Source organism: Flavobacterium tructae (genome assembly GCF_001853485.1).
Taxonomy (GTDB): Bacteria; Bacteroidota; Bacteroidia; order Flavobacteriales; family Flavobacteriaceae; genus Flavobacterium; species Flavobacterium tructae.
Window position 1 is genome coordinate 1 of the sequence record NZ_MIKE01000026.1, and the last position, 115,343, is coordinate 115,343.

107 protein-coding genes, 2 tRNA genes and 1 pseudogene (1 of these 110 running past the window's edge) are annotated in these 115,343 nt (G+C 35.0%); 54 read left to right on the forward strand and 56 right to left on the reverse strand.

Annotated features, from left to right (window positions below; genetic code table 11):
• The 13 genes from BHE19_RS17580 to BHE19_RS17630 form a co-directional block, all read left to right on the forward strand.
• Positions 1 to 1,530, forward strand: a 1,530-nt coding sequence (locus tag BHE19_RS17580; RefSeq protein ID WP_131799985.1) for a T9SS type B sorting domain-containing protein, incomplete at its 5' end; no start/stop codon positions are given.
• A 57-nt stretch (positions 1,531 to 1,587) separates the two neighbouring features.
• Entirely contained in the window at positions 1,588 to 2,496 is a 909-nt protein-coding gene (locus tag BHE19_RS17585; protein WP_035629060.1) for a PorP/SprF family type IX secretion system membrane protein, read from the forward strand.
• Positions 2,497 to 2,498: 2 nt separating this feature from the next.
• Positions 2,499 to 4,439 (forward strand): OmpA family protein, encoded by a 1,941-nt coding sequence (locus BHE19_RS17590; protein ID WP_035629056.1) that lies wholly within the window; start codon positions 2,499 to 2,501, stop codon positions 4,437 to 4,439.
• Positions 4,440 to 4,801: 362 nt separating this feature from the next.
• Positions 4,802 to 5,056 carry a DDE-type integrase/transposase/recombinase gene (locus tag BHE19_RS23035; RefSeq protein ID WP_205625928.1) on the forward strand — a complete coding sequence of 85 codons (255 nt, stop codon included), beginning with the start codon at positions 4,802 to 4,804 and terminating at the stop codon, positions 5,054 to 5,056.
• A complete protein-coding gene (locus BHE19_RS23090) occupies positions 5,052 to 5,360 on the forward strand; it encodes a DDE-type integrase/transposase/recombinase (RefSeq protein ID WP_205625929.1) in 309 nt (102 codons plus the stop codon). The genes BHE19_RS23035 and BHE19_RS23090 overlap by 5 nt, the downstream gene beginning before the upstream one ends.
• Positions 5,361 to 6,686: 1,326 nt before the next feature.
• Entirely contained in the window at positions 6,687 to 7,232 is a 546-nt protein-coding gene (locus BHE19_RS17600) for a hypothetical protein (RefSeq protein WP_035627480.1), read from the forward strand.
• Between the two features lie 3 nt (positions 7,233 to 7,235).
• Positions 7,236 to 7,391, forward strand: coding sequence for a hypothetical protein (locus BHE19_RS22835; protein ID WP_165571470.1), 156 nt, complete (start codon positions 7,236 to 7,238; stop codon positions 7,389 to 7,391).
• Between the two features lie 116 nt (positions 7,392 to 7,507).
• Positions 7,508 to 7,759, forward strand: a complete 252-nt coding sequence (locus BHE19_RS17605; protein WP_051886100.1) for a HigA family addiction module antitoxin — start codon at positions 7,508 to 7,510, stop codon at positions 7,757 to 7,759.
• Positions 7,760 to 7,869: 110 nt separating this feature from the next.
• A complete protein-coding gene (locus BHE19_RS17610) occupies positions 7,870 to 8,628 on the forward strand; it encodes a competence protein CoiA (protein WP_083342584.1) in 759 nt (252 codons plus the stop codon).
• A gap of 127 nt (positions 8,629 to 8,755) precedes the next feature.
• Positions 8,756 to 9,295 (forward strand): hypothetical protein, encoded by a 540-nt coding sequence (locus BHE19_RS17615; RefSeq protein ID WP_035627474.1) that lies wholly within the window; start codon positions 8,756 to 8,758, stop codon positions 9,293 to 9,295.
• 77 nt (positions 9,296 to 9,372) lie between these two features.
• Complete coding sequence (locus BHE19_RS17620; protein WP_035627473.1) at positions 9,373 to 10,287, forward strand: hypothetical protein; 915 nt, start codon at positions 9,373 to 9,375, stop codon at positions 10,285 to 10,287.
• Positions 10,288 to 10,331: 44 nt separating this feature from the next.
• Positions 10,332 to 11,009 carry a hypothetical protein gene (locus BHE19_RS17625; RefSeq protein WP_035627471.1) on the forward strand — a complete coding sequence of 226 codons (678 nt, stop codon included), beginning with the start codon at positions 10,332 to 10,334 and terminating at the stop codon, positions 11,007 to 11,009.
• Positions 11,010 to 11,161: 152 nt separating this feature from the next.
• Complete coding sequence (locus BHE19_RS17630; protein WP_070908210.1) at positions 11,162 to 11,674, forward strand: hypothetical protein; 513 nt, start codon at positions 11,162 to 11,164, stop codon at positions 11,672 to 11,674.
• A gap of 648 nt (positions 11,675 to 12,322) precedes the next feature.
• Here the strand turns inward: BHE19_RS17630 and BHE19_RS17635 are convergent.
• The 10 genes from BHE19_RS17635 to BHE19_RS17675 all read right to left on the reverse strand — a co-directional run bounded on the left by BHE19_RS17635 (position 12,323) and on the right by BHE19_RS17675 (position 21,048).
• On the reverse strand, positions 12,323 to 12,823 hold the full coding sequence (locus BHE19_RS17635) for a CinA family protein (RefSeq protein ID WP_051886096.1): 501 nt from the start codon (positions 12,821 to 12,823) through the stop codon (positions 12,323 to 12,325).
• Positions 12,824 to 12,830: 7 nt separating this feature from the next.
• Entirely contained in the window at positions 12,831 to 14,663 is a 1,833-nt protein-coding gene (locus BHE19_RS17640; RefSeq protein ID WP_070908211.1) for a metallophosphoesterase, read from the reverse strand.
• Positions 14,656 to 15,678 (reverse strand): hypothetical protein, encoded by a 1,023-nt coding sequence (locus tag BHE19_RS17645; RefSeq protein WP_035627463.1) that lies wholly within the window; start codon positions 15,676 to 15,678, stop codon positions 14,656 to 14,658. Before BHE19_RS17645 ends, BHE19_RS17640 begins: the two co-directional genes overlap by 8 nt.
• A 2-nt stretch (positions 15,679 to 15,680) precedes the next feature.
• Entirely contained in the window at positions 15,681 to 16,913 is a 1,233-nt protein-coding gene (locus BHE19_RS17650) for an ATP-binding protein (protein ID WP_035627460.1), read from the reverse strand.
• A gap of 591 nt (positions 16,914 to 17,504) precedes the next feature.
• A complete protein-coding gene (locus BHE19_RS23095; RefSeq protein WP_394332186.1) occupies positions 17,505 to 17,666 on the reverse strand; it encodes a DUF6965 family protein in 162 nt (53 codons plus the stop codon).
• A 136-nt stretch (positions 17,667 to 17,802) separates the two neighbouring features.
• Positions 17,803 to 18,273, reverse strand: coding sequence for a JAB domain-containing protein (locus BHE19_RS17655; RefSeq protein ID WP_070908212.1), 471 nt, complete (start codon positions 18,271 to 18,273; stop codon positions 17,803 to 17,805).
• A gap of 270 nt (positions 18,274 to 18,543) precedes the next feature.
• A complete protein-coding gene (locus BHE19_RS17660; protein ID WP_035627458.1) occupies positions 18,544 to 19,860 on the reverse strand; it encodes a PcfJ domain-containing protein in 1,317 nt (438 codons plus the stop codon).
• Complete coding sequence (locus tag BHE19_RS17665; protein ID WP_035627456.1) at positions 19,857 to 20,234, reverse strand: Cas9 inhibitor AcrIIA9 family protein; 378 nt, start codon at positions 20,232 to 20,234, stop codon at positions 19,857 to 19,859. Before BHE19_RS17665 ends, BHE19_RS17660 begins: the two co-directional genes overlap by 4 nt.
• 26 nt (positions 20,235 to 20,260) lie before the next feature.
• Positions 20,261 to 20,620, reverse strand: coding sequence for a DUF7222 domain-containing protein (locus BHE19_RS17670; RefSeq protein WP_070908213.1), 360 nt, complete (start codon positions 20,618 to 20,620; stop codon positions 20,261 to 20,263).
• Between the two features lie 38 nt (positions 20,621 to 20,658).
• Positions 20,659 to 21,048: a single-stranded DNA-binding protein gene (locus tag BHE19_RS17675; RefSeq protein ID WP_035627454.1), complete on the reverse strand. Its 390-nt coding sequence runs from the start codon at positions 21,046 to 21,048 to the stop codon at positions 20,659 to 20,661.
• 316 nt (positions 21,049 to 21,364) lie between these two features.
• Here BHE19_RS17675 and BHE19_RS17680 point away from each other — a divergent pair, with 316 nt between their 5' ends.
• The gene (locus tag BHE19_RS17680; protein WP_035627452.1) at positions 21,365 to 21,799 is read left to right on the forward strand and encodes a DUF1810 domain-containing protein; all 435 of its coding nucleotides are present in this window, start codon (positions 21,365 to 21,367) and stop codon (positions 21,797 to 21,799) included.
• A 50-nt stretch (positions 21,800 to 21,849) separates the two neighbouring features.
• Here the strand turns inward: BHE19_RS17680 and mobC are convergent, their stop codons facing one another.
• From mobC to BHE19_RS17695, 3 genes are read right to left on the reverse strand one after another with little or no spacing between them, the layout of a single operon-like run.
• The gene (gene mobC, locus BHE19_RS17685; RefSeq protein WP_035627448.1) at positions 21,850 to 23,838 is read right to left on the reverse strand and encodes a conjugal transfer protein MobC; all 1,989 of its coding nucleotides are present in this window, start codon (positions 23,836 to 23,838) and stop codon (positions 21,850 to 21,852) included.
• An 18-nt stretch (positions 23,839 to 23,856) separates the two neighbouring features.
• The gene (locus BHE19_RS17690; RefSeq protein ID WP_070908214.1) at positions 23,857 to 25,107 is read right to left on the reverse strand and encodes a relaxase/mobilization nuclease domain-containing protein; all 1,251 of its coding nucleotides are present in this window, start codon (positions 25,105 to 25,107) and stop codon (positions 23,857 to 23,859) included.
• Positions 25,092 to 25,484 (reverse strand): plasmid mobilization protein, encoded by a 393-nt coding sequence (locus BHE19_RS17695; RefSeq protein ID WP_070908394.1) that lies wholly within the window; start codon positions 25,482 to 25,484, stop codon positions 25,092 to 25,094. Before BHE19_RS17695 ends, BHE19_RS17690 begins: the two co-directional genes overlap by 16 nt.
• Positions 25,485 to 25,881: 397 nt before the next feature.
• Between BHE19_RS17695 and BHE19_RS17700 the strand changes: the two genes are divergently transcribed.
• The 3 genes from BHE19_RS17700 (at position 25,882) to BHE19_RS17710 (ending at position 28,294) form a co-directional block, all read left to right on the forward strand.
• On the forward strand, positions 25,882 to 26,172 hold the full coding sequence (locus BHE19_RS17700) for a hypothetical protein (protein WP_035627442.1): 291 nt from the start codon (positions 25,882 to 25,884) through the stop codon (positions 26,170 to 26,172).
• A 216-nt stretch (positions 26,173 to 26,388) separates the two neighbouring features.
• The gene (locus BHE19_RS17705; RefSeq protein WP_070908215.1) at positions 26,389 to 27,909 is read left to right on the forward strand and encodes a MauE/DoxX family redox-associated membrane protein; all 1,521 of its coding nucleotides are present in this window, start codon (positions 26,389 to 26,391) and stop codon (positions 27,907 to 27,909) included.
• A gap of 100 nt (positions 27,910 to 28,009) precedes the next feature.
• Positions 28,010 to 28,294 (forward strand): DUF6520 family protein, encoded by a 285-nt coding sequence (locus BHE19_RS17710; protein ID WP_035627438.1) that lies wholly within the window; start codon positions 28,010 to 28,012, stop codon positions 28,292 to 28,294.
• Positions 28,295 to 28,345: 51 nt separating this feature from the next.
• Here BHE19_RS17710 and BHE19_RS17715 read toward each other — a convergent pair whose 3' ends face one another.
• The 3 genes from BHE19_RS17715 to BHE19_RS17725 are packed head-to-tail and all read right to left on the reverse strand — an operon-like array spanning position 28,346 to position 35,325.
• Complete coding sequence (locus BHE19_RS17715; protein WP_081912539.1) at positions 28,346 to 31,006, reverse strand: S9 family peptidase; 2,661 nt, start codon at positions 31,004 to 31,006, stop codon at positions 28,346 to 28,348.
• A 10-nt stretch (positions 31,007 to 31,016) separates the two neighbouring features.
• Positions 31,017 to 32,402, reverse strand: a complete 1,386-nt coding sequence (locus BHE19_RS17720) for a RagB/SusD family nutrient uptake outer membrane protein (RefSeq protein ID WP_035627433.1) — start codon at positions 32,400 to 32,402, stop codon at positions 31,017 to 31,019.
• A 10-nt stretch (positions 32,403 to 32,412) separates the two neighbouring features.
• A complete protein-coding gene (locus tag BHE19_RS17725; RefSeq protein ID WP_316930751.1) occupies positions 32,413 to 35,325 on the reverse strand; it encodes a SusC/RagA family TonB-linked outer membrane protein in 2,913 nt (970 codons plus the stop codon).
• A 672-nt stretch (positions 35,326 to 35,997) separates the two neighbouring features.
• Here BHE19_RS17725 and BHE19_RS17730 point away from each other — a divergent pair.
• From BHE19_RS17730 to BHE19_RS17755, 6 genes are all read left to right on the forward strand, one after another.
• Positions 35,998 to 36,234, forward strand: a complete 237-nt coding sequence (locus tag BHE19_RS17730; RefSeq protein WP_035627429.1) for a helix-turn-helix domain-containing protein — start codon at positions 35,998 to 36,000, stop codon at positions 36,232 to 36,234.
• Positions 36,235 to 36,655: 421 nt separating this feature from the next.
• Positions 36,656 to 38,740, forward strand: a complete 2,085-nt coding sequence (locus BHE19_RS17735) for an HsdM family class I SAM-dependent methyltransferase (protein ID WP_081912538.1) — start codon at positions 36,656 to 36,658, stop codon at positions 38,738 to 38,740.
• Positions 38,737 to 39,966, forward strand: coding sequence for a restriction endonuclease subunit S (locus tag BHE19_RS17740; protein ID WP_035627427.1), 1,230 nt, complete (start codon positions 38,737 to 38,739; stop codon positions 39,964 to 39,966). Before BHE19_RS17735 ends, BHE19_RS17740 begins: the two co-directional genes overlap by 4 nt.
• Positions 39,967 to 39,973: 7 nt before the next feature.
• Entirely contained in the window at positions 39,974 to 43,273 is a 3,300-nt protein-coding gene (locus BHE19_RS17745; RefSeq protein WP_070908216.1) for a DEAD/DEAH box helicase family protein, read from the forward strand.
• Positions 43,273 to 43,581: a hypothetical protein gene (locus tag BHE19_RS17750; RefSeq protein WP_035628591.1), complete on the forward strand. Its 309-nt coding sequence runs from the start codon at positions 43,273 to 43,275 to the stop codon at positions 43,579 to 43,581. The genes BHE19_RS17745 and BHE19_RS17750 overlap by 1 nt, the downstream gene beginning before the upstream one ends.
• Positions 43,582 to 43,687: 106 nt before the next feature.
• Complete coding sequence (locus tag BHE19_RS17755) at positions 43,688 to 44,578, forward strand: restriction endonuclease (RefSeq protein WP_035628594.1); 891 nt, start codon at positions 43,688 to 43,690, stop codon at positions 44,576 to 44,578.
• A gap of 253 nt (positions 44,579 to 44,831) precedes the next feature.
• On the opposite strand, the gene BHE19_RS17760 is transcribed toward BHE19_RS17755, so the two are convergent.
• Both BHE19_RS17760 and BHE19_RS17765 read right to left on the reverse strand, forming a co-directional pair.
• Positions 44,832 to 45,008, reverse strand: coding sequence for a histone H1 (locus BHE19_RS17760; RefSeq protein WP_035628595.1), 177 nt, complete (start codon positions 45,006 to 45,008; stop codon positions 44,832 to 44,834).
• A 77-nt stretch (positions 45,009 to 45,085) separates the two neighbouring features.
• Positions 45,086 to 46,759, reverse strand: a complete 1,674-nt coding sequence (locus BHE19_RS17765; RefSeq protein ID WP_035628597.1) for an AraC family transcriptional regulator — start codon at positions 46,757 to 46,759, stop codon at positions 45,086 to 45,088.
• 332 nt (positions 46,760 to 47,091) lie between these two features.
• Between BHE19_RS17765 and BHE19_RS17770 the strand changes: the two genes are divergently transcribed.
• The 18 genes from BHE19_RS17770 (at position 47,092) to BHE19_RS17860 (ending at position 64,626) form a co-directional block, all read left to right on the forward strand.
• Complete coding sequence (locus tag BHE19_RS17770; protein ID WP_035628599.1) at positions 47,092 to 47,700, forward strand: hypothetical protein; 609 nt, start codon at positions 47,092 to 47,094, stop codon at positions 47,698 to 47,700.
• A 332-nt stretch (positions 47,701 to 48,032) separates the two neighbouring features.
• Complete coding sequence (locus BHE19_RS17775; protein WP_070908217.1) at positions 48,033 to 48,902, forward strand: helix-turn-helix domain-containing protein; 870 nt, start codon at positions 48,033 to 48,035, stop codon at positions 48,900 to 48,902.
• Between the two features lie 158 nt (positions 48,903 to 49,060).
• Positions 49,061 to 50,152 (forward strand): protein kinase family protein, encoded by a 1,092-nt coding sequence (locus BHE19_RS17780; protein ID WP_123923429.1) that lies wholly within the window; start codon positions 49,061 to 49,063, stop codon positions 50,150 to 50,152.
• A gap of 198 nt (positions 50,153 to 50,350) precedes the next feature.
• Positions 50,351 to 50,812 (forward strand): hypothetical protein, encoded by a 462-nt coding sequence (locus tag BHE19_RS17785; protein ID WP_070908219.1) that lies wholly within the window; start codon positions 50,351 to 50,353, stop codon positions 50,810 to 50,812.
• A 179-nt stretch (positions 50,813 to 50,991) separates the two neighbouring features.
• Complete coding sequence (locus tag BHE19_RS17790) at positions 50,992 to 51,276, forward strand: DUF4134 domain-containing protein (protein WP_223704658.1); 285 nt, start codon at positions 50,992 to 50,994, stop codon at positions 51,274 to 51,276.
• Positions 51,277 to 51,288: 12 nt separating this feature from the next.
• Positions 51,289 to 51,603: a DUF4133 domain-containing protein gene (locus BHE19_RS17795; RefSeq protein ID WP_070908220.1), complete on the forward strand. Its 315-nt coding sequence runs from the start codon at positions 51,289 to 51,291 to the stop codon at positions 51,601 to 51,603.
• A gap of 32 nt (positions 51,604 to 51,635) precedes the next feature.
• Complete coding sequence (locus BHE19_RS17800; RefSeq protein ID WP_394332184.1) at positions 51,636 to 53,999, forward strand: TraG family conjugative transposon ATPase; 2,364 nt, start codon at positions 51,636 to 51,638, stop codon at positions 53,997 to 53,999.
• Between the two features lie 530 nt (positions 54,000 to 54,529).
• Positions 54,530 to 56,365: a reverse transcriptase domain-containing protein gene (locus BHE19_RS17805; protein WP_262487650.1), complete on the forward strand. Its 1,836-nt coding sequence runs from the start codon at positions 54,530 to 54,532 to the stop codon at positions 56,363 to 56,365.
• A gap of 238 nt (positions 56,366 to 56,603) precedes the next feature.
• Positions 56,604 to 57,287: a conjugal transfer protein TraI gene (locus BHE19_RS17810; protein WP_070908221.1), complete on the forward strand. Its 684-nt coding sequence runs from the start codon at positions 56,604 to 56,606 to the stop codon at positions 57,285 to 57,287.
• A gap of 15 nt (positions 57,288 to 57,302) precedes the next feature.
• A complete protein-coding gene (locus BHE19_RS17815; protein ID WP_035628612.1) occupies positions 57,303 to 57,917 on the forward strand; it encodes a hypothetical protein in 615 nt (204 codons plus the stop codon).
• 11 nt (positions 57,918 to 57,928) lie between these two features.
• Entirely contained in the window at positions 57,929 to 58,564 is a 636-nt protein-coding gene (locus BHE19_RS17820; protein ID WP_035628614.1) for a hypothetical protein, read from the forward strand.
• 3 nt (positions 58,565 to 58,567) lie between these two features.
• Entirely contained in the window at positions 58,568 to 59,779 is a 1,212-nt protein-coding gene (gene traJ / locus BHE19_RS17825) for a conjugative transposon protein TraJ (protein ID WP_081912558.1), read from the forward strand.
• A gap of 24 nt (positions 59,780 to 59,803) precedes the next feature.
• Entirely contained in the window at positions 59,804 to 60,412 is a 609-nt protein-coding gene (traK, locus tag BHE19_RS17830) for a conjugative transposon protein TraK (RefSeq protein ID WP_233431392.1), read from the forward strand.
• 262 nt (positions 60,413 to 60,674) lie between these two features.
• Positions 60,675 to 61,964, forward strand: coding sequence for a conjugative transposon protein TraM (gene traM, locus BHE19_RS17840; RefSeq protein ID WP_035628618.1), 1,290 nt, complete (start codon positions 60,675 to 60,677; stop codon positions 61,962 to 61,964).
• Positions 61,965 to 61,976: 12 nt separating this feature from the next.
• The gene (gene traN / locus BHE19_RS17845; protein ID WP_035628620.1) at positions 61,977 to 62,840 is read left to right on the forward strand and encodes a conjugative transposon protein TraN; all 864 of its coding nucleotides are present in this window, start codon (positions 61,977 to 61,979) and stop codon (positions 62,838 to 62,840) included.
• Positions 62,841 to 62,855: 15 nt separating this feature from the next.
• Positions 62,856 to 64,007, forward strand: a complete 1,152-nt coding sequence (locus BHE19_RS17850; protein ID WP_083342586.1) for a hypothetical protein — start codon at positions 62,856 to 62,858, stop codon at positions 64,005 to 64,007.
• Positions 64,008 to 64,012: 5 nt separating this feature from the next.
• Positions 64,013 to 64,315 (forward strand): hypothetical protein, encoded by a 303-nt coding sequence (locus BHE19_RS17855; RefSeq protein WP_026983253.1) that lies wholly within the window; start codon positions 64,013 to 64,015, stop codon positions 64,313 to 64,315.
• Between the two features lie 35 nt (positions 64,316 to 64,350).
• A complete protein-coding gene (locus BHE19_RS17860; protein WP_012026320.1) occupies positions 64,351 to 64,626 on the forward strand; it encodes a hypothetical protein in 276 nt (91 codons plus the stop codon).
• Positions 64,627 to 64,975: 349 nt separating this feature from the next.
• On the opposite strand, the gene BHE19_RS17870 is transcribed toward BHE19_RS17860, so the two are convergent.
• The 7 genes and pseudogenes from BHE19_RS17870 to BHE19_RS17900 form a co-directional block, all read right to left on the reverse strand.
• On the reverse strand, positions 64,976 to 66,283 hold the full coding sequence (locus BHE19_RS17870) for a site-specific integrase (RefSeq protein ID WP_035628624.1): 1,308 nt from the start codon (positions 66,281 to 66,283) through the stop codon (positions 64,976 to 64,978).
• A gap of 291 nt (positions 66,284 to 66,574) precedes the next feature.
• Positions 66,575 to 66,655: transfer RNA gene (locus tag BHE19_RS17875), tRNA-Tyr, on the reverse strand.
• Between the two features lie 275 nt (positions 66,656 to 66,930).
• A tRNA-Tyr gene (locus BHE19_RS17880) sits at positions 66,931 to 67,011 on the reverse strand.
• Positions 67,012 to 67,629: 618 nt separating this feature from the next.
• Positions 67,630 to 68,016: pseudogene (locus BHE19_RS17885) on the reverse strand (peroxiredoxin family protein); the annotation flags it as partial.
• Between the two features lie 18 nt (positions 68,017 to 68,034).
• Entirely contained in the window at positions 68,035 to 68,796 is a 762-nt protein-coding gene (locus BHE19_RS17890; RefSeq protein ID WP_017495547.1) for a DUF4369 domain-containing protein, read from the reverse strand.
• Positions 68,797 to 69,055: 259 nt separating this feature from the next.
• A complete protein-coding gene (locus tag BHE19_RS17895; RefSeq protein WP_017495548.1) occupies positions 69,056 to 69,496 on the reverse strand; it encodes a KTSC domain-containing protein in 441 nt (146 codons plus the stop codon).
• A 349-nt stretch (positions 69,497 to 69,845) separates the two neighbouring features.
• Complete coding sequence (locus BHE19_RS17900; protein ID WP_017495549.1) at positions 69,846 to 70,097, reverse strand: hypothetical protein; 252 nt, start codon at positions 70,095 to 70,097, stop codon at positions 69,846 to 69,848.
• Positions 70,098 to 70,186: 89 nt separating this feature from the next.
• Between BHE19_RS17900 and BHE19_RS17905 the strand changes: the two genes are divergently transcribed.
• The 10 genes from BHE19_RS17905 to BHE19_RS17945 all read left to right on the forward strand — a co-directional run bounded on the left by BHE19_RS17905 (position 70,187) and on the right by BHE19_RS17945 (position 80,014).
• Positions 70,187 to 70,729, forward strand: a complete 543-nt coding sequence (locus tag BHE19_RS17905) for a hypothetical protein (protein WP_070908223.1) — start codon at positions 70,187 to 70,189, stop codon at positions 70,727 to 70,729.
• The gene (locus BHE19_RS22840) at positions 70,729 to 70,872 is read left to right on the forward strand and encodes a hypothetical protein (protein WP_089059935.1); all 144 of its coding nucleotides are present in this window, start codon (positions 70,729 to 70,731) and stop codon (positions 70,870 to 70,872) included. The genes BHE19_RS17905 and BHE19_RS22840 overlap by 1 nt, the downstream gene beginning before the upstream one ends.
• 84 nt (positions 70,873 to 70,956) lie before the next feature.
• Positions 70,957 to 71,187: a hypothetical protein gene (locus BHE19_RS17910; protein WP_070908224.1), complete on the forward strand. Its 231-nt coding sequence runs from the start codon at positions 70,957 to 70,959 to the stop codon at positions 71,185 to 71,187.
• Positions 71,159 to 71,557 carry a YchJ family protein gene (locus tag BHE19_RS17915; RefSeq protein WP_233431393.1) on the forward strand — a complete coding sequence of 133 codons (399 nt, stop codon included), beginning with the start codon at positions 71,159 to 71,161 and terminating at the stop codon, positions 71,555 to 71,557. Before BHE19_RS17910 ends, BHE19_RS17915 begins: the two co-directional genes overlap by 29 nt.
• Before the next feature lie 106 nt (positions 71,558 to 71,663).
• Positions 71,664 to 72,782, forward strand: coding sequence for a vWA domain-containing protein (locus tag BHE19_RS17920; RefSeq protein ID WP_017495554.1), 1,119 nt, complete (start codon positions 71,664 to 71,666; stop codon positions 72,780 to 72,782).
• A gap of 176 nt (positions 72,783 to 72,958) precedes the next feature.
• On the forward strand, positions 72,959 to 74,422 hold the full coding sequence (locus BHE19_RS17925) for an AAA family ATPase (protein WP_070908226.1): 1,464 nt from the start codon (positions 72,959 to 72,961) through the stop codon (positions 74,420 to 74,422).
• A gap of 123 nt (positions 74,423 to 74,545) precedes the next feature.
• Entirely contained in the window at positions 74,546 to 75,400 is an 855-nt protein-coding gene (locus tag BHE19_RS17930; protein WP_070908227.1) for an EamA family transporter, read from the forward strand.
• Between the two features lie 432 nt (positions 75,401 to 75,832).
• Positions 75,833 to 77,119: a Glu/Leu/Phe/Val family dehydrogenase gene (locus tag BHE19_RS17935; protein WP_026109889.1), complete on the forward strand. Its 1,287-nt coding sequence runs from the start codon at positions 75,833 to 75,835 to the stop codon at positions 77,117 to 77,119.
• Between the two features lie 160 nt (positions 77,120 to 77,279).
• The gene (locus BHE19_RS17940; RefSeq protein WP_070908228.1) at positions 77,280 to 78,503 is read left to right on the forward strand and encodes a sterol desaturase family protein; all 1,224 of its coding nucleotides are present in this window, start codon (positions 77,280 to 77,282) and stop codon (positions 78,501 to 78,503) included.
• Between the two features lie 341 nt (positions 78,504 to 78,844).
• Positions 78,845 to 80,014 (forward strand): hypothetical protein, encoded by a 1,170-nt coding sequence (locus BHE19_RS17945; RefSeq protein WP_070908229.1) that lies wholly within the window; start codon positions 78,845 to 78,847, stop codon positions 80,012 to 80,014.
• A 25-nt stretch (positions 80,015 to 80,039) separates the two neighbouring features.
• Here the strand turns inward: BHE19_RS17945 and BHE19_RS17950 are convergent, their stop codons facing one another.
• From BHE19_RS17950 to BHE19_RS18070, 25 genes are all read right to left on the reverse strand, one after another.
• Positions 80,040 to 80,474, reverse strand: a complete 435-nt coding sequence (locus BHE19_RS17950; protein WP_070908230.1) for a DUF6526 family protein — start codon at positions 80,472 to 80,474, stop codon at positions 80,040 to 80,042.
• 116 nt (positions 80,475 to 80,590) lie between these two features.
• Positions 80,591 to 81,106: a DNA-deoxyinosine glycosylase gene (locus BHE19_RS17955; protein ID WP_070908231.1), complete on the reverse strand. Its 516-nt coding sequence runs from the start codon at positions 81,104 to 81,106 to the stop codon at positions 80,591 to 80,593.
• 177 nt (positions 81,107 to 81,283) lie between these two features.
• Positions 81,284 to 82,483, reverse strand: coding sequence for an NAD(P)/FAD-dependent oxidoreductase (locus tag BHE19_RS17960; protein WP_070908232.1), 1,200 nt, complete (start codon positions 82,481 to 82,483; stop codon positions 81,284 to 81,286).
• A complete protein-coding gene (locus tag BHE19_RS17965; RefSeq protein ID WP_070908233.1) occupies positions 82,480 to 82,968 on the reverse strand; it encodes a low affinity iron permease family protein in 489 nt (162 codons plus the stop codon). The genes BHE19_RS17960 and BHE19_RS17965 overlap by 4 nt, the downstream gene beginning before the upstream one ends.
• Before the next feature lie 11 nt (positions 82,969 to 82,979).
• Positions 82,980 to 83,807 (reverse strand): MlaD family protein, encoded by an 828-nt coding sequence (locus BHE19_RS17970; RefSeq protein WP_070908234.1) that lies wholly within the window; start codon positions 83,805 to 83,807, stop codon positions 82,980 to 82,982.
• 22 nt (positions 83,808 to 83,829) lie between these two features.
• Positions 83,830 to 84,609 (reverse strand): ABC transporter ATP-binding protein, encoded by a 780-nt coding sequence (locus BHE19_RS17975; protein WP_070908235.1) that lies wholly within the window; start codon positions 84,607 to 84,609, stop codon positions 83,830 to 83,832.
• 2 nt (positions 84,610 to 84,611) lie between these two features.
• Entirely contained in the window at positions 84,612 to 85,370 is a 759-nt protein-coding gene (locus BHE19_RS17980) for an MlaE family ABC transporter permease (RefSeq protein ID WP_017495570.1), read from the reverse strand.
• A gap of 252 nt (positions 85,371 to 85,622) precedes the next feature.
• Entirely contained in the window at positions 85,623 to 86,096 is a 474-nt protein-coding gene (locus BHE19_RS17985; RefSeq protein WP_017495571.1) for a hypothetical protein, read from the reverse strand.
• Between the two features lie 7 nt (positions 86,097 to 86,103).
• Entirely contained in the window at positions 86,104 to 86,610 is a 507-nt protein-coding gene (locus tag BHE19_RS17990) for a DinB family protein (protein WP_070908236.1), read from the reverse strand.
• Between the two features lie 16 nt (positions 86,611 to 86,626).
• Positions 86,627 to 87,007: a VOC family protein gene (locus BHE19_RS17995; protein ID WP_070908237.1), complete on the reverse strand. Its 381-nt coding sequence runs from the start codon at positions 87,005 to 87,007 to the stop codon at positions 86,627 to 86,629.
• Between the two features lie 88 nt (positions 87,008 to 87,095).
• Positions 87,096 to 87,308 carry a hypothetical protein gene (locus BHE19_RS18000; RefSeq protein ID WP_083342587.1) on the reverse strand — a complete coding sequence of 71 codons (213 nt, stop codon included), beginning with the start codon at positions 87,306 to 87,308 and terminating at the stop codon, positions 87,096 to 87,098.
• Between the two features lie 9 nt (positions 87,309 to 87,317).
• Entirely contained in the window at positions 87,318 to 87,698 is a 381-nt protein-coding gene (locus BHE19_RS18005; RefSeq protein WP_017495575.1) for a DoxX family protein, read from the reverse strand.
• Between the two features lie 269 nt (positions 87,699 to 87,967).
• Positions 87,968 to 88,714, reverse strand: coding sequence for a GNAT family N-acetyltransferase (locus BHE19_RS18010; RefSeq protein WP_070908238.1), 747 nt, complete (start codon positions 88,712 to 88,714; stop codon positions 87,968 to 87,970).
• A gap of 72 nt (positions 88,715 to 88,786) precedes the next feature.
• Positions 88,787 to 89,392, reverse strand: coding sequence for a Crp/Fnr family transcriptional regulator (locus BHE19_RS18015; protein WP_070908239.1), 606 nt, complete (start codon positions 89,390 to 89,392; stop codon positions 88,787 to 88,789).
• Positions 89,393 to 89,635: 243 nt separating this feature from the next.
• Positions 89,636 to 90,085 carry a hypothetical protein gene (locus BHE19_RS18020; RefSeq protein ID WP_070908397.1) on the reverse strand — a complete coding sequence of 150 codons (450 nt, stop codon included), beginning with the start codon at positions 90,083 to 90,085 and terminating at the stop codon, positions 89,636 to 89,638.
• Between the two features lie 472 nt (positions 90,086 to 90,557).
• On the reverse strand, positions 90,558 to 91,976 hold the full coding sequence (locus tag BHE19_RS18025; RefSeq protein ID WP_070908398.1) for a TolC family protein: 1,419 nt from the start codon (positions 91,974 to 91,976) through the stop codon (positions 90,558 to 90,560).
• A gap of 130 nt (positions 91,977 to 92,106) precedes the next feature.
• Complete coding sequence (locus BHE19_RS18030) at positions 92,107 to 95,274, reverse strand: efflux RND transporter permease subunit (protein ID WP_070908240.1); 3,168 nt, start codon at positions 95,272 to 95,274, stop codon at positions 92,107 to 92,109.
• Between the two features lie 11 nt (positions 95,275 to 95,285).
• Positions 95,286 to 96,497 carry an efflux RND transporter periplasmic adaptor subunit gene (locus BHE19_RS18035; protein ID WP_083342588.1) on the reverse strand — a complete coding sequence of 404 codons (1,212 nt, stop codon included), beginning with the start codon at positions 96,495 to 96,497 and terminating at the stop codon, positions 95,286 to 95,288.
• Between the two features lie 239 nt (positions 96,498 to 96,736).
• Positions 96,737 to 97,330, reverse strand: coding sequence for a TetR/AcrR family transcriptional regulator (locus BHE19_RS18040; protein ID WP_017495582.1), 594 nt, complete (start codon positions 97,328 to 97,330; stop codon positions 96,737 to 96,739).
• A 367-nt stretch (positions 97,331 to 97,697) separates the two neighbouring features.
• Positions 97,698 to 98,621: a bifunctional helix-turn-helix transcriptional regulator/GNAT family N-acetyltransferase gene (locus tag BHE19_RS18045; RefSeq protein WP_070908241.1), complete on the reverse strand. Its 924-nt coding sequence runs from the start codon at positions 98,619 to 98,621 to the stop codon at positions 97,698 to 97,700.
• 192 nt (positions 98,622 to 98,813) lie between these two features.
• Positions 98,814 to 99,158: a cupin domain-containing protein gene (locus BHE19_RS18050; RefSeq protein WP_070908242.1), complete on the reverse strand. Its 345-nt coding sequence runs from the start codon at positions 99,156 to 99,158 to the stop codon at positions 98,814 to 98,816.
• 12 nt (positions 99,159 to 99,170) lie between these two features.
• The gene (locus BHE19_RS18055; protein ID WP_070908243.1) at positions 99,171 to 99,602 is read right to left on the reverse strand and encodes a MauE/DoxX family redox-associated membrane protein; all 432 of its coding nucleotides are present in this window, start codon (positions 99,600 to 99,602) and stop codon (positions 99,171 to 99,173) included.
• 127 nt (positions 99,603 to 99,729) lie between these two features.
• Positions 99,730 to 100,524 (reverse strand): helix-turn-helix domain-containing protein, encoded by a 795-nt coding sequence (locus BHE19_RS18060; RefSeq protein WP_070908244.1) that lies wholly within the window; start codon positions 100,522 to 100,524, stop codon positions 99,730 to 99,732.
• A gap of 302 nt (positions 100,525 to 100,826) precedes the next feature.
• Positions 100,827 to 101,324: an SRPBCC family protein gene (locus tag BHE19_RS18065; protein WP_070908245.1), complete on the reverse strand. Its 498-nt coding sequence runs from the start codon at positions 101,322 to 101,324 to the stop codon at positions 100,827 to 100,829.
• Entirely contained in the window at positions 101,321 to 101,641 is a 321-nt protein-coding gene (locus BHE19_RS18070; RefSeq protein ID WP_070908246.1) for an ArsR/SmtB family transcription factor, read from the reverse strand. Before BHE19_RS18070 ends, BHE19_RS18065 begins: the two co-directional genes overlap by 4 nt.
• A 648-nt stretch (positions 101,642 to 102,289) precedes the next feature.
• On the opposite strand from BHE19_RS18070, the gene BHE19_RS18075 reads away from it, so the two are divergent.
• A complete protein-coding gene (locus BHE19_RS18075) occupies positions 102,290 to 102,520 on the forward strand; it encodes a hypothetical protein (protein ID WP_070908247.1) in 231 nt (76 codons plus the stop codon).
• Positions 102,521 to 102,602: 82 nt separating this feature from the next.
• Here BHE19_RS18075 and BHE19_RS18080 read toward each other — a convergent pair whose 3' ends face one another.
• The 5 genes from BHE19_RS18080 to BHE19_RS18100 all read right to left on the reverse strand — a co-directional run bounded on the left by BHE19_RS18080 (position 102,603) and on the right by BHE19_RS18100 (position 112,695).
• Positions 102,603 to 104,396 (reverse strand): UvrD-helicase domain-containing protein, encoded by a 1,794-nt coding sequence (locus BHE19_RS18080; protein WP_070908248.1) that lies wholly within the window; start codon positions 104,394 to 104,396, stop codon positions 102,603 to 102,605.
• A gap of 3 nt (positions 104,397 to 104,399) precedes the next feature.
• Positions 104,400 to 106,532: an ATP-dependent nuclease gene (locus tag BHE19_RS18085; RefSeq protein ID WP_070908249.1), complete on the reverse strand. Its 2,133-nt coding sequence runs from the start codon at positions 106,530 to 106,532 to the stop codon at positions 104,400 to 104,402.
• A gap of 256 nt (positions 106,533 to 106,788) precedes the next feature.
• A complete protein-coding gene (locus tag BHE19_RS18090) occupies positions 106,789 to 107,874 on the reverse strand; it encodes an efflux RND transporter periplasmic adaptor subunit (protein ID WP_070908250.1) in 1,086 nt (361 codons plus the stop codon).
• Between the two features lie 132 nt (positions 107,875 to 108,006).
• Positions 108,007 to 111,297: an efflux RND transporter permease subunit gene (locus tag BHE19_RS18095; protein ID WP_070908251.1), complete on the reverse strand. Its 3,291-nt coding sequence runs from the start codon at positions 111,295 to 111,297 to the stop codon at positions 108,007 to 108,009.
• Between the two features lie 12 nt (positions 111,298 to 111,309).
• Positions 111,310 to 112,695, reverse strand: coding sequence for a TolC family protein (locus BHE19_RS18100; protein WP_070908252.1), 1,386 nt, complete (start codon positions 112,693 to 112,695; stop codon positions 111,310 to 111,312).
• A 166-nt stretch (positions 112,696 to 112,861) separates the two neighbouring features.
• Between BHE19_RS18100 and BHE19_RS18105 the strand changes: the two genes are divergently transcribed.
• Positions 112,862 to 113,902 (forward strand): sensor histidine kinase, encoded by a 1,041-nt coding sequence (locus BHE19_RS18105; protein ID WP_070908253.1) that lies wholly within the window; start codon positions 112,862 to 112,864, stop codon positions 113,900 to 113,902.
• Positions 113,899 to 114,597 (forward strand): LytR/AlgR family response regulator transcription factor, encoded by a 699-nt coding sequence (locus BHE19_RS18110; protein ID WP_070908254.1) that lies wholly within the window; start codon positions 113,899 to 113,901, stop codon positions 114,595 to 114,597. The genes BHE19_RS18105 and BHE19_RS18110 overlap by 4 nt, the downstream gene beginning before the upstream one ends.
• Positions 114,598 to 114,954: 357 nt before the next feature.
• Here the strand turns inward: BHE19_RS18110 and BHE19_RS18115 are convergent, their stop codons facing one another.
• Positions 114,955 to 115,343, reverse strand: partial view of a DUF4386 domain-containing protein gene (locus BHE19_RS18115; RefSeq protein ID WP_070908255.1) — the 3' portion only. Its footprint extends 328 nt past the window's final position; the window shows 389 of its 717 coding nt (coding positions 329-717); its start codon lies beyond the right edge, outside the window; its stop codon occupies positions 114,955 to 114,957.

The following is a 115,343-nucleotide window of genomic DNA, read 5'->3' on the forward strand; positions in this document are numbered from 1 at the left end:
ACCTTAAATGGAAGCCCAGTAGTAGTAGGTACTGCAGCAGGGAATGTACAAATCACATCAAGTACGGTTCCAGTAGGATCAGGACTAGTAGTAAATGCAGATGGAACAGTAACAGTTCCGGCCAACACCCCATCTGGAAACTATTCAGTAAGCTATACGATTTGTGAAGTAAACAACCCATTGAATTGTAGTACTATTAGCTCTACGGTAGTAGTAAGTGCCCCGGCGATTGTTGCGGTAACAGAAACGACCCCTTCGGTTAATGGATTACCAGGTGGCACCACCACGGCATTAACGGGCAACGATACCTTAAATGGAAGCCCAGTAGTAGTAGGTACTGCAGCAGGGAATGTACAAATCACATCAAGTACGGTTCCAGTAGGATCAGGACTAGTAGTAAATGCAGATGGAACAGTAACAGTTCCGGCCAACACCCCATCTGGAAACTATTCAGTAAGCTATACGATTTGTGAAGTAAACAACCCATTGAATTGTAGTACTATTAGCTCTACGGTAGTAGTAAGTGCCCCGGCGATTGTTGCGGTAACAGAAACGACCCCTTCGGTTAATGGATTACCAGGTGGCACCACCACGGCATTAACGGGCAACGATACCTTAAATGGAAGCCCAGTAGTAGTAGGTACTGCAGCAGGGAATGTACAAATCACATCAAGTACGGTTCCAGTAGGATCAGGACTAGTAGTAAATGCAGATGGAACAGTAACAGTTCCGGCCAACACCCCATCTGGAAACTATTCAGTAAGCTATACGATTTGTGAAGTAAACAACCCATTGAATTGTAGTACTATTAGCTCTACGGTAGTAGTAAGTGCCCCGGCGATTGTTGAAGTTCCATCAATTGCCATAATTAAGACAGCGGTATTTAATGATGAAAATAGTAATGGGAATGCAGATGCTGGCGAAACTATAACTTATAACTTCAAGGTTACTAATACTGGAAATGTTCCTTTGTACAATATTACTGTTTTAGATCCATTAGCTGGTATTATTATGTCAGGAGGTCCAATAGATTTGAATGTAAATGATACGGATGAAGTTTCTTTTAGTGCTCAATATAGCATCACGCAAAATGATATTAATAATGGAAGTATTAGTAATCAGGCTAGTGTAATGGGTAGTACTCTAAGTGGAATTAAAGTTGAGGATAAGTCAGATAACATAAATAATCTAGGTGACAATCCAACAGTTTTATTATTAAGTGGTTGTGTAATCAAAATTTTTAATGCCGTTTCAATAAATGGTGATAGTATGAACGAAAGATTCTATATACAAGGAATAGAATGTTATCCTGACAACACAGTTCAAATTTATAATCGTTGGGGTGTATTGGTTTTTGAAAGAGATCATTACAATAATACCGATGTTGCCTTTAGAGGAATTTCAGAAGGACGTGTTACCATTAAAGAATCAAAAGGATTACCAGAGGGAACATATTATTATATCATAAAATATAAAGACCATCAATCTACTCCTCATCAGGAAGCGGGTTATCTGTACTTGACCAAATAATATTCTATGCTAATTAATTGGCTTGTTGAAGTTGAGCTGTAATTAAAAATGAAAAAAATGAAAAAGTTAATTTTAGTTTTACTGTTTTGTTCAACTGCGAGCTTTGCACAGCAGGATGCACAATTTACACAATATATGTACAATACCATTAATGTGAATCCTGCTTATGCGGGATCACGTGGAGTACTGAGTATTTTTGGTTTATATCGTACCCAATGGGTTGGGTTAGATGGCGCGCCGGAAACAAGTAGTTTTTCTGTAAATACACCAGTTGGTAATAACGTTGGGTTAGGAGTTTCATTAATCAATGATAAAATAGGTCCAACGAATGAGAATAACTTATCGGCAGATTTTTCGTATTCTATACCAACATCGGCTACAGCCAAATTATCTTTTGGCATAAAAGGATCAGCAAATTTATTCAAATTAGATCCAACTAAATTAACACCGGAAGATCAGGGAGATCCGCAATTTCAGGATTTTAAAAATAAATTCACGCCTAATATTGGAGCCGGAGTTTACTGGCATACAGATAAAGCTTATGTAGGTTTATCGGTTCCTAATTTCATTCAGACCAATCGTTATGATGATAATGATGTTGCGATTTACAAAGACAAAATCAACTATTATTTTATCGCAGGTTATGTATTTGAATTAGATCGTTATGAAACCGTAAAATTTAAACCGGCTATAATGACAAAAATGGTCGAAGGTTCACCATTGCAAGTAGATGCATCGGCTAACTTTATGTTCAACGATAAATTTGTAATTGGAGTGGCTTACAGATGGAGCGCTTCGGTAAGTGCACTGGCTGGTTTTCAAATCACAGATGGTTTGTATTTGGGTTATGCTTACGATCGTGAAACAACCAAATTAGTGAATTATAATTCAGGATCGCACGAGATATTCCTCCGTTTTGAATTCTTAAATAAATATGGACGTATAACTTCACCAAGATTTTTCTAATTATGAAAGTTAAAAATATAATTTATGCTGCTGTTTTGTCGTCTGTTTGTTTTAACGGAACGGCTCAAAAAACAGTTTTAAATAAAGCAGAGAAGGAGTACAATCAATATGCTTTTGTAGACGCTATCGCTATTTATGAAAAAGTAGCAGAAAGCGGATATAAGGATGAAAAAATGTTTCAGAGATTAGGAAACTCCTATTATTTTAATGCCGAATTACCGAAAGCTGCAAAGTGGTATGACGCCCTTTTTGCTTTTAACGAGCAACAAGAACCTGAATATTATTACAGATATGCTCAGACGTTGAAATCTGTGGGTGATTATGCCAAAGCAGATAAAATGCTTGAAATTTTTAATGCGAAAGTAAAAACTGATACAAGAGGCGTTTTATTCGAAAACAATAAAAATTATCTGGAGCAGATTAAAGCGAATTCAGGAAGATTTGATATTGCAAATGCCGGAATTAATTCGAAACAATCAGATTACGGAAGTACAATTTATAATAATAAATTAGTATTTGCTTCTGCTCGTGATACTGGAAGTGTTATTAAAAAAACATTTAAATGGACAAATAAATCGTTTACGAATTTATATGCTGCGGAATTAAAAGCGGATGGAACTTTAGATAATCCAATTCGGTTTGAGAAAAAAATCAATTCAAAATTCAATGAATCTTCTCCGGTTTTCACCAAAGATGGAAAGACAATGTATTTTACCCGAAACAATTTTTTAGGAGGTAAAAAAGGAAAAGACAATAAAAGAATTACATTATTAAAGTTGTACAAAGCCGAATTTGTAAATGATAAATGGGCAAATATTATTGAGTTGCCTTTTAATAGTGATCAATACAGTATTGCACATCCGGCTTTAAGTCTGGACGAAAAAAAGCTGTATTTTGCATCAGATATGCCGGGAACTTTAGGACAATCGGATTTGTTTAGTGTTGTTATTAATGAAGATGGAACATTCGGGAAACCGGAAAATTTAGGAACAGCAATTAATACCGAAGGAAGAGAAACATTCCCGTTTATATCCGGAGATAATGAACTTTATTTTTCAAGCGACGGACGTCCTGGATTAGGCGGACTTGATGTATTTGTGGCAAAAATCAAGGAAGATGCTACTTTTGATCTGGTACAAAATATTGGAGAACCCGTAAATACCAAGTTGGATGATTTTGCTTTTATAATTGACAGCAATACACGTAAAGGTTACTTCTCATCCAACAAAGAAGGCGGAATTGGAAATGATGATATCTATAAATTCACAGAAACAAAAAGACTGGATTGTGAAAAAAAATTATTTGGAATTGTTTCAGATTCTCAAACGAACGAAGCTTTAGCCGATGCAAAAGTAATTTTGCTTGACGATAAGTTTAAGGAAATTGCAACAATAATTTCGGATAAAAACGGAAGTTACAATTTTGATGTAAAATGCAATCAAACCTATTATGTAAGAGTTTCAAAACAAGATTATGAAACTAATGAAAGTTCGGTTACAATTCAGCCAACAAATGATAAACCTGAATTAGATATTAAATTAAATAAACAAATCAAGCAAATAGAAGTAGGGACAGATTTGGCTAAAACTTTAGATATTCCGATGATTTATTTTGATCTGGATAAATCATTTATTCGTCAGGAAGCTGCTTTTGAATTAGAGAAAGTACTTGCTGTAATGAAACAATATCCTGAAATGAAAATCGATGTTCGTTCTCATACAGACAGTAGACAGACTCAGGAATATAATATGAGATTGTCTAATAAAAGAGCAAAAGCAACAATCGAATGGTTTGTAAAACGAGGAATTGCCCCAACCAGAATATCAGGGAAAGGGTATGGCGAAAGTCAGTTAATCAATAAATGTTCAGATAATGTAGCTTGTACAGAAGATGAACATCAGTTAAACAGAAGAAGTGAATTTGTAATTGTTTCAATGCAATAAGAACTTACAAATCATTATCGATAAAAACACAGTCCTAAAAAGTGTGTAAGTTTTAAAAATAACGGGGTTTAACTTTTTAAATAAAGTTGAACCCCTTTTTCAAATATAGTTAAGAACTGATTGAGTATTAATTCCTAATTATGGATTAGAATAGCCCGTTTTTTGGTCAGTTCTATTCAAATAGACCTATATTTCTTAAAAGGGTTCTGTCGCATTTGGGAATAGCTTTTATCTTTGGAATTTTAAAACTAAAAAAAATGAATACCAAAGGTCAGAGCTATCCAAAATCTATTCTTCTTCGGGCAGTGTATTTTAAATTAAGATTTACCCTTACTTACAGGGATGTATAAGAGATCATGAAAATGCACGGAGTTCATGTTGATCATGCTACTATTCAACGCTGGGGCTATACGTTTACACCTTTCATCGAGTTAGAAATAAAGAAGAGAAAAGGCAGAGTGGGGACGAGCTGGAGATTGGATCAGACCTATATCAAAGTAAAAGGTATATGGTGTTACTTATATCGAGCGGTAGATAAATTAGGTAATACGGTTTACTTTCTTTTGACCAGAAAAAGACAAAGAATGAGCGCTCAGCCTTTTCTAATTAAAAATTAATAATAATTGCCGGCCAAGAGTAATAAACATTGATAAAAGCGGTTCTAATACTGCAGCAATCAAAGTCTGTAACAAGCGTTCGTTCTCAAAGATTAAAATCCGGCAGTGTAAATATCTCAACAATATTGTCGAACAGGACCATCGATTTATAAAATGGAGGATACAAAATGGGTTAGGCTTTAAAAATTTTGAATCGGCAAGACGAACATTGAGCGGAATTGAAGTTTTGCATATGCTGAGAAAGAATCAGATGATTGAATCAGGGGTAACTATGTTTAAATCATTCTGTAAATTGGCAGACTAACTTTAAAATTACTTAAAGTGTTATATCTGATTCTGACAGATGCGACAGAACCATTGTTGAAGGATTTCTTGATTTATGAAATGTAATAATCAAAAAATTTAAAAAAAGTCCTTTACAAAGAGTAAAGGACTTTCTGTTTAAATTCAAATCTTCCAAATTTAAATTTGTTTAGGGGACTAAACTAAAGTAAAAATAGATAAATTAAGCTTTAGTTGTTAGAAAAATATTTAAATAAAAAAGTTATTGTAAATACCATAAAATATTTATGATCATCCGTACTCATAATCTAAGTTTTTTAATTCGTTAACTAATCTGATATTTTCGTTTTTAGATTTTTAAGTAGATGTCAATTTATATAACAGTAGTAAAAAAAAGATATCGACTCCAAATGCCATGTACCATATTTTTGCCACAAAACTTATTACTAATTTTTTCAACATTTTTAGATATAGAATTCTATTCCTTGGTGTTGTGATCGCGAATCGAACCTGTTAAAATAAAAAAAACAACTAAAAAACAAGGAGCTTTTATAATATATTTAAATCTAAACTTTGCCAATAAATGATTCTCTAGTTTTAAAAAATAGCTTGTGCTACAATTTTACAACAGAGTAGGAAAATTAAATGAATTAAAAATTTTGGTAATAATTTTTGTTAGCAATATTTTAATAAAAGACCCGGTTGGGTAACATGGATGATAGTTAGTAGTAAATTCTATAAACCAATGGAATTATTACGTACTGACAAAAAATAAAAAGTAAAAAAGAAACAGTCTATATTTCATTTAGATAATTTAGTAATGTTTCGAACTTAAGGTTTCAAGTGATTGTTTTATAGTGTTTTATGGTTTGTGTTAAAATAGATGCACCGATTCTGCACCTACATTATTATATATAATTGTATTATAGATATTTACTATAAAAAAGTAATAGGAAACATAGTAGGAAATAGTAGGACATAATAGGAAGTGGTAGGAAGTAAAAAAACAACATCCTACCACATCCTACACCTTTTTTTTATCAAGAATTAGAGAAGGTTACTTATAATTTCAAATACATTTTTTTAAATGCAGAAAATTATTGTTAATAATATACTCGTGAAATATTAATCAAATTTCTTACTTTTAGAAACTTAATGCAACAATAATGATAGTAAAGATTAATTAATATATTTCAAAGAAGTTAAGATCATATTACGCCTTTTGGATCAAAAACATGTAAAAAAAAATACAACCCAAAATGACATTTGATTATAACTACCTAAAAACTATTGTTTATCATTTGAAACAGATAAGAATATGAAAAAAATAAATAAAATTGAAATATAGATGGAATCATCAAATGAAAAGTTTGAACAAGATTGGATAGAATATCGTAATGCTGTATCTGATAATAAAAGTAAAAGTCAAGATGATTTTGAAAAATACATAAATTTATTAGCTTCTGGTGGAATTGTACTTTCTTTGACTTTTTTGGAAAAAATTATTACAGTTGACAAGACCGATTTCAAACCTTTATACATTATTGGTCTTATTTGTTTAGTTCTAACATTGCTTTCAAATTTATACTCTCATTATAAATCAATTATAGATTCCGATTTAACAATTCAAGAAATAGATGAGAAAAAGTATAATGATATTTTTAAAAATATTAAAAAAAGAAATAAAATAATTAATCGTCTGAATAGAACATCAATTTGGAGTTTGATAATTGGAGTTGTATTCGTTCTAACTTTTGTAACAATAAATTTATTTAATATGAGCAATAAACAAAACCCTAGCCCGCCAGCCAAGCCAATGCCTGCAACAGAAGAAAAAGGCAGGACGATTCCTCTACCACCACAGAATAGACCAGCTAATAATCCTAAAAAATAAAAGATGATAGAAAAAAAAGTAGCCGATATTTTAAAAGAAACTATAGAAAAGTTAAATAAAAATGTACAGACAGGTGCTGTTGCAGGAAGAATAGTTCCAGTGCCGACTAGTTCACTAAAGCCAAAAGTTATAGTTAAGCCTGAAGATAAGAAGGACTAATAAAAATTGAGCATATTTAATTGTAGATACTTTAAACAAGTGAAATAAGATATGTTTTGCTAAGATAAACGTAGTGCCCTAAATAATTTTTGAAAAAGTTTTATATGGTACGAAAAATGAGAAACGTTCATCCTGGAGAAATTTTAAAAATGGAACTTATAGATGGAAGAAAATTTTCAATAAGTAAAATTGCAGAATTGCTAGATACTCCAATTTCGGATATTTCCAATGTTTTAAATGGTAATGTTGAAGTTTCTCCTATGATAGCTTTAAAACTTGAAAAAGTATTTGGAGGCACAGCTGATTCATTTTTACGTTTACAAACTGGATATGATTTAGAAGAATTTAAGAAACGGTTTAAACCCTAATTTAGATATTAGTTAATTAGTATTAAGCTAATTAAACTTACTTAGCTAGCAAAAGCTACATTTAAAAGCTATTGTTGGTAATCGAATGTGCTAAATTAATAAGGATAAGTATGCGTTTTGCATTAATTAAAGATATGAGAGTTGAGGCGACTCCAAACGGGAAAGCGATTTGTCCAGGTTGCACTCAACAGGTTGTAGCAAAGTGTGGTTCAAAGCGAATTCATCATTGGGCGCATCAAAGCAATAAAAATTGTGACAAGTGGTGGGAAGCTGAAACTGAATGGCATCGCAATTGGAAAAAAGAATTTCCGCTTAATTGGCAAGAAATTATAATGCGTGATGAAATTACAGGAGAACTTCACATAGCTGATGTTCGAACTGATAATAATATTATAATTGAATTTCAACATTCGCATATTGATACAAAGGAACAAGCTTCACGAGAAAGCTTCTATACAAATTTAATTTGGGTTGTTGACGGAACACGGCTTAAAAATGATTTTAAACGGTTTCAAAAAGGGAAATATTATTTTTCTTCATTGATGCCTCAAGTTTTTAGAACAAGCTTTTCATATGAGATTTTTCCCTCTAATTGGATTTATCGACCAGTCGCAGTTATTTTTGATTTTGGTAGGATTGAAACTCCCAAAAAAAGCAGACATACAAAACTATATTGCTTATTTCCTCAACGTCTCAATAATGAGTTTATAGTAGCTGAAATATCAAGAGAAGCTTTTATAGTTTCTATCACAAAAGGTAATTGGCTACAGCGGTTTGAAAATTTTATCAACAAAATTAAAGCTATTGAAATAGCAGAACGAGAAGCATTTGCAGCATTAGAATTAATTGCATCTCGAAACAATAGGTAAAATGGAAGATCCAAAACTAAATATCAGTGTTTAAAAGGAAAGCTCATATTAAAAAAATGCTTATTTAGTTTTGATTCAAATTATTATTTTTTGAGGTAATAGATATGAGAAAATTTTTAAAAAAAACATGAATAAAGAGTTTCACGAAAAAGATATTGAAATACGTAAAGAGTTAGAGGAATTAATCGAAAATGGTAAAAAAAACATTTCAGAAATAGAAAAGATAATTGAAAATAATGATTTTAGAATTAATGATCTAAACGATCCAAATTCAAAGTCTGCAGTTAATCTTCGAATCGTGAGGAATTTTGTAATTGGAACAATTTTATTTTTGCCAATAACATATATTTTACTTACTTATGTTAAAGGTTTTAATGAGGTACTATTTTATTTTCTTTTAATTTTTTACTCTTTGCTAATTGGACTTATTTTTTGGTTTATTCGAAAAAAATATAGGTTGTTATATGGTCTAATTGAATTAAGCGTAGGGGTTACGGCTATTTTTATAGTACTTCAATCTGTAAATAATAGTTTAGATATTTTTTATTGGAAAATCGAAAAATTGATGAGTTTTGTAGGGGGAGTATATATTCTAGTTAGAGGCATTGACAATATTTCTGTAACAAATTTTGGAAAGAAGGTTGATGATTTTTTAAATTTTAAATGACAAAAAAATAATTAATATGTACAGAACAATTATAAAGAATAAAATACATTAACACGAAAATATTAAGGATCAAAAACATGAAACAAAAGATATTCTTACTATTTTTACTATTTTCAACATTAAATAATTACGCTCAATTATCTGATTCAGAATATCAAGATAGATGCGATAAAGAATTTCAATCACTTTGCAACTTATTACCTAAAGGACAAGAAGAAAGTTGGATAATAAAAGCCAGAAATATTGATATTGAATATATCAAAATTGGAAAAGAGAAACAGAAAGAAGAAGAAGTTTATAAAAAACTAAATGCAGAAGCAATCTACGCTGTGCAATACCTAAATTCAATCAATAACTTTTTGTTACCTGCAAAAACAAAGCTTGTGAATTCATTAGCTGATAAAATTGTTAAGATTAAAATCGGCAGTTCCATTGAATCAAAAATAGATTCTTTGGACAGAGTATTTAATGATTATGCAAATACAAATAAAGCAAAAAATTTTGAAAAAGCTTATGATAAATTTTTAAGCGAAAAATCTAAATATTTGAAGATAAAATCTGAACGAGACACTTTATTTTATACCGTTTACGAGGTAAAAAGTAATGTTTATTCAGATCCTGATTCTAAAGATATATATGCAGTATTTAATTGGAAAGTTCGTATTGAAAAACTAAATAAATTAAAAACTGATTTTGATAATATTTCTGAAGAAGTAAAGTCAAAGCAATTTCTAGTTGTTAAAGATCCAAATCCAATTGTTCCATTGTTATTCCAGTTTTGCACACTTTTGGTAGTAATTTCAGGAGTGTTTGTAAACTTTGCATTTGAAAAAAAACGCCATAAAATAGTTTTAATATTAGTATTGTCATCGCTAATTACAGCAATTATTTTATTGTTTGTAAGTGATAATACTTTTCTAAATACTGCTGTAAATATATTAGTTCCAGGAATAGGATATATTATATTTTATTACAAGAAAAAAAGGAGTTAAAGATCATAATATTTACTAACTTATATTTAAAAAAAAAATAACTAATGAATAGAGAAAAAGAATTATTGTTATTGACCGAAAATGCAGAAGACAGTATTATCTTAGACCTTTATAATAGAGCTTATTCGAACTTAGAAAAACTGAATGAAAAAGTTGATAAATATTCTATATACTTAATTCTTGTTATTTTATTTTTTTTTATTTCTTCAAATTTAGAAATTGATACACTTCAAATTGGACCAGTTGCTATAAAAAACACCTCCATTGTTACAATTATACTTCCTGTTTTATATTTTTCTTTTATATTCACTATTATTTCTATGTCTATGTACAAAAGCGAATTGTATTTTGGAATTAAAAAATTGGGAAAAAAAATTTATAATAATGATTATAATTGTCCTAATATTTATGATCATCAAAATAATTTTATAGACAGAATTTCATTACCATTTTCATATTCATCTTTTGGAAAACAAATGATTGTTAAAGAAGGAGGAATAGCAAGTGTTATTTTTGGCCTAGCCGTCTTGTCCCCAGTTATCTTAATATTTTTGGCTTTATTTGGAATTGCTTTTTTGATGTTAAGAGATTTGTGGCTTGTGCATTATTCTACAACATTAGGTAAGATTTCATTCTGGGTTTCAATATGGATGATATTATTCATTATTTACATAATAAAAACTTGGATAAAACTCTTAGATGGCGAAAATTTAAATATCTAAAGAAATAGCTTACCGTAAAACATTTTTAGAACAATGAAGCTTTTTTGCGTATATAAAAATTAAATGCTCTACTACAAAGATAATAATCAATTATATAACTATCAAATCAACTAAATATGGATGATATTAGATTGTTTCTAACTAGTACAATTATGGCCGGAATAGTTTCTGCGATTGTATCTTATGTCATTACTGTTAAGCTTAAAAAGTTAGATTTCAAAAATGAGTACTATAAAGAAATATTAAAAAAGAGATTAGTAGCTTATCAGTATATTGAAAGCCAAATAGCTGTTCTTAAGACTGTTGTGCTAGATGAGGCAGACAGCCAACCTTATCACATGATGTTCTCTTACAGCGATATCGAATTTTTTGAGTTCCAGAAAAATATGCTAATGGCTATAAGTTTTAGTTTATGGATAGATGATGAAACGAGTGAAAATTTGGAGAAGTTAAATGAACTTTTTTATAATTTAAATATAAAAGCAGGAGGGAAATCTAATCTTGAATTAATAGATTTAGGTAAAAAATATTATCAACATATTTCCGATTTGAGATTTCAGTTAGAAAATTCTACAAAAAGAGGATTGTACAACTTGCATGACATTGACAAAGCATTTAAAACTAAGAAAGTAAACACCAAAAGAGAGATTCGAGAATTGAAATAATATATATTATAAAATTTTTAGTTGTTTTAGATGCTTAATAAAATCAATTTTTTCTTTATTTTCTACAGCAAGGGCTATAATAATGTCTTCTTCTGATAATGATTTATCTATTTTTTAGAAGAAGCAACACATTTATAGAATTACTTTGGTCATTTAAATTCACATTATTTATTCTATTTTTAAGTTTAATTTTGTCTATAATTTTATATTCAGGAACTTCATTTTGGATTGAAACAAATCATGATGAAAGTTGGCTACAAATACTAGCATACTTTTAGTTTTGCAATTTTGATTTCTATACGGTATGCTTGCTACGTGGTTTTCTATAATCGATACAATTAGATTTTCTATAGTTTTAATTAAAATTAAAACTGTCAAAAGTAGAATTATGTTTATTTATAGTATTTGTTCTGAAGTTAGCCCAATAGGTTTATAATTAGTTTTAATATTAAAACTATTATAATCTGCAATACAAATCCAATCCTCTGACTGTTTATTTGTATAATAAGACTGGTACCAAGTTATACCAGATCCAATTAACACTCTAATAAGTCCAAAAACTGCTTCTGTCATATTAAATTACTTGTAAATTAAAGTCTTTATTAAAATTTTCAATCTGAATTGAAATCATGATTTAACGAAAACTTATTATGAAACCATGTTGGTAATCTTCTCAAAAATAAATCTTACTGCTTCTTCACGTATTTTATTTCTTTCAGTACTTTCTATTTTGGTAATAAAAGTTTGAAGTCGTAAATGAGGCTTTAAATGCTTATAGTAGACTGCAACAAAAATGTCCCCAACTTCACCAGATACAGGATACTTTTCCGTTCCAGGAGATGCTATTCCTGTAACAGCAACATATATATCAGAACTAGGATAGAGCTTTAACAATCCATATGCCATTTCTATAGTTGTTTCAATTGATTCAGCAGAGTATTTATCAATAGTTGATGGATTGACTTGTAGAATTGTTGATTTTAATTCTCTGTCATATGTGACAATGCTTCCTTTTAAAATACTTGAAGCGCCTGCAACAGAAGCTATCGAGCTTGAAAGCATTCCAGCGGTAATACTTTCGGCGCATACAATTGTTAAATTATTTTTACTAAGGGTTTTGTTGAACTTTTTAATTTCCTGCTTTCTCATTTTCTATTTAAATTTTTTCTGTGTAAAATTTGTGTATGCAGCCTAATCCTTCCCTTACGATAATGCAGTCTGATTTATAGTTATTTTTATTGTAAGGGCAGACTTCAACACCTATATGGGAGATAAAATGAAACTCAATACGGCTTTCTAAATGATCATTCTCACTGTCGAAAAATTCATCTTCTTTATTCTTATTAAGCAGGTTATATACATCTGTATGAGATTCCGTAATCTTTCCAGTATAGAATAATGAAACAACATAAATTTTTTCAACGCCATTAAAAAATTCATGAGTTTTGTCTTCCTTTCTTTTTTTATGAATTAACTTTCGAATAGTTCTTCCATCATGAACAACATCTGTTATTATAAGAACAGATTTAAAACGTCCGTTATTCTCAAAATTCAATTGTTTTTCAAAGTCAGAATGATCGTCATATCTATAGGAATATGGCAAGAAACTATAAGGCTTTGAGCTGAGGACTGCTGTTCTGGTTGCCAGAATATTTCCTTCAACTCCGAGCCCAATTACAAAATCAAATTTAATGTCAGAGTTTGCTATAGTTTCATAAATATGCTTTTTACATTTAGCAAGACGGGATCTATCTCCCAATAATTTTGCTACATCAATCCATCCGTGAGCCCGTGAGGTTTCGCTCCAGTGAAAATGTCCGGAATGAAATAAGTTATTGTCCTTGATCAGTTTCAATAAGCTAAGATGTCTACTGTCATTTATATCGAATGGATGAAGCGGTTCTTTTTTCTGCACCTCGGCATCTACTGGTGATTCGGTTTCTTCCGGTAAAAAATCAGAAAAAGGAAGAGCCGTCTGGCTTGGCGGTATTTTTAATTCTATTTTACTGACCTCCCCGCAGGAAGAGCTTATGTCCCATACCCCGTGCTCAGGCTGTCCATTTATATTGTTATTAGTAATTCTAAAATATTTATTTTCAAGAATCACCTGTGAATCTTTTTTTTTAAAGACTAAAAGATTAAAGTTTGGATCAGGGTTTTTACAGCCGAACGACCCTATGCTGATATGTGGAACCCTTTCTTTTATTTCGGAAAATGGAGTGTGTTCGTTGCCAAATATATAACAATCCACCTGATTGATTTCGAGTATTCTTTTTATGTCCGAGTAATTCTCTTTATCCCACTGCGGAGCTATTTCTTTTTTATAAAAATTGATTAAATTGTGGTGGATAACTGCGATTTTAATATAATCAGAGTACGTTGTTGTAATTTCAGCCAGTTCTTGTCCAAGTTTAGCAGGATCTATAAAACCTAAACCTGAGATAGCACCAATTTTGAAGTTGGAATTCAAGCCTATGTAAATTATTTTTAAATCTTCAATAACTAGTACATCTGTAACAGCATTCTCAGCACTAAATGTTTTTGATTTTTCAAAAAACGTGTTGTAGAATTTCTCAAATTTCTCAAATTTCTCCACATTAAAATCATAAAGCTTTTTTGGCTGTGCTCCCGCACCGGCCTTTTCAAATGCTATGGCAGCATCAACTCTATTTACGTCATGATCACCAGGAATTATTAAAATATTTTCTTTACTAATCCTTAATTTGGTTATGAGTATATCCAAAATTAAGGCTAGTTCGATGAATTCATTATCTTTTGCTGAATTTGTTAAGTCACCAGATATAATTAAATAAATTAATGTATCTGGAATTTGTTCTTCTACAAAATCGCAGAAAGATATTATAAATCTTTCATTTTCAGCTTTCTTATCAACCACAAGCCAAGAATTGAAATCATTAAGAAGATCGCCGTTTGCGTCAAAGCAGGAGGTTACATGAAAATCTGATATGTGTAAAATTGCCTTATTCATCTGGATCTATAGCTGTTTTAATTTTGAATTTTACCTGAGAATTATTTTTCTGATTGATGTTAAAAACACTTAAGTTCTTAATTTTTTCTTTGGCAATGTCATCTTCATATAACGTATCTAATTTTACAATGCTAACATTACCAATAACCCTCCCGCCAAGAAAAGAAATAATATTTTTCGTGATTTTAACTTCTGTGCCCAGACATACAACATCTGACACAATTATATATTTTTTGCCTTCTTCGATTTTGCTGTTTAAACTGCTGTAGTGTGTATTGACAGGACCAACGTGATCAAGAATCAGTATATCAAGCTGGAGGAAATTTGATAGTACGGAGCTGATGAAAGAGCTGTTTAAATTTTGGCAAACCAGTACTGGTTTATCATTAATGTTTTCAATCCAGCTATCTTTAACTTTTATTGACAAATGGTAAAGGCAGAACATCATAAAACTGGTATCCTCTGAAATCATTCTTTTGATATCTATATAGGATGTCAAGTAAACTGAAGATGATTCATGTAAAAATAACTTGTCTGTATCCTTAGTTTTAAAATGCATTATAAATGACAGCAGATAGTCTTCAAACAAGTCTTTCGAATCTAGATATTTTTCTGTTGCAGAATCATTTCCAAAATAGAACATAGCAAATTTATCGTCTTCGTCAACTTTATGATTGTTAGGATTGTTCAAAAAGTCCTCACTAAGTGATAATTGACTTAAAATATTCTCTTTTAAATTAATGAATATCAAAGACTTTACTTTGCTTTTTATTGAAGATAGGTCGTCAAATAAATTTTTTCCTGCGTTTTCAATACGTTCGAAATCTAGGTATAAGACATATTTTGTACTATTATCGATTTCATCCAGACCTTTAGTAATCCTATTAAGGGTGCTGTCAAAAAGTTCTGTGGCATATAACCCTATTTCAGCAGCGAAGTAGCTGCTGCTTATAGTCTGTTCAGCGTGAAGATTGAAATAAATCGATTCTTCATGTATAATCTTAGAAATTAACATACTTAGTACTTTTTAGGGATTTCTACTTCTATGTGCACCCCTTTAAATCTAACCTCATATAAGCGTATGGAGGAGTATTTTACATCTTGGTTATAATTTGAAATTATGTTTGAAATCAACTTTTTAAATTCATTTCTAACGACCAATGTAAGTTCGTTGAAAACAGTCATAAATTCATCTTTAGTAATTAACTTCGAAATATATTTTAAATGATTATCATAGATTAGATTTCGCATATTTACCAAGCTCTGAATTTCATTAAACATTCTAAGTGATATTATGATCTGGGCGTTATTATTATGCAGTCTGAAATATCCATTAGAATCTAATACGACTGTAGTCATTAAGTCAAAAAGTCCCTTTCTGTCCTTTAATATTGAATAGTAAAGGGCTTCAAAAATTGCGTAAAATGACTGCTTTATTTTGTCTGCTACATTTAATGGAATCTCATTCAAAAGCTCATTATATAAATCAAACAATTTATAGCTGTCGTTTACAATCTGTTTTTCTTTCAGAGCCAAAGATGAAAACAATCCAATTCCGTTATCCGAAATTGAGAAACAGGTCTTTTCCCTGTCGGTAAACATCAAGGCATATACATCTGATTTTGAGTGCAAAACTCCATTAGTAATCAGTTCTGATAAGATCTGGACATAGTCGAAAACAACTTTATTGTTTTGGTGGCTTTCTTTTAAAATATCTTCAAAATGGTCTTTGACTTTGTACGTGTAGTATTCGATAAGAAGATCTCTCTGCTGTTCAGCCGTGGAGACATTGATCATATTATGCGAAGAATTAACTTCATTCAAAGAATAAAATCTCACTTTGTGCTCGGGCCTTTGTTCATTTAAATTGAAGAATCCTAAATACTCCTTGTTGAACTTTAATATATTTTTACCAGGCTTGGCAAAATTACCTGAAACTTTGAAAAAATCGGACCTGTCTAAAAAAGCCAGTACTTTATTTGTGGAGTGGGTATTGTATAATTCAAGAGAAATAGGCTCATTATGAAACTTGGTGAGCTGGTCCGCCAATGAAAGAAATAGGGGGATAGTAATTGGGTCAAAGTAATAAGAATGCAAGAAGGATTCTTTTTCATTTTCACCGATTAAGAAAAATGTTATTTTTTCCTTTGGAAATTGCTGATAAAAACTAGCAACGCTGCTTAAAAAATACGAATAAAAGTGAAATGGCGTAAAAGCCTTATTATTCAGTAAAATAGGTACTCCGTTCATTTTATTATATTTTTAAGACTTAAAAATGATTATTTAAATTTTATCTTCTTTTTTTATCACTTCTGTAAATCTAATCCCGTCATTTTACTTATGGATCGATAGCTTATTTAACAGGATTATTTATAATCACTGAGTTTAATATCAAGGTGACTAAGATAAAGAAAGTTATAAAAAAGAAGCTAGAGTATAAATACGTGTTTAAACTTGTTTAATCGGCATGTCTTTTTTTAAGCAGATTTTTCATTGTCTGGCGCAAATTAGAAAATGCTAATGTAAATAAATTACGGGTTTCCGTAACGTGAGTGTTTTTATTAAAATATTAGGGAAAATCATGGGGCACTATTTATATCTCCCATTTCTAATGTCTTAATTTTAAATTTGTAAATTCGTTTCTAATATCGCTCAGGCTGTTTTAAAGTCAATGCAGTCAATTACTCATTTTATACAGATCAAAATTAGTACAGTTGGTAACAAATTTTAAAAATAAAATGTTCTAAATAATAACAAAATCTAAAAATCCTTATTTTTCAGGGCATAAAAAAAGCAAATCGGTGCTTTTTGCTTTATTAAGAATTTACGGAAGGATCAGAATTATTCTGAAGCAGGTTCTTCGCTGATCGGCTGGTCTGCTGTTTTCTTCATAAGAATGTAAAAATCCCTTAAATGCCACCATGCCGGACAGCGATCGACAGGACCGTTAAAGTTTCTGATGGTGGTATAACAGCTTTTCAGGAAAACCTGAGTGTCGGTAATCTTCGCCCATTAGGTCCACACTACTTCATTCGGCGGCGGAGTGTTCTCAAAATATCGTTTTATTTCTTCATGATTCATAGGGCAAAATTACTTAAAAAACCAGAACAGCACAAGGGCATGAAAGATGAAAACGCCCCTAAAGGGCGCCTTCATCTGCAAAAGAGTAATAGGTTTCGGGTGTCACAATCAGATGGTCGAGCAGTGGAATATCCAGCAGTTTTCCCGCTTCCCGGATTTTTCGGGTCATATTTCTGTCGGCCTCGGAAGGTGATGTTTTTCCGGAGGGATGGTTGTGGGTGATGATGATCCCGACGGCGGCAGCTTTCAGGGCTGCAGCGAAAAGCAGGCGCATATCCACCACAGTTCCCGCTATGCCTCCTGAGGAAACCTCATAGATTCCCAGAACCCTGTTGGACTGGCTGAGCAGCAGCACTTTGAACTGCTCAAAGAATTCTATTTTGCCGGGATCCCAGCTGTCGAGCAGTATGCGGTAAGCATCTCTGGAAGAAGTGATACACGGTCTTTCAGTACTTTTTACTCTGGTTTTATAGATCAGTTCGATTTCTGATACTTTCTGCCAGTCTGTGTTTTGATGTTGATTTTTCATAATTGCTGTAGTTTTAAGATTAATTACAGCACCGCTGAGCGGGCAGGGACGAGCGAACGCAGAAAGCAACGCAATAAAGCAGGAGCGCAGCCCTGCATTTATGGGGGAATTTTTTGCGGAGAACCGAAAGCCGTGCCCGAACTTTGTGGTGAAATTGACTTAACATTCCACAATAGCCCCTAAGCCGGGACTGCTCTGTGAACCTTAAAGTGTCTGCGCGCGCAAAAAAATACCGCAGTGTAAAATCTGCGGTATCAATAGTAAAATGGTTTAGGCGAGAGCATTCTGCTTTTTCTGCTTTTTCAACCGCCCGGCAATCTCAGGCAGGTTTTTATTTATAATCCTAAGAATCCTGCTGTGATATTTAGTGGCTTTATTGCGAAGTCCCCTGCACTGGATAATTTCCATTCTCGAAAGGGATACTTCAATGGTTTCCACGGGTCTGTTTTCAATCTGCGCCGAGAGTATCAAGGAATCTTTCTTTTTATAATACTCATTGGTAAATACGCAGTGGTGGAGCGTGTCGCCCTCTTCGAGAAAATCCTGCACACGGTCAAGGACTTTTACGGTAAGGTCGTTATCAGTAAAGGAAAGTCCGAAGAACTGTTTTTTATCATTTTCATAAATCGGCTCTGCTTTTTGTATTTCAGCACGCATCTGCGCAAGATGTTTCTTGCGCTGAATATCCCTTTTTTTGGCAACAAGCCTGTCATGCGCCTGGTCTAAATTTTCAGGGCAGACAAGAGCAGGGGAGCTGAGGTCTTTTTTAAACCATCGGAGCAGGGCAATATAATCCTCCCAAATTTTTATGTCCTGAATCTGATAACGCTGTTTAAGGCAGGTTTTTACTGCCTGCCAGTTTTCACGCAGATGCTGTTCATGGGAGGTGAGATAATGCTTGAGCAGAGAGGTCTGCGAACTTTTTAAAAGGGTTTCTGCAATGGGGTCTTTTAGAAGAGCAGTAAAGAGTATCTGCGGTGCAATGCCATACGTGGAAGTCTTAAAACCATTTCTTTTCAAAAGCGGAATCACTTTCATGTGCGGATATACCTTGTAGGGATTGATGCGGTACTTTGGCGAGTTCTGAAAATCCTTTGGGCGGATTTCTAAAGGGGAATAGTACTGCCATGCATCATAGGCATTAGAAAAAACATTGGTGCTTCTTGAGATGGTGCGCACTTCCCCTTTTGGATTTATCCAATGTTGCATGACTTCGGTATGGGAATAGGCAGGAAGAACATTTTTTTTCATGTTCTTGTGCGAGCAGATGATGCGCACCACCTGATACCCAGAGCAGGTATCGGTGAGGGCAAAGTATTCGATTTCTTTGAAATGCACCTGATTGTGCTGATGCATTTTAAGTTTCCCCTGACAGGCGGTACAGTTAATATAATTTTTGCAAGACTGGCTTTGGCTGTCGGGTTTCCACGAATGGGTGCATTCCAGACAATGGAATTTTCCCCTTGAGAGTACCGCCCATTTCAGGAAAATGTTTTTTTCCGCCCACTGATGCATCTGTGCTGTGATTGGGGCTAGGGTAGTGCTTAAGGCGCTGATTTCTTTTTCTATAACTGTTTTGGGTATCATAAGTCAAAGAGTGTTAGGGTTTGTACAGGCTTCACGGGCTGCACTATTTCTGTTTTTTGAACTGTGCTTTGAGATACTGCGGGAGCAGTTGAGAACAAATCAGGTTTGGCAGGGGAACTTGCTGCTACTTTGCATTGAACAGGGGCAGGCGTTCCAATAGTGTCGTCTGTGTAGTACTTCACAGCCATGTCAAAGATTTCCTGATTGTCAAAGGCGCATTCCTCTGTTTTTTTGACCTCGCCGAAAATGTAATGGAAACAGCTTTCAAGGTTTTTGCTCTCTTTTTTATAGTCCGCTGAAAAAACGGCATCGTTCTGCGCTTTTTCGCTCAGGTAGCTTTCTATAGCGGTTTTAAATTTATCTGATGCTTTCATAAGGGAAGATTTAAGATTGAAAAGCGTTATTCAAAACTGTTTCTGTAGATGTCAAAACAGTATTCTTCAAAGCAGAGCCAGCATACAAAGGTGTAATGGGGCAGACGGTGGCGGTTTTTGACAGATTCCCCAAGGGAATCTTCAATTTCGTATCGGATATTTTCCAAATCATCCAAATGCTGGATATAGAATTTCCTGCAGTCCGAGTTGTAGACAAACTCTGAAATCATCCCGCAGATGCATCCATTTTTCTGCAGGTCTTCCAAAAAAGATTTTAACTGCTCTTTTTTTGTTCCGTCATAAGATTCCATATTGGAGAGGACTATTTTTTTGAACTGGGCGGATACGGGATATTCTATGTAGACTGATTTTTCAAAGGCTTTCATGGCGTATAAATTTTGATGTGAAACCGTATAGATTCCAATTAGAAAGGCAGGTCGTCAGGGGTGTCTTGATCCATGTTTTTCTTTTGGACTGCGGGAACTTCAGTAGTGTTTTCTGTTTTCGGGAAAACCAGTATTTTAATATTACTGGTGTGAAAGGTCAGCGAACCGAGCGCTTTGCCCTCGGCATTATTGTAAACATTCATACCTATACGTCCGAAGAGTTCAACCACGGTTCCTTTTTTAAGCCACTGCGCCATTTTGGAACCCATCCAATAGGAGCAGTCGATGTAGGTTACAATCTTTTTAAGCTCGCCTGAGCCTTTTGGTCTGTAGCTGTCGTTTATGGCAATGGAGAAATTTACCACCTCCCTGTCATTTGAAACTTTTACCATTACGGCATCTTTTGTGATTCGTCCTGAGATTTCCATGATGTAAAATTTTAAGTGAATATTTTTTCTGTTTTTTCTCAAGCCCGCATAAAATTTTTCAAAGAAAAAACGGGAAAAAAGAAAGCACAAAATCAAGCGCCCGATCAAGGATCCGGAGTGCTATAAGTCCCGAAGGGCGGCAAGGCCGTTATGCGCATGCAGGAGCCTGCGGGTGCTATTTTCGCGGCTCTTTTAATCCGTTTTCATTGAAAATTTCCTTATAGTTTTTACAGCAGGCTGAACCCCTATTTCAGATGCCTGTTTTGGGATCGGCATTGAAATATTTTGTAATTTCAGGTGACAAAAAAGCAATGCAATGGAAAAGCGATATGATCTGGACCGATTTTTAGAAGCGCAGCGGGAAACGTACGGCAATGCTCTGGAAGAGATCAGGCAGGGCAGCAAACAGACCCACTGGATGTGGTTTATTTTTCCCCAGCTAAGAGGACTGGGATTCACGGATTATAATATCTTTTACGGCATTGAAAACCTAAAGGAAGCCTCACTGTATCTCAATCACCCGATACTGGGAAAACGTCTGGTGGAAATTACCCAGCCAATGCTTGAGATCGAGAATAAAACGGCACTGGAAATTCTGGGCAGGCCAGATGAAAGGAAACTTAAATCCTGCATGACCCTGTTCGGACTTCTGCCTGAAACGCCTGAATGTTTCAGGCAGGTGCTTGTGAAATATTACAATGGAGAGCAGGACGAAAAGACACTGCAGCTTATAAAAGAATCCGGTAGCTAAAAAAACATTTCTTTTTTCTCTGTCTCAAGAAAACATCTAAGGATTAAAAGTTATTTTTCTTTTTTGAGAACCAGTGATGAAAGCGCAGGATTTTTGATTATCCTTTCCATTTCACTGTGGATTATTTCCTGAATTTCAATTTTTATCTGCAGATAATTTTTGTGGATGATAGCATTATCAATTGTCCGTATGATCGGAATTTCTTGGTAATTATCTGTTTCTTTTTTAATTTTTTCGTGGTCGTTGATGATCTCGCAGTGAAAGGTTTTAAGCTCAATTCTGCAGTCCGGGTTATCAGCTGTCATGCCCACGAATTCCCCCGAACTCAGCGAAGAAATCTTCGAAGGCGGCACTGCGGATTCCAGCTGTCGGGAACGGCTTATGGAGGTGTCGCTGCTGTTTATAGAGAGGCTTTCGCGGTCCTGCATTATTTTTCCGAAACGCTCTGAGAGCTGTTTGGCCGTATCCCCACTGACCTGTCCGCAGATGATATTTCCGACTATATTAATGATCACATCAGCCTGCTCGCGGCCGTAGTCTTTACGAAGCTGGCTGAAGTCCTGAATACCCAGACAGGTGCTCACTCTGTTGCTTCTTGCCGTTGCAATCAGACTGTCAATATTATTGAGATAGACAGTGGGGAACTCGTCAAAAATGAGACTGCTTTTAAGCTTTCCCTTCTGGTTTACCTGTTTGATAAGACGGCTGACAAAAAGGGAAAGGACTGCCCCGTATGTCTGTATTTTCTGCGGATTGTTCCCCATTGAAACAATTTTTGGATCAGATGGATTATTAATGTCAAGGGTAAAATCACTGCCTGACAGCACATAGTAAAGCTGGGGTGAGGAGAGTTTTGCCAGTGAGATTTTAGCAGAAGCGATCTGCCCCTCCAGCTGGTCTACAGCCTCGTTCAGGAACGCACTGACAAAGGGATTGATAAGCACTTCGATCTCTTTTTCAGTTCTCAAAAGCGTGAAAAGGCTCTCGTAATCTGCCTGGATCATTTCAATAACGTGGGGCAGGGTGCAGAACTCGCCATCGTTGTATTTTCGAAGGTACCAGATGACAGCTGTCAGGAAATTTATAGGGGATTCCACAAAGAAATCTCCCTGTTTTTTAATCCACTCCCGGTTGAGTCCCATAAGGATTGTGCGGGCAGATTCAGCGGCATCGGTAATGTCTGTCATTGCCGCAGGATCAAGAGGATTGCACCGGTGCGTTCTGGAGAGGTCGTCAAAATTTATGATGTAAAATTTGGGCTCCACGGCATAAAGATGACGATATTTCAGCCAGGCATTATAGGCGATAACGGTGAGGTCGTCGAACTTAAAATCATAGATGAACATGGAAAATCCTTTGGCAATATGCTGGGTGATTATATGGCGGATTACAAAGTATGATTTTCCCGAACCCGGCGTGCCTGGAACCAGAATACCTCGGAAGGGATTTATAATGTTAATCCAGCTGCTGCGCACTTTGTCTTTGAGGTGATAGCGTGCGGGAAGGTTAACGGAATATTCGTTTTCAATCAGCCTTTCCTCTTGTGGGAAAGTTTCATTTTCCTTATTGAATATATCTGCTGAACCCAGCTTTCTGCGGATAATTCGGGAGAGTAGGGTGCCACCGGAAAGCGTCATTAAATAACCCAAAGAACACAGTGAGATATATAGTACGGAGCAGACCTCAGCATTCGCAAATATTACAAAAGCCAGATAGGAACCAAAGTAAAACATCAGCCCCAATGAGATATAATAAAAAGCAGTTCTAAAATGGAGCTTTTCATCTTTTCTTCCTCTGGCCCCCATGAGGGAAATAACCAAGAGTCCAAGTGCAAAAAGCTTTGATTTATGGAAGCTGTCCAAAAGCCCCGTACGATAAATATTCTCCAGTATCCTGCAGGTAAAATCCGGCGCAAGATTCCAATGCCTGAAGGAATTAAAGCAGTAATAATAAAAATGGATGAGCAGCACTGCGATGCTCATCAGTCTTGTCATATCTAAAATTTTTCTAAGCGCCTGTTCATTTTCTCCCGTCTGCATGCTGTTGATTTTTATGTGTTAATTATTATCGGACTGTCCTTTTCTCCTTCTTTTTTTTCGCTTGTTTTTAAGCTCTCTGGGAAGGTAATCTGACGGCGTTCCGGCGTAAAGCACTTCATCAATTATCCGCTGCACTTCCCCTGCGGAAATAAAAGAGCCGTGCTTCTTAGCGGTACCATCAGGAACTGTATACTGCTTCTCATAATGAGAGGAATGGCCCAGACGCTGCAGGAGACCTTTGGCTGCATATCCAGGTCCCAGACTGCTTCCGTTGAAAACGCATCTGGTGTTATGATCTATGTACGTCATGCCGTATATTAGCCCCTGTTCATTTTTTCTGACAACTGCCGTAATGCCCTGGTTAGCCAGCCGCGTTTCAAGCTGCGAGAGCGTAATGTTTGGGTATTTCAAAAGGAGCAGGTCCACCGCATTTCGTGTTCTTTTCATGTTTATCATGCGAGAAGTTTTGGAGTCGGCAAAATTAATTTCAAGCCGGGAAAGGGTTGGCTTGGAATAAAAACTACTGGCTTTTATAGGAACTCCGACAGTCTTTTTGTTCTCATCCAGAATCTGGTAGACCAGCCCTTTATTCTGAAACATTTTTGAATTTTCCTTTCCCCTTTCCGCCTTCACGTTATAGAGGTTCAATACTGCGTTCAGCTCACCCAGCGTTGTGTATTTGTAGTGCGGAATAACTGCATTGAGTACACTTCCGATGGCTGTCTTGGAATGTATTGCCCCATATTTTATTTTTTCCGCATCGATTTCATTAATAAGTGCCGGACTCTGTTTTCTTCTCGAGTCCGCCCGAACCAGATTAAAAGAAATCTCCAATTCTTTGCGAGCAGTTTCAGACTGGTTTCTTCCAATATTGTGCATGTTAATTCTGGATCCGTCTGCCCGCACATTTATGGATGCGATATGAAGGTGGGGATGTCCCGCATCGTGGTGCTGGTAGACCAGATAAGGCTGTGCGCCGAATCCAATTTTCTCCATATAACAACAGGCAATCTGCATGAGTTTCTCTTTGGATAAATCCTTGTCCGAACGGTCAAAATTCAGTGAGATGTGCACAGCGCAGCGCTTGACATTTTCATTGAGCTGGAGCTGTTTTAGAAATACGCCGAGCTTAAAAGATTCTGACATTTTTTCAATATCGATGGGATAATTTCCCTCGCCGATGCACACAGCTGCACCCTGGGAAACTTTATTCTCATTGTACATGAAGATGCCTCTAATCGAGTGTCCTGTGTTTATGACTGCAACCATTTTTGGGCGAGATTTTCAATTTGTTTTTTTATTTCTTCAACCAGCGAAAAATATTTTTTTCTGTCAGATTCAAAAGACAGAATCCAGACTCTTAAATCGGAAATTTCAAAAAGGGTATGGAGTTTTTTAACGCTCTGATTGAAATTATTTCCCATGAAATTCAGCTGTGTTCTGAGCTGGATAAGCTCCTGCAGCAGCTTATCCAGCGACTCGTTTCTATATCTCATTACAATGGGTTTTCTCAGCAGATTTCTGCGCACGAAGTCACTGCGTTTACGGCAGGCTGATGCTTTGAAATTCTTATCAATAAAATCAAATTCTTCTTTGGTCAGCCGGATGTGCAGCCATCTGTTTCTGCCGCTTTTTTTTTCTTCCATGATCTTTTCATTTTCTGTTTCAATTTCATTCAACCTTAAATTTTTACTGCCAGCGAGTTCCGAGCAGAGGGGCAGCAAGATTTTTGGTTGTGATACAACCAGACATCTTGCTGACTGCAGAAAACCGCAGTCCGAAAGCTTCTAAAAGTCTTTTTTCAGCTGTAGCAATCAGCTAAGAAGAAGCTGTCATCCCTATTAAAAATTAAAGGAAATCCATTCAGAATCTGCTTTAAAAATCTAAAATGCACCAATTGAACAGGTTCTACGGATTTACATGAGAGCTAAATTAGAAAAGGCCTCCAAGCCCTGCAATCCTCCCCAAATTTTGAGTAGGGTAAATAGGGATGATACTTTATAATTTTACGGTAAGTGAAATATTAATTTAAAATGATGAAGTATGATTACAGTAAATGATGCGGCCAAGGTTTTTGATACGGTGCTGAGTATCCCTGGCATGAATGAGCCGGTGAAAATGGATTTGAAAATTTCACGAAAAAATGTGCTGCTTTTAAGCCATTTGATACAGGACGGGCTGAAGATAAGAGAAGGATCTTCGGTACTATTGGAGAGCATAAGTGAGCAGGGAAGGACAGAACTGGAGAGTCTCTCTCAAGAGTGCCTGCAAAAAGCAGGGCTTATAGAGCTGCATGAAAAACTTGCCGGAATCAGTGCCTCGATAAAAGGCTGATTTCAAAAACAATTACAATGATTTAATGCCTGCGCTATTCTTACAAAGTGCAGGCATTTATTTTTTATGCCATCTCAAATGTAAAACTGCCTGATTTTCAAAGTTTTTGGCTTGATTTTTAAAGTCTTTATGCGAAATTTCGTATTTACATTTGTGTAAGATAATCATCTAATAATATATGATTTAAAAATGAGATAAACTTAAAATCTTAAGATTATGAATTCACGTCGATCGATAAAAAATCTTGTAATACAGTTAGTTTCTTATTTATATGTTTTATTGTTTGTATATGCTGCAATAAGTAAACTGCTTGATTTTGAGAACTTTCATGTGCAGTTGTCACAATCTCCTCTATTAAGTGCTTTTTCATCATGGATAGCTGTGTTAGTTCCAATTGCAGAACTTCTTACTGCTATATTGTTAATTACGTCAAGATTTAGATTGTGGGGACTTTATTTTTCTCTTATACTGATGGAAATGTTTACGGTTTATATATTTATTATTCTTCACTTTAGTTCTTTTATTCCTTGTTCGTGTGGTGGTGTGTTAGAAAAGATGAGCTGGAATGTGCACCTGCTTTTCAATTTAACATTTATTATTCTAGCGGTTTTAACAATTTTATTAAGTTCCAATGGCGGCGAAAGAAAGTATACTTTTAAAAGTTACCTAAAACCTGTAAGACTAATCTGCTTTTGCTTAGTTTTTAGTGTAGTTAGCGTCACATTGCTTTTTCTTTCCTCAGAAAATATTATGCATTATAACAACCCATTTATCAGAAGATATCCTGTGCATGCAGCAGAGTTTATTTACGAGATTGATTTGAAATTCAATTCATATTATTTTGCCGGTTCCGATGAGAAAAAAGTTTATCTCGGTAATTACACCAATCCTTCACAGGTTTTATTAATTGATAATAAAAACAAACAGATTAAAAGGGTTAGAATATCATTTTCTCCAAACAAAATACCATTTAAAAATATTTCCATAGCAGTCCGTGATTCCTCGTTTTATTTATTCGATGGGAGTGTCCCAAAATACTTTCAGGGAAGTCTGAAAAATTGGAAAATTAATAATGATTTTGATGGATTTCCTTATTTTACAAAAGCATTGCCTCTAGACGATTTTAGCGCAGTATTCCGATCTAATAATGCAAAGAACGCAGCAAACGTACTTGGAATTTACAACACATCGGATACGTCTGGCAGGATTAAATATAAAAGAGATTTATTAGAGCGGCAGACAGATGGAATTTTTGATACAGATGGGATGTTATTATACAGCCCAAAGCTAAAAAAAATCGTGTATCTCTATTACTACCGGAACGAATTTATAATTGCTGATAAACTTGGAAATTTATCTTATAGAGGGCATACTATAGATACAATAAAGAATGTCAAGATAAAAACTGCATCTTTAAATAATGATAAAGAGAGAACTATTTCTTCGCCTGTTTATATTGTAAATGCACATTCTGCTGTTTATCAAAATCTACTTTTTGTAAATTCAAAGATAAAAGGAAAAAATGAAATCGATAAGCTTTGGGAACGTTCCTCTATAATTGATTTGTATGATATTAAAACTAACAAATATCTCCTGAGCTTTCCAGTTTATCATATAGGAAAAAAAAGACTGCGTTCTTTAACTATAACTGAAGAAAATTTATATGCTTTGATTGATAAAACTCTTGTTGTATATAAGTTTAGTGATATCATTAAAAAGGAAATCTCATCACATTAAATATTTTATAAAAACATTAAGATATACCGGCCGGTGTCAGGATTAAGATCGAAAACCTGTAGAAAAAAGTAGATCACACTATAATTTAAAAATTAAAATCATGAAAACTTTAAGTTTAAAAAATCTGCTGCCAGCAGGAGTTATAGCTCTGGCAGTCTGTGGTGCATTTGCAACCACTTCGATGCAGAGCGCTTCGAAAAAAACAACTACCCTGACACAGGGGTATAATGCCTTGTCAAACAACAAATGTGGTAATGTGTCAGTAGATTGCGACGACGCTATAAGTGAAAATTTTTGCCACATTTCAGGTGACTCTGGACCATTGGCCTATGAGAAAACTACAAACAATAATTGTGTAACGCCTTTATATCGTTATGACAATTGAATCCATTATTAAAATGACAATGCAGTTCATAATTTGAACTGCATTGTTTTTTTATTTTGTACCCTTTTCAATCCACATAGCGGATTGGTCATTTTTTAAGAAGTAACGAAACCAATCCATTGTACGTTCTGTAACATCTTTTTGATTTAAAGAATTTATCAATAGATGATTCTCATCTGGATACTGCAGCATGATACATTTTTTACCAAGTCGGCGCAGCGCTAAATAAAATTCAAAACTTTGGGATGGATTTACTTGCGAATCAATTTTACCTGTCCATAATAATGTGGGCGTATTTACATTTTTTACGTGGGCAATAGGTGAGTTTGACCAATAGGATTCTGGTGCTTCATAAGGTGTTGCCAACATTGTCCACTGTTCAATTCCAAATCTCCACATATCAGGTTTTCCAGATCTACTGTTTATAGTGTGATAGTAACTGTTCAGATCCGTAATCGCACCACTAGCGATTGCAGCAGAAAACAGCTGAGTTTGAGTAATAATGAAAGAAGATTCAAAACCTCCGTAAGAATGTCCCATCAGACCAATTTTCGAGGAATCAACTATTCCTGTTTCCACTACCTTGTTTACTGCTGAAATTACACAGGACAATGCAGAAACCCCTGGATTTTTAGCTTCCAATAATAAATCAGGTTTCAAGACAAAGTAGTTTTCGGAGGTAAAAAGAGTTGTGTTAAAACCGTTTACATTATTATAAGTTGGGTTTTCAAATTTATGCAATTGATTAGACTGCCTGTCATAGATTTTGACAATCATGGGGTATTTTTTTTTGGAGTCGTACTGCGCAGGATAATAAAGAACTGCCTTCAAGAAATTTCCATCGCTGTTGTAATTAATTAATTGTGACTTGCCCCAAAAGAAATTTTCCTGTTGAGGATTACTCTTAAAAATTGTTATCGGTTCTTTGCTTCTTTCCTTCAGAATCAGTTTTGGGGATATATCAAATTTCTGCTCTCTGAAATAAAAATTCTTTTTTTCTGTACCATAATTTAGCTGATCAATAAAACTGTCCTTATAAACTATTGGTTCTAATGAACCGTCAGGACTCCATATAAAATATCCTGTTTTTCCATCTTCTCCTTCGGCTTGAAGAATCAGTTCTTTTTGGACATCAATTTCCCGGCTTATTAGACCGTCATAAATATAATTATCAATATTTTTATTAGGCATATCAGCAATGCGGAATCTGATTTTTTCTTCTTTTCCACGGGTTAACCTTCTCGCTTCGTTACCTGAAGTTGAAACTACCCAGATATCATATTTATCATAGAATACAAGCTCATTATCGTCAACAGTCCATCCAGGACTGCCACATATTGATTCTATTTGAAGATCATGTAGCTTTGCTGTGAATTTTACTCCAAGAGATGCGGTCAAATTGATGTGTTTTTTTTCTTCAAAATTGTAAACCCACCAATTATTTTCGCTAAAGTAAGCAAAGCTTTTTCCTTTTGGCGAAGCAATCAGGTTTTTATGATCGTAGGACTGTCTTTGTAATAAAAGACTCTTTTGAAAAGTACTGAGATCTAAAAGATAATAGTCTCTAGGGCCGTTGAAATCAAATTGCGGTTCATACTGCTTTGGATTAGAAATTATGGCATATTTATAATTACCGCTTAGTATTACTTTTGGAAATTCATTTGAGGTAACTGCTGAAAAATAATTTGTTTTAGGAATCCACATTACTGTTTTAGGACCATTTTCAAAGTTGCCAAAGTTTTTTTCCTGTAAATAAGTCCATTTGTCATTTCCATTCCATATTTCCACATCTGATTGATGGCTTTTAGAAATAATCTCTTCTTGATTTTTAATTGAAAAAAATACTTTTTCAGCATCATCAGAGATAAAAATTCCATTTAGATTTTCATAAATAATGTCTGTATTTTTTGGAAAGACTACAGCAGAAGCACTGTCGAGTTTATACAATTTATCCTCTTTGGACAAATAATATATTAAAGCATTAATCTTCATATTTCTATCCTGTTGATAGAAAGCCAATGCATTGCCGTTTTTATTCCATGTGAACCCCATGAAATTCCCTTTTTTGTTTAATGCAATAAGCTTAGGTCCTTCTTTTGATTTAAGGTTAATTTGGAAAACAAAAGATGTTTTGTTATTGTTGCTGAAATATGCAAGATGATTGCCAGAAGGACTGAGACTAAAATCAGTTACGTCTTTAATTTCTCTTATTGTGCTGTTTTTAAAAGAGCGTATTGCAAGTTTCTTATTTGCTTCTTTGTCAGCAAGAAGAAAAATTAGCTGCTCTGTTTGCTGATTGTAAGAATAGCGATCAACGTCGGAAAGATTTTCTCTGAAAGCTGTTTTTAAGTCTACAATAGTAATACCTTTATCTATCTTACAGATAAATTTATTTCCGGCAAAAAAGCCGTTTCTGCCTTTAGGAAAACTATAAGACTTATGCGAAAAATGATTACGGATAAATAAAGTGTCACCTCCTTTTTCGTATTCCATTTTATAGCAAACCCATTTCTCATCAGGGGAGACTTTATCTATAATTATTTTTCCCCAACCATAATAATCTGATGAAACCAATTGCTTTTTTTGCACCACCTGTCCCCATAAGGGACAGGCTACTAATGGCAAAATAAAAAATAAAACTAAAAAAAAACTTTTCTGTATTAATCTTTGGCTGTAATTTCCGATTGACACGTGCATATGTATAAGTTGCATAATAAAATATTTAGTATCCAGTATTTTGAGGTCTTAAGTTTGGGTTAGCGGTCAGTTCATTTTGTGGCAGCGGAAATAAAGCATCGCTGCTGTTCCAGCCAGGCTTAATTCCGTTTAGTGAAGAATCTAATTTACCTGACCGCTTAAGATCGAAAAAGCGATGTCCATATTCTGTAAAGAGTTCCCATCGACGCTCTAAATGAATTGCGTCTAAAATTTCCTGATGTGTCACAGCAGCGACATTGTTTAGTCCTGCACGATTTCTAATTTTGTTTAGATCTTCTTTTGCCCCAATTAAGTCGCCTTGGTAGGCTCTGGCTTCTGCCCTGATAAGATATTGTTCAGCAAGTCTTAGTACTATTGCATATTCTTTAGATGTCGCAGTAAAATCTTTTTCTTTATACTTATAAGAATGAAAATAGGTTTGGCTTCCTTTTGTAACGGATTTAATCCAGTTTGTTTTTCGTAGATCAGCAGCGTTAAATGAAGCTATCAGCTGACTATCCAATGACACAGACGGCGGTGGCACTGAAGTAAAAATAAAAAAAGCTCCATCTGCTGTGTTTTGTCCTGTTAATTCAGATTGTAACTGCCAAATAGTCTCGGAGGAAGAAATTAAAAATACATTTGAAATATTTTCTAATTTATACTCGCTGCTCTGATTTAAAACTGCAGATGCGCTATTTGAAGCTTCGGGATAAGCTTTTAGATAGAGATAGACTCTTGAAAGCAATGCCTGCGCAGCGCTCACACTCGGCTGTAAACGACCAGGATTGTCATCTTTACTGCTTAAAAGTACGGAAGCGTCCTGTAGATCAGTAACAACTAAACGATATACTTGGTCTACTGAAGTTTTAGAAATAATGCTATTTTGTTTGTAATCTGTCTGTGTAGCATATGGAATATCTCCGAATATATTTGTGAGATAAAAATGAAGTAAAGCACGAATAAATAATGCTTCTCCTTCGAGTTGGTCTTTTTGCTGAGCAGTTAGATTTTTACTAGACTTGGTACCCTGAATGACAAGGTTAGCGGCATAAATTTGATTGTAGGCAGCATTCCAATATCCAGTAACATATGTATTGGTAGGTAAGAGAGAGTTGCGATAAAAATTATAGCTTGCTTTTGAAGGATTGTCCACACAGGTGATCTCATCGGCATAATTTCCGAGCTGATTTGAAATTCCAAGCTGGCCACCTGTTAAAATACCTTTTTCTCTAATACTTGTATAAATATTAGTTAAGGCTGCTTCTGCGGTATTATAATCCTCAAATACACTTTCTGTGGTCAATTGTGATTTTGGCAGATCAACCTCAACAAATGACTGGCATGATGATACTAAACCAATAATTAATAAGTAAAATATCTTTGGAAGTACGATATATGTTGTTTTCATCTTTGATAGTTTAGAATGTTAATTGAATTCCGGTATTAATTACCGTTAATGGCGGCAGATAACCGTAAGAAATAAATTCAGGATCTCCGTCCTTATATTTTGTAAAAGTCAACAGGTTTTGGCCCTGCAGCATAATTTTACATTTAAGCCCTTTTAGACTTAATGGGAGATCATAGGTGAGGGATAAATTTTTTAATCTAACAAAAGATGCGTCTGTAATAGCACCTGTACTTTGTGAGTAGAGGGAATCTGCATTTAGAGCATCGTTATTATATCCAGTGGTATATATCTGATAGGGTGAATTATCTCCCGTCTGTGTCCAGCTGTCAGTAAGCCTGTCTATCTGATTTAGCATCTGACCGGCACCGCTTACAGGATAAGATCTGTTTTTCTGTTTTGAAAACTGGAACAGGAAATCCAGAGTTAAATTTTTATAGCTGATTTGATTTTGTATACCCCCATAATATTTTGGATTTAAATCTACTACGGCTTGTCTATCATCGGGAAAAGTGACTCTGCCATCATTATTTAGATCTTCAAATTCATAAATTCCAGTCTGCGGATTGACTCCTTTAAAATTGTAAAGCAGATTAATATTTAGCGGTTGGCCTATACGATACTGCTGACTGTAGGTTGACGTTTGCAGACCAGGAAAATCTACCAACTTATTTCGGGCAAATGTCAAATTGAGATTTGTAGACCAGCTAAAGTTTTTTCCTCTAAGATTTACTGTTCGAAAGGTTAATTCAAGTCCAGTGTTTTCTACTACAGCATCTAAATTAGACTGCAATGAAGTAAAGCCAGTTGTTGCTGGGAGCGGAATACCTACTAGTTGATTTGAAGAACGGTTTTTATAAATGGCTCCTGTAACATATATTCTATCATGTAAGAAACCTAGTTCAAGAGCAAGTTCAAATTTTTTATTAGTTTCCCATCCAAAATCTTTATTAAAGAGGCGTGAGGGCTGAACTCCTGTTACTCCATTGTATACTTTACCTGAAGTTGTATAAGTGTCAAGATACATATAATCGCCAATTTGATCACTACCAGTTACTCCATAGCTCGATCTTATTTTTCCATAACTCAACCATCGATTATTTTCCAGAAAAGTTTCCTTAGAGAAAATCCACGCAATACCGGCAGCTCCAAAATTTGCAAATTGATTTCCAGGTCCAAATCTGCTTGAACCATCGCGACGGCCTGTGAGATTAACAATATATCTCTGTTTATAATTGTAATTAAATCGACCAAAGAATGCTTGATATTTATATACTGTCTCATCATCGGTATATATTCTAATGTTTTTTGCGGCAGCAATATTATAGATCAAACTATTAGAGGTAAATCCAATTCCTGATAGATTAATTCTCTCTGTTTTCTGGCTTTGAAAAGTCATTCCAGTCAAAATATCTATTTTGCCAGCTCCAAGATTTTTTGACCAGTTTATCTGCGGTTCGATAATCCATGAGCTTCGTTTGGTATTGTTTAAAAATAGCGATGAATCATCGCTTGTTGCTTCATAGGCAGGATCTGCCATAGTTGAAGGTATAACTCTCGTCTCTTTAGTATCCAAACTTGTACAACCAAAACTGCTCTTTACTGTAAAATCTTTCCAGATTTCATATGATATCAAGGTATTTGCCAGAAGATCATTAGTCTTTGACTTGTATTTGCTTTCAAGATTTCTAAGGGGATTATCCCATGTAGAATTCTCCCAGTTTAGCTGCCCATCTGCAGTGTATAGCGCAGGCGCATTTGGTGCCAAATATCTAGCTTCATTAGTAAAGTCAAAAGAAGGCTGGTTGTTGTCCTGGACATTATATGATCCTGAAAAATGTATCTTAAATTTATTATCGTCTGAATTATGATTGAGGTTAATATGGCCGCCGCCTCTTTTGTATAAGAAATCACCCGGAAAAACGGTTGTTTCCCTGTGAAAATTTCCGCTTATAAGGAATTGCGTATTTTCAGAACCTCCGTTAACTGTTCCTTGAAAATCCGATGTTTGGGATGTGCGTCCAAGAAGTTCTTTTTGCCAGTCGGTGTACCGGTTTTGATCCCATGTCCCGTTAACATCATAATCATAAGGACCATACTCGGTTAGTCCGTCATTTATGAATGCCTGTTTTCTCATTTTAAGGTATTGCTCTGTATTCATCAGTTTTGGAAGTTTTGTAACTGTTCCAAAACCAGTAGATGTCTGCAAATTGAAGGATGTTTTTCCTTTTTTTCCTGTTTTGGTTGTGATCAGCACAACACCGTTAGCTCCTCTAGAACCGTATATTGATGTTGCATCAGCATCTTTGAGGACTTCAATACTTTCAATATTATCTGGATTAATATTGTTAAGTGGATTAACACCGGAAGGAAAAGCGGTAGCCGTGAGACTTGAACTAATGACATCTGACGAATAGGGAACGCCATCTATTATGTACAGCGGCGAATTTCCATCGGTCCGAATACTGTTCTGTCCCCTGATTTTGATATCAAAACTGCCCCCGGGAATACCTGTTCGTTGAATAATATTTACACCAGCCATACGTCCCTGCATCGTGGCGAGTACATTAGTAACAGGCTGATTTTCTATATCCTTAGAGGTAATTCGGGCAATACTCCCCGTACGGTCACTTTCTTTTACGGAATAATAACCAGCATTTACCCGAACCTCCTGTAGGGTAGTAGTATCGTATTCCAGCTTAATGTCAATTTTAGCTCTCTCATTTACTGGAATAAATTTAGTTTTGAATCCAATAAAAGATACTATCAAAGTATCTATAGGAGAAGCTAGCAGAGAATAGTGGCCATTGTAATCAGTGATTACGGTTGTATTCTTTCTGCTTTTAAGCGTGATCGTGACTCCTGGAAGAGGAGAAGAACCATCACTTATAATACCCTGGACCTCATGTTGCTGGTAGGGTAGCATTTTATCATTTCGAAAATTTCTGGAATAAATGGTGGAAAAAGACAACAGAATGCCAGCAAAAAACAGGCAATAAAGTGCTCTTCCATCCTTAGAAAATGAAAAATAATTCATAATATTGGGATTGGTTAGTTAAATGGATATTTGATTAGCTAAGGTCCTCTGCTCTAGTTTGGTCGCTGCAGCTGAGGGCCATTTTTTATGTATTAAGTACACAGCTTAATAGGCATAAGGGAGATTTTTAATACACAGGCAATGATTATTTTAAAAGGTTCGACTAATTAGATGCGAATTTTAAAAAAAATAAGAGGTATTACGCTGAGAATAAGTAAGTGAGTTTTTTGCATAAAAAAGCGCGGAACTCAGCTTATCGTTTTCAAGGCACTGGCGGCACCCTACCACAAATAAGTGAGCCCACGCCATAAGACGTGAGCATCTAACTTATCCTCTCGTGGTTAATAAAACGCCAGTTTTTGAAAACGAGAATCAAAGCGAATGCTTCAAATATTTTTACATGAAGAATCGCAAAATTATTTAATTATATGCTAAATGCAAATAATATTAAATGTTAATTCAAATAATAAACAAATATAACAATTTTTTTTTATTTGTTATAAGATCTTATAACATTTTTTAATGGAATTATCACGCCTTTTGTTTAAATGCTTAAAAAAGATGGAAAAACATAAGGAGGAAAAATTAAAAAAATTTGGCTTGCATGTTAAAAAGCTTAGAACTGAATTAGATTTAAGTCAAGACACTGTTGCCTTAAATAGTGATAAGCTTATCAAAGCTACAATAAGTGACATAGAAAATGGGAAAAGAAATTTATCATTTACAACACTTTTGGATTTAGCAAAAGGATTAGGAAAGCATCCTAAAGAATTACTAGATTTTGATCTTGAAAAATAAAAACTAAGATCTCTACGATTTTAAATTATACTATTTTCCAGTATTTGATTATGGAATGGTATGAATATTTTACTTATTAAAATTACAGTTGGTTTATACGCAAGAGGAACAGTATACGAATTCATGAGAAATTATCATCAAATGATATTTGGTAGAGTAGGAGATTAAATAAAAAAGATGCGTAAGCATCTTTTTTATTTAATAGAAATGTAATAACACTCTATTTATTTGTGTATCAGAATTTACTTTTTACTTTTATTTTTTCTTAATTAATTTTTTTTTAATTTGCTCATACACTTCTTTCACAAATATAAACTAGAAGCCTATTTAGTTTTAAAAAAAAGCAATTTTATCAATAATTTCTGGGGAGAATAAGCATTAGAATTATCTATATTTACCAATTCTAACATTAAAACACAAAATGAGCATAAATATATTACAATACGAAAAAGACGTTTGGAAAACTGCCGATTTACTTATAGCCTCTGGAATAAAACAAAGTGACTTCCCAAAATACATGATGCCTTTCTTTGCTCTTTTAATGGTAGAGAGTAGATTAGTAAGAGAAGCAAAAAGATTGAAAGAAGATATCGGAGATATTGATATTGAGGATTTTATTGATATGTTTCAATTAGAAGGATTAGGATATAATGATTTCGTAATTCGTAAAAACAAAACATTAAAAGACATTTGTAAAAATGACAAAACTTTTGATGTAGATTTCCACGCATACTTAAAAGCTTTTGATGCTGAAACTAAATATTTGTTAGGAGTTGATAAAGGAACTGAAGAAGAAAAGTTTTTGGATATATCTGGTATTAGTGGATTATTAAAAAAGAAACGAATATTATTTGAAACGGTGCAAACTTGGAGTGAAATTGATTTAACACCTTTTAATAATTCTGAAATAACTACTTTAGAAGAACACATCAAAAGAAAATGGGCTGATATTTCAGCAGAAACAGCAGGAGAGCAATATACACCTGACGATATTATTTCATTGATAACAGATATTATTGCTTCTAAAATTGAAGACAATGAAAAATTTCTAACAATATATGATCCAACGTGTGGTGGAGGAAACCTTTTATTTGGAGTAGAAGATAAAATCAAAGAAAACTTTAAAAGACCAACAGCTACATACGGTGAAGATTGGAACGATAGTCTATACGCTTTAGCAAAAATCGAAAGTAGATTTAGAGTTGGTTCTCAAATAGAACATGGTAATACACTAACAGAAATTAAGTTTATAGAAAAGAAATTTGATATTATTGTTGCAAATCCTCCTTACGGTGTCGATTGGAAAGGATATCAAAAAGACATTGTAAATGATACTACAGAAAGATTTGTTGCCTTGCCTTCAATTTCTGATGGTCAATTTTTATTTACACAACACATATTATATCAATTGGCTGATGATGGTTTAGCAGTCGTGGTCCATAATGGTTCAACATTATTTAGCGGTGATGCAGGCAGTGGTGAAAGTGCCATTAGAAAATATTTTCTAGATAACGATTGGGTTGAAGCAATTGTTCAAATGCCTACTGACGAATTTTTCAATACAGGTATTTATACTTATTTGTGGATATTCAACAAAAACAAACCCACAGAGAGAAAAGATAAAGTAATGCTTATCAATGCAGCCAATCTGTTTGTGCCTTTAAAGAAAAGTAAAGGTAAAAAGAGAAAGCAAATGAGCGAAGAAAATAGAATTGAAATTATAAAGACTTTTACTGAATTTAAAGACAACGAATATTGCAAAATATTTGATAAATGGCACTTTTACTTTAACAAACAATCTATTATACTTACCAATGTAGATGATGAAGGTAAATCTGTTGAAATGCCTAATAAAGCAGATAGAAACGGCGATTTTAAAGAAGATAAAAGCATAAAAATAGAACCTAAAACAATTGCTATTTTAGACAGCTTTAAAGAAAATGGTATAAAAGCAATTAATGAAATGGTAATCACTAAGTTTGAAAATAAAAACTATTCTAGTTTAGCCAATTTCTATGAGGGTTATTTTAAGTCGTTTGTAAACGATTTTGATTATAAAGATGATGCATTCGTATTAATTGATAAACAAGGCAATTCATTTCATTATGATAATAATAAAGCCACTATTGTAGTAAAAGATAAAAACCAAAAACTAAGCTTTTTAGGTAATGGTAAAATAGTTATTAAATCTACTTACAAGAAAAAAACTTCGACTAAAGAAGAACATATATTGGTTACTGCTGAAATAACGAAAGATCTTCAAAAAGATTATGAAATAATTCCTTTTAATCCTAATGAACAGGAAAATCAAAAGCAAATTGTAACTTTTATGGCTAAATACATTACCAAACCTTTTGAGTATTTAGATAATACAATTGGTGTAGAAATCAATTTTAATAAAGTGTTTTACATTCCAGAAAAATTAAGAGATATAATTAAAATAACAGCCGATTTAAAACAACTTGAAATTGATTTAGCTAACCTTGAAAAAGAATTATCAATATGATAAAGTATGAAAAATATAAACCTTCAGAAATTGATTGGTTAGGTGAAATTCCTTCAAAATGGGAAGTAAAAAGAATAAAAGATGTGTTTAAGCAAATATCACTAAATGGTAATAAATTATCAGAAAATTGCTACATACCATTGGAAAATATAGAGCAATTTACAGGCAAACTAATACAAAGAGTTTCAAATGATAATAACGAAACAACAAATTTGTTTAATTCAGGTGATATATTGATTAATAAACTTCGGCCCTATTTAGGCAAAATATATTTACCAGATTTTAATGGTGGTGTTAGTGGTGAAGTTGTTGTTCTGCGCTCTATTTTTAATGGAAAGTTTAGTCATTCAAAATATTTCTTTTATAGATTTTTGTCAACTAAATTTATTTTTAAAATTAATTCAATGACGGATGGTGTTAAAATGCCACGAACTAATCCAACAAAAATTTTAAATCTAAACATTGCAATACCTCAGTTAAAAGAACAAATTGAAATAGCAAATTACCTCGACAGCAAAACCCAGGCAATTGATAAAAAAATAAATCTTTTAATTCAAAAAGCCAACTACTACAAGGAGTATAGAAAAAGCATAATTAATGAAGCAGTTTGCAAAGGATTAGATAAAAATGTAAAATTCAAAAACAGCGATATAAACTATATTAATGATATTCCTCAACATTGGAAAATAGAACGAATTAAAGATTTATTTAATATTGGTAGAGGTCGTGTAATTGGTCAAGAGTTACTAGTTGAAGAAGGTAAATATCCTGTATATTCTTCTCAAACTGAAAATAATGGTTGTTTAGGTTATATTGAAACTTATGACTTTGATAATGATTTATTAACTTGGACAACAGATGGTGCAAATGCTGGAACAGTATTCAGACGTAGTGGCAAATTTAATTGTACAAATGTCTGTGGTACTTTAATACCCAAAAGAAAAAATTTAGATTTAGACTATGTTGTTTATGCTTTGCAAGAGAGTGCAACTCACAATAAACGAATTGATACCAACGGTGCAAAAATTATGAATAATGAAATGGCAGTTATTAATATTGCTTTTCCACCTTTAAATGAACAAACAGAAATTGCCAAGTATTTAGACACGAAAATAAAAACTACTGATAAAATTGTAGAAAATATAAATACTCAAATTATAAAATTAAAAGAGCTTCGTAAAACATTAATTAATGATGTGGTTACAGGTAAAATAAAAGTAACATAGGACTAAGATGAATGAATTAGATTTACAAGACAAATATTTAGTAAACTTTTTTTGTGAACGTCCAGATGGTTTACAATACAAAGAAGCTAAGGCAAATACAGTTTCAAGTCATTTTTTTATAAACGAAGATTTAAAACAATTTCTTTCTGAAACTTCTTTAAACAAAGACAACTATAAAAAACTTTCTAAAAAGTTTACTAGTGAAAAAGAACTAATAGAAGCTTTCAGCCTTTTTTTAGATGAAAAAGTAAAATCATCTATGAATATGGCTTTGTTTATCAATTCTAACAAATCAGTTACTTTTGAAGGTTTGAAATTTCATTTATTCTATCCTAGTGGTAGTGAAGCTCACGAAGATAAATTGTTCGATGAAAACATATTCTCTATCGTTCAGGAGTTACCTTATACTTTTAAGTATCAAGGCAAACAATACTTTTCTTTTCGCCCAGATTTATCATTTTTTCTTAATGGTATATTTTTAGGCTATAGCGAATTAAAAAGCAATTGGAACAATCAAAATGCTAAAAAGAACGGCAGAAAGAAAGTTGCAATGGATTATCAAACCGCAGTACAAGAATATTTAAAAATTGCTGATGGAAATGATTTATCTCAAACCATTAGAAAAGACTTTTTAAAAATATTTGAAAAAGCAATTCATATTACTTCTACAGATATTAATGAAACCTATATTATCAGAAATATTTCTAATCATTTTGATGAAATAAAAAATACAGTTGTTTCAGATGAATATGATTTTGACGAATACGAGAAAAAAGTTTTTAGAGATTTTAAACCATATCCGCTAATAAATAAAGATGCTGATAAAAACCTAAAATTTGAAGAGGTTTTCAAAGCCTTGTACGATAAAAAAATGATAGAAAAAGAAATACTCTATTATAATTTTATTGAGCGTGAATTAATTAAAAAAGAAGGTAGTAAAGTAAAAGAATACAAGCACAATGATGGTAGATTAATCAGCCCAAGACCTAAACAAAAATTTGGTGCAGATAAGGTTATTGCAAAAATCAATGAGTTTTTAGAACACGAAAACGAACCTGATTATTTCATCAATAAACTAGAAAAAGAATTAAAAGCAAAGGGTATTGGAGAAACCCAAATAAAAGAACTAATTGCAAAAAGGCAAAAATATCAAAACAACAAAAATGTATATTCTTTATTGTTGCAATATGCAGCAGGTTTTGGTAAAAGTAATATTATAGGTTGGACAGCATTACAATTAAAAGACTTACGTAAAGATGGTAATTACATCTACGATAAAGTAATGTTAGTTGTCGATAGGTTGCAACTGCGAGACCAATTAGACAGTATGTTACACAATATGAACATTCAAAAAGGAATGTTTTTGGAAGCTTCAGACAAGAAAAGTTTTATGACTGCATTAAGTAGTGATAAAAGAGTAATTGTTGTAAATATTCAAAAGTTTGGTGCAATAAAAGAAATACTTGATAATGAAGTAACTTCGAAGTTATCTACATTAAGAGTTGCTTTCTTAATTGATGAAATTCACAGAAGTAATAGTGGATCACAAAACGAAGAAATGATAAGTGTTTTCGATGAATTGCAAAGCGGTTTTGATAACAGTAAAGTTTACACAAATACGATTCATAAAAAGAATTTAATAATAGGTTTCACAGCTACGCCTAGCGATATTACTTTAGCTCGTTTTGGAGAGTATAATAAATATGCGGAAGCAGAAAAATTTTGGATTCCTTTTGATAGTTACACTATGAAAGAAGCCATCGAAGATGGTTTTATTTTAAATCCTATTAGAGGTATTGTTCCAGTTTCATCAAAAATGCAATTTGGAATACCAGATAATGAGTTAGAAGGTTTTGAAGGTGATTCTGGATACGAAGAAATACCAGACGATACAGATACTGGTATAGATGAAGAGGGTAAAAAGTACGCAATTCGTAAAAAGAAAATCTATTCCAATAAAGAAAGAATCGAAGCTATTTCAAAATTTATTTCAGAAAGATTAGTCTCAACTGTTTATCATAATATTAGAGGTACGGCAAAAGCTATGTTAGCAGTTTCCTCAATTCCAAATGCAATCAGATACAAACGATTAATTGATAAACACTATAAAGAATTAGTAGAACAAAAAAAACACGAAAGATTTAAAGAAGCTCCAATTTATATAGTTTATTCTGACAGTCAAGACCAACCAAGCAGTAATAGTGTTAATCATGGTATAAATGAAAAACAAGTTTTACAGAACTTTAAATTAGCTAAAAACGGATTAATTATTGTAGTTGATAAACTCCAAACAGGATTTGATGAGCCTAAATTACACACACTTTTTTTAGATAAAGAAATAAGAGGTATAAATGCAATCCAAACTATATCAAGAGTTAATAGAACTACTAAATATAAAAATGATTGTAAGATTATTGATTTTTCATATAAAAATGTAAATGTTAAGAACATAAAACAAGCTTTTGAACATTATAGTAATGTTGTTGTTTCAGACTTTGATCCATTAGGTGATGAAGAAAAATTAGATATTTATCTTAAAGAATTAAAAGACCAGGATTTATTCAAAACACATTTTAAGGCTTTTCAAGAATACAATACTACCAATGATGATATAAATATTATTCTAGCAATAGATAATAATTTTACAAAATTTATAACATCTACTAGTAAAGAAGCTAAAAAGTTAAAAAAAATTATCAACGATTATTTTAAAATTTTAAACCTAATTGAATTTGTAATTGAAATTGATAAGAAATATAATGAAGAATTATTTTTACAATTTTGGAGAAAATTTAGTATTATTTATGGGCAAATAAATAAAGACCAAGATGATATTGATGATGTAGAAATATACTTTGATAATAAAATTGGTATTGTAGCTCCACAAGATTATAAAGTAAAAGAGAAAAACAAAGTTACAGGAGTTCCAACTGGTTCAGATAATAAATATAAATACAATATTCTAAAAGTTATTGAAAAACGCAATCAAGAGGAAGAAGCTATTGCAGAATTAATCGAAGATTTTGAAAACAAAATAGATACTTTTTTTAATTTCATTAAAGGAGATGAAATGGGAAAAAGATTAATTGCCAAAATCAAAGATGAAGGTTCAGCATTTTCTCAAGATGAAATATATACTGATTTTAACAAACTTTATAGAAAATATACTATAATGAATAAAGATTTAGGAGAATTTTTCAAAAGAGAAACAAAAGATATCCTAAATCAAATGTGTGATGATTTTGAAAGATCAGTTATAAATAATGGGTTAGAATTACCAAGTAGACCTACGCCTCCTAAGAAATAATGAAAGAAGAAGATAAAGAATACTTAGATTTACTTAATAAAGTATATTTTGAAAGTTCAACTCAGTTTGACAAACAATTGCTTTTTGTAGCTTCGGGAGCTTTAGGATTATCATTAGCTTTTATAAAAGACATTGTAGTTCTTTCAAAAGCAACTAATAAAGAATTGTTATTATTATCTTGGATAAGCTTTGGATTAGTTATTTTGATTAATGTAATTTCGCATTATACATCCTTGAAAGCAATCAATTATAAAATTGAAAATATTAATAAAAAAAGGATAGATTTTCTCAGAGTTTTAATTCTTTAACAAAATATTTTAATGTAATGATGATTGTTTTTTTAGCATCAGGTCTAGTACTTTTAATTGTTTTTATAGGTATAAATATTTAACTTTAAATTCTTTGTGAATAGATATGACAGAAAATAAAAACAAACAGTCAACCTTTCCTAAATGGATGGGGCCATTATTAGAAGCATTGCGTCAATTAGGGGGCTCAGGCAGGCCTAAAGAAGTTACAAATACTATTGCAAAAAATTTAAATATTTCGGACAAAACTTTAGAAGAAACTACCAAGACTGGAATTCCTAGATTTTACAATCAAGTAGCATGGGCAAGGCAGTATTTAGTTTGGGAAGGTTTCCTTGATGCATCGAGTAAAGGTATTTGGACTTTAACACCAAAAGGTAATGAAACTTATTTAACAGAAAAACAAGGCCGTGAAATTTTCTTGAAATGGGTTGAAATAAATCAAAAAGCAAGAAAAGCAAAATCAAAGAACGAAATACTAAAAGAACAAGAGGAAGATGAGCCGGAAAATATTGAGCATACTCTTAAACCAAATTTGCTGGAAGTTTTGCAAGGGCTATCACCTAAAGGATTTGAAAATATTTGCAAGCGTTTATTACGTGAGCATGGTTTTGAAAATGTAGAGGTTACTGGTGGCTCACATGATGGTGGAATTGATGGATACGGTACCTTGGAGTTAAACCCTTTTGTAAGCATTAAAGTATTGTTCCAATGCAAAAGATATAAAGGAACTGTTTCACGGGCTCAAGTTGGAGATTTTAGAAATGCAATGATAGGTCGTGCCGAAAAGGGTATAATATTGACAACTGGTACTTTTTCCGAAGATGCAAAGCGCGAAGCATCACGAGATGGAGCACCGCCAATTGAATTAATTGATGCATCTAAATTAATTGATTTATTTGAGAAAGTTCAATTAGGCTTAATTCCAAAAGTTGTTTTTGAAGTTGACTTAAAATTCTTTGAGCCATATTTAGATAAAGAAAAAGTAAACTCATAGTATCTAAATCATAATAAGATACAAATAATTTTTACTCTTAATCCATTTTTAAATTGGTGCCTCCAAAATTAAAGAAAGTCCTATAAATAAGAATAGTTTAAAGAATATTTTTAAAATTTATTTCGATGGAATTGTTTAAACGTTTGCTATAGCTCTTAATAAAAAGTTTTGTTTACAATTTTACACTGACTTGAAAAATAAAAAAAGCCTTCCAGGATTCTGAAAGGCTAATTAAGTAAAGGTAAGGATGAATTTATTTTTTAGATTCCTCAATAGAGACTTTTCTAAACTCTTTTAAAAGTTTCTCAATTTCCAAAGATGATTTTCTTGCTCTAGCTCCGGCAGCTTTAACTCCTTTTTCAGCTAAAGCTTCAGATTCAGTTTTAAATGTTTCGATTTCAGCGTTGATTTTTGCAACAAGGTCTTTCATTATACAATTTTTTTAAATTAAGTGGGCAAAAGTAAAATTTTGCCTTAAATGAAAACGGTATTATTATAAAAATATTTTCACGAATTCTCTTTTTTCAATTCCTTAAGGAAATAACTGACCGAAATTCCTGTTTTAGATTGGAATGCATTGGTGAATCGGGGAGTGGAAGTAAAACCGGCTTCCTCAGCAAGGGAGCCGATGGAGTAATTTCTATGCATGCTTGAGTTTTGGAGCAGTTCTACCAGATAATCAATTTTTAAGTCATTGATATAATCAGCAAAACGCTTGCCGCTGCGATGGTATATCACTTTTGAAAGGTATTTGCTGTTTGTATTAAACCGTACAGTTAAAGTGGTTAGTGTTGCCTCTTTGTGCAGGAATTTTTTATCCCTTTCAAATTTTTCAAGGTGTTTTATTATCTGCTGTACAGTCTCCTGCGAAATATCGGTTATTTCGAATTTATCGGTTGCCTGTTTTTGTAAGCTGCTCTGTTCATTTTTTTTCAGAAGCAGATCAAATTTGATCTTATTGCGCTTTTTAGTTTCAAAATGGTTATAGGTCCCATAAATGACAGCGGAGAATAGAACGACAACCACACTGATCAAAATAACATCATAATATTTTTCTCTTACAAGCTGCTGCTGTATTTTTTCTTTTTCCAGCAGAATTTCCTTCGTGTCATATTCCTTGTGAATTTTGCCCATTAGGTACTTATTGGTATCTGTTAATATAGAATCTGCTTTTAAAAGCTGGTCTATATAATACAACTGGGATTTCAGGTTATTTTCTTTCTTGTAATATTTAATCATTAATTCAAAAACTTCTCTTAAATCCGGACGAATGTAACCTTTCTCAATAAATACTTTTTCCACCTTTTTAAAGTAAGGAACTGCTTTTGCCTGACGCTGTAGTTTCCAGTAGTTTTTTCCAATGTAAAAATTGGCGATTGATTCATTTGCAAATTCTGTCATGCTATTTAACTGCGGCATGACTTCCTGAAGCAATTGAATCGAAGTATGATAATTATTTAGAAAGAACTGGTTGATTCCTTCGGAGTGCTTAAAAAATAATTCCATTTCTGGTATATTAAGCCGTTCACATTCTTTAATTCCAAATGCATTAGTTTCAGAGCATTTCCTGTAATCTCCAATCTTATTGTAACAAACACTAAGTGAATGCAGTGAATTTAAATAGGGGCGGGGCTGATTTTTTTTAAAATATTCAATGCAGTCATTAAAAAGAGAAATAGCCTCATCATAGAAGCCGAGATAATATTTAATCTGAGCAATATGATATTTGGTTTTGTAGATTAGGTAATCATTTTCGGTTTTGGAAATGCTTTCATTTGCTTTAATATAATAATCATAGGCTTTTACATAGTTTTTCTGGCTGTAATAGACTATTCCTTTGGATAGCTGAGCAGATCCAATCAGTTCAGGACTTCTTGACTTTACAGCTGTCTGCACCATGCTGTCTGCGTATTTTAAACGGAGAGTCATAGGTGACTGATGCAGCATATTTTGATATGCATTAACTAACTCTTCATGATTCTTTTCCCTTCGGGCTTTTCTTAAATAGGCATATAAATATGGAGATGCTTTCAGACTGTCATTTTTGTATTGATAAATTTTATCATCCAGATATCCATAACTTTTAAAAATAAGGGAATCAGGAATTCTGTTCGGAGTATTCTGGGCAGTTAAAGATTTAATTAGAAATAGAAGCAGCAGTACCGATAAATTACATTTCATAATACATAGAAATTTTGAGTTTATGCTCTTATGAAAGCATAAATCAGATTAATAAAAAAAAATGTAGAAGTCGCTATAGAGTAACTTTCAAAAATAATGTAATTATTTGAATTTCAATATTTAATGTAAGAAAAATACATTATTGATTTCATGGAAATCGACAGTGGATTTTCCGAAAATCCACATACATGCACTTGATTTATGATTTTTTGCAATTTAGATTTGCCTTGAATTCAACAGCAAAAGATTCAGTAAAGTACTGAGCAAAAGTTCTGCTGGCCCGGGTAAAATGGACTGAGACAAGTTCTCAATAAACCAAACCATTTTGCATTATGAAAAATTTACTATTAACTGGTTTAATTATTTTTTTAGGTTCATGTTCAAATGACGATTTTGACAATTCTGATTTAAGATTGGTTTCCAGCCAAGCAATCAGCAAAGAGAAAACTGCAGATTTTAAAAACGGGTCTGCTTTGGAGGAAAATTTTAAGGAAGTTCGGGCGGGAGATTACGTACTTCTAGTTCCTGCCCAATTAGAAGAAAAGATCATTTCAGTATTAAAAGCCCAACCTGGGAGAAATGAACTAAATACTTTTGAGAAAAGCACTTCTGATTTAGATACAATTTCTTCTACTGAGGATCCTGTCTCAACATTACTTATAATTGTTGATGAAAGCACACTCGGATCATCATTGAAACTTGATGTGAAGGGGTATATCGTTAATCTCGGAAATCTTCGCGGCCAGCAGTACCATATTGTGGATGATTTTATAATTCAATACGAGATTTCAAAACGACAAGATTCCACACTTCTAACAGGAGAAAAGGAATCCATTTTATCTATTTCCTCAATTTCGGAAGCAATTTTATTTAGTGAAAAGGACAGAAAGGACAGAGATTGGGAGACATCCACCACCAGTAAGAGTACCAAATATTTATGATATATTGTCGTAATTGAAGTTGAATCACTTCCTACTTATATAGTTGATTAATAATTTTCTAATCTATCTGATTTATGAAAAAGAGAGCTTTGTTTTACATTTTATTGTTCCTTTTTAATCTTTGCAGCCTTTATTTTATAATGAAGCTTTTTGCTGCTGATCAGCTGGTTCAGTACGTACTTTACCAGGACAATATAATTGAGAGTCCGAGATTAACGGCGTATATCTTATACGTCTGTTGTTTGTCTAATTTATATTTCCAGTTTTTTACATGGATGGAATATTTTTTCAAGGATGATATCTAAAAGCAGATCTAAACTAAAAGAGCAAAAATGATTAGAGAAATCTTAAATACTGAGATTAAAAGCATTGAAAATGATGGTATTGATGTAGTATACATTACAGACTATAGGGCAAAAAATATTGTACCGGTACCATTTTCCGTTTCAAATTTTTCAGTGCTTTTAATCAAAAGTGGTAAAATGAATATCAGATTTCATGACGAAACTAATATAGTTAATCGGAAAGATTTATTGGTAATCCCATTTAATTCCATTTGCACCAGGCTTGAAGCCACGGATAATATCCAGCTATATCTTATAAGGACAAATTTTGATTTTGCATTTAATAATTGTTATGAGAAAGAGCTTTCGGATGCTTTTAGTTTTCTAATGTTAAAATCAGATCGAAAGATTAGTCTTCAGGAAACGGATTTTAAAGTTTTGTCACTTATTTATAAAATAATGTATGTATTGCAGAACAGCAATGACAAACCGGAAGTAATTACTAAGCTTCGCCGGATATGCTTTAATTTATTTATATATGAACTCAAGTTCATACATTCGAAATATAAACCCGACTTAAATCTTGACTTTTCAAGAAGAGAGAGCATTGTAATACAATTCCTGACTCTATTATCAATACATTTGAGAAAACAGCATCATGTTCAGTTTTATGCAGGAGCTTTATTTATCACTCCAGGACATTTGAATAAGATGGTAAAAGAAAGCACAGGTAAAACAGCTAAAGCATTTATAATTGAAGCTCTTGTCAATGTTTCAAAAAATCTTCTTACGGACTCAAGCTATTCCGTGGCTAATATAGCCGATGAATTAGAATTCAGCAGCGCTGAAAACTTTGGCGTATTTTTTAAAAGACATACCGGTATGCTGCCAACCGAATTTCGTTCTAATAAAAAGTAAGCTGCCAAGATAGCTCCTTATTCTGCCAGAGATTGTTTAATTAAAACGATAAGACGATGATTAAAATGTATCCTTTGGAATGGTTTGATTCGTTGATTATAAATTCATTTGATGCTGATAATTCTTCTGTAAAAGTATCGGAATATGAATTGGAGAATTTGAGTAAAACAATAGTATCTGAATCAAAAAAAATTAAAATTCATATTAAAGATTCTTTTTTCGAGCTGAAAAGTAAAAGGCAGATTAGACTACTTATAAGAAAATATCATTCTTCATTGGTTTTTTTAATAGACAGGGTAGTAGAAATAAGAAAGATCGAAAAATTCAATTCTCCTGAATTTTTTAGAATATTTGACCTGATTGTTAGTTCCCTGGACGATTTGCTGTCATTTGTAGAAATCAGGTATTCGTCCTTTATAAGTTTGGACCAAAGGGTGTCCTTCAGCTATTTTTCGATTTGGAAAAAAGAAACACTTGCGATTTTAAAGAATCTGATTAAAAAAAAAGAAAATACCGGGGAGAATGATCTCGAATTGGAATATGTTGTCAATCTTCTTGCTGCGCCACTTCATAACAGCAGAAATAGTAAGTATACCTATCGCCAGATTTTGTATTATCGAGAGATAATCATCGAACTTGAAAAATTAAATTATCCAGTTACGAAATCAGAAGGTTTTTCAAATCTGGATCTTGTGCTTATAAGAATGAATTTTAATTCCAGAGAATATACCGATAGACTGGTAACTAGAATAGGCAGGTATTTAGAAGGTTTTGAGAATTTATCTGAAAGAATTGAAAAGCTGCTATACTTCTGCAAGAAACTGTCTAAAATAAACGCAGATTTAAAATTAACCTTTAATCCATCTCAACAGAATCTTATTTCATTTTTGGAATACTGGTTCTCCAGCGAAATCAGATTTGCTGAAAAAAAGGCTGCAATTCTAATGCAGGAACAGATTGATGCTTCTGTCGGAAGTGAATTTGTAGAGAAAGTAGATTCAAAACTTGAATGTATACTTTCAGGAGATCAGATCGGACTTATTTTAAGGGCGACAGATGAGGCGAGAATTATTAAGGCCAAGTCTATGAATTACATATTTAAAAGTATAGTACCTTACCTTTCTACTCCAGTAAAGAGAAATCTTTCTTACCAGTCAGTGAGAAGCAAGTCATATAATGCAGAAGATCGTGATAAGGAAATTGCGATTGAAAGTCTTGAAAAAATAATCCGCAAGATAAAAACGTACTAGATTTTATTGTCATTTGTAATCTGACAACCCTTTAAATTCGGGCATTTTGAAAGGGTACAAAAAGGGTACAGAAAAGTTGTACTTGTAGAAAATTTATTCTTATAGTTCCTTTGACCTGTAGAATAAATACCATCAAAATTTAACGGATGGTGATTTTCATAGAGGAGGATAAAATGTTGAACGATAAAATGAGGAGCTATGTTTACAAATATTTCATGGGGCAGTTATCTGACCGCGGCTGGTATTGCTATAATTTTCTGGTACCTAATAATCTTACTGAAATTTCACAGAAGTGATTTTAAAAAAATCTTATCAGGTGAAAAAAAACTGCAAATACCATTTCTAAAAAAAACTTCTAAAAATTTACAGGATATAAAATCGATATCCGATTCATTTCCGAAATCTTTTGATACCCTGGAAGATGCGGAAAATCTATCGCAGCGTATTAAAGAAGCAGTTAAAGAAAGTGCAGAAAAGAGACTAACAAAAGAGCAGTTTCAAAACTACCTGCGAATGCTTCTGGATGAATATCCTTATGTCAAAATTTCCTCCCTCAGAGAAAACATTAACCAACAAATGGTCTTTGAATCTCAAAAGCATCCCAATCTGCTTTTAACACTCAGCGAAGCAGACAGTCTCTGGGAAGGATCAGTATTTTAAAAAATTCAGAGGAGGAATATTCCCCGTTCTCTCTGGTGCGGTATGGCTTTATGTGACAGGAAAAATAGAGCAGCAACGGGGGTATTCCTCTTCTTTTTATTAAAGAATAACTTTAAAAATGATTTGTGATGAAAAAATGCAGATGGAAATTAAAAAGTCTTTTTAGACGATTTAGAGCTATGGGATCGTCGCTCCTGATGATTCTGGTTAGTAATGTTATTTACAGCCAGGATGGTGTGGCGGGAATTAATGAAGCCAACCAGAAAGTGAGAAGTTACTTCGATGCCGGCACTGAGTTAATGTATGCAGTAGGAGCTATCCTCGGGCTGATAGGGGCAGTAAAGGTCTACCAGAAATGGAATGCCGGAGATCCTGATACCGGAAAAGTCGCAGCAGCCTGGTTTGGAAGCTGTGTGTTTCTGGTGGTAGTAGCTACTGTAATTAAATCCTTTTTCGGGGTTTAAACGATAGAAAAAATGAGTAACAGCGTTTATTCGATCAATAAAGGAATCAATCAGAGTATACAATTTAAGGGACTTAAAGCGCAGTACATCTGGTATTTGGGCGGAGGTGTTGTCGGTCTTATGATTCTGTTTGCTGTCCTGTATATAATTGGAATTCCTTCCTTGATATGCATTGGTTTTGTTGGAACGGCGGGAGGTTTTCTTGTTTTTAAAATATACAGAATGAGTAATACCTACGGAGAATACGGCATGATGAAGGCCCTAGCTAAAAAACAGATTCCAAAGTGGATTAAAGTTTACAGCAGAGAGGTTTTTATTAAGTTATAGCCATAGAGCGTTAATTATATAATGGAGAAAGGATGGAGAAGAGGATGGAAGAGCAGCTGCCAGTTATGGCAGTGGAGCATGATTGTATTTTATCAAAACAGGGCGATGTAACTATAGTTTTTAAGGCAGAACTGCCTGAAATTTTTACGCTGTCAGACCAGGAGTATGAAGCTTTCCACCAGTCATGGATAAAGGCGTTAAAGGTGCTGCCGAAGTTTTGTGTTTTTCATAAACAGGACTGGTTTTTAGAAAGTGCTTATAGAGCTGATTTTTTAAGTGAAGACAGCAGTTTTCTGACCAGAAGCAGCGAGCGTTTCTTTAACGAGAGACCATTTCTGGATCATTCCTGCTATATCATGCTGACCAAGAAACCGGCGGGAAGAAGAAATGCAACCTCATTGTTTTCTAATCTGCTTAGAAGTTCCATAGTACCCGAGGAAACCTTAAAACCGCAGCTTCTGCAGGATTTTGCAGATACCTGCGGGCAGTTTAAAAGGATTATGGAAGACAGCGGATTTATAAAGCTGGAGCGTCTGCAAAATGAATCGCTTAGAAGCGAGAGCAGAAGAATAGGGCTGGTGGAAAAGTATTGTTTTTTGTCAGAGCGTGAAAATTCATTCGTATTTAAGGATATAAGGTTTGATGAGGGATTAGCGGTAGGGGATAAACACTGTCAGCTCTTTACTCTTGGTGATGCAGCTGATCTTCCTGGATTATGCGGATCGAGAATCAATTTTGACCGCTATTCAACCGATAAGACCAAATTCAGTATTGGTTTTGCGTCAACCCTCGGCCAGCTCTTATCCTGTAATCATATTTACAATCAGTATATCTTCATTGAGGATTCACAGAAAACCATCCAAAAGCTGGAAAGCAAGCGACTCAGACTGCAGTCACTCTCTGCCTACAGCCGGGAGAATATGATTGCCAGGGATGCGACGAATGATTTCTTGAACGAGGCAGTATCACAGCAGAGGCTTCCGGTTAAAGCCCATTTCAATGTACTGGCCTGGAGCACGGATAAAGAAGACTTGAAAGAGATTAAAAATAAAGTGTCATCAGCTCTTGCCCAGATGGATGCGGCAGCAAAGCAGGAAACTGTCGGAGCTCCTCAGATCTATTGGGCTGGAATGGCAGGAAATGCAGCGGACTTTCCCATGAATGACACCTTCGACACCTTTACGGAACAGGCCGTATGCTTTCTGAATATGGAAACGGGATATAAATCTTCGCTGAGTCCCTGCGGTATCAGGCTGGGAGACAGGCTGACAGGAAAACCAGTTCATGTTGATATCAGCGATGAGCCTGTTAAGATGGGAATCTGCACCAATCGCAATAAGTTTATATTGGGACCTTCGGGTAGCGGCAAGTCCTTTTTTACCAATCATATGGTGAGAAGCTATTACGAGCAGGGAACCCATATTGTGCTGGTGGATGTTGGACACAGCTATAAAGGGCTCTGCGATATGGTAAACGGGTATTATTTTACTTACGATGAAAAGAATCCTATCCGTTTTAACCCATTTTATATTTCAGAAGGAGACAGTCTGGATACGGAGAAAAAAGAGAGCATTAAAACGCTTCTGCTTGCACTATGGAAAAAAGACGACGAAACCTTTAACCGGAGCGAGTATGTAGCACTCTCAAATGCCCTGCAGCTGTATTACGAGAAATTGGATATTAATGCGGAGATATTTCCCTGTTTCAACAGCTTCTATGATTTCCTGAAAGAGGATTTTATCTCAATTTTGGAAGGCGATAAAGTAAAGGAGAAGGACTTTGATGTGAATAACTTTCTCTATGTGCTCAGGCCTTATTACAAGGGAGGCGAGTTTGATTATCTACTGAACGCGACAGAAAATCTGGATCTTCTAAAAGAAAGGTTTATTGTCTTCGAGCTGGATAATATCAAAGATCATCCGATTCTTTTTCCTGTTGTGACCATCATAATTATGGAAGTGTTTATTAACAAGATGCGGAAATTAAAAGGCATCCGAAAAATGATACTCATTGAGGAGGCATGGAAAGCACTAATGAAGGAGGGTTTTGCAGATTACATAAAGTATCTTTTTAAAACAGTGCGTAAATTCTTCGGGGAAGCGATAGTGGTAACCCAGGAAGTGGAGGATATTATTTCTTCGCCCGTGGTAAAACAGGCAATTATCAACAACAGCGACTGCAAGATCCTTCTGGACCAGAGCAAATATCAGAATAAGTTTGACCAGATTCAGGAGCTTTTGGGACTTACAGACAAAGAAAAGGCACTTGTACTTTCTGTAAATAAAGCCAATGATCCAGCCAGGAAATACAAAGAAGTGTTTATCTCTCTGGGAGGGATGCTTTCAAAGGTCTATAGAACCGAAGTTTCACTGGAGGAATACTTAGTGCGCCCATAAGGACATATAGCAAATGTGGTTTGGCAACCACTGGGCAAGTGTTTATAACGCCCATCAACAGCTGACTTATCCGAACGGGAAACCCGACGGGGAGTGTAGCATGTCAGAAAAGCCACAAGTCAACTAACTATTAAGTTGCGACTGAGTGGCAAGTTGAAAAGTTAGATATAAGGATGAAGTCTGGATTGATTGAACGATAGTCTGAACGGTCGGTTCTTGGGCTATGACGGAAAATAGTTATAAACGTCATACTGTGGTACTATACTAATGTTAGGTAGTAGTTATAGCATAAACAAACCACAGCGTAGCTGCAATAAGCAGAAAAAGGCGAACATCGCATCCGAGAATCTAATAAGCCAATAGTTGCTATATGTCTAAATGGGGATTACCTAAGTCGAAATGCCACTGATGTGGCTATGGAGAAAAGCTCCTGAATATTCGATAAGGTAACGGAGCCTCCGTAGTAGTCTGAGCAAGGGAAAGCCTTGTACATGGCGAAGGGAGGCAGTCAATTTAGTTTAATACGGTTAATGGAAAATGTGAGAGACATTATGAGAAATCCAGAAATAGTATTGAACAGTCTAATAAAGCACAGCGGAGATTCGAGCTATAAATTCGAAAGGCTGTACAAAGTTCTGTTCAATGAAGAGATGTACTATACTGCTTATCAAAAAATCTACAGCAAAGTAGGTAATATGACAAAAGGTATCGATGGAAAAACCATCGATGGAATGAGTATATCCCGCATTGAAAGGCTGATTGAATCGATCAAAAATGAAAGCTATCAGCCAAACCCATCCAAAAGGATTTATATACCGAAGAAAAACGGTAAGAAACGTCCGCTTGGAATTCCCTCTTTCGATGATAAACTAGTACAAGAAGTTATCAGAATGATTCTGGAAGCTATATATGAGGGCTATTTTGAACATACTTCACATGGTTTTAGACCACAGAGAAGTTGCCATACGGCATTAATAAGTGTTCAGCAATCATTTACAGCTGTGCGATGGTTCATTGAAGGAGATATAAAAGGCTTCTTTGATAATATCAATCACGAAGTGTTGATTGGAATCCTTAAAGAACGTATCAATGATGACAGGTTTATCCGTTTAATTAGGAAGTTCCTAAATGCAGGGTATATCGAAGACTGGATGTATCACAAAACATTCAGTGGTACACCGCAAGGGGGAATTATAAGTCCAATCCTTGCCAACATCTACCTTGATAAACTTGATAAATATGTCAAGGAGTATATCAAAGAATTTGATAAAGGGGAAAGAACGACGGCAACACGCCAGTACAGACTATACGAACAGAGACGATACCGCTTGGCAAAGAAACTGGAATGCGAGACAGATGAAACTGTTAGAGCCAAAATGATTGCAGACATTAAGGAACTACGACAAGAAAGAAACAAATATCCAGCCTATAATAAGATGGATAGCAGTTACAGAAAGTTGAAGTATGTAAGATATGCGGATGACTTTCTTATCGGGGTCATAGGTAGTAAACAAGATTGTAAAAGGATTAAGGATGACATTAAGAACTTTCTTATTGAAAAACTGAAACTTGAACTCTCGGATGAAAAAACCTTGATAACCAATGCTAAGAAACCAGCCAAATTCTTAGGCTTTGATGTTTACGTGCGTAAATCCAATGAAACAAAGAGGGATAAACACGGTAGAACAGTCAGATGCTTCGGAGACAAGATTGTACTCTATGTAACAGCAGAAGTGATGAAGAAAAAACTACTGAGCTATAATGCGGTAAAATTAGTTACACAGAAAGGCACAGAAGTTTGGGAACCACGCTCCCGTTATTACATGAAAGACTTAGATGATTTAGAGATCATCAGTCAGGTAAACTCTGAAATCCGAGGCTTTTACAATTACTACGCAATCGCTAACAATAGTTCATATGTTCAGTCATTTTCTTACATCATGGAGTACAGTATGTACAAAACCTATGCACTGAAATATCAAACTTCGGTAAGTAAGGAAAAGACAAAAAAGTGTATAAATGGGGTGTTCTCTATTCCTTATAAAAACAGGAAAGGCTACATAATCTATAGACGCTTTTACAATGAAGGTTTCAAACGCCAAAAAATTGCTCGTGGAGTTTACGTGGATAATTTACCCATGACAGTTACCATTACAGGTGGAAGAAACAGCCTTATAGCAAGACTGCAAAACGAAAAATGCGAATTATGCGGTGCAAATGACAAATTGGAAATGCACCATATAAGAAAGTTGAAAGACCTAAAAGGTAAAGAAGATTGGATGAAAAGAATGATTGCAAGGAAAAGAAAAACTTTGGCAGTCTGTTCAAAATGCCACGATAAGATACACGCAGGAAAGTTAGACTGAATAAATTGATGGAGAGCCGTATACCTGGAAACAGGTACGTACGGTTCGGGGGAGAGTTCTTGGAAACCTGCTATAGTTAATATAGCAAGGCGCCGGGTTCTTATCCTACGCTTATACAACAGAGGAAAGCGAGAAAGTGAAAATGAATGCCTATGCGAAGAAGTTTGGCGGGGACATAAAGAAAGGAATAGCCGCAATGGCTCAGGATATGAGAAATGGAATTAAATGAAAAGGAATAATGAAAAAGAAATTAATAGTCTTGATGGTCTGCCTGCTGCTAGTGGGCACCTCGGCAAGACCTGCGGAAAAAGTTGCGGTATTGCCGATACTGGAAATTGTAAAAGCTGTTACGAAAAAGGTGATTAAAGCCATTGACCTGAGAATCCAGCGGCTACAGAATAAAACTATCTGGCTTCAGAATGCACAGAAGCAGGTGGAAAATGTACTTTCCAAATTGAAGCTCGATGAGATCTCGGACTGGACTCAGAAACAGAAAGATCTTTACAAAGGCTACTATGAAGAACTCGCAAAAGTAAAGTCAATTATTACCTACTATCAGAGGATAAGAGAGATTACCAAAAAGCAGACACAGCTTGTTCAGGAATATGAAAGAGCTTGGAATCTTTTCAAGCAGGATACCCATTTTAAAGACAGCGAAATCCAGTATATGGAGCGCGTATATACAGGAATACTCGAGGAAAGTGTGAAGAATATCGACCAGATTTTTTTGATTCTGGATTCTTTTGCCACCCAGATGAGTGATCTCAAACGTCTTGAAATCATCAACAAGGCTGCTGATCAGATTGATGGGAACTACGACGACCTTACAATGTTTAACCAGCAGAACATACTGCTGAGTCTTCAGAGGGCCAAAACAGAAGCAGATGTAAACCAAGTGAAACAATTTTACGGAATTCCATAATTCAATAAAAAAAACATGAAAAAGATAGCTGTACTACTAGTAGCGCTCTGTGTTTTTAATCAAAGTATGAGCGGGCAGGCAAAGCAGAGGAAGGAACTAATCCTTCAAATAGCGGCACTTCAGGTTTATATTGACTATGCAAAGAAAGGATATTCGGCAGTATCAAAGGGGCTTAATTTCATAGGTGATGCCAGAAAAGGAGAGCTAAACCTGCACGGTGATTATTTTACCTCACTTTTAAAAATCAATCCAAAGGTTCGGAATTATTATAAAACTGCTGAGATCATTTCCATGCAGTTTAAAATAATGAAACTCTGTAGAAAGACTTTGGCAGATCTTAAAACTGCTGATTTGTTTCATGGTAATGAACTGGACTATATAGAGAGGTCTTTTGCGAAACTTCTTCAGAACTGCAGCCAGACTCTTGACCAGCTGCTTGTAATTACCACAGATGCAGAACTAGAGCTAAAAGATGACCAGAGGCTTGAGCGCATTGATCTTCTGCACAGAACTATGCTGGAGGATTATAATTTCTGTCTTTCTTTCAGCAGGGATGCCAGACTGCTGTCGGTTTCAAAATCTGCCGATAAAAAGGATTCTAAGAATGTTGATGAATTATATGGATTATAAATTAAGCTACTATGAAAAAGATTTTGATTTTGACAATATTGATCACTTTGTTAATGATTCCAGTTAAATCCATGGGGCAGTCAGCAGAAATTCAGCAGCTGATTTTGAATATCGAAAAGCTATCCCAGTTCAAGAAAATTCTCAGTGATATGAAAAAGGGATATGAGCTGCTTTCAGGTGGATACAAAACGGTGAAAGATATGACGGAAGGAAACTTCAGCCTGCATAAAACTTTTCTAGATGCACTTATGCAGGTAAGTCCAGCGGTAAAGAATTACAAAAGGGTAGCAGAGATAGTAGAATATCAGATTTCAATAGTCAAGGAAAGCCGCAACGGAATGAACCGATTTATAAAAAGCGGAAATTTCAGCGGACAGGAAATAAATTACTTTGAGAAAGTTTACGGAAACCTGCTTAATCAGAGCCTGCGAAATCTCGATGAACTTACGATGGTCATAACAGCTGATAAGCTCATGATGTCGGACGACGAAAGACTAAAGGCAGTTGACGATATCTATGAGCAGATGCAGGATAAACTGCTTTTTCTCAGAAACTTTAATACCACATCGAACGTGCTGGCTCTTCAGAGATCAAAAGAGAAAAATGATGTTTATGTCTCAAAGAGTTTTCAGGAATTTAAAGAGTAGAATATGAAATGTTTATTAAACAAAAAAGCAGTTTGTGTGATGCTTATCATATTACTGCTTCCTTACAGAATAATAGCGCAGGGACTTGGTGATGATATGACCAGTCTTCATGGGGTTTTAGAACAGCTTTATGATGAAATGATGCCGTTGTGTTCTAACCTAATTGCTGTAGGGCAGGGAATAGCAGGCTTTGGAACTATATGGTACATCGCTTCACGCGTGTGGAGACATATTGCAAGTGCCGAGCCCATTGATTTTTATCCGCTCTTCCGTCCCTTTGTTATAGGATTCTGCATTATGATTTTTCCGTCGGTTCTGGCACTTATTAACGGAGTTATGAAACCAACTGTTACAGCTACTGCAGCTATGGTAACAGGCTCTAACAATGCAGTTGCTGTTCTTCTTAAAGAGAAAGAAAAAGCAATTAAAGAAACCGATCCATGGAAGATGTATGTAGGGGCCGCTGGTACGGGTGATCGCGACAGATGGTATAAGTATACGCATGACGGTGCTGATCCATCGGATGAGAGCATGCTCGCAGGCATAGGCAATGATGTAAAATTTGCAATGGAAAAAGCTTCTTACAGTTTTCGAAATTCGGTCAAGGAATGGCTGAGCGAGGTGCTGAGGGTTTTGTTTGAAGCTGCCGCCTTATGCATTGACACCCTTCGGACATTTCAGCTGGTGGTGCTTTCCATTTTAGGTCCGCTGGTATTTGGAATCGCAGTATTTGACGGTTTCCAGCACACGCTCACTGTCTGGCTTGCTCGATATATCAATATTTACCTCTGGCTTCCTGTTGCCAATATATTCGGAAGTATTATAGGAAAGATTCAGGAACTCATGCTCAAGCTGGACCTCTCGCAGGTGCAGGCAACAGGTGACACTTTTTTCAGCAGGACCGATATGTCATATTTAATTTTCATGATAATAGGTATCATAGGATATTTTACCGTGCCTTCTGTTGCCAATTATATAGTTCATGCAGGCGGAGGAGGAGCCTTGGGTCATAAAGTGACAAGCATGTTTAGCAATTCAGCTAGTTCTGTTGTGAGAACCTCTTCAAATGCGGTTGGAATGGCTGCTGATGCGATGGGAGATGCGGATCGGAGAATGACCAGCAGCATGGCTGCGACAGCAGGAAGCAGTCCTTATTTTACTGATAAAGGAAACTATATGAATGACAGGCTTAAAGGAAATTCTAAACAGACTTAATAAAAGGAGCATATGTTTACCAAAATGAAAAACATTGATACGGCATTTAGATATGTGAGAGGTTTCACGATGCTTGTAATTGCAGGCTGCATCATAATAAGCTGTTATGCTGTCTATAAAAGTTTCCAGACAGTGAGCCTTATGCAGGATAAAGTATATATTCTGGCAAACGGTAAAGCGCTGGAAGCTTACGCTTCGGAAAGAAAAGATAATATCACTGTTGAAGCAAGGGACCATGTGAAAACCTTTCATAAGTTTTTCTTTACCCTTGATCCTGATGATAAGGTCATTAAAACCAATATCACAAAAGCCCTATATCTGGCAGACGACAGTGCAAAACGGATTTATGATGACCTGAAGGAAAACAATTTTTATTCGGGTATTATATCAGGAAATATCAGTCAGACCATCCAGATTGACAGTGTGAGTATTGATATCCGTGAATATCCCTACCATTTTAGATGTTATGCCAGACAGAACATTATCCGTACTACCAGTATTTTGAAAAGAAGCCTGCTTACAGAAGGTGCGCTTCGCAATGTATCAAGAAGCGATAATAATCCGCATGGTTTTCTTATCGAGCGGTTTAATACGATTGAAAACAAAGATATTTCCGCAGAAACCAGAAAATAGAGATTTATGAAATCCTTTTTTACAAGGCAGACTGAGCCTTTTGTGTATCACAAGTATTATCTGCTATTGCAGAAAAGATGGGCAGAAAAAATGAAGAGCGTCACAGATGGGCTCTCTAAAACAAAACTGATCTGGGGACTTCTGTTCTTTACGGTTTTGACATCGGGTTACTTAATTTATAACCTGTATAGGACATTCTATAAAGAAGCTGAGGTTTCAACAGCTTCAAAAATTAAGACAATCAATTTAAAAAACTAAAATTATGCAAGAGAAAACATTATCTCCAAAGGAGTCTAAAAAGAGAAAGATGCTTTTAATGCTGCCTCTTATAACATTTCCATTTCTCACATTCTTATTTTATTCATTAGGCGGCGGAAGAATGGAATCCAAGATGGCAGGGAACGATGAAAGGAAAGGATTCAATTTTAATCTGCCGCTGCCTAAATTTAAAGAAGACTCAGCATTGGATAAGATGAGCTATTACGATCAGGCGGCAGTTGATTCGATAAAACTGCGAGAGCAGATAAAAAAAGATCCTAACTATATTGATAATAAAGTCTCGGAAGATAAAGCAGATTCTTTTTCCACAAGTGATTTTGAATCCCGGATGCTTCCAAAAAACAGATCGGCTTTAAATTCTCAGTCTTTTCAGGACCGCAATGAACAGAAAGTTTATGAGAAGCTCAGGGCTCTTGAAAACGTAATCAGCCAGCCTGTTGTCCCTGCTTACGGTCAGGACATGAGGGAATTTAAAAATTACGGCACTTCTCGTGGAGAATTGGAAGAGATTAAAAAACTTGAAGGGCTAATGTCGACGATGAGCACGCCCCAGGAACCTGATCCGGAACTTCAGCAGTTAGGCGGTATGTTGGAAAATATTTTGGATATACAGCATCCGCATCGCGTGCAGGAGAGGCTTAAACAAACATCTGAAAGTAAAAAAGGCAAAATATATTCAGTGCAGAAAAAAGAAGCAGAGAATAACATAAGCTCACTTCAGGGGAACGTCGATTGGCAGACCTCTTTGAAAACAAATGAATTTTATTCTCTGGACGAGGCACAGCCTGCTGAGGAAATACAAAATTCTATTGAAGCAGTTGTGCATCAGACGCAGACTATTGTCAATGGCTCAGTAGTTAAATTAAGACTTACGAATGATATTTTTCTCCAAGGAACAATTATTCCCAGAAATACTTTTCTGTACGGTATGGCGGCTTTAAAAGGAGAGAGGCTGGAGGTAAAAATCACAAACATCCAGTACAATAATTCGATATTTCCCGTCGAGCTGGCACTCTATGATATGGACGGGATTGACGGCATTTATATTCCCGGAGCGATTAACAGGGATGTGGCTAAAGCATCAGCGGACAGATCCATTCAGACTCTCGGTCTTACCGGGATTTCGGATTCATGGGGAGCACAGGCTGCAGGTATGGGCATCGAGGCTGCCAAAAGTCTTATGAGCAAAAAGGTAAAGCTCATAAAAGTGGTTGTAAAGGCAGGGTATCAGGTGCTGCTGTATGATGAAAAACAAAAGAATTTAAAACCTTAAAAGAGAGAAAATATGAAAAGAGCGAATTATTTGTTTTTAATCAGCTTGCTGCTGGTTTGTGTTTCAGTTAGTCCACAGTCAAACGCAAAGGAAACTGCTTTTTACGAAGACCAGTATAAAAATCTACAAGTAGGTTTTTCTAAAACCACAAGCATTATTTTTCCTTATACAATCAAGAGCATAGATAAAGGAAGCGCAGAAGTGCTTGTCCAGAAAGCAAAAGGAGTTGAGAATATACTACTTGTAAAAGCTGCTAAACAGCATTTTTTCCAGACCAATCTGACAGTTGTTACATCTGACGGGAAATTGTACGTTTTTGTACTGAATTATGACGATTCCTGCCCTGACTTAAATTTTAAGGCTGAAAATGCAGTGGCTGCAAGCAGGGACGTGCTGTTTTCTTTAGAAAACGAAAATCAGAAAAGGATCGAACAGTGTGCTTGGTCTGCGTATTCAAAAAAGAAAAAAATCAGTGGTCTAAAAAAATCAAAGTATCAGATCAGACTAGAGGTGAACGGCATCTTTATCCAGCAGGATGTTTTGTATCTGCGTGTTGTTTTTGAAAACAAATCAAAGATTAACTACGATATTGATCAGTTTCGTTTTTTTATTAGGGATAAGAGAAAATCAAAACGAACAGCCTCACAGGAAATTGAATTGGAGCCTTTGTATGCAACTTCATCATCTTCTGTAATTCCTTATAAATCTGAAATAATAAAAGTCTATGCGCTGGAGAAATTTACTATCCCTGAGAATAAGTATCTAACCATTCAGATGATTGAAAAAAACGGGGGGCGAAATTTGGAATTAGATATAAATAATAATCTGACTAATCTGGTATTTCCGATTTCCGAATTAAGCAGTGACACTTTTTAAGCTTTAAAATAAATTATGATAATCAATTTAGCTGACACTGAAATGATGCTGTCGTTTGCTGAGGAAATGGCTTATAACGGCCATCGATTTGCCGCCTTTAATACCGATGAGATGACTGATACCGACACAATTGAGTTTTTTAGAAATCCCTTGGATGCGAAGGAGTACTGTCTGGTTATGACCAATGATGTGAATTATTTTCAGAGCCTGCCGATTGAATCAGTTATCGACGACTTGCGAGCAGTTTTGAATAGCGGGGCAGATACTTCCGAAAATGAAGCAATAGAACTTACTGGATTTGCCAAAAGGGAAATAGATAGGAGAGAAATTTTAGAAAATAATTTAAATGAAAACGCAATGAATGAGAAAAATTTAGAATACCTGAAAGACCAGTTAAAATATACTGGATTTGGAGAAACGTTCGATGCTGAACTGCGAGAGAACATAATGAAGGGAGATAAGGATTTTAAAATTATGCACACCGGCATTATGAACAATGGTCTGCCAAATAAGGATACCTTAACTGTAGAATTAAATTTCAAAAGGTCTGAGCAGACAGATATGTACTTTTTTAATTCCTATCATGTCAATCTTCAGAAAGAAGAAAACAAACCTGGTCTGGAACAGACCTTCTACATCAACAAAGACAGCGCCAGCATTACAATGAAAGAGGCTTATAATTTGATGGAAGGCAGATCTGTCAATAAAGATCTTAAAAACAAAGAAGGGGAGAGCTATAATTGCTGGCTGAAAATCGACTTTAAACAATCTGACAATGGTAATTTTAAGCTGAACCAATACCATCAGAATTATGGGTATGATTTGGAAGCAAGTCTGGCAAAACATTCAATCAAAGAGCTCAATACTCCGCAGTATAAAGAAGACCTTTTAAATTCCCTTAAAAAAGGAAATCTTCAGTCAGCGACTTTCGTAGTTAGCGGTGTTGAAAGTAAAATGTTTGTGGAGGCAAATCCCCAGTTTAAGACTGTTAATGTTTATGATGAAAATTTACAAAGAATTAATCATCGAGAGAGTAAGGAAGAGAAAAAGGCTGAATCTCAAAAAGAATCAGTATCTAAAGATCAAAAAAAAAATCTAGATTCTGATGAAGGTGATTCAGGGAGGAAAGATAATAAAGTAAAGAAAAGAAAAACTCCCTCACTTTAAAAGTTATGGAAAAATTAAAGCCTTTATCGGATTTTTTCACCGCAATAGAGAATGATTACCGGATTAGTCCAATGCATATTGCCATTTATGCAGCTCTATTACAATTTAGATCCGTTAAGGGCTTTATTAATCCAATTTTTGTCTTTAGCTCGGAGATTATTGTTATTGCTAAAGTTTCTTCAGCAAATACGTATCATAAATGTGTCCAGGAACTTCATCAGTATGGATACATAAAGTATAGACCATCTTTTAAAAAAAATCGTGGAAGTGAAGTATATTTTTTGTTTTCAGCTGACGCGGACATTTAAAGGTTCTGCAATTAATAATTTTATGAAATTGTACTATGAATGAAATTGTAACCAAGGAAGATCTGAGACAGTTTGGTCTTCTTCTAGTAGATAAAATACAGGCTTTATTTAAAGATAAGGATTCTGGACGGAAAGAAACTTTGGAACCAGAGTGGATTAAAAGCAAGTCTGTGAGAAAACTGCTTGATATTTCAGCAGGTTCAGTACAGAATCTTAGAACAAGCCAAAAAGTCCGTTTCAAAAAAGTGCTTGGGTCGTACTACTATAATAAAGAAGATCTTCAAAAATTATTTGATGATGATAAACACTAGGAGATTAAAAGAAAGCTATATAATGAGTTATCTGTCAATGTATAGTAATGATCCTAAACTAAATGTCTGGCATCTATCAATTTTGACAGCAATACTAGGATTAGGCTATAGGCAGGGCCAAAGAAGAAGGATTAAAGTCAGCCGCAGTAAAATTATGGAGCTGTCACATGTGAATACGCTGCCGACTTATCATAAGTATTTTAAACAGCTTCAGGATTTAGGATACATTAAGTACACCCCATCTTATCATCCAGGATATAAAAGCGAAGTTAAGTTGTGTAAAAGGAGGCTATCTCAAAATATTTGAGATAGCCTCTTTTAATTTTAAATATATTTTGAAATTTATTGATCACGAAGAAATGTTGTATTTCTTTTTGATTGCCTGAATTTCCTTTTCGAGCCTACTGAGAACCGCCAAATCAGGTTTAGATATTTTGGATCCAGTTTTATTGAGTTTTTTATTGAGAATAGACATTTCACGACCGATTGTGGCCTGCTCAGTTATAGCATATGCCTCAGTCTGTTTTACCGATGCATGACCCAGCAGTTCTTTAACTACATTAATAGGGACGTTGTTATTTAATGTCACAGTGCTTCCAAAAGTACGGCGGGCCATATGCGTGTTTAATGTAAAAGGAAAGCCACACAAGACTGCCACCTCTTTTAGATACTCATTCATTTTCTGGTTGGATGAAACAGGAAGCACGGTTCCACGCTGGATACACAGCGGGTGCTCTTTATATTTTTCAACTATTTTCAGTGCTTGGGGAAGAAGAGGTACATTAAATGATGAGTTTGTTTTCTGTCTTTCGGACATAATCCATAGATTTCCATCAATGCCTTCTTTGATATCAGTTTTCTTTAATTGATAAGCGTCTATGTAAGCCAGGCCAGTGTAGCATTGGAAGACAAATACATCCCTTACGACATTGAGCCTGTCAGTTGTGAAATAATGACTTTCAAGTTCGTACAATTCCTGTGCGGTGAGTGGTTTTTTTACCAGTTTTGTTTTACGTCCCTTAAAGTTCTTAAATGGGTCCTTGGTGATTAACTCCTTATCAATGGCGCGGATTACAATCTTTTTGAAATTTGCAATATACTTTAGGGTGGTGTTGTTGCTGCAGTCGCGTACAGTTCTAAGGTAAAACTCGAAGTCCTTTACAAACTCAAGATTCAAATCCGCAAATTCAAGATCGTGCTTTTTAAGCTTGAATTTGATAAAAGCAGTCAAATGGTTTTTAGTAATGGTAAACCGGTCAAGGGTGCCTTTTGCATAGCCTTTTCCAAGAAGCGCCTCCATTTCATCATTATGCTTTTGAAATTCTTCGAGCACCTTAATCTTTGGCGCTGTCCTTCCCAGAACCTCGTCCATAATTTTCTCAGCGGTTATGGTTTTGCCGCTGTACATCATTTCGGTTTTGATTTCATTGATTTTTAAAGTCAGCGAATCCAAAAAGAAGTTTAGGGACTTTGCATCTTCCTTTGAGCCGATTGCTCTTTCGAACCTTTGATCCCATCGTGTATTATCCCATTTTCTCTTAGTTGAGCTTTCCTTACGGATACCGTCAACAGTTATTCTGAAATATACGATCCATTCTTTACTTTCTATTTTGGGTCTTTTTAAAAAGAATCCCAAACCAAAACTGCTTTCCAACATAATCCTACTTTTTAAATTAATAAATGTAGAATAATATTACTGCCAAATCAAGTCGTTAATCTTGTTAACCCCTGTAATATAAGGGATTTTCATTGTTTCTGGTGCACTTTTCAGCGCGCCGGAAAGTGCACCGATTCTGCACCTTTAATTTTGTGAGGATTTATAAATATTGAAAATAGGCTTTAAACGAAAAAAACCTGCAAATCGTTGAATTTGCAGGTCTTCAGACATTTTTTGTGGCTTTTTGAAAAGATTGAAAACTTTAAGTTTTCCGCCTTTTTGGCCTTTCCGTGGGGAGAGCAGGATTCGAACCTGCGAAGTTCACACAGCAGATTTACAGTCTGCCCTCGTTGGCCGCTTGAGTATCTCCCCGAAGCTTTGTATTTGTTGCGCTTTGTTGTTCTAAGCGGTTGCAAATATAGGAAGGTTTTTGATGTTTGCAAATAAAAAACGTACTTAATTTTAAGTTATACTTTTTAAAGTTGTGGTCGGACAGATAAAAGCTTATGTAAGAATGTCTTTAAGAATTTCTTGGAGTAAAATTTTTAGCAGAAAAATATAGAAATAAGGTTTTAGGATAGCTAAGCAGGGGAAAAAATGAAACTAAAGCAAAAAAAAAAGTCCCGATTTTCATCAGGACTTTTCAGTGGGGAGAGCAGGATTCGAACCTGCGAAGTTCACACAGCAGATTTACAGTCTGCCCTCGTTGGCCGCTTGAGTATCTCCCCAAGACTTTGTATTGTTGTGCTTTATTGTTCTAAGCGGTTGCAAATATAGGAACGTTTTTGATGTTTGCAAACAAAAAATGAACTTAATTTTACGTTAGTTTTACATTGTTTTTTTAATCTGTTGGAATTGAATAAAGTAAAAATAAAGTTTTTTAGGTGTTTTTTATAAAGTAGGGTTATTTTTACAGGTTGTCACGGGGTATTTGTTTGTTTTTTTGATTTCTTAAACGTTTTAATTACTGCTTTTTCTCAGAAAGGAGCAACAAATACGAGTTGAACCAAATAAATCTATTCTGAAATGTTTGACATTTGTTCTCGCAGAAATTTGCAGCTTGACGAAGACTGTTAGGTTTTGGTCTTCTTTTGATAAGTTGCGTTTTCAAACTTTTCCAAGTAGTTTTTTCTTTGAAATTAAGCGCTATTTTTTTTATTTGTGAAGAGAGTCGAAAGAAAGGTTGTTTATCTCTTAAATGAAGGTTATTGGGTTTGATAGAATATGTTTGTTTTTTTATCGATAATAGAGCATCTCTTTGGATTAGCTTTTAGTTAAGTAGTACTATATAAAAACAAAAAAATCTCCACTAGGGAGATTTTTTTGTTTTATTCTGAAAGGCAATATTATTTGGCTAAAAGCTCTATTATTTTGGCTCTTAATTCCGGACCTCTTAAATCCTGAGCAACTACTTTTCCTGATGCATCAAGAATAAAAGTTGCCGGAATAGATTCAACACCATATTGTTTTGCAATTGGCTCGTCCCAAAATTTTAAGTTTGAAACTTGTGTCCAGGTTAGTCCGTCTTTTGCGATGGCTTCTTTCCAGGCAGCAGCTTCTTTGTCTAATGAAACTCCAATAATATTTAAACCTTTAGCGTGTAATTCTTTGTAAATAGCTACCACATTCGGGTTTTCTTTTCTGCATGGACCACACCATGATGCCCAGAAATCAACGATAGTTACTTTGCCTAAGCTTTCTTTAAGCGAAACTACTTTTCCTTGTGGATTTGGAGCCGAAAAATCTGCTCTTCATTTAGGGCTTCCAACAGGAGCTGCTGATGCACCAACTGCAGGATTTTTCAATTGTCCTAGTTTAGTTTTGATTTCTTTTCCAGGAGTAGAGTTTTTTAAAGATTCGTCTAAAGAGTTGTATAAACCTTCCGCTTTTTTGATGTCAGTGCTTGGGTCATTAACCATGCTTTGAATGATTAAAGCAGAGATAAATGCTTTTGGGTGAGTCTCAGCGTAAGCTAAATATTTCTTTTTAGAGTTTTCCTGAACTTCTGTTTGAAGTGTCATGTATTGTTTCATCAAGCTATTGATCGTTGCAGTATCTTGAGCTTGTTGAGCTTGTTGCATTTTTTGAGTATTTTTCTTTTGAAAATCAACTAAACCTTTTTGAGTTTTTGTCATATCCTCATTGAATTTTACATACTCGTCATTGTTGTAAGTACCTGAAATTTTAGATTTGTGGATACTGTCTTTGTCAACTGCAACAGTAATTTCTCCTGTTTCTAAGATGAATGGAATTGGACCATTAGCTCCTTGAACAATTAAAGTATGAAAAGCTGGTTCTGTTACTTTTCCTTTAATTTCGAATTTTCCGTTTTCAACTTTTACTGTGTCAAGAGATACAGCCATTTTTGTTGTTGGATCCTGACCTTGAAGAATGATTGTTTTTCCGTTTTCGATACCGGTTGCAGTTCCTGTAATTAGGTATTCTCCGTCTTTAACTTTGCTGCAAGAAATAATCGCTGCAGAAGCAGTTAGTAAAAAAAGTATTTTTTTCATTATAAAAAATTAATTAGTTAATTGATTTGTGCAACAAAAGTATTTAAAATTATAAAACATAAAGAATTTTGGAACCTAAAATTTTGTTATTGTTTTTTTAGGTTTAATTGTCATGTAATCAGAAGGTTTGTGAGGATTATTTGATTTAAAACTCTTAATTATATCGTTATAATGAAAATAAATAACGTTTTTTTAAATTTTTGCGCATAAAAAAAGCACTCCGTTGAGAGAGTGCTTTTGTAGATATTTTGGTATAAATCTATTCTTGATTTGTTTTCTTTCTCCATGTGAAAGAATTAAGAATATGTCTTTTTGCAAATCTTCCAGGAGAATCAGCATTTACCATTTTAACGTAAGTTGCTTTAGGAACACTAATGTATTCGTAAACACTTCCGTTAGAGAAATCGATAATTAAACGACCTTCAACAAATTTATAATCAGTAATTGAACAAGTCGAAATCGTTTCAGTGTATTCCGGTAAATTAAGTTTAATCGTTTCAGGATTAATACTTACCAAGAAGTGATAAGCCTCAATAATAGCTTTACTTTTTTCTTCTGCAGCTTTTAAACCAGCATCATCACCTTGAAATTTATCAGGATGAGATTCTTTCATCGCATTACGATAGATTGTTTTTAAATCTTTTAATTCAGCAGTTTTGTCTACATTTAGTAACTTGCGGTATTCAACTATTTTTTTCATAAATAAAAGGTAACTTCTTGTCTATTAGTTTGAAATGATTGTTTTTTACTTCAAAACGACAAATTTTTTGCAAAGGTACACTTTTTTTTAACTTTTTACTTTTGAGCGGAAAAATATTTGTTTTTGTTTGAGGTTTATGATTGCGGGGTCTGAGTGTTAGATGTGCTTAACCACAAAAAAAAACACAAGTTTTTTTTTAGGATAAGATGTACTCCAAAAGCGAAGCTCGCAAAGCTTCATAAATAAAAACTTTGCGAACTTTGCGTAAATCTTTGCGGTCTTTGCGTTAAAAGTGACCTGAAACTTGAAACCTAAAACTTGAAACTTGAAACCTGAACTTAATCTGTAATTACTTGTTCTCCGGTTTATTATTAGCCTTATCGAAGTTTTTAGATTTTTTTGGATACTTATCATAGCTGATATCGCTTGGGTTTTCGATAATAGATTTAATCGTGATCCAATCACCTATATTAAAGTTAGTATGTGCGATTTTATAGTCTAAAAGGTACTCACCACAAAAATAGTTGTTGTTTTCATCTTTTTCTATGATGCCCGTATAAATTCCTTTTTGCAGCATTTTCCCTTGTGGATCTTTAGACATAATTTTGTTTGTTTTAAAATTGAAGCTGCAAAGTTAATCATTATTATGTTTGTTTTAGGGAGTTCTTGACAATCTCAGTATATTTGCACATGCAAAAAAACTTCAAACCACATCCTAATTCCTTTAAAAATACCTTTTGTGTTTTTCATGAAGTACTTTCAGATAAAATTGAAGGTTTAAAGAAGCAGTTTGAGAGCAAAGCCGGAAGTGCTTATTATTATACGGAAGCCGGAATGTACCGGGTGTCAAATCATTGGGGAAGACTGGCCAATAGCAAATGGCGTTTGGTAGCAATGGTACCGGAAACTGCTTCGAAAACTAAAATAGGTTTTGCGGCCTGGAACGAATTTTATCCGGATAACGCTGAAGAAAAACTGTACTATATCGAAGCTGACTTCGATCAGAATCTGGTAACCTATCAGCATAAGAAGAACCCAAATTATGATGGAAAACCTGTTTTAAGAACCAGTTTTGAAACAACGAAACGAATCAAACAAGTTCGCAATCTGCAACAACTCACTTCATGGGCAAAGCATTTTGATTATGAAGATATTGATGAGTTGAGAAAGCAGATTATCAATGAGTTGATTTATACCGAGAAAACTTTAGACGAAATTAAAAGAGAAATATAATGGGACGCAACAACGAAAGGAACATCAAAAAGCATAATGACAAATTGCATAAAGCCCAGAACAAAGTAAAACAGGCTGAGATTGCACGCAAAGAAAAGCTTAAAGAAATTATTAAAAAGTTCAACGAGAGTAAAGGAGAATAAAATGTTTCTGGTTATTCTTAGTTTGAAATTCCAACAAAAAAAACTTGAAACCTGAAACCTGGAACAAAATATAACACAATACAGATGAGTAAATACGAAGATTTAAAAGCAAGTGTGCAGGAAATTATTGATTTAATTGCTGCAAAGGACAATAGAGAAGCGAATAATAAACTGCTTGAAGTAAGTGATACCTTAGATGATATGCTGGATCATGCTGAAGAAGATGAAGATTTAAGAGAAATTAGCAGGTATCAGGTTTTATTGAATCAGCTGCATGTAAAAATTAATGGAGAAGAGCAGGTTGATGGAGAGTAAGAAGTGTTTTTGTGATACTGGATTATTGTTCGAAAATTGCTGTGGTCAGTACCTTGAAAACAATCAAAAAGCACCAACGGCACTAGCTCTAATGCGTTCCAGATATTCGGCTTATGCCTGTCACAAGGCAGATTATCTATTAGAAACCACTTATATTTCGGAAAGAAAATATTATTCGAAGACCGAAATTTTAAAATGGGCAACAGCTAATAAATGGCAGAGACTCGAAATTTTGAGTTTTGCTGAAAATACCGTCGAGTTCAAAGCCTATTTTTTAGATTCAGACAGCAAACCACAAGTGCATTATGAGTTTTCGACTTTTAAATTCGAAAATAAGGAGTGGTTTTATGTTGACGGAAAGTTTGAATAATTGTCAGGCCTAACACTGTTAGTTGTTAGTTTTGGTTAGATATTTTAACTAAAAATTAATAAACGTTTCGTTTTTCATAATTCTAAAATAGCGTAATTTTAAAATTATGAAAAACGAATTTAAAAAAGGTTTTTATTTTAAGTCGTACGAAGCTCCGTTTCAGTCTCCGTTTGAAAAGCTTTTTGGTATTTTTAAAGAGCTGATCACCCATACTTCGGGTGATTTTGACGAAGCAATCAGCTGGTTAAGGGAGTTAGACATAGAATACAAACTAACAGATGAGAACTACACTATCGATGATTTTATCGAAGATTTAAAAAAGAAAGGTTACATAAAAGACGAAGTTAAACCTGACGGAAGCGGTGGTTTTGGTATTACTGCCAAGACAGAACGCGCTATCAGACAACAGGCCCTGGATCAAATTTTTGGTAATTTAAAACGTTCCGGAAGTGGTAATCATAAAACCAAACATGCCGGAAATGGTGACGAACATACGGGGGAATTTCGTGAGTTTAATTTTGGAGATGGTTTAGAACGAATTTCATTGACAGAAAGTCTGCGAAATGCCCAGATTAATAATGGTGTTGAAAGTTTCATGCTAACCGAAAATGATTTGGTAGTAGAAGAAACTCAATACAAAGCGCAAATGAGCACCGTTTTGATGATTGACATCAGTCACAGTATGATTCTCTATGGCGAAGACCGAATCACACCTGCAAAAAAAGTAGCCATGGCTTTGGCCGAATTAATCACAACTCGTTATCCCAAAGACACACTCGATATTTTGGTTTTCGGAAACGATGCCTGGATCATCCCTATTAAAGATTTACCCTATCTGCAAGTAGGCCCTTATCATACCAATACCGTTGCAGGACTTCAATTGGCCATGGATATTTTACGAAGAAAACGAAATACCAACAAGCAGATTTTTATGATTACCGATGGAAAACCCAGCTGCGTACGCGAGCGTGACGGTTCCTATTATATGAATAGTAACGGACTCGACGAGTACATCGTTGATAAATGTTATACACAGGCACAGCAAGCCAGAAAATTACACATTCCGATTACAACATTCATGATTGCAAACGATCCGTATTTACAGCGTTTTGTCAACCATTTTACCGAAGCGAATCAGGGAAAAGCATTTTACACCGGATTAAAAGGACTGGGAGAGATGATTTTTGAAGATTATGAAACGAATAGGAAGAAGAGGGTGAGGTAGTGTTTAAGCTTGGTTTCAGTCTCAGTCTCAGTCTCAGTGACAGTGTCCTGCTGAGCGAAGTCGAAGCATAAGTTGCAGTGACAGTCTAAGTCTCGGTGGTCTCGCTGAGCGAAGTCGAAGCAAGAAGTCATTAAAAGTTAAAAAAAAGCAAATTAGAAATTTTTCAATCAGTAAAAATGGAAATAAAGAATATAAAAACATTAGGACAGTTAAAAGCTGTTGGTTACAAAAGTGTCAGTATTAAAGACGAATTACGCAATAATCTTCGTGAGAAAATAAAGTCAGGAAAGCCTGTTTTTGAAGGTGTTCATGGTTTCGAAAATACGGTAATTCCGGAATTGGAGCGTGCCATTCTTTCTCGTCATAATATTAACTTATTAGGACTTCGCGGTCAGGCAAAAACACGTTTGGCACGTAAGATGGTTGAATTGTTAGACGAGTACATTCCGTTTGTTGCGGGCTCGGAAATTAATGACGATCCGTTACATCCTATTTCACGTTTTGCAAAAGATTTAATTGCGGAGAAAGGTGAAGATACGCCAATTTCATGGCTGCATCGCAGTGAGCGTTTTTTTGAAAAATTGGCCACACCCGATGTTACCGTTGCTGATTTAATTGGTGATGTCGATCCTATAAAAGCAGCAAATTTAAAGCTTTCTTATGCCGATGATCGTGTCATTCATTTCGGAATGATTCCGAGAGCCAACCGCTGTATTTTTGTAATTAATGAATTGCCGGATTTACAAGCCAGAATTCAAGTCGCTTTATTCAATATTTTGCAGGAAGGGGATATTCAGATTAGAGGATTTAAATTGAGAATGCCTTTGGATATGCAATTTATTTTTACAGCCAATCCGGAAGATTATACCAATAGAGGAAGTATCGTAACGCCTCTAAAAGATAGAATCGGTTCGCAGATTCTCACACATTATCCCGAAAGTGTTGCTATTGCAAGAGCTATCACAGAGCAGGAAGCCAAACTGGATGAAACACAACACAAATTAGTTTATGTGCCGGCTCTGGCCAGGGATATTTTAGAACAGATTAGTTTTGAAGCACGTGAAAGCGAATATATCGATAATAAAAGTGGTGTAAGTGCGAGAATGAGTATCACCGCTTTCGAGAATTTAATGAGTACCGCAGAACGTCGTGCCTTAAAAGCCGGAGTAGATAAAACCACTTTGCGTTTGTCTGATTTTGTGGGTATTATTCCTGCTATTACCGGAAAAGTAGAACTGGTTTACGAAGGAGAGCAGGAGGGAGCTGCCATGGTAGCACAAAACTTAATTGGTTTAGCAATCAGAACTTTATTTCCAACATTATTACCACGAATAGAGAAACTTGAAAAACCGGGAGAAAAAACACCTTATTCAGATGTGATCGAATGGTTTTTTGCCGAAAGCGGTTTCGAATTGTTGGACGATGCTTCTGATTTAGAGTATCAGAACATTTTAGACGAAGTGACTCCGCTAGATGTTTTGCTGAAAAAATATTTACCTCAACTGGATAAAAAAGATCAGTATTTTATGAAAGAATTTATTCTGTGGGGATTGGTCGAATACAAAAAACTGAGCAAAGACCGGTTTGCTCAAGGACATCAGTTTAAAGATATGTACGGAAGTTATATCAGTAAATTGTAATTTATAATCTATTTTTTTCTAACTAAACCCGACAGGTTTTTAAAACCTGTCGGGTTTGAATTTTTTATAAAAGGCAAAACAAAAGAAGTTTAAGTACTATTTTTGCATTCAAAATATAATCCTATGTTGTTTCTTATCCTCAGTATTTTGTGCAGTGTAATTGTTGGTGTGATCTTTAAAATAACCCGAAAATACAATACACACCCCACTCAGATTATTGCGTTCAATTATATTGTTGCTTTAGCACTTTGTTATTTTACTTTTAGTCCAAATTTAAAGGAAGTTGCTGCAAACGCTCCCTGGAATATTTACATTGCTATTGGGATATTATTGCCGGTAGTCTTTTTGTTTCTGGTAGCTTCCATAAAAAATGTGGGGATTGTGAAAACAGATACAGCCCAGCGATTATCGTTATTCATCCCAATTCTGGCGGCCTGGTTCATCTTTAAAGAAGAATTTAATACCTATAAAATTATTGGGTTGCTAATTGGCTTTCTGGCACTTTTACTCATCTTAAAAAAGCAACCGGATACCACAGAGAATAAATGGATTTATCCCGCAGTGGTTCTGGTAGGTTTTGGAATTATTGATATTCTCTTCAAACAAATCGCTCTTTATACTACTTTGCCTTATCCAACCTCTTTGTTTGTGGTGTTCTGTATCGCCTTAGCAGTAGCGTTTTTAATTTCGATTTATGAAATTGGCGTAAAAAAGAGGAAATTGGACTCCAAAAATATTCTTTTTGGTGCCCTGGTGGGGATCTTCAATTTCGGAAATATCCTGTTCTATTTAAAGGCACATAAAGCATTTGCTGAAAACCCATCGACAGTTTTTGCAGGAATGAATATGGGAGTTATTGTTTTAGGAAGTTTTGTTGGTTTGCTTTTTTTCAAAGAAAAATTATCTAAAATTAACTTTATTGGTATCTTTTTAGCTTTAATAGCGATCATTTTTATTGTTGTTTCTCAGTTTAAATAAAATTTTACAGAATGTATTGTGTTGATTAACAGGTGTTATTTGTTAATTTTTTCATTTTTCAAAAATAAACTCTACTAATTCTATAGAATTTATAAAATATATTTTATAGATTTGCAATAACAATGAAGAACTATAGTCAAAATATCATCTCATCTTTATGTGGCTTCACGATGTGTCGCATGCAGGACTATGTGATGAAATGGCGTTGATAGAGAAATTTACTTGTTATTTTTTTTTTTTAGCCTTTCATGCACCAATGAAAGGCTTTTTTTAGAACTGGAAAAAAAGAAACAAAATGAGAACCAATAGAAATACCAGTGTTATGATGCGACGCTGTTTTAGGAAAATCCCATGTTAGAGCAAGTATCCATAAACCCTAGAAAAAACTTTTGTAAAAGATAAAATATAATAACCCCAATTAAACGATATAATATGAGTGCAGAATTAATAAAACAGAACCCCTTTCAATCCATGATTGATCGTTTTAACATTGCCGCAGACATTCTTAGATTAGACGAATCGATCAGGCAAAAACTCCAGCGTCCGGAAAAGCAAATTGTCGTTAATTTTTCGATTACCCTGGATAACGGTTCTGAAAAGAACTTTGAAGGTTACCGAATTATACACAATACTGCTTTAGGGCCGTCAAAAGGTGGAATTCGATATGATAAGGGAGTAAATCTTGACGAAGTAAAAGCGCTGGCTGCCTGGATGACCTGGAAATCGGCTGTGACCGGGATTCCGTTTGGAGGAGCAAAAGGCGGAATTATTTGTGATCCCACGACACTTTCTAAGAATGAATTAGAGAAAATTACAAGAGCTTATACCAAAGCTTTAATAGATATTTTCGGACCTGAAAAAGATGTTCCTGCTCCGGACATGGGAACGGGTCCCGATGAGATGGGATGGTTAATGGATGAGTTTTCTATACTTCATGGCAAAACAATTCACGCGGTAGTAACCGGAAAACATTTGCATTCCGGCGGTTCATTAGGCAGGGTAGAAGCAACAGGAAGAGGGGTTAGTATCATCACTTTATTGGCCCTTGAAAAATTAAAACTCAGACCTGCAAAATCTACAGTAGCCATTCAGGGTTTTGGAAATGTTGGATTGCATTCGGCCTTGTTTTTATTTGAAAAAGGACTAAAAGTGGTAGCGGTTAGTGATGTTTCCGAAGCGTTTTACAATCCTGAAGGACTTAATATTCCGGAATTGATTTTGTACTACAATTTGAACAATAAAAGTATTAAAGGGTATCCGAATTCCGTTGCTATTAAACATGAGGATTTATTGTTGTTAGAAGTGGATGTACTGATTCCTGCTGCCACAGAAGATGTGATTACACAAAAGAATGCTAATGATATTCGTGCTAAAATTATTGTGGAAGGTGCCAACGGACCGATTTCTTCCGATGCGGATAAAATACTACACGATAACAATGTTTTAGTGGTTCCGGATATTCTGGCCAATGCGGGTGGAGTTACAGTTTCGTATTTTGAATGGCTTCAGAATTCGCTTCTGGAGTCCTGGAGAATTCATCAGATCAATACACGCTTAGAGGACATCTTAGAAAAAGGATTTGAGACGGTTTTCAGAATTGCTGCCAAATATAATGTAACACCACGTATTGCAGCTTATATTATTGCGTTGAAAAAGGTAGCCGATACTCAATCTGTTAAAGAAGTGGCGCTGGATACTCCGAAATTTAAACAGAATTAAAAATTAGGTTTTTAAATAGTAAAGATTTTTTTCATCAATTAATAAGAAGATTTTCAGTCGAAAAGAACTTGTTGATTGATGAAAATGTCTTTGTTTTTATAAGGATATAGAAGTACTACTGCTTTGTGTTTTTTTATGAATTAAATAAGTATTTTTTAAAATGGAACATATTAATTTTCTAGCTTTCGCGATGCCTGCTTTTTTTCTCTTTCTCTTTTTAGAATACAAGCTTGCCCAACGACGAAAGAGACCGGAAATTTTTAATTATGAAAGTTCAGTTTCAAATATTAGCATTGGTATCGCAGAGCGTTTGATTAACTTGTTTGTGGCGGCCAGTTTTTACCAGTTGTATTATTTGATTTATGATAATTATCGATTTTTTGACATTTCGAATAGTGTTTTTGTGTGGATTGCCTTAATTCTAGCCACCGATTTTGTCTGGTATTGGTACCACCGATTGGGGCATGAAGTCAATTTTTTCTGGGCAGCACACATCGTACATCATCATAGCGAAGAATTTAATTTTACCGCAGCCGCCAGAATTACGACTTTTCAGGCTGTGATTAGAACAGGATTTTGGTGTGTACTGCCGCTTATTGGTTTTCACCCCTCTATGGTTATTACCATGCTGATTGTGCACGGAGCTTATTCCTTTTTTACGCATACACAGCTTGTTGGCAGAATAAAATGGCTGGAGTATGTTTTTGTTACGCCTTCTGTACATGGCGTACATCACGCGTCTGATGAGAAGTATCTTGATAAAAATTATGGCGATATGTTTACCTTTTGGGATCGCCTTTTCGGAACTTTTCAGGAAGAAGAAGAAAAACCAAAATACGGTTTAACACATCCGCTCAAAAGTTATAGTTTCTTGTGGCAGCATTTTCATTACTATTTTGAGATTTACGAGCTGTGGAAGCGCGCAACAGGATTTAAAGAAAAATGGAAAGCGGTATTTGGTAGTCCTGCCCATATGGATCAGGATATTCGGCCAACCTTAGAGAAACGTTTTCTACAGGACAAAGCGAATCCGCATCAAAGGCTTCGATTTAAGAATTATCTCTATATCCAGCTTGGAGTTTCCACGATACTTTTAACGGTTTTTACGTATTGTTTTGAAGGACTAAATGTCTCGGACAAAATTTTTGTACTGTTACTTATTCTGGTAACATTAGTAAATTGTGGGGCATTATTAGAACAAAGAAGATGGATTTATTATCTGGAATACCTGAGAATTTTTATGGTAACCACTTATTTTTTATACGAAGAAAATTTGCTTTCCTTTTTCTTCATTCCACTTGCTATTATGATTTTTGCCGAGCAATTATTCTCACTTAGCAAACATTATCAGGAAGTTGTACTGCAATTGGAAGTTTCTGAATAGTATAAAGAATCGCCACGAATGCACGAATTTGTATTTCAAATAATTCGAGCATTCGTGGCGAAAAAACTCAAGTATTTATCATTTTACTGATAATTTTTTAGCTTTTAAACTTAACGAAGAATAATCGCCCAATTCTTTTTTATTTAATTTGACTTTGAGTTAATGTGTTTGATTATCAGTTGTGTATGTTGTTTTTTGTATTGGATTTGTCTCAGTTTCATTTGTATTGGAATTTGAAAAAAGGACTAATTCTGATTTAGAGAATTTTCTTCAAGAGGGTTTGAAAATTTCATTTCTAAATCAGATTGGCTATATTTGAGAGTAAATTCTCAAAATAAAAAATGGAAAAAAAATTAAAGCAATTCTTTGTAAAGTCTTTTTTAGTACTGCTGTTCATTCATTTAGGGTATTTTTTATATGGTTTTTTTACCTTTAAAGGTATTGCCAATATCAATTCCTATTTTGAATTTTACAGATTTAAATTTTATGATGATGTTTCCATTTCCCATTTTTTCATCAGCGGTTTGTTTTTATTTTTCTTTCTGATATTTCTGATTAGAAATCATTCCCGATATCCTTATTCTTTGACCAATCTGCTTAAAACCGGTTTGGTATTACTGCTGATTTGTTTTCTGAGTTTTTCCTTTTTTATCAGTTATAGTTTTGGATTGAATGCCAAATTAAGGAGCGAACTTCCGGAAGTTGATTTCAATAGAGATAAAACTTTACTGAATGTTTTAAATCCGTTTTTATACAATTACACTTCTTACAGTTCTGAAAAATTGTTTAATCCGGTTAATATCTTATATCCAAAACCCTATCCTGTCACGGAGGTAGTGGATAGCGTTTTAATATCAAATGGTTATTACAACACAGAGAGCACGTATTACAGCATAGATACTTTGAAAGTACTCACAACCGATTTAGATAAAGTCTCGACCGTAACTGGTAAGGTTTTGGACGAAATTGGTTTAGATCAAAAGGAACTTTCGAAGAGAATTATAACCAAAAAAGTAATTAAAGACAGTACAGAGATCCTATTCAGAGGTGTTGAGGTACAGCCTCAATACGACGATAGCATTTGTATTTTTCTCGAGAATAAATCATTGTTTAAGGCTGTAGAAGGAATTGCAGGAGAAAAACAACAGTACGATGCCGCAGTACAGCGATATAAACTGCTGTACAAATACAGAAAAGACTCGTTGCAGTTGAATTTTCAGAAGCTGGATACTCTTTTAAAAAAGTATAAAATTGAAAGTAATATTGTTCCTAAGGAACTGGCCGCAGATGCATTTTATTTTAGAGAACATCGTGATGAAGTACTCAATACAATTCGAAACAGCTTTGACCGAAAAGCACTAATGGAGAAATTTACCACTTTTGATAAGCTTTTTTACGAACCTAATTATTTGCATCCTTCAATTATTGGGATGTATTTTGGCGTGATTGTAACCGTTTGGCTGATTCTTTTTTTAGTATATGTTTTGTTTAATCGCAGAAGCAGAGGTTAGGGAAAGTTTATCCTTTCCATTGGTTTTACACCCTGTTGTAATCTGCTCTCCAGTGCACGATGGCTTTTTTTATAGCATCTCCGGTGAGGTTATTTTTAAGAGCATCTTCCAAAAGCGGCAGGATTTCGTTGTCAGGAGCAAATCTCAAAGCAAAAATCTGATCGTCGGTTAGTTTGTACTCGAATTCTTCAAGTCTTTTTCCGGTAAGACTCAAATAGCGATAACGAAGTTCCAGCCTCACGATTCGGTTCTGAAGCGTCAGGGCGTAATGTTGGCGCAGCATATAGGCAAGAAAAAACAGCAATAGAAAACAAACACTTATAAAGGACCAAATAAGTGTATTTTCGGTCGTACAGGCGAAGTAAATACTGCAGCCTAAGAATAGTGCTAAAACCGGATAATAAACAAAATGATGCGGGGTATAAAACCGAACATGATTGTAGTAAGTTTGAATTTTCATAATGATATCGTTTTGGTTTCCGATTAAGTAACAAGGCTACTCCGGAAGAGAATAGCTTATTCAAAGAAAAAATAACGCAATCAATGTTTTTTACAACTTAAATGTATTAAAAAAAATTAATCTGTGTGAGGTGTCGATGCATTATTATGATGTGGATCAACAGAAATTTTCCACTCCTGAAGTTTAGATTCATAACTTTTACCTGCATTTGCCGGACTTGTCGAGGGTAATGTGATCAAGTGATAGTTTTTCTTCAGCTGGACATATTTTTTAAAGAACGCTGCTGCTTTTTGTCCGTTAAAAAGAATGGTTGTGATATTGGGATGTTGTTCTAAAAAGGTTTCAAAATCGTTAGGGGTTTCATTTTTAATAGCACTGTCCAAACTCCCTATTCTGTCACAATGCTGTAACACATCCCACACCGCAATGTTGTTTTTTTGCAGCAAAGCTTTTCGGGTTTCATAATCACTAGAGAGATCCTCTTTCAAAATAACAAACATAAATTTCCAGAAATTATTCTGATTGTGACCGTAATATTGATTCAGTTCCAACGATTTGGTTCCGGGCATGGTGCCCAAAATCAGAATAACAGCATCTTTGTTGGATATGGGCGGGAAAGAAAAACTTTTCATGAAGTACCGTTTTTGTAAAGCAGTAAGGTAAAGATTTTAAAAGTTACTTTTAAAGAGTTTCATTAAAACTTTGAGAAGAAAATAACGTTTGCTTTATTTGCAGTTCAACTCCAATAACCAGCTTTCAGAATGCAACAAAAAACTTTGCACCTTTGCTTCTGTGCACCTCTATAAAAGTTATCTCCCAAACCTGTAATATTCTAAATCCGGATTTTTTTTATTATTAAGAGAGTCCAAAATTGAGTTCATGCCTATGACACTAAAAGTAATTCCGTTTCCACCAAAACCCAGGACATAATGTTCGTTTTTATTGGGATCAGGTTTTCCAAAATAGGGCAATCCATCTTTTGTTTCTCCAAAAGTTCCCGCCCAGGAATAATCAATTTTGAAATTAATATCCGGAAATTTTCGTTGGAACTTCTTCAATAAGAATTGCTCTTTTTTGGGTAATAGTTTATCGCGTTTTACAGGATCTTTAAATGCTACATCTCCACCGCCCATAATAACACGATTGTCAGAAGTGGCTCTAAAATAGAGATAAGGAGAGGAGGTATCCCAAAAAATTGCATTTCTGAAAGCCACAGGAAGAGTAGGGAGACTTTCAGAAGCAATGACATAGGTGCTTTTCAAATCTACAACCTTTTCATTTAGAGTTTCGGTACTTTCGTAACCGCTGCAATGTATAATGTGATCTGCAGTAATACTACATTTATTTTCAGTAACGGCAATTAGTTTATCTTTTTGATTTTGAATAGAGGTAATGTTGGTTCTATCCAGAATTTCCATTCCTTTTTTTTGGCAATAGATCAGTAAATCATTGGCTAATTTAAAAGGATCCATAACTGCTGCAGTTTTTGATTCGATTGCCGCCAGAGCATTGAGCCCCAATTTTTCAAGATCCCATTTTTCCAGCCAGTTCACGTCAAAGCCATTTTCCTTTCGGATCTTAAATTCGTCTTTCAGGAACTGGAGATCTTTTTTTAAAGAGCAGAAATAAATACTTTTTTTGAATTCGAACTGACAATCGCTTTTTATAGTATCGATGATGTTGCGGAGATCAAAAATTGCTTTTTTACCGTTCCTGTAACTGTCAAGGGCACAGTTTAATCCTCTCATTTTGATCAATTCGTGTAATGAAATGTCAATTTCATATTGTAATAAAGCGGTACTCGCAGCAGTGCTTCCGTTGCAAATATCACGACGGTCGACCAATATTATTTTTTTGCCTTCAGTAATTAACTTGTAAGCGATCAAAGCACCTGTTATTCCGCCGCCAATAATCAAAATGGTTGTGTTTTTATCGGAATCAATTGAAGGATAGCTTTTTTTCATGGCATTCCTTAGAAGCCAGAAGGTTTCGGTCGATCGTAGTTTCATTTTTTAGCACTATTTGATGTACGGGTTTTTGTTCTGGTTTTGCCTTTACGTTGGTGTTGTTCGTGCGCTTCTGCAATCGAATGGGAGATTCTGATGCTTTCGTCTTTTTTGGAGAGTTCACTAAGATGTTGATAATATTTTTGAACAATAATCATTTCCTCTTCGGTCATACTTTCAATGTCTACCAGGCTGTTGCTTGAATATTCGTTGGAAGCGACTAGCTCGTTTAGTTTCAGCTGAATGGCCAGCGAATCTTTATTTTGTGCCTTCTGAATTAAAAAAACCATCAAAAAAGTAATAATGGTCGTTCCGGTATTAATGACCAATTGCCAGGTCTCGGAATAATCAAAAAAAGGCCCTGAAATTGCCCAGACTACTACAATTAAAAAAGCACCTATAAAAGCAGGAGTACTTCCTGCCGCTTTAGAAACATAGGTAGCAAATTTTTCAAAGGCACTGCTTTTATTTTGTTTTTTCGTTTTCATTGGAGTTTTATCTATGATTTTTCTTTTCCGGAGGATGCTTTTTTAGCATCTTCTTCTTTTTGTTTCTCCTGTTTTTGTTTCTCTTCTTTGGCTTTTTCCTCTTTTTCTTTATTGATTTTTTCCTGTTGTTCTTCTTTTTTCTCTTTAGCTTCCTCTTTCTGTTTTTCCTTTTCTTTCTCTTTTTTTCTAAAGTACCCTCTCAACAGAAAGTTATTTTTGGCAGCTTCCATATTATCACTAAAACCTTTGGTACCGCTTTCCAGATTCGAAAGGGTATTCGAAACGCTATTGGCCATTTTATCATCGCGGACTAATCTTGCCAGGGCTCCGTTTCCGTTATTCATACTATGACTAAAAGTGGCAAGTTCATCAGAAATGACTCCAACATTATCAACGCTTTTTTTGACACTTTTCATGATGTCCTGCATTTCTATTCCGTCAATCGAAGCAATGGCACCGTTGTTTTCAATAGCCTTTTGTGACTTTACACCGGGAGAAATAGTGAGAACCTTGTCACCCATCAATCCGTCAGAACCAATGCTGGCACGAGCGTCTGTTTTGATGAATTTTCTAACATCGTCTTTAATCACCATTACAACCACAACAGAAGAGTCATTAATCAGCCTGATTTCTTCGACCGTACCAATGTTAATTCCCGAAAAGCGTACATTGTTGCCCACTTCCAAACCGCTCACAGTTTTAAATCGGGAGCTGATGTGAAAGGTGGAACCAAAGAGGTTTTTTTGTTTCCCTATAAAATAAATGGCCATTATAAAAAGTAACAATCCAATTGCTACAAACATTCCTAATTTCCAGGTATATCCAGATTGTTTATCCATGATTTCTACTATTTATTTTGCGTTATTCAAAGAATGAGCGCACCCATTCGTCTTCGTTTTTTTCCAGTTCTTCATATGTCCCTTCGGCATGTATTACTCCATCTTTTAAAACCATAATTCGGTCGGCTGTGAGTTTTGCGCAAGCCATATCGTGAGTAATAATGATTGAAGTGGTTTTACGTTTGTGTTTGATATCAAGAATTAATTCGCTGATCTCACGCGAGGTTATGGTGTCTAACCCCGTTGTGGGTTCATCGTATAAGATAATTTCCGGTTTTAAGATTAATGTTCTGGCCAGACCAATTCTTTTTTGCATTCCGCCTGATAGTTCAGACGGCATTTTATCGATCGCATCCGCTAAACCAACATTATCTAAAGCTTCCATGACTTCAGTTTCAACTTCTTCCGGCGTTAAGTTCTGTTTGTGTTTTTGTAAAGTGAAAGCCAGATTTTCGCGTACCGACATGGAGTCATACAGTGCACCGCTTTGAAATAAAAACCCAATTCGAACCCTAATCTGATTTAGCTCAGGTTTCTTCAGGTTTAATACATTTTCGTTAAACACTTTTATTTCACCCTGATCGGGAGTTATTAAACCCACAATACATTTTATGGTGACCGATTTTCCCGAACCGGAACGTCCAAGAATTACTAAATCTTCCCCTTTATTCACCGTGAGATTTACACCTTGCAGAACAGTATTGTCCGTGCCAAAAGTCTTGTGCAAATCCCTGATCTCGATGATTGGAGTTTTGCTTCCTGCTTTAGTTTTAAGTGCTGTATTTTCTTTTTCCTTAATCATCTTTAAAAGAATAAATCGGTTATTTGAACGGCAATCATATCGAGAATAAAAATGGTAAGCGAAGCCGTTACAACTGCTGAATTTGCTGCTTTTCCCACACTTTCAGTTCCGTTAGAGGCATTAAATCCTTTAAAACATCCAATCATTCCGATAAAGAATCCGAAGAAGAACGTCTTGATCGTGGCAGGAATTAGATCCAGATATTCCAGCGATTGTAAAATTTGAGTCAGATAGCGATAGAAATTAACATCACCGTGGATATTAATTCCAACAAAACCACCAATAATGCCCACCGCATCTGCAAAAATGACTAAAATGGGAACCATTAAAGTACAGGCTAAAATTCTGGTTACGACCAAATAGTTGTAAGGATTAATTGCCGAGACTTCCATCGCATCAATTTGTTCGGTTACTTTCATCGATCCCAATTCGGCACCAATTCCCGAGGAGATTTTTCCGGCACAAATTAAAGCAGTAATTACGGGAGCAATTTCTCTTATTAAGGAAAGGGCGACCATTCCGGGCAACCAGGATTCCGCTCCAAAATTGACCAGTGTAGGACGAGATTGAAGGGTGAGTACCAATCCCATAATAAAACCGGTTATGGCTACTAAAGGCAATGATTTATATCCAATTACATAACATTGTTTTATAAACTCTTTGGCCTCATAAGGAGGAACAAAAACTTCCTTAAAAAACTGCTTCGCAAACAAAGTTGCATTTCCTATTTCGGTGAAAGTATTTTTTAGAGAGAGAATCAAAATAATATGTTTTTAGTATTAAATCGAAAATGAAACAACGTAAATCTTAAAAGACAGTTGTGGTCTTTATTATCAAAGATTAAAGTTACTTGACAACTGCAGAAGAAATCTTACATAACTTTTTTTGAAGTTTATATAATTAGCATTGTATGAGCAAAATAAAAGCAGAAAAGTTACGTTAGGGGGTAAAACAAAAAAAAAATCCCTTTGTGTGAAAAGGGATTTTTGACGTTTTGTATTTCAGGTTTACAATTAGGATTGCGTCTGAAAACTATAATATTTTCGCGTTATAAGTGCTATGGGTAGACCGATGCAGAACATCAGGATCAACATGGAAAGGAATAACGGGAAATCTAAGTGTTTTTCGGGAAGCACAGGAAAGGTAATAGGCAGTACAATTAAATTCATAATGATCCAGACGAATAGTCCATAGAGGAATCCGGAAACAACTGCGCTTTTTTTGAGAAAAGGCAGATAAGGATAAATGATAAAATAAAACGAAGCGAAACTTAGTGCAATTAAGTAATGGAATCCAATACCGAAGAGCGCCATTAGCGAGCCTCCAGTGTAGGCTTCCTTTTTAAAAACGCCGCTTGCAATGGATTGCAGCAGTTTTATGGCAGTGGTTTTTTGGAGTATAAAAGCATAAACTGTAATGGCTGCCGTCAGGTCTAATGTCCCGGCAACGAGCCAGGCGGTCAAAATGGTTTTGGTTTTGGATCTCATCTCATATTTAGTTTTTTACAACAGTATAAATGTTTTTCAATTGATTTAAATGTCTTTTGGCGTGCACGTTACAAAAAAATAATAATTCGTAGATTGTTAAATTTCCAATACCCGGTATTTCAAAATCCATACAGGTGAGTGTTAAATCATAATTTTCAGCAATATCCTGCATTTCTTTTTCAATTCTTTGAAGACTTGAAATCAGCTCGGTTTTATCATACTCGCGGTCCTCGGGATATATAAAATCAGGGGAGTCGTATTTGGTACTGAAATCGAGGAATATCCCTTGAAGCGCAGGAATTTTTTCATCATAGTTTGCCGCTAGTTTTTGGGTATTAGCCTCGCAAACCTGACGCAGTCCTGATGTCGCTTTTATAATATGACGGGCAACCTGTCCGGCTGTCCAGCTACCTTCAAACGGTATTTGATTGACTTCGCTTTGCGTAAAAAGAGAAACAGTGTCGGAAAATTGTCCGAAAGTAGTCCCGATATCTTGTTTTAATTCTGTTTTCATAAATGTTTTTTGTTTTTTACTCTATTATAGAAGTGATCCACCAGACATTCCCAAACGGATCGGTAACGCCGCAAGTTCTGCCATACTCTTTATCGCTGACTCCCATTATACTCGTAGCACCATTTTCTAATGCTTTTTTATAGGTTTCATCGACATTGGGGACATAAACAAATAGGTTAGCGGTTTGTCTTGACCAGTCTTCAACTACGTCTGTAACCATGATAGTACTTCCGGTGATGGTAATTTCGGCGTGCATAACCGTTCCGTCGTCGCGCAGTACATTATCGCTGGGAGAATTGTTTGCGTCGAACACTTTTTGAGTAAATGCTATAAATTGTGATGCACCATTTAAAATCAAATAGGGCATTATGGTTTGATGTCCGGCCGGTAAATTCATTTGGTTAGATTTGAAGGTTGATAGTGTCTCAAATTTACTAATTTTATCAATAAAACTTTATAAATCAGATCTTTGTTGTTTTTTGGACTCACAAAAGAACTTCACAATGATAGCCATAGGAATCCAGAAGTTCTATTATTCTTTGATTTGAAATTGACGGTGCATGAACGCGTAAAATTCTATCACAGTCTTCTAAATCAAAATTAATATTACTGTTTGGAAAATGTTCAAGAAGTTTCCCCACAATCAGTAGAGATTGCTCGACTTCCTGAACATTTGTTTTATAAACTTCTATCATCATTTCATGAGGTTATAAAGCGATGTTTTTATAACGCTCTATTTTATGATAATAAACGTAAGAGATCGCCAGAATTACTAAAAAGATTAAAGGAAAGAAGGCCTGGAAATTGATACCGTCTACTGCGGCATGACTGATGGAAGCAAAAATAAAGTCGAAACCAAATCCGGCATACGCCCATTCTTTTATGTTTTTTGGAATGGAAGGAATCACCAGAGCTAAAACACCAAGAATTTTAAAAACGACTAAGGCATTTCCGAAATACTCAGGATAGCCCAAATGTCTGATTCCTTCTTTTGCTAATTCTGTCTGAGAAGTTAAGGCCGGCATAACACCTTCGAATAAAAAGATAATAGTAGTAGTGATCCAAAAGATAATTTTTGCTTTTTTCATGGGATAGTTTTTAAAAGGTTGTTAATTAATTCATTACAAACTTACAATTCTTATCTTTTGAACGGACTACACATTTACGACTATTTTAGGGGCATTTGGGACAGAGTGGAAGATTTTAGATTTTAGAGTCAAGAGTAAAGAATATAGAATATAGAATAAAGAGAATAGATTTTGAAACTTGAAACTTGACTCTTGACTCATGGCTCTTTCTTCTTTACTCTTGAAACTTGAAACTTGAAACCTGAAACCTGAAACCTGAAGTTTGGAATTTAAGATTTGGAATTTGCTCCCAAAACATAGTTTTTAATGACAAATAAGTCTTCGAAACCTAATCTCGTGTAGATGTCTTTTCCCATGGCAGAAGCTTGTAACTGCGCGTAATCCCTATTTAAATCGATGGATAGATTTAAAGCATATTTCATGATTTCCTCAGCAAAACCTTTTCGGCGCATTTCCGGAATCACTCCAACGCCATGAATTCCAATTGTATTTTGAGTTTGAAACAGCATAAATGTTCCGATGGGCTGAGCGTTTAAGGAAACCAAATAGAAATGAACGTTGTCGTAATTCTGAATCAGGATTTCTTTGCTAATCACATAACCAAAAGCATGAGGATACAGATCGGCCCATATTTTAGCGTCCTGTTCAGTGGAAACTCTTTTAAAACTCAGATTATTTTGAAGCGTAAATTTCTGATCTAATTTTAAAGCCATCGCCACCTGCTCGCTTTTTAATGAGAAACCATAGGCATCCAGTATTTCGTACGATTTTGTTCCGTAGATATCCCAATAAGCGAAAGCTAATTCTGAATTGGCCTGCATGGTTTTAGTAATTTCGTCGATGTCATTTTTAGAGATATCTTTTCGAAACCACAATTTATTAGGCCAGCCTGAATTTTCAACTTTGCTATATTCAAAAAGAGGAGTTGTATGGTAGGATAGGAAAGAGGAACTAACCGTTTTCCACATTCCGGTAAGATTATTTAAGTTGTCTTCGATTAAGTTTATCTTTTTCATTTGAATATTGATTATAAAAATATAAGACAAAGATACCCCGGGCTTTTAGGAGAAACCTTTACATATGTTGATTTACAAATCTTTTTCGAGATTTTTTCGGATACGGCTTAGCTGGGTAGGGGTAATTCCTAAATGGGAGGCGATGTGAAGTAACGGAATACGGTCTGCAATATCCTGATGTTTGGATAAAAGTTGTAGGTATCTCTCGGTAGCATTTTGCATGACTAAAGCAATTTCGCGTTGTTCTTTTTCGATTACCCAGTTTTTTTCCAAATAGGCAATGTAATAATTTTTGAGGTCGTCGTTCTGATCAATGAGTGCTCTGTATTTTTTGTAGTTAAGTTGAATCAAGGTAGAATCCTCGAGTGCTTCTATAGTGAAGTGAGAAGCGGTTTGCTGCAGTAAAGAAGCCTTTGAACCGGCAAAATCGCCTTCAAGAAAAATGTTTTTATTATAGAGATTACCTGCCGCATCGGTGATATAAGCCCGTAAAGCACCTTTGATTATAAAATATATTTCTTTTGCAATTTGTCCGTTCTGAAGTAAAATATCTCCTTTTTTAATAGATTGAATTTCAGCAATACCGGCAATTAAATGCCAGGAAGATTCTGAAATAGGAGCGTAGCTTTCGAATTTTATCTTTAAATTGTTGAGGTACTTATTTTGATTGATTGACATTTTGATTGAAGTTTTACCTACCAAAAATAAGGAAATATTACGGATTATATAGTACGCGGATGACGCGGATTCGCTACCGCGAAGACACGGATTTTCGCGGATTTTTTTATTCTCCTTTTTGTCACTTTGAGGAATGAGGAACAGCCATTATGAAAAAAAAACCGCTAAAAACGTAAAAGTTATTTAGCGGTTTATTTGGGAAAGTTTTTTACTGGTTTGAGGTAAACCCTTTTATTTCAGAGTTTAATCGGCGTAATGATAAATGCTTTTTTTAATGGTATCTTTTATTTTTTCAAGTGTTACTTCAGTCACACCGCCTTCATAATTCATACTAATAAGGACTTTATCTTTGATGATTTCGTAATCAATTGAAATCAATCCGTTTTTATTTACGGGTACAGATTTACTTTCGTTTGGAATTGCACTTAAATAGTATTCGGATTCTTCAACCTCTTTATTTTGGATAATATTTTGATAGACCTGGGCAAGATCAGTGCCTTTTAAGATACATTCTCTTCCGGAACCCATTTCTACTTCAACATCCTTACAATCTTCTTTTTTCTCTGCTTCTTTTTTTACAGCAGGGCTTGTTTTTACTGGTTCTTTTATTGCTTTTACTTCTTTTTCTGAATTGTTTTCTTTACAGCTTGTAAATAGTAATGCTAAAATTGCAAGGCATGCGATTCTTTTCATGAGTTTTAATGTATTGATTAAGAGGATTGTTTTATTAATATTCGATACGATATTCATTCTTTGGAGCCATTTATTAAGGGCTTGACAATATCAAAAGTAAGAAAACATTGTGGATTATAGGGTACGCGGATGAGACGGATTCGCTACCGCGAAGACACGGATTGACACGGTTTTTTTATTCTCGCAATTTTTTATGCGCAATCTTGTCATCCTGACGAAGGAAGGATCACACAAGTAACTCCGTACAGAATGTCGTCAATCTTTGTCAAACCCTACGTGTGATTTGCTTCGCCTATTCGTTATCGCTCGAGTCTCCCTTCGGTCGAAATGACAAAAATGAGAATAAAAAAAATCCGTGACAATCCGCGCCTCCGCAAAGCGGATCCGCCTCATCCGCGTGCCATAAAAAAACGCCATGAAACTATAAGTCTCACAGCGTTCTCCTCTCAAAAAAATAAATAATTAACGGGTATTATTTCCAGCCACCACCTAAAGCGCGATACAACTCGGTATTGGCAGATAGCTGCTCTCTTTTTATGTTGGCGAGCTCTAGTTCACTTTGTAACAAATTAGATTGCGCAGTAAGCACTTCAAGATATTCCGCCATACCATTTTTGAATAACAAATTGGCATTTTTTATGGCTTGCTGCAGCGTTTTTACACGTTGCTGCAAAAAGGATTCCTGTTGCTGCAATTTCTCTACTTTTACCAAAGCATCTGACACTTCACTAACCGCTACTAAAACCGATTGTCTGAAATTCAGAACCGCTTTTTCCCTTTCGGCAACGGCGATATGGTATTGTGTTTTTACTTTTTTATTGTTCAGCAAAGGCTGTGTCAATCCTCCTGCAAGAGTTCCGAACAAAGAGGCTGGAATATTGAACCAATTGCTGGCTTCAAAGGAGTTTACACCACCCTGAGCAGTTATTCTGAGTGCCGGATACAAATTGGCTTTTGTGATTCCTACGCTGGCATTTGCGGCTTTAAGAGCAAGTTCGGCACTTTTTACATCCGGTCTGCGGCTTACTAACGAAGACGGAATCCCGATGGCGGTATTGTTTTTAACTTCTAAAGCACTCAAACGAATACTTCTCTGTTTGGAATCCGGAAAAGATCCTGTCAGAACACTCAAAGCATTTTCCTGAATCGCAATGTTTTGTTCCAACAATGGAATCAGTTGCGCGGCGTTTAATTTTTGTGCTTCCGATTGTTGAATCGCCAATGAAGTGACCTGGCCGGCATCGTATTTTAATTTGATAATAGTGGTGGTACTATCATTTAATTTTAGATTTTGTCGGGCAATATCCAACTGTGCGTCCAGCATTAAAAGATTATAATATCCCTTAGAAACATTGGCAACAATGGTAGTCTGCAAAGCTTTTTTAACTTCTTCTGACTGCAGATAACCCGCAAAAGCTTCTTTTTTCTGGTTCTTTATTTTTCCCCAAATATCGGCTTCCCATGAAAGTGTCGCTCCGGCTGTGAAGTCATTAATATGATTCTGACCCAATGCCTGACCTAAATTTTTTCCGGTAAAACTATTGTCTGACGGATTGCTGGTACTTGCTGCTACCGATAAATTGACTTCAGGGACATTTCCCCATTTGGACTGTGTGAATCTGTAATGCGCAATCTCGATGTTTTTAGTAGCAATTTGCAGGTCGTTGTTTCGGGCAACCGCGCTGTCTATTAGCTGAATAACATCTTTTTCGGTGAAGAAATTTTTCCACTCCGTATCGCCAATACTGGTCGTATCTTTTGAAACCGATGCACTCCTGAAATTTTCAGGAAATGCATCTTTTGGAGTTTCAATATCCTTCGAAACCTTACAGGATATTACTGTGGTGATCAAAATAGCGATCATCACAATTTTGGTTATATAATTTTTCATTTTAGGTGTTGTCATTAAATTTCTGTACAAGTATCTTTTCTGCTTTCAAGATCTCTTGAAATTTTATAAGAGATGTATCCGATGCCAATAATGATGGCTACGAGTACGGTTGTGATATAGTTTTCCATTTTTATTTTTCTTCGTTATGAATTACGGCTACCGGTTTTCCGGAAACCTTTTCTTGTAAATATTGGAAGATGATGAATAATACCGGGATGATAAACAATCCTAGAATTACCCCTGAAATCATACCTCCTGCGGCACCAATACTAATCGAATGGTTACCTTGTGCTGATGGTCCTTTGGCACTCATCATTGGAATTAATCCCACAACAAAAGCAAGCGATGTCATGATAATTGGTCGTAAACGCAGTTTTGCTGCGTCGATTGAAGCCAGAATTAATGCCTGACCGGATTTTCTTTTCTGAACCGCAAACTCCACAATCAGAATGGCATTTTTAGCGAGCAGTCCGATTAACATTACCAGAGCAACCTGTACATAAATGTTGTTTTGAATTCCAGTGAAACCAATAGCCACAAATACTCCAAAAATACCTGCAGGGATAGAAAAGATTACCGCCAAAGGCAAAATGTAACTTTCATACTGTGCAGCAAGTAAGAAATAGATGAATATCAAACACAGTAAGAATATCGTTGCGGATTGCCCTCCTGAAGAAATCTCTTCACGGGTTTGTCCCGAAAATTCAAAACTATAACCTGCAGGTAAATGTTGTGCAGCAACTTCTTCTATGGCTTTAATGGCATCCCCCGAACTAAATCCAGGTTTCGGAATGGCATTTATCGAAATTGAATTAAACAAATTATATCTGGAGGCCGTTTCAGAACCATAAATACGGCTTAGTTTCACCAAAGTATTTATAGGAACCATTTCACCGGTTTTGTTTTTCACAAAAACCCTGTCAATAGAAGATGGATCAGCTCTGTCGGCAATATCTGCCTGAACAACCACTCTGTAATATTTACCAAATCGGTTAAAGTCAGAAGCCTGTGCGCTACCAAAATAAGTCTGCATCGTTTGTAAAATGTCTTTTACATTTACCCCCAGCTGATTGGCTTTTTCGTCATTAATATCCAGTTGCAACTGCGGATAATCGGCTTTAAAACTTGTAAAGGCCATTGCAATCTCCGGACGTTTCATCAATTCTCCGATAAAGCTTTGAGAAACACCGCTAAACTTATCCAGTTTACCTCCGGTTTTATCCTGTAACACTAAATCTAAAGCTTCAACGTTACTAAATCCGGGAACAGTTGGGAAACTAAAGACGAAGAAACTTCCACCGCTAATAGTTCCTAATTTCCCTTGTACATCGGCCATTATTTCGTCGATTCCTTTGATTTTTCCACGCTCTTCATCCGGCTTAAGCAAGACAAAAATAACGGCTGCTGATGGACTTGTAGAATTCGTTAATAAATTGAATCCTGAAATAGCTGTTACAAATCGTGATGATTCGTCGGCTCTTAGTAAATTTTCTGCCTGAGTCATTACTTTTTGTGTTCCGTCAAGAGAAGTTCCCGAAGGAGTATTTACCGCAATGGCAATAAATCCCTGATCTTCTGTTGGAATAAATCCTGTTGGAGTCGTTTTTACCAAAAGAATGGTTGCTGCTGTAATTAAGGCCAGACCACCTAAGCTTAACCATTTGCGGCGAATTAAAAATTTAATTCCGCCCACGTAACGATTCGTCAAAGATTCGAAGCTGCTGTTGAATGCCGTAAAGAATTTTTCTTTAAATCCTTTTTTAGCAAAAACTTCATTTTCGTTTCCTTGTGCACCGTGATTGTCTTTCAGGAACAATGCAGCAAGCGCAGGACTTAAAGTCAAAGCATTCACAGCCGAAATTACAATTGCAATCGCCATAGTAAAAGCAAACTGACGATAGAAAACTCCCGTAGAGCCTTCCATAAAACCAACCGGCAGGAATACAGCAGCCATTACCAGCGTAATCGAGATAATAGCACCCGTTATTTCGTGCATTGCTTCATGTGTGGCTACTTTTGGAGACAAATGTTTGTGCTCCATTTTGGCATGCACGGCTTCGACGACTACAATTGCATCATCTACCACAATACCAATCGCCAGAATTAAAGCGAAAAGTGTTAGAAGATTGATCGAAAATCCGAATAACTGCATGAAGAAGAACGTTCCTAAAATTGCTACAGGTACAGCAATAGCCGGGATTAATGTTGATCTAAAATCTTGCAGGAATATAAATACTACGATGAATACTAATATAAATGCTTCGATTAAAGTATGTTCTACCTGTTCTATCGATTGATCCAGTGATACTTTGGTACTATAGAAAATATTTTGCTTGATACCTTTTGGAAAATCTTTCGATGCTTTTTCCATCAGTTTGTTAATCGCGATCTGAATGTCATTGGAGTTTGAACCTGCCAATTGAATAATACCGATTACAACTCCTTTTTTACCATTCAAACGCGTTAAACTGTTGTACGAATAAGCACCAAGTTCAACTCGGGCAACGTCTTTTAGGCGAAGTACTGAACCGTCTGCATTAGAGCGAATAGCAATATTTTCATATTCTTCCGGTTTGGTTAGTTTTCCTTTGTATTTGATTACGTATTCGAAAACTTCTGTACTTCTTTCCCCAAATTTACCCGGAGCAGCTTCCAAACTTTTGTCCTGAATAGCACTCATGATTTCGTTTGGCGTCACTTTGTAAGTTGACATTTGTGTCGGATTCAGCCAAACACGCATCGAGTAATCTTTTACTCCTCCAAAAATACTGGCCGATCCTACTCCCGGAATACGTTTGATTTCAGGAATAATATTGATTTGGGCATAATTGGCCACAAACGTCTGATCGTATTTCGATTCATCCTCGGTGTACATACCGATGGCCATAATGAAACTGTTTTGTTGTTTCGCAGTGATCACCCCTTGCTGTACCACTTCGGCAGGCAATTGACTGGTCGCCTGAGCCACCCTGTTTTGTACGTTTACGGCTGCTTGATCAGCATCGGTACCTAATTTAAAGAAAACAGTAATGGCTAACGATCCGTCGTTACTGGCGGTAGAACTCATGTAAGTCATGTTTTCCACCCCATTGATAGATTCTTCTAAAGAGGGCGCTACCGAACGTAAAACCGTTTCGGCATTAGCTCCCGGATAAACCGCCGTTACCAAAACCGATGGCGGTGCAATATCAGGAAACTGTTGTAAAGGCAATTTCGTAAGTCCAAGTACCCCCAGAATCACCAATAAAATGGAGATTACGGTTGCCAGTACAGGTCTTTGTATAAATATTTTGAACATTTGCGTGTAAATTATTTTTTAGTGATTACTTGGGCAACTTTTGTCGCCGGTTTTTCAGGCTGAATGACTTGACCTTCCTGAAGTTTATCGATACCGCTTAATACAATCTGATCACCTGATTTGATACCATCTTTAATCAAATAGTTTGTGCCGCTTTTACCAATAACCGTGATCGGCATTTTGTTGACCTTATTTTCTTTGTTAACGGTGAAAACAAAAACTTTGTCCTGCATTTCAACAGTAGCCGCTTGTGGTACCAAAAGAGCATCGTCATGGTGAAGCCCTAAACGAATTTTTCCGGTGTTTCCTGAACGTAAAGTCCCGCCAGCATTAGGAAAAGTAGCTCTTAACGTAATAGCCCCCGTTGTTTTATCAAACTGACCGTCTACCATATCGATTTTTCCGGTTTGAGGATACGCATTATTATCGGCTAAAATCAAAGTTACAGGAGGTAACTTTTTGATTTTATCGCCTAGGCTGCTGCCGGCATATTGTGCTTTAAAGTTGATGAAATCGGTTTCTCCCAATGAGAAATAAGCAAAAACTTCATGCACATCAGATAAGTTGGTTAAAGGTTCAACATCCGTTGCCGAAACTAAACTTCCTTGTTTCTTAGGTAGTCTTCCAATGTAGCCGCTTACAGGAGCTGTAACATTAGTATATCCAAGATTAATTCTGGCTGATCCTACCATCGCTTTGGCCTGTTCGATATTGGCAGCAGCAATTTTTTGAGAAGCCTTGGCTGTTTTTAACTGATAATCCGAAACTACTTTATTTTGAACTAATGGAGTTAATTTATCTACTTCTAACTGCGCGTTGATTAAAGCCGCTTCAGCAGCGTGTAAATTAGCCAGCGCATTGTTTAATTGTTCACGGAATGGACGTTCGTTTATTTTGAATAAAGTCTGACCTTTATTGACATAAGCTCCTTCGTCTACAAAAACTCTTTCCAGATTTCCGCTTACCTGAGGACGAATTTCAACATCAACAGTACCTTGTATAGAGGCAGGATATTCGGCATCGGTAGTAGTGTTTTCGCTTGTAATAGCAGCGACAGGTAATAATGGTGCAGCAGGAGCTGCCGGGGCTTGCGATTTATCTGCACAACTGCTTAGTACGAGTGCCAGAATAAAACTGGTTATGATAACATTTTTCATTTTATTATTGGTTTTAAATTGTTGAACATTCTTTTGGATTAATTGATGTGGTATTCTGGCATTCATGTTTAATTATATTAAATTATCTAACATCGTTAAGTTGCAAAACCTAAAAGGTCATAGAATTCCGCTTCCAACTCTATTTCATAATGGGTATTAAATTATTTATCAGTGTTAAGTAAAACAGCAAAATAAGCTACTTATTACTTGGTTAAATTATTTATCACTGTTAAGTAATGGGTAAAAGAGAATCAAAATTACTCTATTAAATCATTTACCACTGTTAAGTGAAAATTAAATTTTTTTTATTGTATTGATTTTATGATACCACCAATCGCATCTTTCAGGATTTGAGCGTTAATGGTTTCCAGGATGTCACTTTTGTTAATGATATTAATGGCGATCAGACCATGAATAACAGAAAAGAAAGTAAAATATTTTTGTTTGATAATATCTTCACTTGGATTACTGTCCTTCATAACTTCAGCAATTACCGAGGTAAACAATTTGTAAGGTGCTTCCTGAGCCGAACATCGTTGTGCACAGCAGGTCATTTGAACACCAAACATTAATTGGTACATTTCAGTATTACTAAAAGCGAAATCCCAGTAGGTCATCCACATGGCTTCTAACTGATCTTCGGGTTTTTCAAACTTATCTTTTGCAGTTTGCAACTCTTTGGCCAGTTTCAAAAAACCTTTGCCGGTTAGTTCTTCAAGTATCGCTTCTTTATTCGAAAAGTATTCGTAGATAATTGGAGCAGTATACTCAATTCTGTCGGCAATTTTACGCATACTCAAACCATTCCAGCCTTCTTCTTTTACGATATCATAAGCAGCCCCAAGAATGTTATTTCTGGTCTCTTCTTTTTGTCTTAAAATTCGATCTTTACTAGCCATTTTATTTGAGTATTAAATTGTTTAACACCGTTAGGCAAATGTAGGACGGTTTTTCTGATTATGAAATAATTTTATCATAATATTTTCTTATCGTGTCATAGGTAATCAATAAAAACCTCGTGAAGCCTTTATTTTATTGAATATTTTGAAGTGTAGTTTTTTTTAGAAGCAGAACATTTTGGCACTTTTAAAACCATTTGTCCTGCTTTTCGCTAAATCTTTTTCTGTTCTCGTTAAAGAAACGAGACCAGAAAAAGGATACCGCTGCAATTAGGGCTATGAAAGGAGCTTTTGGCTGTAGAATTATAAGTTTTATTTATTTCACATTCTCTAATTCTCTCATTCACTCATTGTCACATCTCACATCTCACATCTTCACATAATCCATTTCAACATGCTCAATTCCTGCATCCAGGAAAAAAATATCGGTTTGTTTAAATCCGTTTTTGATGTAAAAACGACTTGCATTGACTTGTGCATACAAATAGATCTTTTCCTCATCTTTTAAATCCGCTAAGATTTTTTGCAAAATTGCCTCTCCAATTCGTTTTCCGCGATAAGTATTCAAAACGGCAATTCTTTCAATTTTAAAACCCTTTTCCAATTGGCGGTAACGTGCCGCTCCGGCCGGTAAGCCATTAACGGTAGCGAGATATTGAACAGCCTCTTCATCATCCATAGATTCGCGTTCCTGCGATACATTTTGTTCTTCAACAAATACTTGACGACGAATAGCAAAAGCAATTTCTATTAATTTGCTGTCGTCAATCTTTTCAACTTTTACAGTATTTCCTGTTGATTTTTGAGCAGATTCGCTCTTCATTTCTTTAATTGTGGTCATTCGGTCAAAAAGATTTTTAGTTTTTAAATTCTGGGTTACTTCGTGTATGGCTTTAAACAAATTATTTTCGGTATCAGTAAGTTCAATCAACGCTTCGGTCATAATTTGCCATAAAGGCTGTAATTGATCAATCATCTCGTTGGCTTTGTCAGTCAAGGTAATCAGGCGTTTCCTTTCGTCTTTGGCGTCTTTCGTCGAACCAATCAGTTCTTTTTTCTCCAATTCTTTCAGTAACGAAATAGTAGTAGGATGGGAGTAGCCAATTTCCTGTGAGAGTTCGACAACACTAATGGCTTTTTTCTGCGAAAGCACATACACCACCGGAAACCATTTGGGTTCAAAATCGATGTTCTGACTTTTGTAGAATAATTGTGCCTCTTTCCTCAGGTTCTCATTCAAACGCTGCAAAAGATTCCCCAATACCAATGACTTTGATTGCTCTAATACCATAAAAAATAATTTATATACAAATTTACGTAGTTAACTACATATATTCAAAAAGCTAAAGTAAATTTTAAGATTTATTTATCTTTTTTGACTTTTGTTATTGGCTAAAAGAAATTTGCAGGACCGAATTAAAAATCTGATCCTGCAAGTAGTTTTTTTTAGGTAAGATGTGAAAATGTGAAATGTGAAATGTATTTATTTAAGTATTACAACTTCCTCAGGCACCTTAAACAGTAACACACAACCGGTTTTAGAAAATACAGAGTGACTGCTTCCCGGTGGCATGTACATATAATCACCAGTTTTTAGTTCGTCTTTTCCGGATCGGACTTCGCCTTCAAGAACATAAATTTCTTCTCCCGAAGGATGAACATGATTAGGATACGAAGCACCCGCTTCAAATTTTAGTAAAAAAACAGTGGGTCTGTTTGTAGTGGGATCAACGTATAAGGACTTGGAAAAGATACCATCCGTTTTTACACCTTCTTCAATTAGAACTTTCCAGTCTTTTTCGCTGCTTCTTGTGATTTGTTTTTCCATTATAGTAATTTTTTAGTTTGTTTTATTTTTCGAAAGGATTTCATCTAAACTCCAGTGGTATTTTTCTACAGTAGACAAAAGAAAAGCTGCCATAGAAAAGGTAAATACAGAATAATCTAAAGGCTCTTTTGCTCCAAAAGAATAAGTCATGGCAAGTGCGAAGCCAAAAGTTAAAATGGCAGCGCCAACAGCCGCAAATTTCGTTTGGTAGCCAATGAACAGGAGTATAGCCAATAGTGTTTCCAAAAGAGTCGATGCAATAGCAATAGTTGGAATCCAGTTTTTAGGAACAAAAGAATTTACTTGTTCGGTATAGGTCAGAAAGTTTTCCCAACCTGAAGATTGCGTTCCCCACAATCCTAACCGACTTGAAACGGCGGATAAAAAACCTGCTGCTAAGGCAATTCGCAAAAGTAAAACGGCATATTTCTGATTTTTTTTCATCTTTTTGATTGCTTAATTATTACAATACAAAGATGCGGAAGGCAGTGTTGCTAAAGAATAGAGAATCCTCGAAAAAGCATGTAATCAATTGAGAAAGCAAACGTTAAAAACGATGAATTGGGTGAAATTACGAATGTGCAGTATTTTCTTTATAGGCTTTTGGGGAAGTGTTGGTGTGTTTTTTGAAGAAATTAGAGAAGTAAAAAGGATCATTAAACCCTAAAGCATAAGCGACTTCTTTTACCGATAGTTTCTCATAAGTAAAAAGGCGTTTGGCTTCGGAAATGATCAATCCGAAAATTACATTTTGAGCCGTTTTATTGGTATGCAGTTTCGAAAGTTCGTTTAGTTTCGATTCTGTTGTACCGATCAGCGCTGCGATTTCGTTTACAGAAAGATTCTTGTCGAAGTTTTGTAAAATAGCTTCCAGAAAGTGAAGAAACAGTGCATCGGGTTTGTAGATTTCATCCCCACGATTAATTTTGGTTCGGTTGATTTCGATCAATATCAATTCAATTCGGCTGTGAATAGAGGTGAGGTATTGATAGGGCATTTGTAGTAATTCTTTGCCTATCGTTTCTAATTCCTGAATAACAAACGGGCTATTGTCTACCACAATCATTTCATTCATTGCGAAATGACAAAAAAGTCCGTTATGGAAAATCAATTCCATATCAGTATCATCTTTGCAGAAAAAATCATAGGTGAATTCTAAAACAAATCCCGTGGCATTCCCTATGTTTTTAAAATAATGAATCTGACCGGAAGTAATGGTAACAACAGCATTTTCGGTTAAGGTAAATTCATTTTCATCTACGGAAATAACAGTCGAACCCGAAGTGCAATACACAAGTACATATTTTAAAACGCGTCTGGGCTGTTCTAAATCTGTCGCCTGATCGAATGTTTTTATCGAAACCATATTGAGGATAGTGTTTGATCAAAAGTAAGATTTATTTCATGAAGTTGATCAGAGAGGGTATACAGATTTGTTCTGTTATTACATTTTGGGGTACTGTGCGTGAATTTCTGTTCTGTGTAGTTGGAACGCACAAAGCACACGGATGATACTGATTCGCCATGCGAAAACGCGGATCAACGCGGATTTTTGCGATAGAAATATTTTGAAGGTATCAATTAACTTCTACCTAAAATAATATAAAAAAATCCGTGTCAATCTGCGTTTTCGTGAAACGAATCCGCGCAATCAGCGTTTCTTTATTATTATTCTGATAATGTTTTCAGCAATTGTTCCAGGTTGTCGATGCTCATTTTAAAGCCTTGTTCGAAACCCATTTCAATCATTTTTTCCAGACGTTCCAGCGATTCATTGAAAATTGAGATGCTCACCTTGGTAATGCCGTTTTGCTCACTAAAGCTATGATCCCAATTGGAGCCCGGCAGTTCGCGGTTTTCATTTTGGTCTGCAAAAGTATTGAACATCTTAAAATTGGTCTTTGGCGTAATCGAAGTGTATTCCTGAACCGCCCAGCGTTCCAGACCTTCGGGACTTACCATGGCGTAGAATCTGCGTCCGCCAACTTCAAACGTCATGTGTTTGGTTTTAGACGACCAGGGTTTTGGAGCTACCCATTGATCGAGAAGTTCTGGTTTTGTAAAAGCATCCCAAACCAGCGGAAGCTCTGCATTAAATTCTCGGTTTATGATTACCGTTTTGGTGGCTTTGTCTACGGTAAAATCAAATTGCAAATCGTTTTTCATTTGTTCTGTTTTTTAAGCGTTACTAATAGTTCGTCAAGCTGATTGAACTTGGTTTCCCAGATTTCCCTGAATTGGACTAACCATTGATCAATCTCTTTCATTTTTTCAATTTCAAGCGAATAGTAAATTTCCCGGCCTTGCTGTTCCTGTTTAAGTAAATCGCATTCTACCAGTATGCGAAGGTGTTTTGAAACCGATTGTCGGGAGGCGTTGAAGTTCTCTGCGATGGCATTTGGTGTCATTGCCTGTACAGCGATCAGCGTTAGAATTGACCTTCTTGTTGGGTCGGCTATGGCTTGGAAAATGTCACGTCTCATACTATTCTGATTTTAATTAAGAAACCAATTGGTTGCAAATATACGCGCAACTATTCGGTTTCGCAATTTTTTGTTGAATTATTTTTGATAAAATTCAAGGAAATGGTTTTTTAAGTAGCATAATGGTAGTGTTTTAGGTGGTTGTTTTAATGTTTCAAGTTTCAGGTTTCAAGTTTCAGGTTTCCGAAATGACAACATTGCGAAAAAATTCCGTAGGAATGAAATATTTCTAGATTCATAAAACGTGCCGTACCAAAAGCTCCGGCGGAGCGACATTTGCTAAATAAGATTTCACCCCGCAGTTTTTTTTTGAAATGGGATGAATTGTTTTTGTATAAATATTTCGTCCCGTTGGGACTTCATAAGAAATAGATGTAATTTTTTTCAGGACGTGACAAATGACAAAAATGCGATAAATGCTCGCTGAAATATAGATTTCTTATATTTGATAAATGAATGTAATTTATTGGAAGAAAAATCTTTCTTTTTTAAGTGGTTTTCTCTATATTTGAAGTTCTTAAATCTTCACAATTAAGATAAAATAAAATTTGCCCTTGTGCTATGTAGTAAAGTTTCGAAAGAGCTTTGACGCCGTGAAGAAGCGTAAGACTACTAAGGCATGAGGGTTTTTCTTAAATTCTTCAAATTATGAAAACAAACACCCTTTCCAAAGAAGCCGAAACAAGGCTTATTGATTTTTTTAATCACACCATCGATCCTACCGAAATGGCAAAAGCCATAAGACAAGCCAATCACATATTGGCTTTAGGAGTCATCAGAGAACACGAAATTCTGGAGAAAGAAAGAACCAGTCTGGAAAACAGCTTTTATTGGCTCAATGAACTGGCGGAGATTTTGAATCCTTATTTGTGTGATTAAGAGAATTTTGAATTTGTTAAAAAATGGAAAGCCTCGACTTTAAAATCGAGGCTTGAATTTATTTTAATTTTTTTTAATAAAATCAATCATAATTAAAACCATATTCAGTTAAATGTGAAGTAGGTAACTTTCCAGTTGGACTATAATAATCATGGACATCCCTTCCTCTTTCAGAAATTAGATGTAAATTCTTTCTAGCTCTTGAAGCTAATACATAAAGCATTTTCTTCGAATTTATAAGACCATTTTCATCCGTAAAATGAGGAACATAGTCATTCAAAAGAGCAAATCCAATCATTGTATCATATTCTTCACCTTTTACTCCATGAATTGTCGAAACTGTTATGCCTTCACGCTGTTTGAAAACTTTTCTGAAATTTTCAATGCTACCAATAAATTCATTTCCGTCATTTATTAATCTCTCTATTCGTTTTGCTGAACTATTAAAAAAAGAATCATAATGTTCTTGTAATGTTAAGAAAAGTTTTATTTCGACCTTTAATACGCTACAAATTTCTGCAAATGCTAATTTTAAATATTCTAATCCATTCTCCTCATCAAAAGAAATGGAATTACATAGCTTTAAGAAGTTTTTATTTGAAATTGATATATCAGCTCCAGCATTATAAAAATTTTCCAATATTTCTTTACTCCATCGAAGCCTTCTTACGTACAAATTAGGGGAAGGTTCCGTAAGAACAATTTTGGAGAGTTTGTACCAAAAGTTGTCTATATCGCGTGAAAAAGGCGCTAATCCCGGGCCATCAAAACTATAATCGGGTAGTTTAATCATTAAATTTCTAGATAAGCTTGCAAGATGAATCCATTGTGGAGCAACAATACATATTTCATTTGGAGAAACACCTTTTTCATTTATATTAAAGAGTATAAGCCTAACTATTTCATTAACTATATTTTCTTTTCCAATTGTTGGATTGAATGTTATTACACTTTTATATTCTTTATCTTCTCCTGAAGGAATAATTTGGTTATCAAATGTTTTGTAATAGTCAAAATAATTAATAATTCTAGTTGAAGACCTATAATTCTGTGAAAGAGAATATTTAACAAGAGGAAAATTCAATAAATCTTCTAAATCATTTTTTGACATGGCAAAACCTCCTAGTGATTCGTAGATGGATTGATTTGGATCTCCAACTATTAAAACTTTTGAATTTCCTTTATTAGCAGATAAAATAGAAGAAACAATATCATATTGAATTTCTTTCGTATCTTGATATTCATCAATTAGAATGAATGGAAATATTTTTGATAAAATACTACTAATAATTTTCTTTTCTTTTAATAGCCTATCAGAATAAAACAAAATTTGCTCAAAATCAATCTGTTTATTTTTCCTTAGTATTTTAAAGTAGTCATTAAGTATAGAGTTGACAATAGTTTTTTGTGCTTGGGTACATGAAGTTGGAATAAATTGTCCTTTTTTAGCAATATAATTGCATTGATAATGAGTGATTTTTTGTTTTTTATATGGTACACACAAAGTAGAAATTATTTCTTCAGATTCATGAGAATTTAAGATGCGAAATCCTTCTTTTAATTCATTTATATATAATGAATATGGTCGTAATATCCATTCTAAGCAAAAAGAGTGAATTGTACCAATCCAAAGTTGGTTTATATTAACGCCTAAAAGTTCAACTCTTTCTTTTATTTCATCGGCAGCCGCATTCGTATATGTAATTGCTATAATATATTGTTTTTCTGACTCTAATCGTGAAAGTTCATATGCGATTTTATAAGTTAATGTTCTAGTTTTTCCACTTCCTGGACAAGCTATAAGTATGATACTATTTTTTTCATAAATAGCATCTTCTTGCTCTTTATTTAAATCTCCTTCGTTCCAAGTAAACATAATTTATAATTTTTTTAAGATGTAAATTATTTGATCATCTGGAATAACTTTGACTAGATCATTTGTCAAGTCAGCTAAAGTAGCTTTTCCTTCCCCGAAATTTAGAAGAGTTTTGTTAACGACTGAAAAATCTAAATTTTCATCATCTCGTATATTAATTTTTATTCTGTATTTTATTAAATTAGCAATTAATGCTTCTGTAAAAGTAGATTTTGCAAATATAATTGCATCGATTATATAAGTTGGTATAATTACATATTCATTAATATATTTCCCTAACAAAATTGCAAACCAACCTTTGCCTTCTTGTTTAGCCATTCTCAGAATACGTTTGCCATATATACCAACTTCATCAGAATCTAGTTCTACTTTTGCTAATTTTCTAGTTGGAATATCAACATATACCTCCTTAATAGTTCCTTTTGCTTCAGGTGTATTTCCTGCTTTTATAAAATCGACTTCAAATGTATAGTCAGCATAAAATACTCTGACTAAATCATTATCTTTTATAAAATCATCTAATATTACTTTTCGTTCAATTCCAGCTTTATTTGATTTTTCAATTTTTTGTTTATAAGATTTTAATGTTTTTGAATCAGTGTCTAATATTTTAGTGTCAATTATCGCAGTATCTAAATCTGTTAAAATGCTACATTTTCTCTTCAGTCTATCATTGTGAAATAGTTGAGCTACATTTTGAAATCCCGTACTTCGAATGTTGATTAAACTAATACCTAGTTCATCTAAACTTATTCCAAAAACTTTTTTAACCATTAAAGGAATAAGAATTTCTTCAGCATCTCCTTCAATTAAAATTACACCTTTAGCAAAAAGTAGATTACTTCTGACGGCATCTAAATATCTTTCTAATTTATTAATGTTATCAGGCAAAAGACCATTGGAGGGTTGATAAACTTCAGCATAATTTCTTTTTTTTGCTAAAATGTTAATGTTACTAACATTACTTACTTCGGAAATATGAGTTGAATGAGTTGAATAAATAATCTGAGTATCTCCATAATCTAGTTTATCAAAAAGCGTTTTTTGAATATGTGTGTGAATATGTGCTTCTGGTTCTTCTATAATTAAGAAATTAGCAAATGTTTCTTTTGACTTTTGATATTTGTATTCTAATAATTTTAAAGTGAGGAATATTAAATTCGCTCCTCCCAAACTTAGTTCATGAATACCTCCTTCATAATCTTCTCCTGGTTCGCCAATAAATAATTTTAAAGATTGTAAAAGTTTATCTGCTTCTTCAGATAAACTTGATTTTATAGAAATAGAGGATGGGGAATAAGTTTCTCCAACCGCATCTTTAATTGTTTCTTTGATGTCAGATCTGATTGTTTGGACATCTGGTAGAGTCTCAATGCCAGTGTTTAATTCCTTTACAAGTTGGCTAATTGGTTCAAAATCAGAGTCTTTAATTTCTCCACTTTTGCTTTTTAATAAAGTTAATAATGGATTCGTTCTATTATTATGGAAATCAGATACGACATCTCGTAATGCTTGAATAAAAGTAAAAGAGATTTCTTTTGCAACAGATAACTGATGAGGAATTTTAATCCCATATTTAGAAGCATCAATAGTAGAATTGAATTTCACATTTTCAAAATCTCCAACCAAATCTTTATAAACGTCTTTATCTGTAAAATCAACAGTACTTTTTCCTGTAAAAAAAGTTTCATAGTTTTCAGTTACTGAAATTGTTTTTAATAATATTTCCAGGCCTTCCTTATCGCCTTCCTTAAGCTCTGATAATTTTTGTCTAATATCAGCTTTAGGCCTAAAAAATAAATTATAAGTTGCTTTTTTAACATTGTCTACAACAATTTCTCCAGTACCATGAATAAATAATGCCTGTATAGCTTCATCAGAACTAATCTCATCAAATTCAATACTAATTATAATCCAATGCCCTCTCCAATCACCAATACTTCTATTGAAATCGGCTTCACTTAGTTTGTAAGCGAATTGATATGAGGCATCTTCTAAAAGTAGTCTCATTGCTCTAAATAAGTTCGTTTTTCCACAACCGTTTTCTCCAATAATTGTGTTTATTCCTTTATTGAATTTGAAATTTGCATTTGCGAAATTTCTATAATTTACTAATGAGACTTTTGATATATGCATAATTTTTAAATTTATATTTTTTTAAATTTAAAGTATGGTAAATAAATAAAACTATGGAAAACCGTACTATTACAAATTTCTGTAAAACAATTTTAGAAATAAATTAAATAAAAGAAGCAAGTAGTTTTACCTGTTTTATTAAAACAAAAAAACAGCCCCAAATTAATGAGAGCTGTTTTTAAACAAATTTTTAAATTTATATTCCTAAAAATGCGTACAGTAATTGTTAATCACTAAAATAAAGACTAAACGCAGGTTACTCGTTTATAACATCCCCATCTTTAGTTTCTTCGCTGGCGATTTTTACCAGTTTATCTTTTAGGTTTAAATCTCCGAAAACTTCAACTTTGTCATCGATTTCTCTTCCTTTTTTAACGTCAATGCGGGTGGCTTTGTGGTTCAGGACTTTGATGACAAACAAACCTTCGGCTGAATTTACCAATGCCGATTTCGGAATGACAAACGTGCTGTCTTTGGCGTTAAGCGGTAATAATACTTCGGCTACCATTCCGGGTAATAGATTGGTTTGGGTGTTGTGAACGTCCATTTCGACTCTTTCAGAACGCAGTTTTAAATCTAAAGCGCCGGACATTCTGGTAATTTTAGCGCTAAAAGTGTCCGGAAGCGATTTTACATTGAAACTCATTTCGTCGCCATTGTGTAAATATCCGGTGTACAATTCCGGTACCGAAACGGCCAAACGCAATTTGTCCTGTTGCTGAATGGTTAACAAGGGCAAATCAGAACCTTTTCCGGCAGGACCTACAAAGGTTCCTAAATTGACATTTCTGGCAGCTACCACTCCGTCAAAAGGCGCACGGATTTCTAAGTACCCTTTCATAATCGAGATTTCTTTGTGTGCCGCGATGGCTGCCTGATATTGCGCGTAGTCTGAGTTTTTCTTTCCGCTGGCCATTTCTAAGTCGTTTTTAGAAATGGTTCCTTCGACTTTGCTCGTTTCGTACAAACGGTTGTAGGTACTTTTACTGGTCGCGTATATGGCTTCCATCGATTTTAATCTCGATTCGGCAGCAGCCAATTGCGAACTGATCTCAGGTGCTTCAAGAACAATTAAAAGCTGTCCTTTTTTTACTTTCGAACCAATATCTACTTTCAGCAATTTTACAAAACTGCTCACTTTGGCATACAAATCTACTTGTTGAAAACCGGTTAATTCAGCCGGTAAACGCAATTCTGTAGTCAGTTTTTCTTTGGCCAAAAGGAAAGTTTCTACTTTAGGTTCGATTTCCGCTTTGGGTGCTTCTTCTTTTTTCTTTTCACAGCTTAGTACAACTAAAGCTGTAAATAGTATCGCTGTAGATTTTATAATGTTATTTTTCATTTTTTGGTTTTATATATGTTTTTATAAGTATTCAGAAAGTATAAAAGTTTATCGAAGTGTTTTCGCGACGATCGTAACTTTCGACTTTATGACTTTCGACTTTATGACTTTCGGCTTTACGACTTTATCACTTTATGACTTTCCAACTTTAGACTTGCTTAAGGATGAGATATAATGGATACTTTCTTCGTCTTCAGGATCTAAAGAAACGGATTGTGTCGATGTTTTTTCTTGTGCCCATGCAAATATCTGTGGAAGGATCAACAATACGGCAAAAGTAGAAAATAATAATCCGCCGATAACCGCTCTTCCTAACGGAGAAACCTGATCACCTCCTTCGCCGTGACCAATCGCCATTGGGAGCATTCCTGCAATCATCGCAACCGATGTCATGATAATCGGACGAAGACGCAGTGCAGCGGCTTCTCTCGCAGATTCTAAGGCATTCCCGTTTATTTTTCGAAGCTGTTCGGCATTGGTCACCAATAAAACGGCATTGGCAATAGAAACTCCGACAGACATGATGATTCCCATATAAGATTGTAAATTAAGCGTTGAACCTGTAAAGGTCAGCATTAATAAAGCGCCTAAAACAACCGCCGGAACTGTGGTTAAGATCACTAGCGAAACTTTGAACGACTGAAAATTAGCGGCCAACATTAAGAAGATTACAAAAACGGCAACCAATAATCCGGTCTGTAAACTGCTTAATGTCTCGCTCAATACCGTGCTTAGTCCAATTGGAGTAATAAATAAACCACGAGGCAATTCGCCTAATGAACTAATGGTCGATGCAACATCTTTTGTGGCCGTCCCCAAATCGGTCTGGTTGATGTTGGCCGTAACGGTAATGTATGGCATGGCCCCTAAATTGTCATTTTCACCACTTACAAAGCCGGGTGTAATTTTGGCAACGTCGCTTAAAACCGGACGAAGCGAGTTTTTCAATACCGGAATTTCTCCAATATCGGTTTTGCTTTTCATTTTATTCAACGGAACCTGAACTTGTACAGAATAGGATAATCCTGCTTTTTCGTCGACCCAGTTGTTTTTTTCAGTATAACGTGACGATGAAGTTGATGCGATAAGAGAACGTGAAATATCATTCATATCAACGCCCAATTCGGCGGCACGTGTTCTGTCAATATTAATGTTCATAGCCGGATAGTGTATTGGCTGACCAATTTGTACGTCTCTGAAATAAGAGATCGCGTTTAATTTGTTTACAATCTGAGTGGCATATAATTCATTTCGTTTTTTGTCTTTTCCGGCAATTCGAATTTCAATTGGAGTAGGAGACCCCTGACTCAATACTTTATCGGTCAATTCGATAGGTTCAAAAGAAAGTTTAGTGTCCGGTAAAACTTTTTTCAGTCTTGCTCTTAACTCATCTTTAAACTCATCCATATCCACATGATACTCTTTTAAACTTACCTGAAACACAGCTTCATGAGAACCCGCCATAAAAAGATAAATGGGATTGATCGAGAACAGGGAAGGGTGTTGTCCCACATAAACAGAAGAAATTCCGATATGCTCTTTACCGACCATTTTTTCCAATTCTTTCAGTACAATTCGGGCTTGTTCTTCGGTTCTTTCCAATCGCGTTCCGTCAACAGCACGCATTCTTAATTGAAACTGACTTGAGTTTGTTTTTGGAAAAACATCTTTTCCGATAAAACCAATTAAAACAATAGCCAAAACAGTCGCTGAAACTAAATAAACAACGGTCGTTATTTTTTTGTGCACAAACAATCGGTCTAAAGTTCGCATGAAACGAATTCTGAAACGCTCAAAAGGACTTATTTTTCCGTTATTATTAGTGTCTTCTCTTTCTACATAACTTTTTTTCTGAGTGATCAGATTTTGTTCTGATTCGGGAGTTAAACCGCAGTCATTAAATTCGGCTTCGTCGTCGGTAATTTCAGGGCCATGCGGATGTTTTTCGTGTCCTTTCATCATCCAGTTCGCCATTACCGGCACAAAGGTTTGAGACAATAAAAACGAAATGACCATAGAGAAACCAATTGCTAAGGCTAAAGGCAGAAACAAGGCTCCGGGAATCCCCACCATGGTAAATGCCGGTGCAAATACGGCTAGTATACACAGTAAGATCAGTAATTTAGGCAAAGCAATTTCCTGACAGGCATCCCAAATGGCGAGTGCCTTGGGTTTTCCCATGTCGAGATGCTGGTGAATGTTTTCGATGGTTACCGTACTTTCGTCTACCAGAATTCCAATGGCAAGCGCTAGTCCGCTCAAAGACATTAAGTTGATCGTTTGTCCGAATAATTTCAGGAATAAAACTCCGGAAATAATCGAAATTGGAATGGTCATAATTACGATTAGAGCAGCACGACGGTCGCCCAGGAAGAGCATTACCATTAATCCCGTTAAAACTGCACCGATAATTCCTTCAGTAATCAAACTTTTAACGGAGTTGATTACATAAACTGACTGATCAAATTCGTAAGATAAATTAACATCTTCCGGAAGTGTACTCTGAATTTTAGGGAGCTCTTTTTTTAATTTCTGAACTACATCCCAGGTCGAAGCATCTCCCGCTTTAGCAATACTGATATAAACCGAACGTTTTCCGTTTACCAAAGCGTAACCCGCTGTAATATCGGCACCGTCTTTTACGCTTGCCACATCGCCTAATTTTAAGTTTTGAACACCGCCTTTGAATAACGGAATCTGCTCAAAATCTTTAACTTCTTTGATGGTATTATTGGTGGGCGTAATATAATTTTTGTCGCCCATTCTCACGTTTCCGGAAGGAGCCGTCTGATTGTTCAAACGAATCGCCTCGACAATTTGATCGGGCGTCATATTGTGCGAACGCAATAGATCCGGGTCTACGTTAACCTCAATAGTTCTTGGGCTTCCGCCAAAAGGAGCCGGAGACAATAAACCGGGAATCGAAGTAAAAGAAGCACGAACATAAACGTTGGCTAAATCCTGTAATTCGTTATTGGATCTGATTTTTGAACTTAATACCAATTGTCCGATTGGCAATGATGAAGCATCAAAACGTATGATAAAAGGAGGTTGTGTTCCCGGAGGAAAAACCGCCTGGATTCTGTTGGATAGTGCACTCAATTCGGCAGCGGCCTGTGCCATATTGGTTCCTTCATAATAGGTTAATTTCATAATCATTAACCCCTGAATATTTTTGGTTTCTACCGATTTGATACCATTCGAAAAAGGTAAAACGTTTACGTAGTTTTTAGCAAAATAAGCTTCCATCTGGTCGGGTGTATAACCTCCAAACGGATGCGCAATATAGATAACCGGCAAATTCATTTTCGGTAAAATATCAACCTTAATGTCTCTGATGGCACCAATTCCGAAGAAAAAGAGACCCGCAACCAATACGAGAATAGAGATGGGCTTGCGGAGTGCAAAACGTATTAAATTCATTGGGCTTTATAATTAAAATTCATTTATAAATAGGTCAAAATTTCCTGTTGCAGCGACTTTCAGTAAGTACGACTGCCACACATTATTATTGACAATATCACGATCGATTTCGGCACGATTTAAAACGTACATGGTCTGCGTTAAATCAGTCAGATCGGTTAAGCCGTTTTTGTATAAAGTCGATTTCTGAAGGTAGGCTCTTTTGGCAGCCTCGACCTGAATCGGTGCTTCGGCATAATTCTCTAAAGTGATTTTGATTTTATCTTCAGCAAAATTCAACTGCGATTTTAGTTCACGATCGGCTTGGTTGTATTCTTCCTGTAGTCCCTGAGAAACAAATTTCTGAGCAGTGACTTGCTTGTTGGAACGAAAAGGAGTCGTTAAATTCCATGTAATTCCAATTCCAACTAAATAATTGGTGCGATCCGGATTGACACCATCCCAGTAATTTCGGGTAAAGGCATGCTGATTCGTGGCATAACTACTGTCAAATCCTGAAGCTCTGGTTTGCAAAACACCAAAAGCAGTCATGGTTGGATAATAGAATCTTTTGTACAGTTTGACCTGCTGATTGCTGTAATCGATTTTTGTTTTATACAATTGTAATAAAGGATGAAGACTGTCTGTTGCAGTATTTTCCTTAAGCAGTTCTTTTGGAATCTGAGTGACAAAAAGGGAATCGGTTACAAAATCCTGAGGAGCAACGCCCATGAGATCGACCAATTTGTTGTTTTGTTCTTTGACAAAGTTTTTGGCCAGATTCAGTGCGATTTTAGCTTTTGATACTTCGGCAGTGGCTAAAGTAGAATCGACTCCGGCTAATAATCCGTTTTTAACTCTTGCTACGGCTGTTTTTTTGAAAACCTGAGCGCGATCCAGATTTTTTTGCTGTGAAATCAACAGTCTCTGACTTGCGAGTAAATTCAGATAAGCAGCAGAAATTTTGATTTCCTGTTGGAATTTTTCCTGTTTCAGATCCTTTTCTTTAGCCTGAACATCAATTTTAGATAAATTGATTTTTTCCTGTGTTTTTCCGAAAGTGAAAAAATCCCAGTTCATGTTGACCAGATAAAGTGCGCCAAATGCCGAATTCCAGTTTTGTTCCGGTAATGGAAGCCCGGACGAAGCTACTCCAAGCCCCCCAAAACCATAAAGAGGTCCGTTTTGACCGTTTACAGTTCCGTAATCCTGTTGTGCCGATAAGTTTAGGTTGGGCAGGTAATCACGTTTAGACTGCTTAAGACTTTCGCGTGACGCATTGGTGTAATTGTTTTTTGCCTTGATGGAACCGTAGTTTTCCAAACCTGTTTTTATGGCTTCTTTTAAAGACAGGGTTTGAGCAGAACTACCACAGGCAAAAATCAAGAAAACTAATAAAGTAATTTTTTTGAAGTACATATAAATTAGTGGTGTGAATTTGATCTCTCAAAATTATTTCACTTGGTCGGATAAAAGCTTTCTTAAATGATGTAATGCGATTATAAATGACCAATTCAATTGGTCATTTATTGGAAATAAAAACTAAAAAAATGTGGTTAATTTGTAAACTATTTAAGTTTTAAGAATGAATAAAGAACTGGAAAACATATTGGATCACAAATGGTGGCAGGAAATTGCCGTTGTTGCCTTTTCATTTACTATTTATACCTTAAAAAACGACTGGATGTTGTTCAGTTCGTTTACCTCCATCTTAATGGGCATTTTTTTCTATTTAATTTTATACTTGCACGCTCAATTCAACCGTTTCTTTTTACTTCCCATACTTTTTAAAAAACAACGCCCTGTAACTTATATTTTTCTGACACTGGCGGGAGTATTGCTCTTTTCGGTTGTTTTATATGAGGTTACCAGTCTGGAAATGTTTAGTAACTGCCGTTTGTACCAAAACTCTCATCAGCGTAGTTATGTGTATCAACTGGCCAGCGTTTTAGGGACTTTGGTTTGTATATTGAGCCCGATAATTGTTTTTAAGTTTTACAGAATCCACAAGAGACAGACCGATGAGACTCTTTTGTTCAACCAAATGCAATTGAATTCATTAAAAGGACAATTGAATCCGCACTTTTTATTTAATACCTTTAATACGCTTTACGGAATTAGTCTCGAGTTTCCTGATCGGACGTCAGATTTAATCATGAAAGTATCACAGCTGATGCGTTATCAGCTCGAAAGCAATAACAAACAATGCGTGTCTCTGGAAGACGAACTCGAGTTTATAAACAGTTATGTTCAGTTGGAAAAAGAAAGGGTAGGGTATCGCTGTGAGATTACGTACGACTGTAAAATCGACAATGAAAATGCCTATAAAGTATCGCCAATGCTATTGATTGCATTTATCGAAAATGCATTCAAACACGGGACCTGTGCGATAGAAAAATGTTTTGTGAGAATCATTATTACAGTCGAGAACGGATTGCTTCATTTGCATGTGGTGAACTCCATTCCAAAGAAAAAAACGGATGTTATTTCGACTAAGATTGGTTTAAAAAACACCATAGAACGATTGAATCTGATTTATGGGAAAGCCTATAAATTGGACATTCAGGACGATAAAAACACCTATATTGTAGATTTGAAACTGCAATTGAAAAAGTTTGTAGAATGAGAGAACCTAAAAAATGTATAATTGTCGATGATGAACCGGCAGCGCATTATGTGCTGGCGAATTACATCAAACAAAATCCGCAATTAGAATTGGTTTTTCAAGGCTTTAACGGTATTGAAGCAATGGATTATTTAAGAGAACATCCCGTTGATTTGATGTTTCTGGATATCAATATGCCGGAGATCTCAGGGATGGAATTACTGAAGATTATTCCAACGCATCCCAGTACAATATTAACCACCGCTTATTCTGATTATGCCCTTGAAAGTTATGATTACGGTGTTATAGATTATCTTCTCAAGCCTATTTATTTTCCAAGATTCCTCAAAGCCATCGATCGTTTTTTTGCCACGGAAAATGGTAAAGCGAAAATCGAAGAAGCAGTAATCAATTCCGTTACAGTGAAGGTTGACGGTTACTTTATTGAGATAGAATTGGATCAGCTTTTGTTTGCACAGAGTTTTGGGAATTATGTGAAGTTACATACCATAAAAAGAACTTATCTGGCCTCTATCACGACCAGTGAATTGGAGAAATGTTTGCCCGAGAAGAATTTCATGCGCATTCACAAGTCCTACATCGTGGCTCTTGATAAAATTGAAGCCACCGACAAAGATTTTGTGGTCATTAAAAACGAAAAATTGCCGATTGGTATTACCTATAAAAGAGAATTATCAGATCGACTGAAGAAATAATACAGATGTAAAATTGGACTGAAATAGAAGTAAAATTGATATAAAAACAGAAATGAAGGAAGCTTACTAATTCAATTATTTCAAAGAAAAAGCCTGCTCAGGAGTAATTTCCCGCAGGCTTTTTTGATTGTATTTCAGTTTTGGTAATTACACAGGTTGAATGATTTTCAAAGTAATAGCTTCTACTAAAAAGGATTAAAAAAAATCTGCAAAATCTGCCAGATCTGCGTGTGAAAAAAAACAAATTCCCGCAGATCTGGCAGATTTTTTAATCGATTTAATCCTTTAAATCTGTGGCTATTATTTTTTCAACACTTAGAATCTTTGTGTTTAAATTAATTGCATTATTAAGGTTGATTATACCAACTGCTGTTTCCAGACGGGCAGTTTTACCCCTTTAAAAACAAGCCATAAACTAAGAGACAATTCGGCAATCAAACAAGGCATCAATAGAATTATACTTGAAAGTTTCGGGATCAGAATTAAGAAGAAACTATTGGTAAGATAACAAATTCCTGCGAGACTCATTAAAACTCCAATAGTCTTTGGTAAATAACCCGATTTAAAGATCAGATAGCCTTCCAGTAAACATACAAATCCAAAAAAGATCAATCCGATTCCGAAACCAAAATCATGCAATTTGATCGAAAGATAAGACAAAGTGTGCAACTGATCTGGACTGAAAGATTTTAAATATTCGGCATCTCCAAGAAAGAACAATGCAGCCAAAAGATTCAGTTTATTGG

What these genes read in the sequence shown, in the direction of transcription:
- BHE19_RS17585 (WP_035629060.1), top strand. Translation starts at nt 1,588, where the DNA reads ATGAAAAAGTTAATTTTAGTTTTACTGTTTTGTTCAACTGCGAGCTTT.
- BHE19_RS17590 (WP_035629056.1), top strand. Translation starts at nt 2,499, where the DNA reads ATGAAAGTTAAAAATATAATTTATGCTGCTGTTTTGTCGTCTGTTTGT.
- BHE19_RS23035 (WP_205625928.1), top strand. Translation starts at nt 4,802, where the DNA reads ATGCACGGAGTTCATGTTGATCATGCTACTATTCAACGCTGGGGCTAT.
- BHE19_RS17600 (WP_035627480.1), top strand. Translation starts at nt 6,687, where the DNA reads ATGGAATCATCAAATGAAAAGTTTGAACAAGATTGGATAGAATATCGT.
- BHE19_RS22835 (WP_165571470.1), top strand. Translation starts at nt 7,236, where the DNA reads ATGATAGAAAAAAAAGTAGCCGATATTTTAAAAGAAACTATAGAAAAG.
- BHE19_RS17605 (WP_051886100.1), top strand. Translation starts at nt 7,508, where the DNA reads ATGAGAAACGTTCATCCTGGAGAAATTTTAAAAATGGAACTTATAGAT.
- BHE19_RS17610 (WP_083342584.1), top strand. Translation starts at nt 7,870, where the DNA reads ATGCGTTTTGCATTAATTAAAGATATGAGAGTTGAGGCGACTCCAAAC.
- BHE19_RS17615 (WP_035627474.1), top strand. Translation starts at nt 8,756, where the DNA reads ATGAATAAAGAGTTTCACGAAAAAGATATTGAAATACGTAAAGAGTTA.
- BHE19_RS17620 (WP_035627473.1), top strand. Translation starts at nt 9,373, where the DNA reads ATGAAACAAAAGATATTCTTACTATTTTTACTATTTTCAACATTAAAT.
- BHE19_RS17625 (WP_035627471.1), top strand. Translation starts at nt 10,332, where the DNA reads ATGAATAGAGAAAAAGAATTATTGTTATTGACCGAAAATGCAGAAGAC.
- BHE19_RS17630 (WP_070908210.1), top strand. Translation starts at nt 11,162, where the DNA reads ATGGCCGGAATAGTTTCTGCGATTGTATCTTATGTCATTACTGTTAAG.
- BHE19_RS17635 (WP_051886096.1), bottom strand. Translation starts at nt 12,823, where the DNA reads ATGAGAAAGCAGGAAATTAAAAAGTTCAACAAAACCCTTAGTAAAAAT.
- BHE19_RS17640 (WP_070908211.1), bottom strand. Translation starts at nt 14,663, where the DNA reads ATGAATAAGGCAATTTTACACATATCAGATTTTCATGTAACCTCCTGC.
- BHE19_RS17645 (WP_035627463.1), bottom strand. Translation starts at nt 15,678, where the DNA reads ATGTTAATTTCTAAGATTATACATGAAGAATCGATTTATTTCAATCTT.
- BHE19_RS17650 (WP_035627460.1), bottom strand. Translation starts at nt 16,913, where the DNA reads ATGAACGGAGTACCTATTTTACTGAATAATAAGGCTTTTACGCCATTT.
- BHE19_RS17655 (WP_070908212.1), bottom strand. Translation starts at nt 18,273, where the DNA reads ATGAAAAATCAACATCAAAACACAGACTGGCAGAAAGTATCAGAAATC.
- BHE19_RS17660 (WP_035627458.1), bottom strand. Translation starts at nt 19,860, where the DNA reads ATGATACCCAAAACAGTTATAGAAAAAGAAATCAGCGCCTTAAGCACT.
- BHE19_RS17665 (WP_035627456.1), bottom strand. Translation starts at nt 20,234, where the DNA reads ATGAAAGCATCAGATAAATTTAAAACCGCTATAGAAAGCTACCTGAGC.
- BHE19_RS17670 (WP_070908213.1), bottom strand. Translation starts at nt 20,620, where the DNA reads ATGAAAGCCTTTGAAAAATCAGTCTACATAGAATATCCCGTATCCGCC.
- BHE19_RS17675 (WP_035627454.1), bottom strand. Translation starts at nt 21,048, where the DNA reads ATGGAAATCTCAGGACGAATCACAAAAGATGCCGTAATGGTAAAAGTT.
- BHE19_RS17680 (WP_035627452.1), top strand. Translation starts at nt 21,365, where the DNA reads ATGGAAAAGCGATATGATCTGGACCGATTTTTAGAAGCGCAGCGGGAA.
- mobC (WP_035627448.1), bottom strand. Translation starts at nt 23,838, where the DNA reads ATGCAGACGGGAGAAAATGAACAGGCGCTTAGAAAAATTTTAGATATG.
- BHE19_RS17690 (WP_070908214.1), bottom strand. Translation starts at nt 25,107, where the DNA reads ATGGTTGCAGTCATAAACACAGGACACTCGATTAGAGGCATCTTCATG.
- BHE19_RS17695 (WP_070908394.1), bottom strand. Translation starts at nt 25,484, where the DNA reads ATGGAAGAAAAAAAAAGCGGCAGAAACAGATGGCTGCACATCCGGCTG.
- BHE19_RS17700 (WP_035627442.1), top strand. Translation starts at nt 25,882, where the DNA reads ATGATTACAGTAAATGATGCGGCCAAGGTTTTTGATACGGTGCTGAGT.
- BHE19_RS17705 (WP_070908215.1), top strand. Translation starts at nt 26,389, where the DNA reads ATGAATTCACGTCGATCGATAAAAAATCTTGTAATACAGTTAGTTTCT.
- BHE19_RS17710 (WP_035627438.1), top strand. Translation starts at nt 28,010, where the DNA reads ATGAAAACTTTAAGTTTAAAAAATCTGCTGCCAGCAGGAGTTATAGCT.
- BHE19_RS17715 (WP_081912539.1), bottom strand. Translation starts at nt 31,006, where the DNA reads ATGCAACTTATACATATGCACGTGTCAATCGGAAATTACAGCCAAAGA.
- BHE19_RS17720 (WP_035627433.1), bottom strand. Translation starts at nt 32,402, where the DNA reads ATGAAAACAACATATATCGTACTTCCAAAGATATTTTACTTATTAATT.
- BHE19_RS17725 (WP_316930751.1), bottom strand. Translation starts at nt 35,325, where the DNA reads ATGCTACCCTACCAGCAACATGAGGTCCAGGGTATTATAAGTGATGGT.
- BHE19_RS17730 (WP_035627429.1), top strand. Translation starts at nt 35,998, where the DNA reads ATGGAAAAACATAAGGAGGAAAAATTAAAAAAATTTGGCTTGCATGTT.
- BHE19_RS17735 (WP_081912538.1), top strand. Translation starts at nt 36,656, where the DNA reads ATGAGCATAAATATATTACAATACGAAAAAGACGTTTGGAAAACTGCC.
- BHE19_RS17740 (WP_035627427.1), top strand. Translation starts at nt 38,737, where the DNA reads ATGATAAAGTATGAAAAATATAAACCTTCAGAAATTGATTGGTTAGGT.
- BHE19_RS17745 (WP_070908216.1), top strand. Translation starts at nt 39,974, where the DNA reads ATGAATGAATTAGATTTACAAGACAAATATTTAGTAAACTTTTTTTGT.
- BHE19_RS17750 (WP_035628591.1), top strand. Translation starts at nt 43,273, where the DNA reads ATGAAAGAAGAAGATAAAGAATACTTAGATTTACTTAATAAAGTATAT.
- BHE19_RS17755 (WP_035628594.1), top strand. Translation starts at nt 43,688, where the DNA reads ATGACAGAAAATAAAAACAAACAGTCAACCTTTCCTAAATGGATGGGG.
- BHE19_RS17760 (WP_035628595.1), bottom strand. Translation starts at nt 45,008, where the DNA reads ATGAAAGACCTTGTTGCAAAAATCAACGCTGAAATCGAAACATTTAAA.
- BHE19_RS17765 (WP_035628597.1), bottom strand. Translation starts at nt 46,759, where the DNA reads ATGAAATGTAATTTATCGGTACTGCTGCTTCTATTTCTAATTAAATCT.
- BHE19_RS17770 (WP_035628599.1), top strand. Translation starts at nt 47,092, where the DNA reads ATGAAAAATTTACTATTAACTGGTTTAATTATTTTTTTAGGTTCATGT.
- BHE19_RS17775 (WP_070908217.1), top strand. Translation starts at nt 48,033, where the DNA reads ATGATTAGAGAAATCTTAAATACTGAGATTAAAAGCATTGAAAATGAT.
- BHE19_RS17785 (WP_070908219.1), top strand. Translation starts at nt 50,351, where the DNA reads ATGTTTACAAATATTTCATGGGGCAGTTATCTGACCGCGGCTGGTATT.
- BHE19_RS17790 (WP_223704658.1), top strand. Translation starts at nt 50,992, where the DNA reads ATGGGATCGTCGCTCCTGATGATTCTGGTTAGTAATGTTATTTACAGC.
- BHE19_RS17795 (WP_070908220.1), top strand. Translation starts at nt 51,289, where the DNA reads ATGAGTAACAGCGTTTATTCGATCAATAAAGGAATCAATCAGAGTATA.
- BHE19_RS17800 (WP_394332184.1), top strand. Translation starts at nt 51,636, where the DNA reads ATGGAGAAGAGGATGGAAGAGCAGCTGCCAGTTATGGCAGTGGAGCAT.
- BHE19_RS17805 (WP_262487650.1), top strand. Translation starts at nt 54,530, where the DNA reads ATGGAAAATGTGAGAGACATTATGAGAAATCCAGAAATAGTATTGAAC.
- BHE19_RS17810 (WP_070908221.1), top strand. Translation starts at nt 56,604, where the DNA reads ATGAAAAAGAAATTAATAGTCTTGATGGTCTGCCTGCTGCTAGTGGGC.
- BHE19_RS17815 (WP_035628612.1), top strand. Translation starts at nt 57,303, where the DNA reads ATGAAAAAGATAGCTGTACTACTAGTAGCGCTCTGTGTTTTTAATCAA.
- BHE19_RS17820 (WP_035628614.1), top strand. Translation starts at nt 57,929, where the DNA reads ATGAAAAAGATTTTGATTTTGACAATATTGATCACTTTGTTAATGATT.
- traJ (WP_081912558.1), top strand. Translation starts at nt 58,568, where the DNA reads ATGAAATGTTTATTAAACAAAAAAGCAGTTTGTGTGATGCTTATCATA.
- traK (WP_233431392.1), top strand. Translation starts at nt 59,804, where the DNA reads ATGAAAAACATTGATACGGCATTTAGATATGTGAGAGGTTTCACGATG.
- traM (WP_035628618.1), top strand. Translation starts at nt 60,675, where the DNA reads ATGCAAGAGAAAACATTATCTCCAAAGGAGTCTAAAAAGAGAAAGATG.
- traN (WP_035628620.1), top strand. Translation starts at nt 61,977, where the DNA reads ATGAAAAGAGCGAATTATTTGTTTTTAATCAGCTTGCTGCTGGTTTGT.
- BHE19_RS17850 (WP_083342586.1), top strand. Translation starts at nt 62,856, where the DNA reads ATGATAATCAATTTAGCTGACACTGAAATGATGCTGTCGTTTGCTGAG.
- BHE19_RS17855 (WP_026983253.1), top strand. Translation starts at nt 64,013, where the DNA reads ATGGAAAAATTAAAGCCTTTATCGGATTTTTTCACCGCAATAGAGAAT.
- BHE19_RS17860 (WP_012026320.1), top strand. Translation starts at nt 64,351, where the DNA reads ATGAATGAAATTGTAACCAAGGAAGATCTGAGACAGTTTGGTCTTCTT.
- BHE19_RS17870 (WP_035628624.1), bottom strand. Translation starts at nt 66,283, where the DNA reads ATGTTGGAAAGCAGTTTTGGTTTGGGATTCTTTTTAAAAAGACCCAAA.
- BHE19_RS17890 (WP_017495547.1), bottom strand. Translation starts at nt 68,796, where the DNA reads ATGAAAAAAATACTTTTTTTACTAACTGCTTCTGCAGCGATTATTTCT.
- BHE19_RS17895 (WP_017495548.1), bottom strand. Translation starts at nt 69,496, where the DNA reads ATGAAAAAAATAGTTGAATACCGCAAGTTACTAAATGTAGACAAAACT.
- BHE19_RS17900 (WP_017495549.1), bottom strand. Translation starts at nt 70,097, where the DNA reads ATGTCTAAAGATCCACAAGGGAAAATGCTGCAAAAAGGAATTTATACG.
- BHE19_RS17905 (WP_070908223.1), top strand. Translation starts at nt 70,187, where the DNA reads ATGCAAAAAAACTTCAAACCACATCCTAATTCCTTTAAAAATACCTTT.
- BHE19_RS22840 (WP_089059935.1), top strand. Translation starts at nt 70,729, where the DNA reads ATGGGACGCAACAACGAAAGGAACATCAAAAAGCATAATGACAAATTG.
- BHE19_RS17910 (WP_070908224.1), top strand. Translation starts at nt 70,957, where the DNA reads ATGAGTAAATACGAAGATTTAAAAGCAAGTGTGCAGGAAATTATTGAT.
- BHE19_RS17915 (WP_233431393.1), top strand. Translation starts at nt 71,159, where the DNA reads ATGGAGAAGAGCAGGTTGATGGAGAGTAAGAAGTGTTTTTGTGATACT.
- BHE19_RS17920 (WP_017495554.1), top strand. Translation starts at nt 71,664, where the DNA reads ATGAAAAACGAATTTAAAAAAGGTTTTTATTTTAAGTCGTACGAAGCT.
- BHE19_RS17925 (WP_070908226.1), top strand. Translation starts at nt 72,959, where the DNA reads ATGGAAATAAAGAATATAAAAACATTAGGACAGTTAAAAGCTGTTGGT.
- BHE19_RS17930 (WP_070908227.1), top strand. Translation starts at nt 74,546, where the DNA reads ATGTTGTTTCTTATCCTCAGTATTTTGTGCAGTGTAATTGTTGGTGTG.
- BHE19_RS17935 (WP_026109889.1), top strand. Translation starts at nt 75,833, where the DNA reads ATGAGTGCAGAATTAATAAAACAGAACCCCTTTCAATCCATGATTGAT.
- BHE19_RS17940 (WP_070908228.1), top strand. Translation starts at nt 77,280, where the DNA reads ATGGAACATATTAATTTTCTAGCTTTCGCGATGCCTGCTTTTTTTCTC.
- BHE19_RS17945 (WP_070908229.1), top strand. Translation starts at nt 78,845, where the DNA reads ATGGAAAAAAAATTAAAGCAATTCTTTGTAAAGTCTTTTTTAGTACTG.
- BHE19_RS17950 (WP_070908230.1), bottom strand. Translation starts at nt 80,474, where the DNA reads ATGAAAATTCAAACTTACTACAATCATGTTCGGTTTTATACCCCGCAT.
- BHE19_RS17955 (WP_070908231.1), bottom strand. Translation starts at nt 81,106, where the DNA reads ATGAAAAGTTTTTCTTTCCCGCCCATATCCAACAAAGATGCTGTTATT.
- BHE19_RS17960 (WP_070908232.1), bottom strand. Translation starts at nt 82,483, where the DNA reads ATGAAACTACGATCGACCGAAACCTTCTGGCTTCTAAGGAATGCCATG.
- BHE19_RS17965 (WP_070908233.1), bottom strand. Translation starts at nt 82,968, where the DNA reads ATGAAAACGAAAAAACAAAATAAAAGCAGTGCCTTTGAAAAATTTGCT.
- BHE19_RS17970 (WP_070908234.1), bottom strand. Translation starts at nt 83,807, where the DNA reads ATGGATAAACAATCTGGATATACCTGGAAATTAGGAATGTTTGTAGCA.
- BHE19_RS17975 (WP_070908235.1), bottom strand. Translation starts at nt 84,609, where the DNA reads ATGATTAAGGAAAAAGAAAATACAGCACTTAAAACTAAAGCAGGAAGC.
- BHE19_RS17985 (WP_017495571.1), bottom strand. Translation starts at nt 86,096, where the DNA reads ATGAGATCCAAAACCAAAACCATTTTGACCGCCTGGCTCGTTGCCGGG.
- BHE19_RS17990 (WP_070908236.1), bottom strand. Translation starts at nt 86,610, where the DNA reads ATGAAAACAGAATTAAAACAAGATATCGGGACTACTTTCGGACAATTT.
- BHE19_RS17995 (WP_070908237.1), bottom strand. Translation starts at nt 87,007, where the DNA reads ATGAATTTACCGGCCGGACATCAAACCATAATGCCCTATTTGATTTTA.
- BHE19_RS18000 (WP_083342587.1), bottom strand. Translation starts at nt 87,308, where the DNA reads ATGATGATAGAAGTTTATAAAACAAATGTTCAGGAAGTCGAGCAATCT.
- BHE19_RS18005 (WP_017495575.1), bottom strand. Translation starts at nt 87,698, where the DNA reads ATGAAAAAAGCAAAAATTATCTTTTGGATCACTACTACTATTATCTTT.
- BHE19_RS18010 (WP_070908238.1), bottom strand. Translation starts at nt 88,714, where the DNA reads ATGAAAAAGATAAACTTAATCGAAGACAACTTAAATAATCTTACCGGA.
- BHE19_RS18015 (WP_070908239.1), bottom strand. Translation starts at nt 89,392, where the DNA reads ATGTCAATCAATCAAAATAAGTACCTCAACAATTTAAAGATAAAATTC.
- BHE19_RS18020 (WP_070908397.1), bottom strand. Translation starts at nt 90,085, where the DNA reads ATGAAAAGAATCGCATGCCTTGCAATTTTAGCATTACTATTTACAAGC.
- BHE19_RS18025 (WP_070908398.1), bottom strand. Translation starts at nt 91,976, where the DNA reads ATGAAAAATTATATAACCAAAATTGTGATGATCGCTATTTTGATCACC.
- BHE19_RS18030 (WP_070908240.1), bottom strand. Translation starts at nt 95,274, where the DNA reads ATGTTCAAAATATTTATACAAAGACCTGTACTGGCAACCGTAATCTCC.
- BHE19_RS18035 (WP_083342588.1), bottom strand. Translation starts at nt 96,497, where the DNA reads ATGAATGCCAGAATACCACATCAATTAATCCAAAAGAATGTTCAACAA.
- BHE19_RS18040 (WP_017495582.1), bottom strand. Translation starts at nt 97,330, where the DNA reads ATGGCTAGTAAAGATCGAATTTTAAGACAAAAAGAAGAGACCAGAAAT.
- BHE19_RS18045 (WP_070908241.1), bottom strand. Translation starts at nt 98,621, where the DNA reads ATGGTATTAGAGCAATCAAAGTCATTGGTATTGGGGAATCTTTTGCAG.
- BHE19_RS18050 (WP_070908242.1), bottom strand. Translation starts at nt 99,158, where the DNA reads ATGGAAAAACAAATCACAAGAAGCAGCGAAAAAGACTGGAAAGTTCTA.
- BHE19_RS18055 (WP_070908243.1), bottom strand. Translation starts at nt 99,602, where the DNA reads ATGAAAAAAAATCAGAAATATGCCGTTTTACTTTTGCGAATTGCCTTA.
- BHE19_RS18060 (WP_070908244.1), bottom strand. Translation starts at nt 100,524, where the DNA reads ATGGTTTCGATAAAAACATTCGATCAGGCGACAGATTTAGAACAGCCC.
- BHE19_RS18065 (WP_070908245.1), bottom strand. Translation starts at nt 101,324, where the DNA reads ATGAAAAACGATTTGCAATTTGATTTTACCGTAGACAAAGCCACCAAA.
- BHE19_RS18070 (WP_070908246.1), bottom strand. Translation starts at nt 101,641, where the DNA reads ATGAGACGTGACATTTTCCAAGCCATAGCCGACCCAACAAGAAGGTCA.
- BHE19_RS18075 (WP_070908247.1), top strand. Translation starts at nt 102,290, where the DNA reads ATGAAAACAAACACCCTTTCCAAAGAAGCCGAAACAAGGCTTATTGAT.
- BHE19_RS18080 (WP_070908248.1), bottom strand. Translation starts at nt 104,396, where the DNA reads ATGTTTACTTGGAACGAAGGAGATTTAAATAAAGAGCAAGAAGATGCT.
- BHE19_RS18085 (WP_070908249.1), bottom strand. Translation starts at nt 106,532, where the DNA reads ATGCATATATCAAAAGTCTCATTAGTAAATTATAGAAATTTCGCAAAT.
- BHE19_RS18090 (WP_070908250.1), bottom strand. Translation starts at nt 107,874, where the DNA reads ATGAAAAATAACATTATAAAATCTACAGCGATACTATTTACAGCTTTA.
- BHE19_RS18095 (WP_070908251.1), bottom strand. Translation starts at nt 111,297, where the DNA reads ATGAATTTAATACGTTTTGCACTCCGCAAGCCCATCTCTATTCTCGTA.
- BHE19_RS18100 (WP_070908252.1), bottom strand. Translation starts at nt 112,695, where the DNA reads ATGTACTTCAAAAAAATTACTTTATTAGTTTTCTTGATTTTTGCCTGT.
- BHE19_RS18105 (WP_070908253.1), top strand. Translation starts at nt 112,862, where the DNA reads ATGAATAAAGAACTGGAAAACATATTGGATCACAAATGGTGGCAGGAA.
- BHE19_RS18110 (WP_070908254.1), top strand. Translation starts at nt 113,899, where the DNA reads ATGAGAGAACCTAAAAAATGTATAATTGTCGATGATGAACCGGCAGCG.